The 115343-nt window shown below is 63.6% G+C and carries 104 protein-coding genes (1 of these 104 running past the window's edge); 58 read left to right on the top strand and 46 right to left on the bottom strand.

From position 1 onward, the window contains the following. The first annotated feature begins 202 nt into the window (after positions 1 to 202). The 18 genes from CO664_RS12810 to CO664_RS12725 all read left to right on the top strand — a co-directional run bounded on the left by CO664_RS12810 (position 203) and on the right by CO664_RS12725 (position 19698). On the top strand, positions 203 to 1162 hold the full coding sequence (locus CO664_RS12810; RefSeq protein WP_097539194.1) for a sugar-binding transcriptional regulator: 960 nt from the start codon (positions 203 to 205) through the stop codon (positions 1160 to 1162). Between the two features lie 217 nt (positions 1163 to 1379). Further along, complete coding sequence (locus tag CO664_RS12805) at positions 1380 to 2825, top strand: extracellular solute-binding protein (protein ID WP_037419627.1); 1446 nt, start codon at positions 1380 to 1382, stop codon at positions 2823 to 2825. A 134-nt stretch (positions 2826 to 2959) separates the two neighbouring features. Further along, positions 2960 to 3883, top strand: coding sequence for a sugar ABC transporter permease (locus tag CO664_RS12800; RefSeq protein WP_037419630.1), 924 nt, complete (start codon positions 2960 to 2962; stop codon positions 3881 to 3883). A gap of 10 nt (positions 3884 to 3893) precedes the next feature. Further along, positions 3894 to 4751: a carbohydrate ABC transporter permease gene (locus CO664_RS12795; protein ID WP_037419632.1), complete on the top strand. Its 858-nt coding sequence runs from the start codon at positions 3894 to 3896 to the stop codon at positions 4749 to 4751. Between the two features lie 6 nt (positions 4752 to 4757). Then, positions 4758 to 5876 carry an ABC transporter ATP-binding protein gene (locus tag CO664_RS12790; protein ID WP_097525932.1) on the top strand — a complete coding sequence of 373 codons (1119 nt, stop codon included), beginning with the start codon at positions 4758 to 4760 and terminating at the stop codon, positions 5874 to 5876. After that, positions 5873 to 6997, top strand: a complete 1125-nt coding sequence (locus tag CO664_RS12785; RefSeq protein WP_097538966.1) for an ABC transporter ATP-binding protein — start codon at positions 5873 to 5875, stop codon at positions 6995 to 6997. Before CO664_RS12790 ends, CO664_RS12785 begins: the two co-directional genes overlap by 4 nt. Beyond that, positions 6997 to 8574, top strand: a complete 1578-nt coding sequence (locus tag CO664_RS12780) for an FGGY-family carbohydrate kinase (RefSeq protein ID WP_097538965.1) — start codon at positions 6997 to 6999, stop codon at positions 8572 to 8574. The genes CO664_RS12785 and CO664_RS12780 overlap by 1 nt, the downstream gene beginning before the upstream one ends. Continuing rightward, positions 8571 to 9608, top strand: coding sequence for a 2-hydroxyacid dehydrogenase (locus CO664_RS12775; RefSeq protein WP_097538964.1), 1038 nt, complete (start codon positions 8571 to 8573; stop codon positions 9606 to 9608). The genes CO664_RS12780 and CO664_RS12775 overlap by 4 nt, the downstream gene beginning before the upstream one ends. Before the next feature lie 10 nt (positions 9609 to 9618). Further along, the gene (locus tag CO664_RS12770) at positions 9619 to 11130 is read left to right on the top strand and encodes a glycerol-3-phosphate dehydrogenase (RefSeq protein ID WP_097538963.1); all 1512 of its coding nucleotides are present in this window, start codon (positions 9619 to 9621) and stop codon (positions 11128 to 11130) included. A 14-nt stretch (positions 11131 to 11144) separates the two neighbouring features. Then, a complete protein-coding gene (locus CO664_RS12765; protein ID WP_097538962.1) occupies positions 11145 to 12200 on the top strand; it encodes a class II aldolase/adducin family protein in 1056 nt (351 codons plus the stop codon). Then, positions 12197 to 13480 carry an FGGY-family carbohydrate kinase gene (locus tag CO664_RS12760; protein ID WP_097538961.1) on the top strand — a complete coding sequence of 428 codons (1284 nt, stop codon included), beginning with the start codon at positions 12197 to 12199 and terminating at the stop codon, positions 13478 to 13480. Before CO664_RS12765 ends, CO664_RS12760 begins: the two co-directional genes overlap by 4 nt. After that, positions 13477 to 14322: a TIGR01459 family HAD-type hydrolase gene (locus tag CO664_RS12755; RefSeq protein WP_037419656.1), complete on the top strand. Its 846-nt coding sequence runs from the start codon at positions 13477 to 13479 to the stop codon at positions 14320 to 14322. Before CO664_RS12760 ends, CO664_RS12755 begins: the two co-directional genes overlap by 4 nt. Positions 14323 to 14336: 14 nt before the next feature. Next, positions 14337 to 15281: a TIM barrel protein gene (locus CO664_RS12750; protein WP_097538960.1), complete on the top strand. Its 945-nt coding sequence runs from the start codon at positions 14337 to 14339 to the stop codon at positions 15279 to 15281. 95 nt (positions 15282 to 15376) lie between these two features. Then, complete coding sequence (locus CO664_RS12745) at positions 15377 to 16162, top strand: DeoR/GlpR family DNA-binding transcription regulator (RefSeq protein ID WP_097539193.1); 786 nt, start codon at positions 15377 to 15379, stop codon at positions 16160 to 16162. Next, complete coding sequence (locus tag CO664_RS12740) at positions 16159 to 16926, top strand: triose-phosphate isomerase (protein ID WP_097538959.1); 768 nt, start codon at positions 16159 to 16161, stop codon at positions 16924 to 16926. Before CO664_RS12745 ends, CO664_RS12740 begins: the two co-directional genes overlap by 4 nt. 38 nt (positions 16927 to 16964) lie before the next feature. After that, a complete protein-coding gene (locus CO664_RS12735) occupies positions 16965 to 17402 on the top strand; it encodes an RpiB/LacA/LacB family sugar-phosphate isomerase (RefSeq protein WP_097525942.1) in 438 nt (145 codons plus the stop codon). A 255-nt stretch (positions 17403 to 17657) separates the two neighbouring features. Then, entirely contained in the window at positions 17658 to 18845 is a 1188-nt protein-coding gene (locus CO664_RS12730) for an MFS transporter (RefSeq protein WP_097538958.1), read from the top strand. A gap of 178 nt (positions 18846 to 19023) precedes the next feature. Then, on the top strand, positions 19024 to 19698 hold the full coding sequence (locus CO664_RS12725; RefSeq protein ID WP_234820248.1) for a carbon-nitrogen hydrolase family protein: 675 nt from the start codon (positions 19024 to 19026) through the stop codon (positions 19696 to 19698). A gap of 15 nt (positions 19699 to 19713) precedes the next feature. Here the strand turns inward: CO664_RS12725 and CO664_RS12720 are convergent, their stop codons facing one another. Then, positions 19714 to 22329 (bottom strand): malto-oligosyltrehalose synthase, encoded by a 2616-nt coding sequence (locus CO664_RS12720; RefSeq protein WP_176536573.1) that lies wholly within the window; start codon positions 22327 to 22329, stop codon positions 19714 to 19716. Positions 22330 to 22415: 86 nt separating this feature from the next. Between CO664_RS12720 and CO664_RS12715 the strand changes: the two genes are divergently transcribed. Beyond that, on the top strand, positions 22416 to 24032 hold the full coding sequence (locus CO664_RS12715) for a phospholipase D-like domain-containing protein (RefSeq protein ID WP_234820246.1): 1617 nt from the start codon (positions 22416 to 22418) through the stop codon (positions 24030 to 24032). Here the strand turns inward: CO664_RS12715 and CO664_RS12710 are convergent. Continuing rightward, on the bottom strand, positions 23933 to 24868 hold the full coding sequence (locus CO664_RS12710) for a lysylphosphatidylglycerol synthase domain-containing protein (protein ID WP_097539192.1): 936 nt from the start codon (positions 24866 to 24868) through the stop codon (positions 23933 to 23935). The genes CO664_RS12715 and CO664_RS12710 overlap by 100 nt on opposite strands. Before the next feature lie 87 nt (positions 24869 to 24955). Between CO664_RS12710 and CO664_RS12705 the strand changes: the two genes are divergently transcribed. Next, positions 24956 to 25741, top strand: coding sequence for an endonuclease/exonuclease/phosphatase family protein (locus CO664_RS12705; RefSeq protein ID WP_097538955.1), 786 nt, complete (start codon positions 24956 to 24958; stop codon positions 25739 to 25741). A gap of 5 nt (positions 25742 to 25746) precedes the next feature. On the opposite strand, the gene CO664_RS12700 is transcribed toward CO664_RS12705, so the two are convergent. Further along, a complete protein-coding gene (locus tag CO664_RS12700; RefSeq protein ID WP_097538954.1) occupies positions 25747 to 26847 on the bottom strand; it encodes an AI-2E family transporter in 1101 nt (366 codons plus the stop codon). Positions 26848 to 26992: 145 nt separating this feature from the next. Here CO664_RS12700 and CO664_RS12695 point away from each other — a divergent pair, with 145 nt between their 5' ends. Further along, positions 26993 to 27250 (top strand): hypothetical protein, encoded by a 258-nt coding sequence (locus CO664_RS12695; RefSeq protein ID WP_097538953.1) that lies wholly within the window; start codon positions 26993 to 26995, stop codon positions 27248 to 27250. Between the two features lie 233 nt (positions 27251 to 27483). Here the strand turns inward: CO664_RS12695 and CO664_RS12690 are convergent, their stop codons facing one another. The 4 genes from CO664_RS12690 to CO664_RS30690 all read right to left on the bottom strand — a co-directional run bounded on the left by CO664_RS12690 (position 27484) and on the right by CO664_RS30690 (position 29124). After that, complete coding sequence (locus tag CO664_RS12690) at positions 27484 to 27729, bottom strand: DUF982 domain-containing protein (RefSeq protein WP_097539191.1); 246 nt, start codon at positions 27727 to 27729, stop codon at positions 27484 to 27486. A gap of 107 nt (positions 27730 to 27836) precedes the next feature. Further along, complete coding sequence (locus tag CO664_RS31685; protein ID WP_141471705.1) at positions 27837 to 28037, bottom strand: hypothetical protein; 201 nt, start codon at positions 28035 to 28037, stop codon at positions 27837 to 27839. Positions 28038 to 28487: 450 nt separating this feature from the next. Beyond that, a complete protein-coding gene (locus CO664_RS12675; RefSeq protein ID WP_097538951.1) occupies positions 28488 to 28718 on the bottom strand; it encodes a hypothetical protein in 231 nt (76 codons plus the stop codon). Between the two features lie 76 nt (positions 28719 to 28794). After that, entirely contained in the window at positions 28795 to 29124 is a 330-nt protein-coding gene (locus tag CO664_RS30690) for a hypothetical protein (RefSeq protein ID WP_158254922.1), read from the bottom strand. Between the two features lie 449 nt (positions 29125 to 29573). Here CO664_RS30690 and CO664_RS12670 point away from each other — a divergent pair, with 449 nt between their 5' ends. Further along, positions 29574 to 30833, top strand: a complete 1260-nt coding sequence (locus CO664_RS12670; protein WP_097538950.1) for a nitrate/nitrite transporter — start codon at positions 29574 to 29576, stop codon at positions 30831 to 30833. Between the two features lie 149 nt (positions 30834 to 30982). Here the strand turns inward: CO664_RS12670 and CO664_RS12665 are convergent, their stop codons facing one another. From CO664_RS12665 to CO664_RS12635, 7 genes are all read right to left on the bottom strand, one after another. Continuing rightward, positions 30983 to 31741, bottom strand: coding sequence for a FadR/GntR family transcriptional regulator (locus tag CO664_RS12665; protein ID WP_097538949.1), 759 nt, complete (start codon positions 31739 to 31741; stop codon positions 30983 to 30985). 4 nt (positions 31742 to 31745) lie between these two features. Beyond that, positions 31746 to 32834 carry a four-carbon acid sugar kinase family protein gene (locus CO664_RS12660; RefSeq protein WP_097538948.1) on the bottom strand — a complete coding sequence of 363 codons (1089 nt, stop codon included), beginning with the start codon at positions 32832 to 32834 and terminating at the stop codon, positions 31746 to 31748. A gap of 1 nt (position 32835) precedes the next feature. Next, entirely contained in the window at positions 32836 to 33819 is a 984-nt protein-coding gene (locus CO664_RS12655; protein ID WP_037419698.1) for an oligopeptide/dipeptide ABC transporter ATP-binding protein, read from the bottom strand. Beyond that, the gene (locus CO664_RS12650) at positions 33819 to 34826 is read right to left on the bottom strand and encodes an ABC transporter ATP-binding protein (protein ID WP_176536572.1); all 1008 of its coding nucleotides are present in this window, start codon (positions 34824 to 34826) and stop codon (positions 33819 to 33821) included. Before CO664_RS12650 ends, CO664_RS12655 begins: the two co-directional genes overlap by 1 nt. Continuing rightward, a complete protein-coding gene (locus CO664_RS12645) occupies positions 34823 to 35782 on the bottom strand; it encodes an ABC transporter permease (RefSeq protein ID WP_097538947.1) in 960 nt (319 codons plus the stop codon). The genes CO664_RS12650 and CO664_RS12645 overlap by 4 nt, the downstream gene beginning before the upstream one ends. A gap of 1 nt (position 35783) precedes the next feature. Then, positions 35784 to 36740: an ABC transporter permease gene (locus tag CO664_RS12640; protein ID WP_097525989.1), complete on the bottom strand. Its 957-nt coding sequence runs from the start codon at positions 36738 to 36740 to the stop codon at positions 35784 to 35786. A 229-nt stretch (positions 36741 to 36969) separates the two neighbouring features. Then, on the bottom strand, positions 36970 to 38619 hold the full coding sequence (locus CO664_RS12635; protein ID WP_097538946.1) for an ABC transporter substrate-binding protein: 1650 nt from the start codon (positions 38617 to 38619) through the stop codon (positions 36970 to 36972). Positions 38620 to 38944: 325 nt separating this feature from the next. On the opposite strand from CO664_RS12635, the gene CO664_RS12630 reads away from it, so the two are divergent. The 4 genes from CO664_RS12630 (at position 38945) to pdxA (ending at position 43502) form a co-directional block, all read left to right on the top strand. Further along, complete coding sequence (locus CO664_RS12630; protein ID WP_097525952.1) at positions 38945 to 39853, top strand: dihydrodipicolinate synthase family protein; 909 nt, start codon at positions 38945 to 38947, stop codon at positions 39851 to 39853. Positions 39854 to 39863: 10 nt separating this feature from the next. Next, on the top strand, positions 39864 to 41057 hold the full coding sequence (locus CO664_RS12625; protein WP_176536571.1) for an exo-alpha-sialidase: 1194 nt from the start codon (positions 39864 to 39866) through the stop codon (positions 41055 to 41057). 303 nt (positions 41058 to 41360) lie between these two features. Next, complete coding sequence (locus tag CO664_RS12620) at positions 41361 to 42494, top strand: iron-containing alcohol dehydrogenase (protein WP_097538945.1); 1134 nt, start codon at positions 41361 to 41363, stop codon at positions 42492 to 42494. Between the two features lie 21 nt (positions 42495 to 42515). Then, positions 42516 to 43502: a 4-hydroxythreonine-4-phosphate dehydrogenase PdxA gene (pdxA, locus tag CO664_RS12615; protein ID WP_097538944.1), complete on the top strand. Its 987-nt coding sequence runs from the start codon at positions 42516 to 42518 to the stop codon at positions 43500 to 43502. 18 nt (positions 43503 to 43520) lie between these two features. Here the strand turns inward: pdxA and CO664_RS12610 are convergent, their stop codons facing one another. The 4 genes from CO664_RS12610 to CO664_RS12595 form a co-directional block, all read right to left on the bottom strand. Next, positions 43521 to 44813 (bottom strand): amidohydrolase family protein, encoded by a 1293-nt coding sequence (locus tag CO664_RS12610; RefSeq protein ID WP_097525955.1) that lies wholly within the window; start codon positions 44811 to 44813, stop codon positions 43521 to 43523. Positions 44814 to 45027: 214 nt separating this feature from the next. Then, positions 45028 to 45171 (bottom strand): hypothetical protein, encoded by a 144-nt coding sequence (locus CO664_RS12605; RefSeq protein WP_037419718.1) that lies wholly within the window; start codon positions 45169 to 45171, stop codon positions 45028 to 45030. Positions 45172 to 45267: 96 nt separating this feature from the next. Then, on the bottom strand, positions 45268 to 46350 hold the full coding sequence (locus tag CO664_RS12600) for an ROK family protein (RefSeq protein ID WP_097538943.1): 1083 nt from the start codon (positions 46348 to 46350) through the stop codon (positions 45268 to 45270). A gap of 146 nt (positions 46351 to 46496) precedes the next feature. Next, positions 46497 to 47528 (bottom strand): LacI family DNA-binding transcriptional regulator, encoded by a 1032-nt coding sequence (locus tag CO664_RS12595; RefSeq protein ID WP_097538942.1) that lies wholly within the window; start codon positions 47526 to 47528, stop codon positions 46497 to 46499. A 157-nt stretch (positions 47529 to 47685) separates the two neighbouring features. On the opposite strand from CO664_RS12595, the gene CO664_RS12590 reads away from it, so the two are divergent. The 15 genes from CO664_RS12590 to CO664_RS12520 all read left to right on the top strand — a co-directional run bounded on the left by CO664_RS12590 (position 47686) and on the right by CO664_RS12520 (position 61688). After that, positions 47686 to 48813 (top strand): fatty acid desaturase family protein, encoded by a 1128-nt coding sequence (locus CO664_RS12590; RefSeq protein ID WP_097539189.1) that lies wholly within the window; start codon positions 47686 to 47688, stop codon positions 48811 to 48813. 13 nt (positions 48814 to 48826) lie between these two features. Beyond that, positions 48827 to 49144, top strand: coding sequence for a MocE family 2Fe-2S type ferredoxin (locus CO664_RS12585; protein WP_037419724.1), 318 nt, complete (start codon positions 48827 to 48829; stop codon positions 49142 to 49144). 26 nt (positions 49145 to 49170) lie between these two features. Then, entirely contained in the window at positions 49171 to 50397 is a 1227-nt protein-coding gene (locus CO664_RS12580) for an FAD-dependent oxidoreductase (RefSeq protein ID WP_097538941.1), read from the top strand. A gap of 46 nt (positions 50398 to 50443) precedes the next feature. Further along, positions 50444 to 51265 (top strand): 3-methyl-2-oxobutanoate hydroxymethyltransferase, encoded by an 822-nt coding sequence (locus CO664_RS12575; protein ID WP_037419733.1) that lies wholly within the window; start codon positions 50444 to 50446, stop codon positions 51263 to 51265. Positions 51266 to 51508: 243 nt separating this feature from the next. Further along, positions 51509 to 52393, top strand: a complete 885-nt coding sequence (purU, locus tag CO664_RS12570) for a formyltetrahydrofolate deformylase (protein ID WP_095678069.1) — start codon at positions 51509 to 51511, stop codon at positions 52391 to 52393. A 166-nt stretch (positions 52394 to 52559) separates the two neighbouring features. Next, on the top strand, positions 52560 to 53162 hold the full coding sequence (locus CO664_RS12565) for an amino acid synthesis family protein (protein ID WP_097538940.1): 603 nt from the start codon (positions 52560 to 52562) through the stop codon (positions 53160 to 53162). A 23-nt stretch (positions 53163 to 53185) separates the two neighbouring features. Then, on the top strand, positions 53186 to 54013 hold the full coding sequence (locus CO664_RS12560; RefSeq protein ID WP_097539188.1) for an alpha/beta fold hydrolase: 828 nt from the start codon (positions 53186 to 53188) through the stop codon (positions 54011 to 54013). Next, positions 54010 to 54942 carry a flavin reductase family protein gene (locus CO664_RS12555; RefSeq protein ID WP_097538939.1) on the top strand — a complete coding sequence of 311 codons (933 nt, stop codon included), beginning with the start codon at positions 54010 to 54012 and terminating at the stop codon, positions 54940 to 54942. The genes CO664_RS12560 and CO664_RS12555 overlap by 4 nt, the downstream gene beginning before the upstream one ends. A 3-nt stretch (positions 54943 to 54945) precedes the next feature. Beyond that, positions 54946 to 55986 carry an LLM class flavin-dependent oxidoreductase gene (locus CO664_RS12550; protein ID WP_097524707.1) on the top strand — a complete coding sequence of 347 codons (1041 nt, stop codon included), beginning with the start codon at positions 54946 to 54948 and terminating at the stop codon, positions 55984 to 55986. Between the two features lie 5 nt (positions 55987 to 55991). After that, entirely contained in the window at positions 55992 to 57455 is a 1464-nt protein-coding gene (locus CO664_RS12545) for an aldehyde dehydrogenase (protein WP_097538938.1), read from the top strand. Positions 57456 to 57460: 5 nt separating this feature from the next. Next, positions 57461 to 57787: an NIPSNAP family protein gene (locus tag CO664_RS12540; protein WP_097538937.1), complete on the top strand. Its 327-nt coding sequence runs from the start codon at positions 57461 to 57463 to the stop codon at positions 57785 to 57787. A 37-nt stretch (positions 57788 to 57824) separates the two neighbouring features. Next, positions 57825 to 58835 carry an ABC transporter substrate-binding protein gene (locus CO664_RS12535; RefSeq protein WP_097538936.1) on the top strand — a complete coding sequence of 337 codons (1011 nt, stop codon included), beginning with the start codon at positions 57825 to 57827 and terminating at the stop codon, positions 58833 to 58835. 96 nt (positions 58836 to 58931) lie between these two features. Next, complete coding sequence (locus CO664_RS12530; RefSeq protein WP_097538935.1) at positions 58932 to 59807, top strand: ABC transporter permease; 876 nt, start codon at positions 58932 to 58934, stop codon at positions 59805 to 59807. Position 59808: 1 nt separating this feature from the next. Continuing rightward, positions 59809 to 60609, top strand: coding sequence for an ABC transporter permease (locus CO664_RS12525; protein ID WP_097538934.1), 801 nt, complete (start codon positions 59809 to 59811; stop codon positions 60607 to 60609). Beyond that, a complete protein-coding gene (locus tag CO664_RS12520) occupies positions 60606 to 61688 on the top strand; it encodes an ABC transporter ATP-binding protein (protein WP_097524702.1) in 1083 nt (360 codons plus the stop codon). Before CO664_RS12525 ends, CO664_RS12520 begins: the two co-directional genes overlap by 4 nt. A gap of 54 nt (positions 61689 to 61742) precedes the next feature. On the opposite strand, the gene CO664_RS31575 is transcribed toward CO664_RS12520, so the two are convergent. The 4 genes from CO664_RS31575 to CO664_RS12500 form a co-directional block, all read right to left on the bottom strand. Continuing rightward, entirely contained in the window at positions 61743 to 61865 is a 123-nt protein-coding gene (locus CO664_RS31575) for a hypothetical protein (RefSeq protein WP_272938880.1), read from the bottom strand. A 344-nt stretch (positions 61866 to 62209) separates the two neighbouring features. Further along, positions 62210 to 62905 (bottom strand): GntR family transcriptional regulator, encoded by a 696-nt coding sequence (locus CO664_RS12510; protein ID WP_037425666.1) that lies wholly within the window; start codon positions 62903 to 62905, stop codon positions 62210 to 62212. Positions 62906 to 63100: 195 nt separating this feature from the next. Then, a complete protein-coding gene (locus CO664_RS12505) occupies positions 63101 to 64087 on the bottom strand; it encodes a mannonate dehydratase (RefSeq protein WP_097538933.1) in 987 nt (328 codons plus the stop codon). A 70-nt stretch (positions 64088 to 64157) separates the two neighbouring features. Then, entirely contained in the window at positions 64158 to 64856 is a 699-nt protein-coding gene (locus CO664_RS12500; protein WP_097538932.1) for a FadR/GntR family transcriptional regulator, read from the bottom strand. 137 nt (positions 64857 to 64993) lie between these two features. Between CO664_RS12500 and CO664_RS12495 the strand changes: the two genes are divergently transcribed. The 5 genes from CO664_RS12495 to CO664_RS12475 are packed head-to-tail and all read left to right on the top strand — an operon-like array spanning position 64994 to position 70125. Next, positions 64994 to 66583: an ABC transporter substrate-binding protein gene (locus CO664_RS12495; RefSeq protein WP_097538931.1), complete on the top strand. Its 1590-nt coding sequence runs from the start codon at positions 64994 to 64996 to the stop codon at positions 66581 to 66583. A 21-nt stretch (positions 66584 to 66604) separates the two neighbouring features. Beyond that, a complete protein-coding gene (locus CO664_RS12490; protein ID WP_097538930.1) occupies positions 66605 to 67630 on the top strand; it encodes an ABC transporter permease in 1026 nt (341 codons plus the stop codon). Further along, positions 67630 to 68535, top strand: a complete 906-nt coding sequence (locus CO664_RS12485; RefSeq protein WP_097538929.1) for an ABC transporter permease — start codon at positions 67630 to 67632, stop codon at positions 68533 to 68535. Before CO664_RS12490 ends, CO664_RS12485 begins: the two co-directional genes overlap by 1 nt. Continuing rightward, a complete protein-coding gene (locus CO664_RS12480) occupies positions 68522 to 69373 on the top strand; it encodes an ABC transporter ATP-binding protein (RefSeq protein WP_097538928.1) in 852 nt (283 codons plus the stop codon). The genes CO664_RS12485 and CO664_RS12480 overlap by 14 nt, the downstream gene beginning before the upstream one ends. Further along, complete coding sequence (locus CO664_RS12475; RefSeq protein WP_097538927.1) at positions 69370 to 70125, top strand: ABC transporter ATP-binding protein; 756 nt, start codon at positions 69370 to 69372, stop codon at positions 70123 to 70125. The genes CO664_RS12480 and CO664_RS12475 overlap by 4 nt, the downstream gene beginning before the upstream one ends. On the opposite strand, the gene CO664_RS12470 is transcribed toward CO664_RS12475, so the two are convergent. Both CO664_RS12470 and CO664_RS12465 read right to left on the bottom strand, forming a co-directional pair. After that, on the bottom strand, positions 70100 to 70465 hold the full coding sequence (locus CO664_RS12470) for a response regulator (RefSeq protein ID WP_097538926.1): 366 nt from the start codon (positions 70463 to 70465) through the stop codon (positions 70100 to 70102). The genes CO664_RS12475 and CO664_RS12470 overlap by 26 nt on opposite strands. Then, the gene (locus CO664_RS12465) at positions 70462 to 73203 is read right to left on the bottom strand and encodes a PAS domain S-box protein (RefSeq protein ID WP_097538925.1); all 2742 of its coding nucleotides are present in this window, start codon (positions 73201 to 73203) and stop codon (positions 70462 to 70464) included. The genes CO664_RS12470 and CO664_RS12465 overlap by 4 nt, the downstream gene beginning before the upstream one ends. 177 nt (positions 73204 to 73380) lie before the next feature. On the opposite strand from CO664_RS12465, the gene CO664_RS12460 reads away from it, so the two are divergent. Then, positions 73381 to 74778, top strand: a complete 1398-nt coding sequence (locus tag CO664_RS12460) for a family 16 glycosylhydrolase (protein WP_097538924.1) — start codon at positions 73381 to 73383, stop codon at positions 74776 to 74778. A 51-nt stretch (positions 74779 to 74829) separates the two neighbouring features. Here CO664_RS12460 and CO664_RS12455 read toward each other — a convergent pair whose 3' ends face one another. Further along, positions 74830 to 75819 (bottom strand): sugar-binding protein, encoded by a 990-nt coding sequence (locus CO664_RS12455; protein ID WP_097524693.1) that lies wholly within the window; start codon positions 75817 to 75819, stop codon positions 74830 to 74832. Between the two features lie 47 nt (positions 75820 to 75866). After that, positions 75867 to 76847 (bottom strand): NAD(P)-dependent oxidoreductase, encoded by a 981-nt coding sequence (locus tag CO664_RS12450; RefSeq protein ID WP_097538923.1) that lies wholly within the window; start codon positions 76845 to 76847, stop codon positions 75867 to 75869. Positions 76848 to 77054: 207 nt separating this feature from the next. Here CO664_RS12450 and CO664_RS12445 point away from each other — a divergent pair, with 207 nt between their 5' ends. Beyond that, positions 77055 to 77831 (top strand): ATP-binding cassette domain-containing protein, encoded by a 777-nt coding sequence (locus CO664_RS12445; RefSeq protein WP_050988372.1) that lies wholly within the window; start codon positions 77055 to 77057, stop codon positions 77829 to 77831. Between the two features lie 28 nt (positions 77832 to 77859). After that, on the top strand, positions 77860 to 78858 hold the full coding sequence (locus CO664_RS12440; protein WP_037425626.1) for an ABC transporter permease: 999 nt from the start codon (positions 77860 to 77862) through the stop codon (positions 78856 to 78858). Positions 78859 to 78873: 15 nt separating this feature from the next. Here CO664_RS12440 and CO664_RS12435 read toward each other — a convergent pair whose 3' ends face one another. The 4 genes from CO664_RS12435 to CO664_RS12420 all read right to left on the bottom strand — a co-directional run bounded on the left by CO664_RS12435 (position 78874) and on the right by CO664_RS12420 (position 83235). Beyond that, a complete protein-coding gene (locus CO664_RS12435; RefSeq protein WP_097538922.1) occupies positions 78874 to 80121 on the bottom strand; it encodes a S41 family peptidase in 1248 nt (415 codons plus the stop codon). 113 nt (positions 80122 to 80234) lie between these two features. Then, the gene (locus CO664_RS12430; RefSeq protein ID WP_037425621.1) at positions 80235 to 81362 is read right to left on the bottom strand and encodes a site-2 protease family protein; all 1128 of its coding nucleotides are present in this window, start codon (positions 81360 to 81362) and stop codon (positions 80235 to 80237) included. 212 nt (positions 81363 to 81574) lie between these two features. Then, positions 81575 to 81877 (bottom strand): hypothetical protein, encoded by a 303-nt coding sequence (locus tag CO664_RS12425; RefSeq protein ID WP_097538921.1) that lies wholly within the window; start codon positions 81875 to 81877, stop codon positions 81575 to 81577. Between the two features lie 320 nt (positions 81878 to 82197). Next, positions 82198 to 83235 carry a LacI family DNA-binding transcriptional regulator gene (locus tag CO664_RS12420; RefSeq protein WP_097524691.1) on the bottom strand — a complete coding sequence of 346 codons (1038 nt, stop codon included), beginning with the start codon at positions 83233 to 83235 and terminating at the stop codon, positions 82198 to 82200. Positions 83236 to 83369: 134 nt separating this feature from the next. Between CO664_RS12420 and CO664_RS12415 the strand changes: the two genes are divergently transcribed. The 6 genes from CO664_RS12415 (at position 83370) to CO664_RS12390 (ending at position 89610) form a co-directional block, all read left to right on the top strand. Then, positions 83370 to 84398, top strand: a complete 1029-nt coding sequence (locus CO664_RS12415; protein WP_097538920.1) for a Gfo/Idh/MocA family oxidoreductase — start codon at positions 83370 to 83372, stop codon at positions 84396 to 84398. Positions 84399 to 84410: 12 nt separating this feature from the next. Beyond that, on the top strand, positions 84411 to 85313 hold the full coding sequence (locus tag CO664_RS12410; protein WP_097538919.1) for a sugar phosphate isomerase/epimerase: 903 nt from the start codon (positions 84411 to 84413) through the stop codon (positions 85311 to 85313). A 63-nt stretch (positions 85314 to 85376) separates the two neighbouring features. Beyond that, positions 85377 to 86609, top strand: coding sequence for a sugar ABC transporter substrate-binding protein (locus tag CO664_RS12405; RefSeq protein ID WP_097538918.1), 1233 nt, complete (start codon positions 85377 to 85379; stop codon positions 86607 to 86609). A gap of 126 nt (positions 86610 to 86735) precedes the next feature. Then, entirely contained in the window at positions 86736 to 87638 is a 903-nt protein-coding gene (locus CO664_RS12400; RefSeq protein ID WP_037425607.1) for a sugar ABC transporter permease, read from the top strand. After that, positions 87635 to 88462: a carbohydrate ABC transporter permease gene (locus tag CO664_RS12395; protein ID WP_097524687.1), complete on the top strand. Its 828-nt coding sequence runs from the start codon at positions 87635 to 87637 to the stop codon at positions 88460 to 88462. Before CO664_RS12400 ends, CO664_RS12395 begins: the two co-directional genes overlap by 4 nt. Further along, entirely contained in the window at positions 88459 to 89610 is a 1152-nt protein-coding gene (locus CO664_RS12390; protein WP_097538917.1) for an ABC transporter ATP-binding protein, read from the top strand. Before CO664_RS12395 ends, CO664_RS12390 begins: the two co-directional genes overlap by 4 nt. A gap of 161 nt (positions 89611 to 89771) precedes the next feature. On the opposite strand, the gene CO664_RS12385 is transcribed toward CO664_RS12390, so the two are convergent. The 9 genes from CO664_RS12385 to CO664_RS12345 form a co-directional block, all read right to left on the bottom strand. After that, positions 89772 to 90515, bottom strand: a complete 744-nt coding sequence (locus tag CO664_RS12385; protein WP_037425598.1) for a FadR/GntR family transcriptional regulator — start codon at positions 90513 to 90515, stop codon at positions 89772 to 89774. 21 nt (positions 90516 to 90536) lie between these two features. Then, positions 90537 to 91505, bottom strand: coding sequence for a galactofuranose ABC transporter, permease protein YjfF (gene yjfF, locus CO664_RS12380; RefSeq protein WP_097524685.1), 969 nt, complete (start codon positions 91503 to 91505; stop codon positions 90537 to 90539). Further along, positions 91502 to 92527, bottom strand: coding sequence for an ABC transporter permease (locus CO664_RS12375; RefSeq protein ID WP_097538916.1), 1026 nt, complete (start codon positions 92525 to 92527; stop codon positions 91502 to 91504). The genes yjfF and CO664_RS12375 overlap by 4 nt, the downstream gene beginning before the upstream one ends. Continuing rightward, positions 92524 to 94041, bottom strand: a complete 1518-nt coding sequence (gene ytfR, locus CO664_RS12370) for a galactofuranose ABC transporter, ATP-binding protein YtfR (RefSeq protein WP_097538915.1) — start codon at positions 94039 to 94041, stop codon at positions 92524 to 92526. The genes CO664_RS12375 and ytfR overlap by 4 nt, the downstream gene beginning before the upstream one ends. A gap of 160 nt (positions 94042 to 94201) precedes the next feature. Continuing rightward, on the bottom strand, positions 94202 to 95164 hold the full coding sequence (ytfQ, locus tag CO664_RS12365; RefSeq protein WP_097538914.1) for a galactofuranose ABC transporter, galactofuranose-binding protein YtfQ: 963 nt from the start codon (positions 95162 to 95164) through the stop codon (positions 94202 to 94204). A 138-nt stretch (positions 95165 to 95302) separates the two neighbouring features. Next, on the bottom strand, positions 95303 to 96349 hold the full coding sequence (locus CO664_RS12360; protein WP_037425584.1) for a glutathione synthase: 1047 nt from the start codon (positions 96347 to 96349) through the stop codon (positions 95303 to 95305). Between the two features lie 9 nt (positions 96350 to 96358). Beyond that, a complete protein-coding gene (locus CO664_RS12355; RefSeq protein WP_097538913.1) occupies positions 96359 to 98257 on the bottom strand; it encodes a flavohemoglobin expression-modulating QEGLA motif protein in 1899 nt (632 codons plus the stop codon). Beyond that, complete coding sequence (locus CO664_RS12350; protein ID WP_037425580.1) at positions 98254 to 99087, bottom strand: N-formylglutamate amidohydrolase; 834 nt, start codon at positions 99085 to 99087, stop codon at positions 98254 to 98256. The genes CO664_RS12355 and CO664_RS12350 overlap by 4 nt, the downstream gene beginning before the upstream one ends. A gap of 99 nt (positions 99088 to 99186) precedes the next feature. Continuing rightward, the gene (locus tag CO664_RS12345; RefSeq protein WP_037425578.1) at positions 99187 to 99399 is read right to left on the bottom strand and encodes a hypothetical protein; all 213 of its coding nucleotides are present in this window, start codon (positions 99397 to 99399) and stop codon (positions 99187 to 99189) included. Between the two features lie 214 nt (positions 99400 to 99613). Between CO664_RS12345 and CO664_RS12340 the strand changes: the two genes are divergently transcribed. Beyond that, the gene (locus tag CO664_RS12340) at positions 99614 to 101350 is read left to right on the top strand and encodes an adenylate/guanylate cyclase domain-containing protein (protein ID WP_097538912.1); all 1737 of its coding nucleotides are present in this window, start codon (positions 99614 to 99616) and stop codon (positions 101348 to 101350) included. 22 nt (positions 101351 to 101372) lie between these two features. Here CO664_RS12340 and CO664_RS12335 read toward each other — a convergent pair whose 3' ends face one another. The 7 genes from CO664_RS12335 to bcsN form a co-directional block, all read right to left on the bottom strand. Continuing rightward, a complete protein-coding gene (locus tag CO664_RS12335; protein ID WP_097538911.1) occupies positions 101373 to 103385 on the bottom strand; it encodes an AI-2E family transporter in 2013 nt (670 codons plus the stop codon). Between the two features lie 70 nt (positions 103386 to 103455). Further along, a complete protein-coding gene (locus CO664_RS12330; RefSeq protein ID WP_018237251.1) occupies positions 103456 to 103629 on the bottom strand; it encodes a DUF1328 domain-containing protein in 174 nt (57 codons plus the stop codon). Positions 103630 to 103737: 108 nt separating this feature from the next. Then, positions 103738 to 105906 (bottom strand): tetratricopeptide repeat protein, encoded by a 2169-nt coding sequence (locus tag CO664_RS12325; RefSeq protein ID WP_097538910.1) that lies wholly within the window; start codon positions 105904 to 105906, stop codon positions 103738 to 103740. Beyond that, a complete protein-coding gene (locus CO664_RS12320) occupies positions 105903 to 106946 on the bottom strand; it encodes a glycosyl hydrolase family 8 (RefSeq protein ID WP_097538909.1) in 1044 nt (347 codons plus the stop codon). The genes CO664_RS12325 and CO664_RS12320 overlap by 4 nt, the downstream gene beginning before the upstream one ends. Further along, positions 106943 to 109279, bottom strand: a complete 2337-nt coding sequence (locus CO664_RS12315; protein WP_097538908.1) for a cellulose biosynthesis cyclic di-GMP-binding regulatory protein BcsB — start codon at positions 109277 to 109279, stop codon at positions 106943 to 106945. Before CO664_RS12315 ends, CO664_RS12320 begins: the two co-directional genes overlap by 4 nt. After that, positions 109276 to 111447 carry a UDP-forming cellulose synthase catalytic subunit gene (gene bcsA / locus CO664_RS12310; protein ID WP_097538907.1) on the bottom strand — a complete coding sequence of 724 codons (2172 nt, stop codon included), beginning with the start codon at positions 111445 to 111447 and terminating at the stop codon, positions 109276 to 109278. Before bcsA ends, CO664_RS12315 begins: the two co-directional genes overlap by 4 nt. Positions 111448 to 111555: 108 nt before the next feature. Next, the gene (bcsN, locus tag CO664_RS12305) at positions 111556 to 112482 is read right to left on the bottom strand and encodes a cellulose biosynthesis protein BcsN (protein WP_097538906.1); all 927 of its coding nucleotides are present in this window, start codon (positions 112480 to 112482) and stop codon (positions 111556 to 111558) included. 393 nt (positions 112483 to 112875) lie between these two features. Here bcsN and CO664_RS12300 point away from each other — a divergent pair, with 393 nt between their 5' ends. Beyond that, complete coding sequence (locus CO664_RS12300; RefSeq protein ID WP_097538905.1) at positions 112876 to 114402, top strand: FAD-dependent oxidoreductase; 1527 nt, start codon at positions 112876 to 112878, stop codon at positions 114400 to 114402. A gap of 115 nt (positions 114403 to 114517) precedes the next feature. Further along, positions 114518 to 115343: the 5' portion of an NAD(P)/FAD-dependent oxidoreductase gene (locus CO664_RS12295; protein ID WP_097538904.1), read on the top strand. It continues 83 nt past the right edge of the window; only the first 826 of its 909 coding nucleotides appear in the window; it begins with the start codon at positions 114518 to 114520; the stop codon falls past the right edge of the window.

Here is a 115343-nt window from a genome sequence, read left to right as displayed (position 1 = left end):
GCCACACGGGGGCCGGCAGCGGGCCGCATTTGCCCTTCGGCTGCGCTTCGGACGCCGGTCCACTTCCAGTCATCGTCATAACAGAGCCGCTGCAACCACCCCGTTGTTGACATTTTTTGCAGAACGTGAAATTTCTTTCAGTAGGCGATAAAAATATCATGCAATGCAAAAAGTCACGCGGCGCAGCATCGGACGGGAAGCGATGGCGATCATCGGGGGATTGGCGGTTCGGGATGATGAAGCCAGCATGGCGACGCGGGCGGCCTGGCTGCACTACGCCGGCGGCTTGACCCAGGCGGAAGTCGCCAAGCGCCTCGGCCTCACCTCGTTGAAGGCGCACCGGCTGATCATGAGGGCCAACCAGGAAGGCCTGGTGAAGGTCTATATCGACGGCGACGTCTCCGAATGCGTCGAGCTCGAACAGAAGCTTTCCGGCCGCTACGGCCTCGACTATTGCGAGGTCGTTCCGGATTTCGACAGCGACGACCTGCCGCTGAGGGCGCTCGGCATTTCGGGCGCGCAGTTCCTGAGGCGCGAGATCGAGCGGGGCGAGACGGCGCTGATCGGCGTCGGCCACGGGCGAACGCTTGCGGCGTGCGTCGAATACCTGCCGCGCACGCCCAGCAACAACACGCGCTTCGTCTCGCTGCTCGGCGGCCTGACGCGCAAGTTCTCAGCCAATCCGCACGACGTGATCCATCGGCTGGCGGAGCGTACCGGTGCCGAAGCCTTTGTGATGCCGGTGCCGTTCTTCGCCAACACGGTCGAGGACCGTGACGTGCTGTTCAGCCAGCGCGGCGTTCGCGAGGTCTTCGAGCTGGCGAAATCGGCCGATCTCCTGATGGTCGGCATCGGCACGGCCGAGCGCGAGGCATCCCTGGTTGCCACCGGCATGATCGAGATGAGCGAAATCGAGGCCATTCAGAAAAGCGGTGCCACGGGCGAGCTGCTCGGCCACTTCTTCGACGCAAAGGGCCGGCCGATCGAGACGACGCTTTCCAACCGCACCTTCACGCTCGGCCGCAAGGACCTGCGGGACCGCCGCACCGTGGCGGTCGCCGGCGGCAGGATCAAGACACGCGCGATCCGTGCGGTGCTCGAAAGCGGGCTCTTGAATGGGTTGATCACCGACGAGCGCACGGCGCAGGCGCTCGCTGCCTAGCGCATCGGCCCGAAAATCGGACCCGATTTTCGGAAAGCACGATGCCTAGGTTCAAAGACTTATAGCGTCCTCTGAGCGTCCCGAAGGACGCACGGCGCTGGAGAAACATTCGAGGCCGCGGCAGGGGGAGGAAACCACCGCGGCCGGGGAGGCAGTACCGGTCGGGTAGCCGGTCAGCTCATTGGAGCATTCTTACCCGCAACGGAGGAGAAAACAGATGTATGAGAAGGAGAAAGACCTCATAAGCGCATTCCTGCGCGGCGAGGTGGACCGCCGCGGGATGCTGAAGGGCCTCGGTGCGGCAGGTCTGACGGCAGGCACCGCCGGCACGTTGTTCAACATGATGTCGACCCGGGCGCTTGCCGCCGATTTCGACTGGAAGGCGCATTCCGGCAAGTCGGTGAAGCTGCTCTTGAACAAGCATCCCTATGCCGATGCGATGATCGCCAACCTGCAGACCTTCAAGGATCTGACGGGCATGGAAGTCACCTACGACGTCTTCCCGGAGGACGTCTATTTCGACAAGGTGACGGCGGCGCTGTCCTCGAGTTCGTCGGAATACGACGCCTTCATGACTGGCGCCTACATGACCTGGACCTACGGCCCGGCCGGCTGGATCACCGATCTCAACGAATGGATCAAGGATACGACGAAGACCAACCCCCAATATGGCTGGGATGATTTCCTGCCGGGCGTCAAGGCGTCCTGCGCCTGGAACGGCCAGCCGGGTGGCGCGCTCGGTTCGGAAGACGCCAAGCAATGGTGCATTCCCTGGGGCTACGAGCAGAACAACCTCTCCTACAACAAGGAGATGTTCGACAAGGTCGGGGTCGGCGTTCCGAAGAACCTCGATGAACTACTGACGACGGCCGCAAAGCTCACCAAGGACGTCGGCGGCGGGGTCTACGGCATCGGCGTACGCGGCTCGCGCTCCTGGGCGACGATCCATCCGGGCTTCCTTTCGGGCTATGCGAACTTCGGCCAAAAGGATTTGAACGTCTCGGCCGACGGCAAGCTTTCGGCCGCTATGAACACGCCGGAATCGAAGGCCTTCCACGCCAAGTGGGTGCAGATGATCCAGGAGAGCGGCCCGAAGGACTGGTCGACCTATACCTGGTACCAGGTCGGCACCGACCTCGGCGCCGGCGCCTCGGCGATGATCTACGACGCCGACATCCTCGGCTACTTCATGAACGGCGGCGATAACAAGATGGCTGGCAAGCTTGCCTATGCGCCGTTTGCCGCCAATCCGGCCGCCTCCGCACCGACGCCGAACATCTGGATCTGGTCGCTGTCGATGTCCAACTTCTCCAAGGACAAGGACGCGACCTGGTACTTCCTGCAATGGGCGACGGGACTTGAGCACGCGATCTTCGGCGCGACGAAGATGGATTTCGTCAACCCGGTGCGGGCGACCGTCTGGAAGGACGAAATCTTCCGCGAGCGGCTGAAGAAGAGCTATCCGGGCTATGTGGAGATGCACGACATTTCCGCGCCGGGCGCCAAGATCCACTTCACCGCCCAGCCCCTGTTCTTCGACCTCACCACCGAATGGGCGGCAACGCTCCAGAAGATGGTGGCGAAGGAAGTGCCGGTCGACGAGGGGCTCGACAAGCTCGCCGAGAGCATCAATCGCCAGCTCGCGGAAGCAGGACTCGGCTGATCGCCGGCGGCGCCGGCCCGCACGCCGGGCCCGGCACACCGCAACGAATGCGCATACGAGGAGGGGGTCTGGCTGCGCCGGCCGCGGCCGGCCCCTTCATCGCCTTTCGAAATGGCATTTGAACGGAGCTGGCCATGGCTTCAGTGACGCAATCCGGGGCAACGCCCCGCGGTTTCAGGATTAGCAAGAAGGTTCTGCCCTATGTGCTTTCCCTGCCGGCGCTTCTCGTCTGCATCGGCATCCTGATCCCGTTTTTCTCGGCGGTGGTCTATTCCTTCCAGCGCTACCGGCTGAGCCAGCCCTGGGCGCGCCAGTTCAACTGGGGCGAGAACTACCTGAATTTCTTCACCGATTCCGGCTTCTGGAATACGCTCAGGGTCTCGCTCGTCTATGCCGGCACCACGGTGGTCCTCGAACTGCTGCTTGGCCTCGGCATTGCCCTGCTTTTGCAGCGACGCTCGACCGTCAACAATTTCATCTCGATCATGCTGCTCTTGCCGCTGATGACGGCGCCGGCGCTGGCGGCTCTGATGTGGAAGCTGATGACCAATCCGGGCTTCGGCATCCTCAGCTACTTCGCCAGCCTGATCGGCCTCGAGAATTTCCGCTGGGCCTCCTCGCCAGACACGGCGCTCCTGACGGTCGTGCTCGTCGACATCTGGGTCTACACGCCCTTCATCATGATCTTGCTGCTTGCAGGCTTGCGTTCCCTGCCGACCCAGCCCTTCGAGGCGGCGGCCCTCGACGGCGTGCCGCGCAGCTTCGTGTTCTTCCGCATCACCCTACCGATGCTGACGCCCTATATCCTGACGGCGACACTCTTCCGGCTGCTCGACTCGATCCAGCAATTCGACATCATCTATGCGATGACGCAGGGCGGCCCGGGCGATACGCTGACCGTCTTCCAGGTCGAGGCCTATCTCAATTTCTTCCAGTCGACCAATGTCGGCCGTTCCGCCGCGCTGCTGATCATCCTGTGGGCGATCACCTACATTCTGTCGAACGTCTTCATCAAGAACTGGCTCCGGCTGCGCGAGCGCGCCCGCGGCGAGGCGTAGAGAGGTCAAGATGGAAGCCATGTCTCCGCTCGAACGGCTCCTGCGCGGCGTTGCCCTGACGCTGGTCGTCGTCTTCTTCATGTTCCCGATCGTCTGGATTTTCCTGATGTCCTTCCAGACAAACGAGACGATCCTCAGGATACCGCCATCGGTGGTCTTCACGCCGACATTGGACAACTATGCGGCGCTGATCACCGGAAAGCTGCAGACCGCCGCCGGCACGCTCGACATCGCCTTCATGCGCAATCTTGGGAACTCGGTGTTCTTGTCGGTCGTATCCGTCGCCGTGGCGCTCGCCCTCGGCGTCCCCGCCGCCTACGCCTTCGCGCGGCACAAGTTCAGGGGTTCGGAGGATATCGCCTTCACGCTGCTTTCCTTCCGTTTCGCGCCGCCCCTGCTGGTGCTGCTGCCGCTGACGCAATATTTCCAGTGGCTTGGCCTCTCGAACACCTATTTCGGTCTGATCTGGGTCTATCAGCTCATCTGCCTGCCGCTCATCCTCTGGATCGTGCGCGGCTATTTCGAAGACATCTCGGCCGATGTCGAATATGCCTATCGCATTGCCGGCCATTCCTGGTTCTCGACCTTCCGCAAGATCGCCTTGCCGCTGGCGGGGCCCGGGATCGCCGCCGCCGGCCTGCTCGCCTTCATCTTCGCCTGGAACAATTTCGTCTTCGCGCTGGTGCTGGCCTCGGCCGACAAGCAGCCGGTGACGGTCGGCGCGCTTGCCTTCGTCACGGCCTCAGGCATCCAATACGGCCAGATCGCCGCGGCGATCGTGCTGTCAATCACGCCGACGCTCGCTCTCGCACTCTACGCCCAGCGCTACCTCGTCGAAGGCCTGTCGCTCGGTGCGGTGAAGGGATAATCGCTGATGACGACACTGCAGTTGAAGAACATCGTCAAAAGGTACAAGGGCCAGACAGTCCTTGATGATCTGTCGCTCGATGTGACCGATGGCGAACGGCTGGTGCTCTTCGGCCCGTCGGGCGCCGGCAAGACGGTGCTGCTGAGGCTCGTTGCCGGCGTGATCGATCCGGACGAGGGCCGCGTGCTGATCGGTGGCGACGACCTGACCGACGTCGATGCGGAGCATCGCGGCGTCGGCATGGCCTTCCAGAATTTCGCCCTGTTCCCGCATATGAGCGCCTTCGACAATATCGCCAGCGCGCTGACAGCCCGCAGGTTCTCGAAGGAGGCGATCGCCGCCGGGGTCGAGAAGGTGGCAAAGCTCCTGAAGATCGACCATGTGCTCAGCCACCATCCGAAGGCGCTTTCCAATGGGCAGAAGCAGCGCACGGCGCTTGCCCGGGCGCTGGTCGGCTCGCCGCCGCTGCTCCTGCTCGACGACCCCTTGCGCAACGTCGATGCCAAGCTGCGCTTCGAGATGCGTCTGGAACTGCCGCGTCTTCTCGCCGCCCAGGGTGCGACCGTCGTCTACGTCACCCAGGACTATAAGGAGGCGATGGCGCTCGGCGACCGGATCGCCGTAATGTTCGAGGGACAGCTTCGCCAGATCGGCACGCCGGCCGACATCTACGACACGCCAGCGGAACTCGAGATCGCCCGGCTGTTCGGCGACCCGACGATCAACCTGCTCGACGTCGTGCCGCAGCGCGGGCCGGACGGCGCCTTTGCCGAACTGTCCGGCGTTCGCCTTAGGCTGCCGGGGTTCGGGCCCGAAATCGTCGGGAAGGCCTGCGTTCTCGGCATCCGGCCGGAAAACATCACCTTCACCGAGGCGTCCGCGCCCGGGGCAATCCCCGTCACGGTCGAGGCCGAAACGCCGCTCAACGAGAAAACCGTTACCCTGACGCTAACGGCGCGCCGCCGGGAAATCCTCGTTTCGCGCCCGGCGGGCACACCAGGCCCGCAGGCCGGGCCGGCGCACCTTGCGGTCAACAGCCGGGCGACCCTGCTGTTCGACAAGGGCAGCGGCCGGCTGATGCGGCCGTCGGAGCCTGCCTCCAAGCGGAATGGAGAAGCGGCATGACCGACATTGCGCTCCTGCTGAAGGATGTCGACAAGTTCTACGGGCCGATCGACTACGGCGTCCATGCCGTGAAGAAACTCAGCATGGATGTCAGGAAGGGCGAGATCATCGCGCTCCTTGGCTCGTCTGGTTGCGGCAAGACCTCGACGCTCAGGATGATCGCCGGCTTCGAGGCGGTGTCTCGCGGCAAGATCTCGCTTGGCGGCCGCGAAATCCAGACATTCCCGCCGGTTCGCCGCAACGTGGCCATGGCCTTCGAAGGCTATTCGCTTTATCCGCCGCTGACGGTGCGGGAGAACATTGCCTTCGCGCTCAAGGCCTCGAAGCTGTCGCAGAGCACCGTCGACGAGAAGGTGGCCAGCATCGCCAGGCTGCTCGAGATCGAGGACATACTCGGCCGCTATCCAAGCTCGATCTCCGGCGGCCAGCAGCAGCGCGCCTCGCTCGGCCGGGCGCTGATCCGCGACGCCAGCCTGCATCTGCTCGACGAGCCGATGGGGCAGCTCGAGCCGCAATTGCGCGCCGTGCTGCGCGGCCGCATCAAGCACTACATCAAGGAACGCGGGCTGACCGCCATTCTCGTCACCCACGACCAGACCGAAGCAAATGCACTTGCCGACCGCATCGCCGTCATGGAGGGCGGCGTGCTGCAGCAGTTCGACACGCCGCAGCGGATCAAGGAGCGGCCGGCCAATCTCTTTACCGGCACCTTCGTCGGCGAGCCGCCGATGAACGTCTTCGAGGCGAGCGTCACCGCCTCCGAAAGCCGCCTGGCCTTCGGCCTCAAGGACGGCATCCGGCTGGAATATGCCGCCTCCGATTTCTCGCATGCGGTGCGCGATGCGCTGAGAAAGCGCCAGCGGGTGATTCTCGGCGTCAGGCCCTATGCGGTGAAACGCAGCGCCGACGGCGTCACCGGCCGCGTCGCCGTCAACCAGTGGCTCGGCGACCAGACGCATATCGCCGCGGATTTCGCCGGCGGGACGCTGGTGCTGGTGGAGCACGATCGGGCGAGGCTCGAGGTGGGCCAGCCGATCGGCATTCGCCTCGAGCCGGCGAGCCTGCATGTCTTCGACGGCGAGAGCGGCGCGGCGATCTCGCATGGGGAGGAGCTCGCCTGATGCGCGACATCCTGATCGGCATCGATGCGGGGACGTCGGTCATCAAGTCGGTCGCCTTTGACCTCGGCGGCCGGCAGCTCGCCATGGCGGCCGTTCCGAACAGCTACGAGGCGGTGGGGCGAACCGGCAGCGTGCAGGACCTGCGCCGCACTTGGGCGGACACCGTGAAAACCCTGGTCGAGCTCTCGGCCAGGATCGAGAACCTCCCTGGCCGCGTTGCCGCGATCGCGGTGACCGGTCAGGGAGACGGCACGTGGTTGATCGACAGCGACGGCGAGCCGGTCGGCAAGGGCTGGCTCTGGCTCGATGCGCGGGCCAGCGAAACGGTCGAGCGGCTGCGCGGCGACAGCGGCGATGTCGAGCGTTTCGCGCATACCGGTTCGGGACTTGCCGCCTGCCAGCAGGGGCCGCAACTGCGCTGGATGCTGGAAAACGCGCCGGAGATGCTGGAGGGAGCCGCCACGGCCTTCCATTGCAAGGATTGGCTTTATTTCAACCTCACGGAAAGGCGCGCCACCGATCCATCGGAGGCGAACTTCACATACGGGGACTTCCGTACCCGGCAATATTGCGACGCGGTGATTTCCTTCCTCGGTCTCGAGAGGCTTACGCATCTGCTGCCGGAAATCGTTGACGGGGCGGCGTCGCATCATCCGCTGTCTAAGGCTGCCGCCTCGGCCACCGGCCTTCCGGCCGGGACGCCCGTGGTGCTCGGCTATGTCGACGTGGTCTGCACGGCGCTCGGCGCAGGGCTTTATGATCCGGGAACCGATGCAGGCTGTTCGATCATCGGCTCGACCGGCATGCACATGCGGCTGGCGAAGAGCGCCGACGACGTTCGGCTCAACCGCGACCTGACCGGCTACACCATGTGCATGCCGATCCCGAACACCTATACGCAGATGCAATCGAATATGGCGGCGACGCTCAACATCGACTGGATCCTTTCGATCGCCGGCGGCGTCCTAAAGGGGATGGGGGTCGAGAAATCGAAGGGCGAGTTGCTCGCCCATGTGGATGGCTGGCTTGAGGAGGCGAGGGGCACGCCGCTGCTCTTCGAGCCCTATATTTCCGAAGCCGGCGAGCGCGGTCCCTTCGTCGACGCTTCGGCGCGTGCCTCCTTCGTCGGCCTGTCGAGCACCCATGGTTTCGGCGACATGGTCCGGGCCGTCTTCGACGGCCTCGCCCTTGCCGCCCGCGACTGTTATGCCGAAATGGGGCCGCTGCCGGAGCGCATTCGGCTGACCGGCGGGGCGGCGCGCAGCGCCTCTTTGCGCCGCATCCTCGGCGGTGCGCTCGGCGCCAGTATCCAGACCAGCGAACGCGAGGAGGCGGGCGCCGCGGGCGCCGCGATGATCGCTGCCGTTTCGCTCGGCATCTACCCCTCGATGGCCGATTGCGCTGGCGATTGGGTACGGCCGCAACTGCGCCCTGCCGAGCCGGCCGACGAGGAACTGGTCCGGCGCTATGACGCGCTTTTCCCCGCCTACCAGCAATCGCGCCTCGCACTCAGGCCCGTCTGGCACGCGCTCTCCCACGCGGCCGGCTCGGGAGATCAACAGGACAAACCGAAATGAAGAAGATTGCCATCATCGGCGACCGGTTCATGCTGCCGGAGGTGTTCCGCGACAAGATCGTCGCGGCCTGCGGCGACGGACATGAGATCCGCATTCTTGAACAGCCCTGGCCGGATGTGCCGATGGAGCATGGCTATGCGGTCGAGGGGATGGACGGGCTCAAGGAATATCTCGGCAAGCCCGCCGAGATCATCCGCTTCGTCGGCGACGCCGAAATCCTGGTGACGCAGCTTGCGCCCTTGTCGCGGGCGATGTTGTCCGAACTGCCGAACCTGAAGCTCGTCGCCGTCTCCCGCGGCGGGCCGGTCAATATCGACATGAGTGCCGCCCGCGATGCCGGTGTGCGGGTCGTCAATACGCCGGGACGAAATGCGAGCGCCGTCGCGGAGTTCACGATCGGCGCCATTCTCGCCGAGACGCGGCTGATCCGGGTGGGCCACGAGGCGCTGCGAAGGGGTGAATGGCGCGGCGATCTCTACCGTGCCGACCGCACCGGCCGCGAGCTTTCGGAATTGACCGTCGGCGTCGTCGGCTACGGCAATATCGGCACCAAGGTCGTCCGGCTGCTGCGCGCCTTCGGCACCAAGGTGCTCGTCCACGACCCCTATGTGCAGCTCAGCGCCGAGGACCGGAACGCCGGCGTCGAGCATGTTTCGTTCGACGAACTCCTCGAGCGCTCGGACGTGGTGACGCTGCATCCGCGCGTCACCGGGGAAACGCGGAACATGATGAATGCCGAGAGCTTCGCGAAGATGAAGCCTGGGGCGATCTTCGTGAACACCGCGCGGGGGCCGCTCTGCGATTATGAGGCGCTCTACGGCAACCTCGTCAGCGGCCATCTGGCGAGCGCCATGCTGGAGACATTCGCTGTCGAGCCGGTGCCGGAAGACTGGCCGCTCTTGAAGTTGCCGAACGTGACTCTGACGCCCCATATCGCCGGCGCCTCGGTCCGGACCGTTACCTATGCAGCCGAAATGGCGGCGGAGGAGGTGCGCCGCTACATCGTCGGCCTGCCGCCGGTCAATCCGTGCTGAGGGGAGGGCGATGAGCGAGCCCGGGACATACGACCTATTCGTCATCGGTGGCGGCATCAACGGCGCGGGCATTGCCCGCGATGCAGCCGGCCGCGGCCTTTCCGTGCTGCTCTGCGAGAAGGACGATCTTGCCCAGGGCACGAGTTCGCGGTCCGGAAAGCTCATTCATGGGGGCTTGCGCTATCTCGAATATTACGAGTTCCGGCTGGTCCGCGAGGCACTGATCGAGCGCGAGGTGCTGCTCCGATCGGCGCCGCACATCATCTGGCCGATGCGCTTCGTGCTGCCGCACAACCCCGCCGACCGACCGGCTTGGCTTGTCCGCCTCGGCCTGTTTCTCTACGACCATCTCGGCGGCCGCAAGCGCCTGCCGGGCACGCGGACGCTCGACCTCAGGACGGCGCCGGAAGGCGCGCCGATCAAAACGTCCTATCGCAAGGCGTTCGAATATTCCGACTGTTGGGTGGACGACGCCCGGCTGGTCGTCCTGAGCGCCCTTGACGCGGAGCAGCGAGGCGCCCGAGTCCTCACCCGCACCGCCTGCACGAGCATCCGCCGCCGCGGCGAGCTCTGGCAGGTCGAGATGACTGATGCCGGGACCGGTGCGAGGACGGAGGCGCGGGCGCGCTGCGTCGTCAACACCGCCGGCCCCTGGGTCAACGACATGATCGGCCGGGTCGCCGGGCTCAGCTCCCGCCGCAGCGTCCGGCTCGTCAAGGGCAGCCATATCGTTGTGCCGAAGTTCTGGGAGGGGAGGCAGGCCTATCTCGTCCAGAATCCCGACAAACGGGTCATCTTCATCAATCCCTATCAGAACGATCTGGCGCTGATCGGTACCACCGACATTCCCTACGAGGGACGGCCGGAGGACGTTGCCGCCGATGCCGACGAAATCGTCTATCTCATGAGATCGGTGAACCGCTATTTCAAGCAGCAGCTCAGCGAGGCAGACATCATCCAGAGCTTCTCCGGGGTCCGGCCGCTCTATGACGACAATGCCGAGAATCCTTCGGCGGTGACGCGCGACTATATTTTCGAGTTGGATGCGGCGAGCGGCGAGGCGCCGCTGCTTTCCGTCTTCGGCGGCAAGATCACCACCTTCCGCAAGCTTTCCGAACATGCGCTGGAGCGGTTGAAATCTTTCTTTCCGAAAATCGGTCCGGCCTGGACCGCGGGTGCCCACCTGCCGGGCGGCGATATGGCGAATGCGGATTTCGACCAATTCCTTGGAGAGCTGCGCGCCTGCTATCGCTGGCTGCCGGCCGATCTCTTGAAGCATTATGCCAGGCTTTACGGCACGCGGACCCACGCGCTGATCGACGGGGCAACGTCGCTCGACGAGCTCGGCACCGGCTTCAGCCGGCTCTTCCGCGAACGCGAAGCCCGCTTCCTGATCGAAACCGAATGGGCACGGACGGCGGAGGATCTGCTCGAGCGTCGCACCAAGCATGGCCTGCATATGAGCGAAGCCGAGAAGCGGGCCTTCGGCGGCTGGCTCAAGGGTCAGCAGGCGGCCGCATGAGAAAGGGGCAGGCGATGTTGCGAAGCTCCGAATTCGAAGCGCTTCTGGATCTGTCGGCGCGGATCGGCGCCGATCCGGAGCTCGTCCAGGGCGCCGGCGGCAATACCTCGATCAAGGAGGGCGATACCCTCTGGATCAAGGCTTCAGGACTTTGGCTCGCCGAGGCTCGGGCGCGCGATATCATGGTGCCGGTCGCGCTCGATCCGCTGATCGACGCACTGGAGCGCGACGATCCGGCGGCGGAGAGGGCCCAGGACTTCGTCATCGAGGAGCTCAACCCATCCGGCCTCCGGCCGTCGATCGAAACCACGGTGCACGCGCTGATGCCGCAGAAGGTGGTCATCCATGTGCATTGCGTGGCGACGATCGCAGCCGCCGTGCAGACCAATGCGGCGGCCATCGCGGCCGAAAGGCTTGCCGGCATTCCCCATGCCTTCGTTCCCTATGCCCGCCCCGGACTGCCGCTCGCCAGAGCGATCGGCGAACGGATCGATGCCGATACGGCCGTGCTGGTGTTCGGCAATCACGGGCTGGCGGTCGCCGGCGATACGATCGAGGATGCGGCGCTTCTCCTCGTCGACGTCTCCGAGCGGTTTGCCGGCCTCGTGCGCCAGGCTCCGCCCGCGGACCTGTCGGCGCTGTCGCGCCTCGCCGTCAACAGCGCCTATCGTCTTCCGGAGGAAGAAAGACTGCATGACGCCGCAACTGATCTCGAAAGCTGCAGGATCGCCGCCGGCGGCAGCCTCTATCCCGACCATGTGATCTTTCTCGGCAAGGGTTCGGTGATCGCCACGCCGGAGGATACGGCTCTTGCGATCGAGGCGCGCTTTCTTGAAGCGCGAGAGCCTTTGCCGCCGGTTCTCCTTTTTCCGGGCAAGGGGGTGCTGGTCCTCAAGGATATAACCGCCGGGGCGCTTGCGATGGCCCGCTGCCTTTCCGACGTGGCGGCGCGCATTCCGGCGAGCGCGCGGCTGCGCTACCTGACGGATGCCGAGAATGCCGAGCTTCTCGGCTGGGATGCGGAAAAATACCGTCAGCAGCTGAACCGCGCCGGGCAGGTGCTGCAATGAGCGGTGGAGACGGGCTCGTCCTCGGCATCGATATGGGCACGTCCGGTGCCCGCGCCGTGGCAATGGACGAAGCCGGGAACGTCGCCTCCTCGGGCGCCGCCAAGCTCGGCGCCTTTTCCGAGGACCATCGCGATCCGATCGGCTGGTGGAAGGCGGTACAGGCAGCACTTCTGGAGGCGCTTGCGGCAATCGATCCGGTGCGCGTGCGTGCAATCAGCATCGACGGCACGTCCGGGACGATGTTGCCGGTTGCGGCCGACGGAGAGCCGCTTGCGGCGGCGCTGTTGTACAATGATCCGGTCGGCGACCCGGCCATTGTCGACCGCATCGCCGCACATGCGCCGCTGGAAAGCGCCGCGCACGGCGCGACCTCCGGTCTCGCCAGGCTGCTGGCGTTTCAATTGTATCCCCGTGTCTTCCGCGTGGTCCACCAGGCCGACTGGCTCGCAGGGCATTTGACCGGCCTCTACGACGTCACCGACGAGAACAACGCGCTGAAGACCGGCTACGATCCCGTCCAACGGTGCTGGCCGGACTGGTTGGCGCGGACCGGTGCGCGGGTCGAGCTGCTGCCGGACGTCCAGCCGGCCGGAGCGCCCATCGCGACGATTTCACCGGCGGCGGCGGACGCCTTCGGCCTGCCGCGCGATACGGTCGTCGTCGCCGGCACGACGGACGGCTGCGCCTCGTTCCTCGCAACCGGCGCCGACGGGCCGGGCGATGGGGTCAGCGCGCTGGGCACGACCCTGACGGTGAAGATGCTGTCGGATCGGCCGCTGTTCGCTCCGGAATTCGGGCTCTACAGCCACCGGATCGGCGACATGTGGCTTGCCGGCGGTGCCTCCAACACCGGCGGTGCAGTGCTTGCCGCGCATTTCAGCCCCGAGCGGATCGGCGAACTTTCGGCGGAGATCGATCCGGCAACCGCGACGGGTCTCGATTTCTATCCGTTGACGAGGCCCGGCGAACGCTTTCCGATCGCCGATCCCGCGCTGATGCCGCGCATGACGCCGCGTCCGGCAGATGACGCGGAGTTCCTGAAGGCGATCTTAGAGGGGATCGCGGCCGTCGAGAGCCTCGCCTATCAGCGGCTCGCCTCACTCGGCAGCCCACCGCTTCGGGCGGTCCGCAGCGTCGGTGGCGGCGCCGGCAACAGGGCCTGGACGGCCATCCGCGCCCGCAAACTCCGCGTGCCGTTTCTGCCGCCGCGCTCCGAGGAAGCGGCGGCCGGCACGGCGCGGTTGGCACTGTCCGGTGCAAAACAAGCGGGGGTGCTATGAGTGCCGCCCGCACAATCCCCGGCCTCTCGGCGATCGCCGAGGCCTATGATGCCTTCCTCATCGACCAGTTCGGCGTCTTAAGAGACGGGCGCGGGCCATATCCGGGTGCCGCCGAGGCGCTTGTCCGCCTCAGGCAGGCCGGCAAACGCATCATCATCCTTTCGAATTCCGGCAAGCGCTCGGCGGAAAACGACCGCCGGTTGGCAGCGCTCGGCTTCGAGCCGGGTAGCTGGGACTGGTTCCTGACCTCCGGCGAAGTTGCCTGGCAGCTCCTGAAGCGGGAAGAGGCAGCCGCAGCGGGAGGGATGCGCAAATGCCTGCTGATCAGCCGCGACGGCGATCTGTCGCCGCTGAATGGCCTGGATCTCCTTCGGACGGAGAGCGGCGAGGAGGCCGACATCGTGCTGCTCGCGGCAAGCGAGGGCGACGCCCATCCGCTTGGCTTTTACGAGGATCTGCTTCGGCCCGCGGCGCAGCGCGGTGTCCCCTGCCTCTGCACGAATCCGGATAAGGTGATGCTGACGCGGACGGGGCATGCCTTCGGCGCCGGACGCATTGCCGAGCTCTATGAGGAACTCGGCGGCAGGGTGCGCTGGATCGGCAAGCCGTTCCGCGACATCTACGATTTCGCGCTCGATTTCCTCGGCAAGCCCGATCCGGCGCGGGTCTGCGCGGTCGGCGACAGCGTCGAGCACGACATTGCCGGCGCGGCAAACGCCGGGCTCGGCTCTGTGCTGGTCACGACCGGCATCCTCGAACGGCAGTCGGAGGAGGGGCGCCACGGGCTGTTCGCGGCACACGGCGCCATGCCCGATTTCCTCCTGCCGAAATTTCTCTGGTAGCCAGGAGCCCGGCCATGGCCTTCACCCTGTCGCTCAACACCAATCCCCTGGTCAACCGCTTTGCCGAGCCGGACGATCTGATCGACGCGATCGCCGAGAGGATCCGGATCGGCCACGTGCAACTCACCCACGAATTCGTCAATCCGAGCTGGCCGGCGGCGACCATCAGCAAGGTGACCCGGCAGTTCCGGGCGGCGCTTGCCCGCACCGGCGTGAAGATCACCTCCGGCATGACCGGACCCTATGGGCGGCTCAACCATTTCGGCCATCCCGACCCGGATGTGCGCCGCTATTATGTTGATTGGTTCAAGACCTTCGCCGATATCTCGGCGGAACTCGGCGCCTCCGCCATCGGCACGCAATTCGCGATCTTCACGCTGAAGGATTATGACGACCCGGTGCGGCGCGAGGAGCTGATGGCGATCGCCATCGACTGCTGGCGCGAAGTGGCGGAGCACGCCAAGGCGGCGGGGCTCTCCTATCTCTTCTGGGAGCCGATGTCGGTCGGCCGCGAATTTGGCCACACGATCGCGGCGTGCCGGGAACTGGACGGTCGCCTCGCCCGGGCCGAGTTGCCCATCCCGTTGAAGATGATGGTCGATATCGACCATGGCGACGTGGCGTCCGACAACCCGGCCGACATCGATCCCTACGCCTGGGCGGAAGCCTTTCCGCGGCGATCGCCGATCATTCACGTCAAGCAGTCGTCGATGAACAAGGGAGGCCATTGGCCCTTTACCGCCGCTTACAACAAGAATGGCCGCATTACGCCCGAGCGCCTGCTCGATGCGGTGAGGAGGGGTGGGGGAACGGACAACGAGATCTGCCTCGAACTGTCGTTCCGCGAGCGCGAGCCGGCCGATCACCAGGTGGTCCAAATGATCCGGGAGTCCGTGGAATACTGGGAGCCTCATATCGATACTGGGCTGAACGATGAGAAAAATCACACATCAATATAACAAAATACCGCAAACCACGTTGAAAAATCACATAATCATGTTATCTCTCTGTTGAGATGCGTAGCGAAAGACCGCGGGCCGAGAGGATGATGGCAGTGAAACCGGAAGACAGGCGACAGGCGGTTATGGACGTCCTAATGGAGGCGGGCACGGCCACCGTCGAGGACCTTTCCATTCGCTTCGGCGTCAGCAAGATGACCGTGCATCGCGATCTCGACGACCTGGAGCAGGCCGGCCTCTTGCGCAAGGTCCATGGCGGCGCGTCGATCCAGTCGAGCTCGCAATTCGAGAGCGACTTCCGCTACCGCGAGAAGATCGCCACGGCGGAGAAGCGGCGGATTGCCGAACATGCCGCGACTTTGATCGAACCCGGCCAGAGCATCATCATCGACGACAGTTCCACTGCCGGTGCGATTGCCGCCTGCCTCAAGGACATCCGCCCGCTCACCGTCATCACCAACAATCTCGGCGTCATTGCCGAGCTATCGGGCGCACCGGGCATCAACCTGATCGCGCTCGGTGGCCAGTATAGCAAGAAATTCAACGGCTTCTTCGGCATCGTCACGGAGGAAGCGCTGCGATCGCTCAGAGCCGACGTCGCCTTCCTGTCGAGTTCGGCAATCGAGGGCGCCACGGCGTTCCACCAGGACCAGGAGGTCGTGCAGACAAAGCGGCAGATGGTGAAATCGGCGACGCGCAAATACCTGCTCGTCGATCACGGCAAGTTCGGCCGCTCCGCCCTGCATTTCCTGACCGGGCTCGACGTTTTCGATGCGGTTCTGACCGGCAGCGAGGTTTCGAAGGACCATGCCGCCACCCTCGGCGAGGCCGGCATCAAGCTCATCGCTGTCAGTGATCAGAAAATAGCGGAGAAGGCATGAGCAAGTCGCAGGTCTGGGTCGGCACCAGCTGGAAGATGAACAAGACGCTGTCGCAGGCGACGGCCTTCGCCGAGGGCCTGGCGGCTGCCGATGCGGAGCGCGACCCGCGCATCCAGCGCTTCGTCATGCCGCCGTTTACGGCGGTCCGCGAGGTGAAGGAGAGGCTGAAGGAGACGAGCGTCAAGGTCGGCGCCCAGAACATGCATTGGGACGATGCCGGCGCCTGGACCGGCGAGATTTCTCCCTTGATGCTGAAGGATTGCGGGCTCGATCTCGTCGAGCTCGGCCATAGCGAACGCCGCGAACATTTCGGCGAGACCGACCGCACCGTCGGGCTGAAGACGGCAGCGGCCGTCAGCCATGGTCTCGTCCCGCTGATCTGCATCGGCGAAACGCTTGCCGAACGGGAGGCGGGCGAGGCCGATGCCGTTTTGAAGCGTCAGGTGGAAGGGGCGTTCGCGCTTCTCGAAGGCGACGCCAGAAGGGCGCCGGTCCTGCTCGCCTACGAGCCCGTCTGGGCGATCGGCGTGAACGGCATACCGGCGACCGCCGACTATGCCGACGCCCGCCACCGGCGGATAGCTGAGGCGGCCGCGGCGGCGCTCGGCGTCGCGGTGCCGGTGCTCTACGGCGGCAGCGTCAATCCCCAAAACTGCGAGGAGCTGGTCGCCCAACCGCATATCGACGGCCTCTTCATCGGCCGCTCCGCCTGGGAGGTCGGCGGCTATCTCGACATTCTGAAGCGTGTCGCCGGCGCGATCTGACCGGCAAAGGTTTGGAACAAGTGCGGAAAGGAAGCCCCATGAAAATCGCAATCGGTGCAGATAGTGCAGGCAAACCGTTGCTCGATGTCATTGCCGCTCATCTCGCCGGCCGGAGCGACGTCGAGGTCAAGGATCTGAGCCAGGCAGGCTTCTACGCCGAACTCTCGGAGCATCTGGCAAAGACGATCACGGCCGGCGAGAACGATCGCGGCATCCTGATCTGCGGCACCGGCATCGGCGTCTGCATCTCGGCCAACAAGGTGCCCGGTATCCGCGCGGCGCTCACCCACGACACCTATTCGGCCGAGCGAGCGGCGAAATCCAACAACGCCCAGATCATCACCATGGGCGCGCGGGTCATCGGTCCGGAATTGGCGAAATCGATCGTCGATACCTGGCTCGCATCCGAGTTCGATCCGCAAGGTCCGTCGGCCGGCAATGTCCAGGCGATCGATCGTCTGGATGCAGGCAAATAAAGCTCCGTTTCCGCATCGCCCCGTGATCCTCCCTCGGGAAGTGCGGCGTTGACGCCCGGCAGCAATGCCGGGTGTTTTCGTTGCGGAGTTACTTTTCACTGCGAATACCCATCCCGGGCTCCTCGGCGCCCGGTAGTGGCTCGGCGGAGCGCCGATGACGCGCTTGAAGGCGCGGCTGAAAGCCGCCTCCGAATCATACCCTCACGGCTTATCTAAGAGAACTCGGATCGTTGGAGATTGCTTTGATGACAAAGCATGCATGCTCCCCTTGTGGCCACTGAGATCGAAGAACGCAGCGAGCCGGCCTGGGCCGGCGTCATCTCGCTAGCGCTCGGCGTGTTCGGCCTCGTCACCGCGGAGTTCCTTCCCGCAAGCGTGCTGACTCCGATGGCGGCCGATCTCGCTATCAGCGACGGTACCGCAGGGCAGGCGGTCACGGCGACCGCCGTGGTCGGCGCCATCGCTGCGCCGACGATCGCGATCGTCACCCGCGGATTTGACCGCCGGCTTGTGCTCTGGGGTTTTACCCTTGCTCTGATCCTCTCCAGCTTGCTCGCCGCCATGGCCACCAACCTCACCATGCTGCTTCCAGCCCGCGTCATCCTCGGGATCGGGCTCGGCGGCTTCTGGTCGATGATGGCGGCGATTGCGCTGCGCCTCGTTCCGACGCGTCTCGTGCCGCGCGCCATGTTGATCATCTTCACCGGCGTCTCGCTCGCGACCGTCTGCGCAGCGCCCGTCGGCGCCTATATTGGCGATCTTTGGGGCTGGCGCGTCACTTTCCTGGTGGCTGCCATGCTCGGCGTCGTCACGCTCGCGGTGCAGATGACAAGCGTGCCGCGCCTGCCGCCGCAATCGGTGCCGAGCATCAGGCTGCTGTTCGATCTAGTACGCCGCCCGAGCATCAGCATCGGCATCATCACCGTCCTGCTCTTTGTCTCGGGTCATTTCGCCGGCTTCACCTATGTCCGGCCGTTCTTGGAAAAGATACCCGCCTTTGGCATCGAAGCGATCTCGCTGACCCTGCTCGCCTACGGCGTCGGCGGCTTCTTCGGCAATCTGGCCGGCGGCTTCGTCATCGAGCGCAGCATCACGGCCGCCGTCAGTCTCGGCACGCTTCTCATCGCCGCGACGGCGCTGGCGCTGGTGGCCTTCGGTGCGAACGATCTTGTTTCGGCGGGCGCCGTCACCCTCTGGGGCTTCGCCTTCGGAGCCCTGCCGGTTGCGGTCCAGACATGGATGGTCCGGGCGGCACCGGACCACGCGGAAAGCACCGGCGGACTGATCGTCGCCACGTTCCAGTTGGCGATTGCCGGCGGCGCGGTTCTAGGCGGCCTCTTCGTCCACGGCTTTGGACCGCTCGGCGCCATCAGTTATTGCGCCGCCGCAACGCTCGCCAGCGCGCTCTTCGTTCTGGCCTCCCGGCGCAGCATAGGGGTGTGAACATTGACTCCGCCGGAGCAATTCCTAGATGCCCCCTAAGTTTCAAAGGTCCTTGGGAGTATTGCGTGGCTGGTAGGTCCTTTCGCGCGGCAATGGCGCAGGTAATGAACGATGCGGATGTCGACGCGATCGCAGCGTCGGCAGCCGCGAAGGCGCCGACATCATCGTCTTCCCGGAGATGTTTTCGAACGGTTACAGCCGCTTCGATCCTGAAGATCCGGTCGCCCGGCAGGCCTGGATCGATGCGGCGGTGCCGATCGACGGCGCCTTTGTGAAAGGCTTTCGGGAGGCGGCGCGCAGGCACGGACTGGCGATGGTGGCGACCTTTCTCGAGGGCGGCAGCCCCAAGCCTTTCAATGCCGCAGTCCTGATCAACAGTCGAGGCGAGGTTGTCCTCCACCAGCGCAAGCGGCACGTCTGCTTCTTCGACGCTCCGGAAGAAGCCTGCGCCGCCGGCGAGACTTCCAGCGTGGCGCGGCTCAGGACTGAGGCGGGCGAGGTCACGATCGGCATCATGATCTGCATGGACCGAGAATTTCCCGACGTCACGTCAGACCTCGTGCGGGACGGCGCCGAAGTCATTCTCGTTCCGAACAGCTGTCCCTTGGTTGATGATCCCGCGGTCGGGGACGTCCGGATCGAAGGCGTGCGGGCACTGGCGTTTCAATCTGTCCTCGGCGTGGCGGTAGCGAACTATCCGGCGCCGAAGGACGACGGGCGGTCCTTTGCGGTCGATGCTCTGGGGAGGATCCTCTCCATGGGCGGACCGCAGCCGGAACTCGTGTTCGCGGATTTTGATCTGGACCGGATCAGAGTTTTGCAAACAGAGGACTGGTTCCGGCGGGTCCGTTGAGGAGCAGCACCCGGGTCATTCCGGAACAAGGAACGCGACCGGGAAGCCGTGGAAAACCTCCGAGATCACAATGCGTCGCTGCGAGTCGACGGTCGCGCCCGTTGCGAGGTTTCGCAATCGCCTCGGTTCGCACTCCTCCGGCCACAACAGGTAGGTGTCACGCCAAAGGTCGGAACGAACGGACAGCCCCTCTCCAAGATGCCTGAAGACGAGCCGTGGGACGAGGGTGACCGAAAGCTGATCCTCCCTGCGGCGCATGAATGCGGCGGCGTGTCGGGAGGCAGGGCCTTGGATATCCAAGGGGAGGTATTCGCCGCTCGCCAGCAGCGCCGCGCCTCGGCCTTGGCGATGGTTCAGGCAGAGCCTGATCAGCCACTGTTTGCAGTCTTCGAAGTCGCCGGCTGTCGGCTGACGCCGCAGGTCGCGCAGCGAGGGCCGCGGTGAGAAGCCGCGGCGGTTGTCCGGATCCACCAGCGAGAGGTCGAGGCGCTCGCTGCCCTGATAGATGTCCGGAATGCCCGGCGCGGTGAGTTTCACCAGCGTTTGCGAGAGGCTGTTGATCAGGCCGGCGCGGATGAAGGGCGCGGTCGTATTCTCGAAGTCGTCGAGAAAGGCTCGATTCTGCCAGTCGAGGATGCCGCGAAGAAATCCGGTGACCGCCGCTTCATAGGGCTCGTTCGGGGCATCCCAGCTTGTCCGGAGCTTCGCCTCGCGCAGCGCCTTCACGGCGAAGTCTTCCATACGCTCGCGCAGGGAAAGCAGATCCTTCTCGTCAGCGTGGGGTTTGATCGGCCAGGCGCCGAACAGGCTCTGATAGAGAAACTGCTCGACGGAGGTTTCCGGGGCAAAGGCGCCAGGCTGGAGGCCAGCCCGGTTCATGTCGCGCCAGCGGTGGACTGCCGCCGCCCAGAGCTCCAGTGCCTCGCTGATCACGTAGAGGCGGGCGCGAGCGTCCTCGCCCCGTTTCGTGTCGTGGGTCGCGGTTGTCGACAGGCCGGCCGGGCTTCTGCTTCCCCGTTCCCGCATCCCCTCGTGGAACCGGAGGACGCCACACGGCGCCCAGGAGGGCGCAGCACCCACCTCATTGGCGGCGAGATAGTCGCCGCGGCGGTAGAAAAACGTATCTTCGACCGCCTTGGCCATGACCGCGCCGCTCAATTGCTGAAAGCGCGCCCGCAATTCGGTCGCCGCCTGTCGATCCGTTTCGGCATCGTTCGACCTCAGGCAAGCCGTGATCGTCGCGATCTCGGCGCCGACCTCCGGTGCGGCAGCGCGTGACCGGGACTCGATCCCGTCGAGCATCCGCCGATCGTGCTCGCTTGCGCCACGGTCGCTGAGATAGGTGCGGTAAACCGGCATTGCTGCGATCAGATGGCGAATGGCCTCGGCGATTTGCTCGCTTCCGGCCGGTGCGTTGTCATAGCCCCGCGCGCGCCCCGCCAATGCGGCGAGCCGTCGGACTTCAGCGTTGAAATTGTGGCTCAGCACCTGCAGCTTGCTTTCGGTAACGGCCCTCTCCGTCGCGGATCGGTGATCTTCTCTCCAAAGCCCGGAAGATTCGTCGGAGAGCAGATCGGCAAGTGTCGAGATGAACTCGTAGCCCGTGGTGCCGTCGACCGGCCATTCCTCCGGCAGCACCTCGTTCGCCTCGAGTATTTTCTCGACGATGATATAGGTGTGCTCGCCGGCGCGTTCCCGCAGCCTGTGAAGATAAACCTCCGGATCGGCAAGGCCGTCAATGTGATCGACGCGCAGTCCGTCGACCAATCCTTCCTCGACAAGGCCGAGGACAAGCCTGTGGGTGGCCTCGAAGACCGCTGGATCTTCGACGCGAAGGCCGACGAGGCCGGCGATCTCGAAGAACCTCCGATAGCTGAGGTGGTCCCGAGCCGCTTTCCAGCTCATCAGCCGCCAGCTTTGCATGTCGTGAAGTCGCTGCAGCAACGGCTTGTCGGCGGAGACCCGCTGAAGATGCGCGTCGAGAGCGGCGGCAACAAGGGGCGTCTTTAGGAGAGAAGCCACTTCGGAGTGAAAGCCTGCGGCATTGTTCGCTTCCGCTTTCTTGGCGCCGCCGATCAGCCTGTCGAGAGCGAGGTTGCAACCTTCAAGGGCCGCCGGGTAGGAGGCGGGGTTGAGAGGGTAGAGGGCGTCGTAATAGGCAAAGGCCAGGCAGTTTCGGTCATGATCGAATGTCAGCCGTATGCTGCCGTCCGCCAGTTCCTCTTCGAACTGCCGGCCAAGAAACGGAAGTGTGAGCGGCGCACGCCAGTCGATGTCGAAATGGCCGGCGAACGCACTCGCCTGTCCCCATTCGACGACGCTGTGCCACCAACGGTTCTCGAGATGCGCGGCCATGTGGTTCGGCACGATATCGAGGATGATCCCGAGCCCATGCGCTCTCAGTTCGCCGACGAGCCGGCGTAACCCTTGGATACCGCCCAAGGCTGGGTCGATCTCGTTGAAGTCGATTATGTCATAGCCATGCGTCGAGCCGCCGACCGCGGAAAAAATCGGCGAGGCATAAAGGTGTGAAATGCCGAGATCGACGAGATGCGGGATCAACTCCGCGGCTTTTTCGAAGTCCATCCCGTTTCGAAATTGCAGTCGGTAGGTCGCTTTGGGCAGGGGCATGGCAGGTCGTTTTGACATCTATGCGGGCACAACACGCTGCGGCCGAGCTTTGTTCCGCGGGCGTGGCGGGAACAATCTCGGTTGAAATGGATTTTTTTGCAGTCGCCACCCACGGGAAAAGAAGCTTGGCCTGGAAGACCGTTTTCACTGGCACCCCGCCCAGCCGATTGCGCCGGGCCCGCCGACCGATCATCAAGGAAGCCGAGAATATCTGGCGCAGCGCGCCGGCCGAGCGGGTGTCCTTCCTCGTGGACGGGGAAGCCTATTATGCCTGCCTCGATCGGGTGCTCGAACAGGCCGAAGAGCAGGTCTGGATCACCGGATGGGATTTCGATCCGCGCATCAAGCTGCGGCCGGACGATCCGGACGCAAAGGCGCTCGGCACCAAGCTCGAGGCGCTGGTCGCGCAAAAGCCGAATCTCAGGATCCGCATTTTGATCTGGGCGATGGGGCCGATCTATTCGGGAAAGTCGTTGCGACTGTTTCGCGGCCAGCAATGGGCTTCCCATCCGCAGGTCGAGCTCCGTTTCGCCAGCCACCACGCGCTGCGCGGTTCGCATCACCAGAAACTCGTCTCCATCGACGACCGGATCGCTTTCGTCGGCGGCATCGATCTGACCGCCCGGCGCTGGGACACGCCGGACCACCTGGCCGAGAATGACCTGCGCCGCGATCCGGACGGAAATCCTTACGATCCGGTCCATGACATTCAGGTGGTGCTGGAGGGCGAGGCGAGCCGGGCGATCGGCGATCTCTGTCGCTCCCGCTGGAAGTCCTCGGTCCGCGAAGGTGTCGGCGCTCCAGGTTCGTCGGCGGTCGCTTGGCCGCCCGGCATCGAACCTCTCCTGACGAATTGCCGGATAGGGATCGCCCGCACCGAGCCGGGCTTCGGCAAGAGGCGTGGGCGGCAGGAAGCGCTGCGGCTCACCCTCGACGCTTTGCGCAGCGCCCGGCGCCACATCTATATCGAGAACCAGTATTTCGCCTCGCATCGGATCGGCAAGGTTCTGTGCGAGCGGCTGCAGGAGCCCGACGGACCCGAGATCGTGGTCATCACGACGCGCAGTTCGCACGGGTTTCTCGAAAGGGTGGTGATGGGGGGCAATCGCGACCGCCTTATTCGGCGGCTGAAGCGGACGGATCGCTACGGCAGGCTGCGGGTCGCCTATCCCGTCGTCCCTGCGGCGGACGGCTCCGAACAGGAGGTGATCATCCATTCCAAGGTGGTCGCTATCGACGAGCGGTTTCTTCGGGTCGGGTCGTCGAATTTCAACCACCGTTCGGAAGGGTTCGATACCGAGTGCGACGTTGCGGTGGAGGCGGCGAACGAGGAGCAAAGTGCCGCGATCGCAGGCTTTCGCAACGCGCTTCTGGCGGAGCATCTGGACGTCGAGGCGGCGAAGATCGAGAGCACGCTGCAGGAAACAGGCTCCCTCGTCGCCGTCGTCGATCGGTTGAACACGCGCCGGCGCGGTCTGCGGACCTTCGACAGGATCGAGGGCCACGGCGAGACCGCGCTTGTCTGGGCAACCGACATCGTCGATCCGCGCGGTCCGTTCAGGCCCTTCCGCCGCACAGGCGCTCTGCTGCGGCGATGGATCGGTCAGCTTTTCGCCCTGGTATCCAGGCTTCTCGCATCCCAGCGGCGGACTTCCGCGATCGACAGCGAAATCAAGCCGAGCGGCAGCGGCAGGAAGAAATAGATCGCCCTGAAGGCAATGAGGGCGCCGATGCTCGCCGACTGTCCGAGCAGGAAGGCGATCGTTGCCTCGAGCACACCGATGCCGCCCGGAACGTGACTGACGAGAGCCGTCAGGTTGGCGCCCACATAGGCCGTCGCGGTTTCGAAGAAGCCAGGAGTTCCGAACGCCAACACCAATTGATGCAGGCAGGCGCTGACGCAGAGGAAGTTGGCCGTGCCGACCAGGACCTGGCCGGCGGCGATCCGCAGCGGCGGCATTTCGAACGACCAGCGGAACAGGCGAAGCGAACCGCGCAAGAAGCCGGCGAGCACGACATAGCCGGCCGAGGCGGCAAGGCAGGTGATGCCGAGAAGACGGGCGCCGCCTTCCGACAGGCCGATGATCGGCGCGGCGCTCTCCGGCATGATCAGGCAACAAAGGCCGGCAAGGGTCAGGAGGCCGACGCCGACGGTGACGCCGCAGAAGAGGATGATTTTGGCGATCTGCTCGACACTCAATCCCCAGCGCGAATAGAACCGATACCGGACCGCGCCGCTGCTCAAGGCCGCCACGCCGACATTGTGGCCGATCGACAGGCTGGTGAAGGAGGCGAGCGCCACCTGACAATAGGGAAGCTTGTGGCCGACATAGCGCACCGCGAGCGTGTCGAACAGCGTCAGGCAGAGATAGGAGAGGACGACGAAGCCGATCCCCGCAAGCAGATGTGCAAATGGGATCTGCAGGATGGAGCCGACGATCTCCTCGAACGTGTATTGACGAAGCGTTCGATAGATCAGCCAGGCGGCGACGCCGATGGCGGCGAATATGAATAGTCTGGCAATAATTTTCTTCGGCATCGGCCTCGTTCCTTTGCGCGCGCCCACCGGAACGAAAAGCGGGTCCCGTGTGTTCCCGAACGCGACCCTCAAGCTCGAACAGGCGCCATGCATCGACCGCTTCGTTTCCTCACCTACAATGTCCATAGTTGCTTCGGGACCGACCGCAGGCTCGACCCGGCGCGCATCGCCGCGGTGATCGGCGAATGCCGGCCCGATATCATCGCCCTGCAGGAGGTGGACGTCGGACGCGCCCGCAGCGGCGGCACAGATCAGGCGCATATGGTCGCCACCCACCTCAACATGGCGGCGCATTTTCATCCGGCTCTGCACCTCAAGGACGAGCGATACGGCGACGCGGTGCTGACCGCCCTGCCGATGCGGCTCGTCAAGGCGGGTGTGCTGCCGTCGACCGGAGAGCCGCGCGGGGCGCTCTGGGTGGAGATCGACCTCGCTTACGCCAAGCTTCAGGTCATCGTCACCCATCTCGGGCTGCGCGGGTCGGAGCGGGTCCGCCAGGCCACCGCCTTGCTCGGTCCCGGCTGGCTCGGCGGCATAGGGCAAGGAGACGCGCGTGTGATCCTTGCAGGCGACCTCAACGCCATCGCCCGCTCGGCCGCCTACAGGCTGCTGGCGACACATCTCAAGGACGTGCAGGTCCGATCGAATGCCAAGCCGCGCCCGACCTTTCCCTCCCGCTTGCCGCTGCTGCGGATCGACCATGTCTTCGTCGGCGACGGGATCGGTGTGCGCGAATGCAAGGTACACAGCAGCGCCCTTGCGCGGGTCGCTTCCGATCATCTGCCGATCCTGGTCGAATTAGACATCGAGCCGACTGCCAAAGGATGCCTGACCGAGGCGGACGATCGCCTGGAAGGGACGCAACGCCGGTGACGGATCTAGAGTGGGGGAGGCGGCGATGAACTGTCGCTTTCCCTCGCGTAGGCGCGCCATATATCGAGCAGCAGCAAAGTCACCGTGAAAGTCACCGGTCCGATCACCAGCCCTGCCGGTCCGAACACGATGATGCCGCCGATCATGCTCATGAATGCCACCACCGTGTGCAGCTTCAGCCGTTCCCCGACGAACATCGGATAGAGCAGGTTGTCGACGGTTGCCACCACGCCGGCGCCCCAGACGGTCAGGATCAGCGCCTTGCCCCATTCGCCGGTCAGGGCAAGCGACAGCGCGGCCGGAATCCAGATGATAAAGGCGCCGAGGACCGGCACCATCGCCAGCAGACCCATCGCCAGACCCCAGAGGAGCGGCGACGGCAGACCAAGCAGCCAGAACATCAGGCCGCCCAAGGTGCCCTGAACGATGGCGACGGCGAAGGTCCCGAAGACGATCGCGTAAACCGTCTCGCTGACGCGCAGGAACAGCTTGTTCATCTCTGCGGAGGTCAGTGGAGAGAAGTTCTTGAGCATGGCCAGGGCTTCGCGGCCGTCACGCAGGAAATAGAACAGGAAGTAGAACGTCAGCACGAGGTCGATAATCTGCACCACCGATCGGCGGACCAGGATTGCGCTGAAATTGGTGAGCAAGGTCGCGGCGTTGCCTGCAAGCCCTGCGAGGTCAAGCTGGGTCTCGATCCAGAGCAGAACCATCCCGATACGCGGATAGTTGGCAATCGCGTCCCGCCAGCTTCCCGTCCTCAGCGCTTCCGCGATGATCTGGGCGCCCTTGGCTGCCTCGTTGACCAGCCGCTCGGCAATCAGCATGAGCGGCACGGCAACGATGAAGGCGGCAATCGCCACCGTCGCCGCAGCGGCGATTTCCGGGTGGCGGAGGTCCTTTGCGATGCGGCGGTGGAGCGGGTGGAACATGATCGCGAGGACCAGCGCCCAGGTCAGCGCCGGCAGAAAAGGCACGGCCAGCAGGTAGCAAACGACGATTCCAGCTGCGATTGCGATCAGGATCACCAATGACCGCGAACGTCGCGCGGTCAGCAATCGATCTGGAGCTTCCTGTTCTGCCTCGGCCGAAACGTTCCTCGCCACGTGAAATCGCTCCTTTGTGAACAATCTGGCGCCACCCGAACAGACTTGTCAAAAGATAGGTTCCACCTCCGCTACGCCCGTCCGCCTCAAGGAACCTTCGGACGAGCCGCGGGTTCGATCCTGGAGCAGGAAAAGGATCGTTACGATGAGCAATCCCAAGGACGAAGCCCTCAAGAATCAACCCATGCCGTCTCCTACCTGGAAGCCTGATCCGAAGGAAATGAATATGGATCCGAAGCCCTTGCCGGATCAGGTTCACCCAGCCGGCGAGGAGGCTGATCAACCGCCGGCCAGGAGCGGAACGTCGGAGCGGCGCGAGAAGCCGACCGAAGCAGCCGGAAAGGACAACCCCGTCCACCATACCGGTCGCGTTCCGCCGAAGGTGACGGACGACGAGCTCTGATGTGCCGAGGAGGGATTGATATGCGCGGCATTCTTAGCCGGACGGACACATGATGGTGGGCACCTTTGGGTTTCGGGGATGCTTCTCCTCATCCCTTGTGCTCGTCATAGGGATCCGGCAGCGCCGCTTCCGCGGCGCTGAAGAGTCTTTCAGCCCAAGGACTTGGGCGGGCGGGATTCCTGTGACGAGCACAGGAATGAGGGGAGAAGAGTACACGCTGTGATGACATACCGTCACCGCATCATCTTGATTTTCGCTTCCTTGACCGCACCGATAAAAGCCTGGCGCGCTTGATCCTCTGAGGCGGTTCCGAGCATAGCGTCGGTGCAGGCATTGAGGGCGGTGTTGTAGGCGCTGCCATGGGTGACCGGCCAATGTTCGCTAAGCAACCTTGCCGCTTCGGCCGGGGTCCAGACGATCTGGACACCGTCGAGATCGGGCAAGTCCACGATGACGCATTCGTTCCATGACTTGAACATGCCGGCGTCCCTTGGCTTCTGGCCCACCTAACTGCCTCTGAACCCTTTCGTTCCCGTGCTTTCCATCTTGGCTTGCATCATTGATGCGGGAACGCGGCAATGATGGATCACTTGTTGCTGTGGGCGGCTCGGCCCCCGGTCGCACGAGGAGGCTCTTCCGTTTCGCGTCCGGGAGTGCCGGGTTCTTCCTCGGGGAGCTTTTTGGGTTGCGGTTCTTTGGTGGGCGGGTCGGGGATGCCGAGCGGAGGGACGGGATTTGGCGGGATGATGCCCGGTCCGGGACCGGGGCCGGTGGGGTCGGGTTTCATGGCGGAACTCCCTTGATACGTCCGGACAGTCCACTGGTGTGACGATTGTTCCTGCTGACGAGGCTGAGGCAACATTAAGACTGCGGACCGCTCGCCTCCTCACAAGTCGCGAATGCGGGCGTCAGCCGGCGCGTTCGGCCGATCAGCGCTGCCCCGCCGAGTCGGCGACCTGCGGCGTATAGACGACCGTGTCTGCTCCGCCATCCAAAAAGCCGCCGCCGATCGTCAGGTAGACGAAAATGGCGCAACAGCAGGACCGCGACCGGGAAGGTGGCTGAGGCCTGCTTCTCGGGCGCCAGGCGCTCATTTCTTCGGGCGAACATATCCATTACTCCCTTGATCATAGGAGAACGAAATCGCGTCGCCGGGGTTCCCTGACACGCCTGGATGCGGCGCTAGCGGCCGGCTATCATTCGAGGTTTGAAAGTCACTCTCGGAAAAACTGACTCTTCACTCAAGGAAATATTGATGGTCCTGCGCCCCACGCTCGTCCATTTCCTTGCGCATGACCACCGAGACCGACCTCGGCGCGTCCGAACCGGAGAAGCACACGCCGGTGATAGGGCCATGCAACTCAGTTTGATTGAACAATATATCAATCTTGCTGCATTGCGGCAGGGGACAGAAAAAGGACGGCGAGACGGTCACGGCGAAGAGCAGTTCCGGTGCCAGTAAGATCAAAACGCCGCTGATCGTAACGACGATCGGCGACTACAAGGGCGGCCTTCGTCAGCCCTATATTACGGCACCTTTCGGCCTACGGCCGGTTGCTCGCCTTCGGCATCGTTTTCGGCCTGCTGCAGACGCTTTGCGATTTCGTGGCGATCGCCCAGGGCAACAGTCGCTTCTCGATGACGGTGAGGTCGACTATATAGACGGTACGGACACGGATCGTATGATCGCTGCAGGAACTGCCGGCGATCACCAAGGCCTCCCGCGACCACGGCGTCCTGACGATCGTCGCGCGCTTTGGCGTCAGCGACCGCACGATCCGGCTGAATGTCGGCCTCCACAGGCGGAAGAGGTGATTGCGGACCTTCGCCAGGCGTTCTTCGTGGCGGCGCGCTAACGGCCAGCTGGGCGCCACGGCTGGATCTTGCAATGTGATCCGGCTAAGGGGCAGCGGTGTTGCCGCTGCCCCTTAGCCGGATCGCCGGCCCGCTCAGCGCATCTCCCGCGCGGCCCTACGTCCAAGAGGCCGTCTACCCGTTGCGGATAAATCGCCATCGGACATGCCCATTGTTTCATCAGACCTACCCCGGCAGGCTAATTTTTGGTCACCTGCCCAGCGAGACGGTAGAGCTTCTTCGAGCAAGCCACTGCTTTTGCAGCGCTTATGGCAAATCGCTTTAGTTGGCATGTCCCTTGCTTCTCATCTGGCGAGCCCGAGCTGACCGCCGGCGGTGCCCAATGTCGCGCACCAGGAGCAAGGTTGCTTAAGCAGGATGGAAGCGGCGATCGCTGAGAAGCGACGCGCGTTGTTCGGGGCATTTCCAGGATCAACGATCGAATGGCGCCTTTGCGCCGGGAGAAGCTATGTCCGCTGTTCACCAGTCACAGAAGATCACTGCCGGGGAGCAGGGCCGCGCCCTGTGGATCTCGACGACCGCTTTCACCATCTGTTTTGCCGTGTGGACGATCTTTTCGATCATCGGCGTGCGCATCAAGCAGGAACTGGGACTAAGCGAAGCGCAGTTCGGCCTGCTGATCGGCATGCCGATCCTCACCGGCTCGCTGATCCGCATCGTGCTCGGCATCTGGACCAACCGCTACGGCGGCCGGCTCGTCTATACGGTCACCATGCTGGCGGCCGCGCTTTCGACCTTTCTCCTCGCCTACGCCACCACCTTCCCTGAAATGCTGCTCGCCGGCCTCGGCGTCGGCATTGCCGGCGGCTCCTTCGCCGTCGGTGTCGCCTATGTCTCCCCCTTCTTCCCGCCGGAAAAGCAGGGGACGGCGCTTGGCATCTTCGGTGCCGGCAATGTCGGCGCGGCGGTTACCAAGTTCCTGGCGCCGTTCGTTCTCGTCGCCTATGGCTGGCAGACGGTCGCGCAGGTCTGGGCGGCCGGGTTGTTGCTGACGGCCATCGTCTTCTGGTTCACGACTGAGGACGATCCGAAGTTCCGTGCCCGCCGCGAGGTGAGCCAGCCGCGCAAGAGCTTCCTCGCCGAATTCGCGCCCCTCAGGAACGTTCAGGTCTGGCGCTTCTCGCTCTACTATTTCTTCGCCTTCGGCGGCTTCGTCGCGCTAGCGCTGTGGCTGCCGCGTTACCTCGTCGGCGTCTACGGTTTCAATCTCGAGACGGCGGGCATGATCGCCGCGGCCTACTCCATTCCCGGCAGCATTTTCCGTGCGTATGGCGGCGCTCTTTCCGACAGGATCGGCGCGCGCAAGATCATGTATGCGATGTTCGCCGTGTCGGCCGTCGCAACGCTCATCCTCTCCGTGCCCGAGGGCGGCGCGTTCCAGATTACCCCGGTCGTGTTCGTCGCCGTTACCTTCGTGCTCGGCTTCGTGATGAGCCTCGGCAAGGCGGCCGTCTACAAGCACATTCCCGCCTATTATCCTGAGCATGTCGGCGCTGTCGGCGGCGTCGTCGGCATGATGGGCGGCCTTGGCGGCTTCATCCTGCCCGTCGCCTTCGGTTTCCTCAAGGACTGGACCGGCCTCTGGTCAAGCTGTTTCATGCTGCTCTTCGTGATCGTCGCCGTCTCGATGGTCTGGATGAACGCCTCGATCCGCCAGTTCAAGCGGCGTGCCGACGAGGGCGCGCCGGTCGGTGCCTACGGGCGATAGGCTTCGACGGTGGCGCGATCGCAGGAACTGACCGCGCCGAACGGCATCCGCCTCCATACACTCGCTTCCCCGCAGGGATTGCCAAAACCCTGCTTCCTGCCCGGCACTCCTGTGCCGGGCTTTTTCGTTCCCTTTTGGGAGCCCTGAATTTAGAAGGAAAGGTCGAGGACCTTGCCCTCGAAGAGCCGGTCGCGCGAACCTTCGAGGTGCTTGCGCATCAGGTCGCGGGCCTCTTCGGCGTGGCCCTCCTGAACGGCGCGGTAGATCTGCCGATGTTCTTCATAGACCTGTTCCAGGCCCGGTCGCGGGCCCATCAGCGAAAGGCCATGAAGGTGCATACCGACGGCGATATGGGCGCGCAGGGCCTCGAGCGAGGCGGTGTAGTAGTGGTTGTTGGCCGCTTCGGCGACCGCCTTGTGGAAGAGAAAATCGGCATCGGTGCGGTGCAACTGATGGCTTGTCGCTTCGCGCAGTTCGGCAAGCGCCGCGGCGATCCGAGCGATCGCCGCCTCGTCGCGTCGCTGGGCGGCGTAATAGGCGGCGGCGGGCTCGATCGTCAGGCGGAATTCATAGCAGCGCTGAATGTCGGCGATCGACTTGACCGGCGAATAGGCGAGCTGCGCGGCGGCCGAGACCTGGGCGCTGACGAAGGTGCCCGCACCCTGGCGCGAATAGATCAGGCCCTGCTCGCGCAGCCTCCCGAGCGCATCGCGCACGACGGGGCGGGAGACGCCCAGCATCGAGGCGAGCTCATGCTCGCCCGGAAGCCTCGAATCCGGTGCGTAGTTGCCGGTGCGGATCCGCTCGTGCAACTGGTTGAAGACCCGATCGACGAGCTTTACCGATTTGCCGCGTTCGCTTTTCGCTTCGGCTGCCGCCTCATGGCCAAGGCCGCCATTCTCCGCCATTCGCTTACCCATCCTGTTCATCGGCCGCATGCCGTAATTCTGGCGCGTCTCGCAGAACCTTTAGCAGAGATTGCGCATTGCCGAAGCCCCCCGACTTCATCGCTGACCGCATCCTCCCGCCGCCCCGGCGCTCCGTCTCGAACCAGGGGATTCCCGCCTCAATCTCGCCCCTCGGCAACAGCACGCGAGCCCCCAGCGTATGCAGGATAGCATAGGCCGTATCACCGCCGCCCATCATCAGCATGTCGGGCGCCATGGCGGCGACGAGACGGGCAACGCCTGCGGCGAAGCGTTCCGCCACAATCTCCGGTGCCTCGGCCAACGTCCCGGTGCATCTCAACAGTGCCGGCAGCCGCGCCGGTCCGCGCTCACCAGGCACTTCGCCGGCCGGTGCATCGACGTGACTGGCGATGTGACCGCTTTCGAGCAGCACCGCCATCTGCGTCTCGGTGATCGGATCACGCGAACCGAAAGCAAAGAGCGTGCACGGCGACGGCGCGAAAGGTGCCGGCGACGAAGGCCGGGCGAGCCGCCGGGCAAGCGCACGCCCGAGGCCGCGCGCTCCAACGCCGATGCTGGTCGACCAGTCGAGGCTTTCGACTAGCGCGTCGAGATCCTCGTCTGAGGCCGCGTCGGCGATCCGAACGTCGATGGCGCTGCCGGAAAAGAGCGGCTCGATCGGCAGCGGTTCGCCGACGCCGAAACCGGCGACACGGGCTTCGCGGGTGTAGCGTCCCTGGTCGGGCACGGCAGGAGCGACAGCCAAGCGCCGGCGGCCGACGGCAAAGGCCAGCGCTTCGCTCTCCGCCCCGACATTGCCCTTGAGGCGCGAGTCGATCTTCTTCAGCACGAATACGGGCGAGGTTCGGCACAGGGCGGCGGCGGCCCGCCTGACGCGATCCGCAGCCCGGAGGGAATCGAGCGCGCGCGACACCGTATTGACCACGACGACCTCCGCGCCCGTCGCAATCGCGGCCTCGACTGCCTCGACGTCGAGCGCCACGGCGACGCTCAGGCCTGCATCGACGAAGGGCGTTCCGGTATCGAGGGCGCCCGTCAGATCATCGGCGATGATGGCGACTTTGAGGGTCATGCTATTCGCCGTTTACGGCGTGGCAGGCGACGAGATGCCCCGGCCGCGCCTCCTTCCACTTCGGAACCACCCGGCGGCAGACCTCCATGGCGATCGGGCAGCGGGTGTGGAAGCGGCAGCCGGAGGGCGGGGCAAGCGGGCTCGGCACGTCGCCTTCGAGGATCTGCCGCTTGCGGCTGCGCTCATGTTCGGGATCGGTTTCAGGCACCGCCGAGAGCAGCGCCTTGGTATAGGGATGCAATGGCGTCTCGAAGAGCGCGTCGCGGCTGGCAAGCTCGGCGAGCCGACCGAGATACATGACGCCGACGCGGGTCGAGATGTGGCGTACGACCGCCAGGTCGTGGGCGATGAACAGGTAGGTGAGGCGGTACTTCTCCTGCAGATCGAGCAGCAGATTGATGATCTGCGCCTGGATCGAGACATCAAGAGCCGAGATCGCTTCGTCGCAGACGATGAACTTCGGCTGGCAGGCGAGCGCCCGGGCAATTGCCACACGCTGGCGTTGGCCGCCGGAAAGCTCGTGCGGATAGCGTGAGGCGAAGCGCGGCGGCAGGCCGACATCGGTGAGCAGTGCCGCAACCTTTGCTTCGAGTTCCGCCTTGCTGGCGAGCTTGTGGAACAGGATGGGTTCGCCGATCGCCTCGCCGACGGTCATACGCGGGTTGAGCGTCGAATAGGGATCCTGGAAGACGATCTGCAGGTCGCGCCGGAAGGGCCGCATCCGCTTCTCGTCAAGCGCCGTCAGGTTCTGGCCCTTGTAGAGAACCTTGCCGGAGGTCGCCCGATGGAGGTTCAGGATGGTGAAGCCGGTCGTCGACTTGCCGCAACCGGACTCGCCGACGAGGCTGAGCGTCTCGCCTTCGACGATATCGAGGCTGACATCGTCGAGCGCGTGCACTGTCGCCGCCCGTTCGCCGAAGGCGCCGAGCCGCACATGGAAGTGCTTGACGAGGTTTTCGATCTTCAGCAGCGGTTCTGCACCCATCAGGCGGCCTCCAGCGCTTTTTCGACGGCGAAGCAGGCGGCGCGGTGGCTTCCTGCAGCGGAAACGGGCTCGAGCTTCGGCACATGCGAGCGACAGATGTCCATCGCCAGCGGACAGCGCGGCGCGAAGGGACAGCCCTCAGGCCTGCGGCCCGGTTCCGGCGGCGTGCCGCCGATCGAGTTCAGCCGCGAGGCCGGAGCATCGGAGAGTTTCGGAATCGAGGCGAGCAGCCCGCGCGTATAGGGGTGGCGCGGATTGGCGTAGAGCGCGTCGACCGGGGCATCCTCGACGACGGTGCCGGCGTAAAGCACCACAACGCGGTCGACGAGGCCGGCGATCAGCGCCAGGTCATGGGTGATCCAGACCACCGACATGCCGAGCTTTTCGCGCAAGCCCTTCACCAGGTCGACGATCTGCGCCTGGATCGTCACGTCGAGCGCCGTTGTCGGCTCGTCGGCGATCAACAGCTTCGGCTCGCAGGCAAGCCCGATGGCGATCATGACGCGCTGGCGCATGCCGCCGGAGAGTTCGTGCGGATAAGCCTGAATGCGGTCCTCGGGCCCCGGAATGCCGACGAGGCGGAGTAGCTCGATGGCACGTTCGCGGGCTTGTTTCTTGTTCATGCCGCGATGGTAGATCAACGGCTCGGCGAGCTGGTCGCCGATCCGCATTACCGGGTTGAGCGAGGTCATCGGATCCTGGAAGACGAAGCCGATGTCGCCGCCGCGCACCTTTCTCAGCTCCCGATTCGACATCTTCTGCAGGTCGTGGCCGTCGAAATGCGCCTCGCCCTTGGCGACGCGGATCTTGTTGGGCAAAAGCCGCATCAGGCTCAGCATGGTGAGGCTCTTGCCGCAGCCGGATTCGCCGACGACGCCGAGCGTCTCGCCCTTGTCGACATGCAGGTCGATGCCGTCGACGATGACCGCGGGGCCGCTACGCGTTTCGATTTCGACCGTCAGTCCCTTGACGTCGAGCAGGCGATATTCCGTGTTCGCGCTCATCATTTGCTACCTCGCGGGTTCAGGGCATCGTTGAGGCCGTCGCCGAGGAAGGAGAAGGCGACGGATGCGAGGCCGAGGACGGCCGCCGGTGCGGCGAGCAGATGCGGGTAGTGTTGCCAGACGCGCAGTCCGTCCGAGATCATGTTGCCCCAGCTGGGCGTCGGCGGATTGACGCCGACGCCCAGGAACGAGAAGGCGCTCTCGAGCACCATTGCCGTGCCGAGGCCGGCGCTGACGGCGACAATCAGCGGCCCGAGCGCGTTCGGGATCACGTAGCGCGTCAGGATGATGCGGTTGGAAAGCCCAAGCGCCTGGGCGGCGGTGATGTAGGGGCGGCTGCGGATGGAGAGCACCTGGGCACGCACCAGACGCGCATAGGGCGGCCAGGAGATCAGCGCCATGGAGCCGAAGACGAGCAGGAAATCGATCCAGACCGTCTCTCGGTAGAATGGGTTGAGCGTTTCGAGGTAGCGCGCCTCCATCCATTGCGCGATCGGCGTCTTCAGCGATGCGTTGATGACGACGACGAGAAGCAGGTTCGGCACCGACATGGTGATGTCGGTCAGCCACATGATCACCCGGTCGAAGGGGTTGCCGAAGAAGCCGGCGACCGCGCCGAGAACCGTACCGATGACAAGCGCGATTGCCGTCACCACGACGGCGACGACAAAGGCGGTCCGCGTGCCGTAAACGACGCGGCTGAAGACGTCGCGGCCGAGATCGTCGGTACCGAAGAGGTGGGCGAGGGACGGCGCCTGGTTGCGGGCCTCGAGATCCTGGCTGAGGAAGTCGTAAGGCGTCAGATAGGGGCCGAACAGCGCGACGAAGGCGAGCAGGATGATGATGCCGAGGCCGAAGATCGCCAGGCGGTTTCGCTTCAGTCGGTACCAGGCATCGCGCCACAGGCTGACCGGCGCTTCATCCATAAGAGGGGCGGGCTGGGCTTGAACGCTAGACATGTCAGCGGCTCCTCTTGGCATCGACGGCGCGCGGATCGAGGAACGGATAGAGGATGTCGACCAGGAGGTTCGAGATCATCACCAGGAACGAGCCGATAAGGGTGATCGCCAGGATCACCGGATAGTCGGAATTGGTCAGCGCCTTGACGGTCAGCCGGCCGAGGCCCGGCAGGCCGAAGACGAGTTCCACGAAGATCGCGCCATTGACGATGGTGATCATGATGAGGCCGAGTTGGGTGACGACCGGGGTCAGCACCGGCCGCAGGATATGCTTGAGCGCCACGACGATCTCGGGCACGCCCTTCGCCCGGGCGGTCCGGACGAAATCCTCGGAAAGCACCTCGATCACCGCGGCGCGCGTCTGGCGAATGATGAGGGCGATCGGCTGGAAGGACAGCACGACCAGCGGCAGGAGGATGCGGATGTCGAAGACACCGCCCCAGCCGTAGGGCACGTTGACGCCCGGCAGAAGAACGATGAGGGCGACCATCAAGAGCGGCCCCGCGACATAGGCCGGGATCGCCCAGAGGAAGAGCGCCGAGCCGAGGATGATGTAGTCGAGGCGGCGGTTCTGGTTGAGCGCCGCGATCATCCCGAGCGGAATGGCAATGAGCGCGGTGAGAATGATCGAGCAGAGCGCCAGCTTGAAGGAGACGGGTGCGGCCGCCTTGACCATCGCCCAGACGGAGCGCCCGGAGTTCAGCGAGTTGCCGAAATCGCCCTGGAGCAGGTTCCAAACATAGTAGCCGAACTGCTCGATGAAGGGCTTGTTGAGCCCGGCGCCTTCGCGGATCGCCTCGATGCGTTCCGGATTATAGGCGACGTCTCCCGGCGCACGCAGGAAGATCAGCTTGATCGGGTCGCCGGCGCCGTAAAAGGCGAGGGCATAGACAGCCATCATCACCAAGAGAACCGATGGTATCCAGATGGCAAATCGTGTCGCGACGTAACGCAGCATGTCGCTCATTCCTCCCGCATGGTGCCGGCCAACCCGCCATGGCGATCTCCGGGCGTCATGCTTTGCCTGAGCCGCCCTGGGTCCGTAAAGGGCGCTGGCGTGCCGGCCGTTATGGGCGCCAGGACCGCCACGGAAGCCGAAGCTTGCGTTCCATGCGCCTATTTGAGCGCGAAGGCCCGGAAGCCTTCGCGCGACTCGTCCTGTTTAAGGTCGACAGCAGCCGGCCGTATCAGCCGACCGAAATCTCCCAGGGCTTGGCAACCTGCCAGTCGAGGTTCTTGTCGATGCCCTTGACCTCGGCGGTCGCCCAGCGCGACATCGCCTGAGCATACCAGGGGATGAAGGTCCAGTCGTCGCGGAAGGCCTTTTGCGCCTCCTGGGCGAGCGCCACGCGCTGCGGATCGTCGGCCGCCTTCGTTGAGGCCTCCTTCAGCAGGCTGTCGACCTTGTCGTTCTTATAGCCGCCGAGCTTGTTCTGGGCATTCGAGGAGGTCGAAGCGATGGAACCCTGCAGGTAGGAGACGGCATCCGGCACGCGGGTGCCGACGTCGTCGCGGAAGATCTGTACGGCATTCTGGTCGGGGCCGGCATAGGCGTCCTGCTGCGGCTTCATGTCGACGGCGGAAATACCGAGATTCTGGCGCCATTGTTCGGCGATGAACTGCGCAGCCGCCTCAATCGCCGGGCCGGATACACCGACGAAGAGAAGCTTCGGCAGCTTCTCCGGTCCGCCATAGCTCGACTCGGCAAGCAGCTTCTTGGCGCCTTCCGGATCGTAAGGGTAGGGCTCGAAGCCGGAATTGTCGGCGCCCGGCACGGAGTTCAGGATCTGGTCCGTCTTCTTGTGCGGACCGTCGGGGAAGGAGGCCTTCATCAGCCCTTCGCGATCGACGGCGCGGATCAACGCCTCGCGCACCTTCGGATCGTCCATCGGCTTGCGCGCCGTGTTGAACCAGAAATGCTGGCTGGTCGGGATGATTGGGCCGGAGGCGAAGTCCGCTCCGAGGTCCTGGATGATCGTCGAGGTGACAAGTTCCGTATGGGCGTTGAATTCGCCGGATTTCAACAGTGACGTCGCGGTGACGTTGTCCTCGATCGAGCCGATCTCGATTCGCGCCAGCTTCGGCTTCGGGCCGAAGAAATTCTCGTTGGGCTCGAAGGTGAGCGTGCCGGCATCGATGTCGATCGCCGTCAACTTGAACGGACCGGAATAGACGGCGCCGCTGTCCGGTGTGTACCAATCGGCGATCTCCTCGCCGTCTTCACCGCGCGACTGCTCGGCCTTGGTGATCGGCGCGATATGGTTGGCAAGGCGCATGAAGAAGATCGGGTCGGCCTCGCTCAGCGTCACGACGACGGTGCCTTCGTCCGGCGTGGCGATGCCGGAAATCTCTTTGGCGCTGCCGCCGCTTAACTCCGCATAGCCGGCGACCTTGCTCAACACTTGGTCGGCGCGCTGGTTCTTGGTGTTCGGCATCGCCGAGACGTTCCACGATCCCTTGACGTCCTCGGCGGTGATCTTGCTGCCATCGGAGAAAGTGGCCTTCGGATCAATCTTGAAGGTCCAGACCTTATCGCCCTCGGAGGACTCCCAGCTCGTGAAGACATAAGGATTGATCTTGCCTTCGCTGTCGAAGAACATCGGCGAGGCCCACCAGATGGAGTTCCAGCGATAGGGGACGCCGCCGCCGCGCAGCGGCGACCAGTCCTGGTTGAAGGCCGGATTGGCCACCTTCAGCACCTGGCCTTCCTGGGCCATCACGATGCGCGCGTTCATGCCGGCGATCGTCAGCGCCACCGTGGCGCCGAGACCGAGCTTCAGCGCCTCCCGCCGCGAGATGCCCGCCGTTGCGGAGTCGAGGTCATTCCGTCTGGTCATTTCTTCCTCCCGTGCGTGAAATCGAGCGCCTCCGCTCTCCCCGGATCATGGTGCTCTGATTGGCCCTACACTGGACCATATTGTAAATATGTCAACTAAAATTGCACGTCCGTTCAACAGCGAGGTCGGCGTTGTTGAAAAAATCACGTATAATCAATTGGTTGCAGATGCGCGAAAATTGGCGCTCCGTTTTTCATATTGACAACATGAGTCATGTTGAACCAAACAGGAGCGATGAAGCGCATCGGGAAGCGGCGAAAAGCGGTCCGGAAGGCCGCATCTGACAAGTTCGTCAACCGTTTGCGGGACCGCGGAGGAGGCGCAGATGAACGGACGACATGTGGTGACCGGCGTTTATTGCGCCGCTGCGACGCCGCTTAAGGCCAGCGGCGATCCCGACCTCGCGCTCTTTTCCGATCATTGCGGCAGGCTGCTGGCGGAGGGGTGCCATGGAATCGCCCTCCTCGGCACGACCGGCGAGGCCAATTCGTTTTCGCAGGACGAGCGCAGGGCAATCCTGGAGAGCGCCCTCGGAACCGGCATTGCCGCCGACCGGCTGATGCCCGGCACCGGGGTTGCCGCCATACCGGAAACGGTTGCGCTGACGAAGCATGCGCTCTCGCTCGGGGTGACGAAGGTCGTGATGCTTCCGCCCTTCTACTACAAAGGCGTCAGCGACGAGGGGCTCTACGCAGCCTATTCGCAAATCGTTGAAAAGATCGCCGACAACCGGCTGAAGGTGATCCTCTATCATATTCCGCAGGTCTCCGGGATTCCGCTCTCGATCCCGCTGGTCAAGCGGCTCGCGGCGGCCTTTCCCGAGACCATCGTCGGCATCAAGGATTCCGCCGGCGACTTTGCCAACATGCAGGCGCTGGTGGCGGAGCTGCCGGGCTTTTCCGTGCTGGCCGGCGCCGATCCCTTGCTTCTGCCGCTCCTGCAGGTCGGAGGCGCGGGCTGCATCACCGCGACGTCCAATCTCGTCGCCGATTCCCTGCGGCTGATTTTCGACCATGTTTCGGATCCGGCAAAGGCGGCCGAGGTCCAGGCGGCGCAGGCGCGCATCAACGCCTATCGGACTCTGTCGAATTCGTATGTGCAGATCCCGACGATCAAGGCGATGGTCGCCCTGAGGCGCGGGGAGGATGCCTGGCGCCAGACGCGCGCGCCGCTCGTGCCGCTGAACGACAGCGAGCGCGCCGATCTCGCCGAAAAATTCGCGGCTTTGGACTGAGGAGGATCGGATGACCTATTCCGCCCTGGAGCCGCACGAGGTTCCGTCCCGGATGACGGGCGAGCTCGTGCCGACCCCGGCCGAGCCCGGCCGCTGCGACGCCTATCTTCCATCCCCTTGCGTGCAGAACCACGCGGCCAATCTTGCCTTTCTGCCGGATGGCACCCTGACTTGCGTCTGGTTCGGCGGAACGATGGAGGGCATGGGCGATATCTCGGTTTACATGTCGCGGCTGGAGCCCGGCCAGCGCCGCTGGTCCAATCCGGAAAAGATGTCGGACGACCCGGCGAAGTCCGAGCAGAATCCATTGATCTTCACGGCGCCGGACGGCCGCGTCTGGCTGCTCTTTACCTCGCAGACCTCCGGCAACCAGGATGGAGCGGTGGTCAAACGGCGCATTTCCGATGACCGCGGCAAGTCTTTCGGTCCGACGGAAGTGCTTTGCGACATTCCCGGCACCTTCGTGCGCCAGCCGATCATCGTCAATGACGCCGGCGCCTGGCTTCTGCCGGTGTTTCGCTGCATCGGGAAAGCGGGCCGGCGCTGGACCGGCGACGTCGATCGCGCCGCCGTGCTGATTTCGCGCGACGAGGGCAGGAGCTGGACGATGTCCGACGTGCCCGACAGCATCGGCGCGGTTCACATGAACATCGTTCCGGCCGACGGTGCCACGATGATCGCCTTCTATCGCAACCGTTTTGCGACCCATGTGCTCAGAAGCCAGTCGGACGATGCGGGGCTCAACTGGACGGCGCCGGAAGCGGTCGACCTGCCGAACAACAATTCGTCGATCCAGGCCATTCGCACAAAAAACGGCGCCATTACAATGGTTTACAACCATAGCAATGCGTCCATGTCGGATGCGCGCCGGCACTCGCTTTATGACGAGATCGACGGCGGCGAGGAGGGCGCTTCCGCCAATGAGGTCGTCTCCGCCCGTCCGGCCGTCTGGGGCGTGCCGCGCGCGCCGTTAAGCCTGGCTTTTTCGACGGACGGCGGCCGAACCTTCCCGCGCCGCATCGATCTCGACACGGGCGATGGCTATTGCCTCAGCAACAACTCGAAGGATTCGCTCAATCGCGAATTCTCCTATCCGTCGATCGTTGAGGACGCCGAGGGCCGGCTGCACGTCGCCTACACCTACTTTCGTCGGGCGATCAAATACGTCCGGTTGGAGCCAGGCTTCCTCGAAAATGCCGGGTGAACTGGCGTCCGGCTGACCGGCTGCGGCCCAGAATTGACAAGTGTAGCTGCTGCCATCGCATCGCTGGCTTGCCAGGGTCAATCGCTGTGCGCTGGCGGACGCCGCAGCGCGCGAAAAGGAATTGCGTTTTATTTACAAAGCGGTAGCGGTAACCGTCCGGCGTCGTCATCGGCCACGGTGAAGCAGCAAAGAACATGTCACGGACAAAAGAGCGGTCACGGCTCTTGCCATAGGGCGACATAAAGGATAACAACTTTACATCTTGTCGTACTTGCGGCGCCGGGTTCAGGGAGGATCGAGCGGATGAGCAATCTGGAAACGCCCATTTCCATGGTGAGACCAGGCCCGATCGAATTCGGCACCGGTGTGGCGGCAAGGCTCGGCACATGGGCCGCCAGCAAGGGATACCGCCGTGTCCTCGTGATTTCCGATGCCTTCAACGCAACGCGGACTGAAGTTCTCGGGCTCGCTGGCGAGGTGACCGTCTATGGCGAGGTCAAGGCCGAGCCGGATACGAGCGATCTCGAGCGTGTGCTCTCGGCAGCGGAGGATGCCAGGGCCGATCTGATCGTCGGCTTCGGCGGCGGCAGCGCCATGGACCTCGCCAAGCTTGCGGCGGTTCTTGCCGGCTCGCCGCAGCGGCTTGCCGAAGTCGTCGGAGCCGGCAAGGTCGCGGGCCCGCGCAAAGCCGCGCTTGCCCAGGTGCCGACCACATCCGGAACCGGCAGCGAGGCGGGAATTCGCGCTCTCGTCACCGACCCGGAGACGACAGCCAAGCTCGCCGTCGAAAGCATCCATATGCTCGCCGATATCGCCGTCATCGACCCGGTGCTCACCTTCACAGTGCCGCCGAAGGTGACCGCGGCAACAGGCGTGGATGCGCTCGCCCATTGCGTCGAGGCCTTCACCAACCGCAAGGCCCATGCCGCCATCGACATCTATGCGATCGAAGGCGTGCGGCTTGTCGGCCGCTATCTCGCCCGCGCCGTCCGCGACGGCAATGATGCGGAGGCCCGCGCCGGGCTGTCGCTCGCCTCGCTTTACGGCGGCTATTGCCTCGGCCCGGTGAATACGGCCGGCGGGCATGCGCTTGCCTATCCGCTCGGCACGCGCTGGCACGTCGCCCATGGCGCCGCCAATGCGCTGATCTTCCCGCATGTGCTCGCCTTCAACACGCCGGCCGTGCCGGACAAGACGAGGGCGGTGCTCGAGGCGCTCGGCCTGCCTGCCTCGGAGCGCGTCGACTCGGTCTTCGATGCCGCGCATGGGTTCTGCGCCGCGCTCGGCATCGAAATGAAGCTCAGGCAGCTCGGCGTGCTTGCCAACGACCTCGGCACGATGGCCGACGATGCCTTCGCCATCCGGCGGCTGCTCGACAACAATCCGCGCGACCTGTCGCGCGCCGACATTCTCACAATCTATGAAGCGGCCTTCTAGGCGGGGCACAGGGAGAAAACCATGGGCAAGGACACCCGCGTCGCAATCACGCTCGGCGATCCGGCCGGCGTGGGGCCGGAGGTGATCGTCAAGGCGCTCGCCTCGCTGCCGCGCAAGGAGCTCGCGAGCTTTATCGTCGTCGGCAATATCGAGGCGCTGGAACGGGCGAATCGCGCCACATCCGCGGCTGTCGACTTCGCGTCGCACCCGACGGACGGCGCCGTTTTGGTCGAGGAGGTGCCGATCGACGCGCCCTTGCCGGAGATCGGCAAGGTGAGCGCCACGGCGGGCGAGGCCTCGGTGCGCTATATCCGCCGCGCCGTTGAAATGGCGACGGCGGGCGAGGCCGATTGCATCGTGACGGCGCCGATCAACAAGGAGGCGATGAATCTCGCGGGCCATCATTTCGACGGCCACACCGGTCTGCTCGCCCACCTGACCGGCTCGAAAAGCTCCTTCATGCTGCTTGCTTCCGAGCGGCTCAACACCATCCACGTGTCGACTCACGTGTCGCTGCGCGGCGCCATCGCGCGCGCGACGGTCGAGCGGGTGCTGGCGACGATCGAGGCCGGCCACAATCATTTCCTGCGACTTGGTATGAAGCCGCGCATCGCCGTCGCCGGCCTCAACCCGCACTGCGGCGAGAATGGTCTCTTCGGCGACGAGGACACCCGCTTCCTGGCGCCCGCCGTCGAACTGGCCAGGGCCAGGGGCATCGACGTTTCCGGCCCGATCTCGGCCGATACCGTCTTCGCGCGCGCCTATAACGGCGCCTTCGACCTCATCATCGCGCAATATCACGACCAGGGACACATCCCGATCAAGCTCGTCGCCTTCGATACGGCGGTGAACGTCTCGCTCGGGTTGCCGATCGACCGCGTCTCCGTCGATCACGGAACTGCTTTCGACATCGCCGGCACCGGCAAGGCGAACCACGTCAACATGCTTTCGGCGATCGCCTATGCGCGGCTGATGGCAAGTTCGCCGAGGCGAGCGGTCGCGCAGTAGCGGCACTCGCAGGAGACGTCAGTCCCCGGACCATGGCGCATAATTGGCGGCATCGACGGCCGAAGGTCGTCCCTCGATATGCAGCTCACTTAGCCGTGGCGGCGTGCGGGCGATGACCTTGCCGCGACGGATCACGGCGAGCCGGTTCGGCCTCAGCCGCAGGGCCTCCAGCGTATCGCGTGCCTGGAGAATGACGAGGTCGGCGTTGCAGCCCTTGTCGAGACCATAGCCTTCGAGGCCCATCGTCTTCGCCGAATTGACGGTCAGCGCGTCGAAGATCTTCCGCTTGTCGTCAATCCCGGCCATCTGGGCGACGTGGATCGCCATATGCCCGACCTCCAGCATGTCGCCGGAGCCCATCGAGTACCAGGGGTCCATGACGCAATCGTGGCCAAAGGAGACGTTGAGGCCGGCCTCCATCAGCTCGCGCACGCGCGTCAGGCCGCGACGCTTCGGATAGGTGTCGTGCCGGCCCTGCAGCATGATGTTGATCAGCGGATTGGGAATGACGTTGATCTCGGCCTCCGCCATCAGCGGGACGAGTTTCGAAACGTAGTAGTTGTCCATCGAATGCATCGAGGTGAGGTGCGATCCCGCCACCCGGCCCTTCAGGCCGAAGCGGATCGTCTGCGCTGCCAGCGTTTCGATATGACGCGACATCGGATCATCGGTCTCGTCGCAATGCATGTCGACGGGCATTCCGCGCTCGGCGGCGAGCCGGCACAGCGCTTCCACCGACGCCGTCCCGTCGCTCATGGTGCGCTCGAAATGCGGAATGCCGCCGACGATGTCGACGCCCATGTCGAGCGCCCGGTTCAACGCGTCGACGGCGCCGGGCGAGCGGTAGTAGCCGTCCTGCGGGAAGGCGACGAGCTGCAGGTCGATATAGGGCGCGATCCTTTCGCGGACTTCGAGCAGCGCCTCGACGGTAACCAGCCGCGGATCGCTGATGTCCACGTGGCTGCGAATGGCGAGGAGCCCTTGCGAGACCGCCAGGTCGCAATAGCGCAGGGCCCTTTCGATCAGTGCCTCGCGCGTCAGAGTGGGGCGCAGTTCGCCCCAGAGCGCGATGCCCTCGAGCAGCGTGCCGGAGCGGTTCATGCGCGGCAGCCCGAGCGACAGCGTCGCGTCCATGTGAAAGTGCGGATCGACGAAGGGCGGCGTGGCGAGCCGGCCGGTCGCGTCGATCTCCTCCTTGCCCGACGCTTCGATCTTCGCCGCCACCTCGGCGATCCTTTCGCCTTGGATGCCGATATCGATGCCGCTGCGCCCGTCCGGCAGATTGGCGTTACGAATGATCAGGTCGAACATGGCGGCTCCAGCGGATAAGATGAGAAACACCAGCGCCAGCTGCGGCGAGTCGGCGGCAGCATCATAGCTTGCACTACACTATCATTGTAGGCGAGGGGGCCACGCGCGATGAGGTGCTGCGAAGTCGCGCTTAGCGAGGCTGGCCTGCATCGGACGGTCGATGTCTTGCGTGCGGGGACGGGGTCGCCAGACCTCCGCTTGAGGCACAGGTAGGTCAATTCTCCTCGACCGAAATACCCTGCTCGCCAATCTTGATCTCGATACCTGGCTGGTTTTCTTCGCGGTAGACGTAGATGCCCAGTCCGACAGCGACCACGGCGAGAAGAGTGATGATGAGATAGAGGCCATTCCGGCTCATTCAGTGCGTTTCCTTCAAAGCGTTGACGTGTCCGTAGCTAGGAAACCTGGCGGGAAAGGCAACCGCTGCGTGCTGTGGCGTCAGAGCTGGCGCGGTTCAGGACGGGTCGCAGTTATCAGCCTTGTTGCTGAAGTGGGCGTTGCCGAGGCCGGTGCCGATCGTCAGAATTCCCCAGTCGGAAACGTCCTGCATGAAGGGTATCTGCGAGAGACCCTGAACAACGGCGTCGTTGTGCATGATGACGAAGGTTTCCTCCTCGCCGATTTGCGGAATGGCTCGCTTGAGCGCGACGGGCAGGTTGAAGTGCTCGCTCTCCCAGTTGCCGCCCGGCAAGTTCTGGCCGCCGCGCAGGATCGATCCATCGTCATTGATTACTCCGGGGCAAGCCACTCCGATCACCGGTGCCGGCGCGAGGCCCGCCTTGGCCGCCTTTGCGGCAAGCTTCTCGATCATGGCGATGAGCCGCTCGATCGTCGCGCTTCGATTGGGCTTGTCGTCCGCATGCCGCCAGATATCCGACTTCCAGACCGCGGCCTTCGAGAGGTCGGTCCCTTCCTTCAGGCGCAGCTCGACGATGCCCACGCGCACGTTGGTGCCGCCGATGTCGATGGCAAGAATGGCCCTGTGGCCCTTGAGCATCCAGCCGGGCATCAGATGAGCGGCGCCGATGAGCCCCGCATCGTCCGGATGGTGGACAATGGGCGCGAGCTCGATCCTCAGACCCTCGGCTTTCAACAGCACCATTGCCCGGGCAATGGCCAGTTCACCGACGGCGCTTCCACGGAAACCGCCGCCGATCACCACGCGCTCGGTATTCTTCCAGCTCTTCTGCTGCAGGAATTTACCGAGAACGCCGGCAAGTTCACCGGCAAATTCATTGACCGCTCCCATGACCAGGGCGGCCGCCTCCTTGTCGTCGCCGAGCAGGAATGCGTCGACCTGCTTTTTCGACAGGTCGCCGGTCGGCGTCTTGCCGAGCGGGTCTTCACCGCCTCTGCGGACACGCTTGCGCCAGGCATCGAGCTTCTCCTGGAAGGCGAATTTGTTGGCCCTGTCGCCCAGGAAGCCGTCGCCGGAACGAAGTCCCATATTGTAATCGTCGACAGTGACGGACGGCAGATCGCCGGCACCATGGATGAGCGGGAACCCATTTCGCTTTTCGTTCGCGGATCTACCCACGCAACCTCCTTGTGAAGCTCGCCCGCATCTGTCCGGTGGCGGCGTGACTTACAACGTGAGGGGCAGGGCGATGTTCCCGCGTTGCTTCACCTGTTTCCGATGCACCGCACGCAATTCGGCGCTCGGCGCAGAACTAGGCCTGGCGGTCAGATATTCTCCGGCGTGTAGATGTCGAAGGGCAGGATGGTCTGCCCTGGAACGCCGGCGGTACCCCGGTCGATCGCACCGATCATCAGGCGGACCGTCTCCCGCGCCAGCGTCTGGACCGGTGTGGCGACTGCCATGATCACCGCTTCGTCGGCAAGGGCGGCGCGCGATTCCGGTGTCAGCTCGTTGACGACGACGAGCAGCTTGCCGACGAGCTTCTCCTCTCGGATCGCCGAAATCGCCCCCTCCATGCCGCCGCCGCAGACGTAGAAGCCGAGAAGGTCGGGGTGACGTTTCAGGAGGTCGAGTGTCGCCTCGTGAGTAATCTCGGCGGTGTCGAGGTTGACCATCGTGTCCAGCACTTCGAACTCAGGTGCCTTTTCGCGAAAATAGGAGCGGAAGGCGATTTCGCGCAGTTCATGGCCGAGGAAGCGGTGGCTGCCGATGAAGGCGGCGACCTTTCCGGGGCGTTTCGCCGCCTTGGCTATCATCCAGGCGGCGGTTCTTCCAACCTTTTGATTGTTGAGACCGATATAGCCCTCGCGCACGCCAGACGCGAAATCGGACAGCAGCGAGAACGTCGGAATGCCGCGCTCTCTCAGTTCCTCGACCGCGGCAGTGACGGCCGGGTAGTCGGGGGCGACGAAGGCGACTGCCTGGTTGCGTGCCGCCATTGTCTTGAGTTTTTCGGTAATCCCTGCCGGCGTCGAATTGGCGACGAAGTCGATCTGCGGGATGACCCGCGCGTTGGTCAGCGACAGCGCCGCATTCTCCATCTCCCGGGCGACCGCCTGATAGAAGGCTTGCTGCGGCTTCTGCAGGAGAAAACCCAGGCGGTATTGCGGCAGATCCTCGAAAACCCGTTGCCGCAGCAGTCCGACGGCATGGTAGCCGATTTCCTTTGCCGCGTCATAGACGCGCCGCGCCGTCTCCTCGCGCACCGGGTGGCGTCCGTTCAGCACCCGGTCCACCGTCGCAACGCTAACCCCCGCGGCCCGCGCCAGATCCGCGATCGTCGGCCTGCTGCTCATCTCCGCCTCCCTGACAGCATTACCTCACGAATGAGGTTGCGATTATGATGTTTTTTGAGAGAATATATCATGACTGCATTGAGAGCTGGCAAAAGTCAACTTATTCTCCTCGCTTCAGATGAAGGCGCAATTGGAAGCGCTCTTCGGGAGGCAGGGAATGACGACAGGTCCGACGAAACGAGATTACAGCCTGCTGGGCCGCGATGCCCAAGCCGCGGTGGCCAACGGCCTCGCCGCGGCCGAGTGGTACCACACCGAAATTCCGCGCAAGCAGATGAAGGAACTGATGAAGCGCGAAGATGGTCCGGCCATTCGGGACACCGCGGTCTGGCTCGGCAGCATGCTTATTCTCGGTGCGCTCGGCATCTATTTTTGGGGCACCTGGTTCGCCGTTCCGTTTTTCCTCGCCTACGGCGTCCTCTACGGCTCGGCCTCCGACAGCCGCTGGCACGAATGCGGCCACGGCACCGCCTTCAAGACGATGTGGATGAACGACGCCGTCTACCAGATCGCCTGCTTCATGATCATGCGTAATCCGGTGACCTGGCGCTGGAGCCATACGCGCCACCATACCGACACGGTCATTGTCGGCCGCGACCCGGAAATCGCCGTCATGCGCCCCCCGGATCTGATCCGCCTCGTGCTCAATTTCTTCGGCCTCATCGATGTCTGGTATGCCATGATCGACATGCTGCGCAACGCTTTCGGGGTAATCAGCGCGGCGGAAAAGACCTTCATTCCGGAAATGGAACGGTCGAAGGCGATTCTCGTCGCCCGCATCTGGCTTGCCATCTATCTGGCGACCACCGGTCTCTCGGTCTATCTCGGCTCGATACTGCCCTTGATGCTGATCGGCCTGCCGCGGCTTTACGGCGCCTGGCATCACGTGCTGACCGGCCTGCTGCAGCATGGCGGCCTTGCCGACAATGTCATCGACCACCGGCTGAACAGCCGCACCGTCTACATGAATCCGGTGAGCCGCTTCATCTACTGGAACATGAACTACCATGTGGAGCATCACATGTTCCCCATGGTGCCCTATCACGCGCTGCCGAGGCTGCACGCGATGATCAAGCACGACCTGCCGGCGGCGAACCCATCGATCCTCGACGGCTATCGCGAAATGATCCCGGCCTTCCTCCGGCAGCTGCGTAACGAGGATTATTTCCTGAAGCGCGAACTGCCGCCGACGGCAAAGCCCTATCGCGAAGAATTCCACAACGACCGGGAAGCCAGGCCGCCGAGTGAGCGGCAGGCGATCCCGCAAATCAGAACAAACGACTGAATGGAGGAAACCCATGAGCTCGAACTGGGTCGAGGTCTGTGCCGCCGACGAAATCGACGAGGAAGACGTCATTCGTTTCGACCATGAAGGGCGCACCTTTGCCGTCTACCGCAGCCCCGATGACGAATATTTTGCCACCGATGGGCTCTGCACGCATGAGCAGATCCACCTCGCCGACGGGCTGGTGATGGAGGATATCATCGAATGTCCGAAGCACAACGGCCGCTTCAACTACAAGACCGGCCAGGCCAAGGGCGCGCCCGTCTGCGTCAATCTCACGACCTATCCGGTCAAGGTCGAGGCCGGCAGCGTCTTTATCGCGATTTCCTGACGCTTCAGGGGCGAGGGGAGGAGAACATGAGCCATATCGTTATCGTCGGCGCCGGCGAATGCGGGGCAAGGGCGGCCTTTGCTCTCAGGGAAAAGGGTTTCGAAGGCGAAATCACGCTGATCGGCGCCGAGTCGCATCTCCCCTATGAGCGTCCGCCGCTTTCCAAGGACGGGCTCGTCGGGGCCGAGCCGCCGAAATATGTGGCCGGCCTCGAGCGTTACGAAGAGGCGCGCATCACCGTGGTGACGGGCGTCGCGGTCGAGGCGATCGACCGACGGCGAAAAGCTGTGCGCGTCGAAGGCGGCCGTGCGATCGACTATGATCGGCTGCTGCTCGCGACCGGCGCCCGGCCACGCGCCCTTCCGGGCATGAGCGAAAACGCCGAGCGCATCCGGATGCTCCGGACGCACGCCGACGCTCTGGCGATCCGCAGGGCGCTGATACCCGGCCGAAAGCTCGCCATCATCGGCGGCGGCTTCATAGGCCTCGAGCTTGCCGCGACGGCCCGCAAGCTCGGCGCCGACGTCGTGCTCATCGAGGGCCTGCCGCGCGTCCTATCGCGCGGCGTGCCGCAGGAAATCGCGGATGTCGTTGCCGAGCGACATCGGCAGGAAGGTGTCGAGATCGTATGCGGCGGGCGCATCGCCGCGCTCGAGGCGGATGACGGCGGCGCAAGGGTGCTCTTCGCCGACGGCACCAGCAGGCTCGCCGACCTGATCGTCGTCGGCATTGGCGCGGTCCCGAATACCGAGCTTGCGGAAGCCGCCGGCATTCTGATCGAAAACGGCATCGCGGTCGATGAGACGCTGCGGACATCGGACCCCGACATCTATGCGGCCGGCGATTGCTGTTCCTTTCCCCTGTCGCACTATGACGGGCGGCGGGTGCGCCTCGAAGCCTGGCGAAACGCGCAGGATCAGGGGACGCTCGCTGCGGCCAATCTCATGGGTTTGGCCGAGCCTGTCGCAAGCGTGCCGTGGTTCTGGTCGGATCAATATGAGCTGACCCTGCAGATCGCCGGCCTTGCCGACGGCGCCGCGACGACAGTACGGCGCGATCTGACGGACGGCGGCTTCGTTCTCTTTCATCTCGATGGCGAAGGCCGGCTGATTGCCGCAAGCGGCATCGGGCCAGGCAACGCGGTCGCCCGCGACATTCGCCTCGCCGAAATGCTGATCGCCGCCGGCAGCAGGCCCGACCCGGCGGCGCTTTCCTCGCCCGAAACCAAGCTGAAGACGCTGCTGGCGGCCTGACGGCCGCTGCAGTTCGCCCCCTTCCAAGCATTCACCGGAGATTTCCATGAAACACCGTCGCCCGACCGTTGCCGATCTCTTGTCGATCAAGGGCAAGCGACAACTCACCATGCTGCGCGTCGTGACGCTGGAGGAGGCCGAAGCCGCCGAGAAGGCCGGCATCGACCTCGTATCCGTTCCGCCGGCGCTGCTGGGACCGGAATTCCGCGAGGCGGCGCCGACGGTCTTTGCCTTTCCCGGCCTCGAATATGGCGACTTTGTCACCGCCGAAGACTATCTGCGCGGCGCGTTCCAGGCGATGCGGGCGGGCGGCGATGCCGTTTATTGTGCGGCCGGCCTTTCGACGGTCAAGCGGCTGCGCGAGGAAGGCATCCCGGTCTGCGGCCATGTCGGGCTGATCCCGTCAAAGGCCACCTGGACCGGCGGCTTCCGCGCTGTCGGCAAGACGGCGGCGAGCGCGCTCGAGATCTGGCGCCAGGTGAAGGCGCTCGAAGAGGCGGGCGCCTTTTCGGCCGAGATGGAGGTTGTGCCGGGAGAAGTGGCGGCCGCGATTTCTGAGCGCACCTCGCTGCTGATGCTTTCGATGGGAGCGGGCACCGGATGCGATGCCCAGTATCTCTTTGCCGAAGACGTGCTCGGGCAGAACCGCGGCCATTATCCCCGCCATGCCAAGGTCTATCGCAACTTTGCCGCCGAATTCGAGCGGCTGCAGCGGGAGCGTATCGCCGCCTTCCGAGAATATGCCGAGGATGTCCGCTCCGGCGCCTACCCGGAGAAGGCACATCTGGTCGGTATCGAGCCGGCGGAGTTGAAGGAATTCCTCGGCAAGATCGATAAGCAGGAGCACGCGGCGTTCCGCGTAAGATGATCGTGACAGCGCCGTTGCGTCGTTTCAGACGCAAAAGGTCGCTGCAGCACTTTCAATTGCTGCAGGAATTATCCTTTAATTGGCTCCGGTTTACAGCACCGCGCGTGTTATCAGACGCGCAAAGGTCGCTAGCACCTTGAATTGCTGCATGTCTTTGTCCTTGAATCGAGATCGATTTAAGGAACATGCAGTAGGGAAGCAAATGGGCGCAACGCCCAATGATGCGACAGCTAAGGACAAATGATGAACAGCTATGTCTTGACGGTAACCTGCAAATCCACCCGCGGCATCGTCGCGGCGCTTTCCGCCTATCTCGCCGAGCAGGGATGCAACATCATCGACAGCTCGCAATTCGACGATCTTGAAACCGGCCTGTTCTTCATGCGCATTTCCTTCATTTCGGAAGAGGGCGTCGGCCGTGCCGCACTCGAGGAGGGGTTGAAGCCAATCGCCGAAAAGTTCGCCATGGAAACGGCGCTCTATGACCAGGCGGAACGCACCAAGGTGCTGCTGATGGTGTCGCGTTTCGGCCATTGCCTCAATGACCTGCTCTACCGCTGGAAGATCGGCGCGCTGCCGATCGACATCGTCGGCGTCGTCTCCAACCACTTCGATTACCAGAAGGTCATCGTCAACCACGACATTCCCTTCCACTGCATCAAGGTGACGAAGGAGAACAAGCCAAAGGCCGAAGCCCAGCTTCTGGAGATCGTCGAGCAGACCGGCGCCGAGCTGATCGTTTTGGCCCGCTACATGCAGGTTCTGTCCGACGCGCTCTGCAAGAAGATGTCGGGGAAGATTATCAACATCCACCACTCCTTCCTGCCGTCCTTCAAGGGCGCCAATCCCTACAAGCAGGCCTATGAGCGCGGCGTCAAGCTGATCGGTGCGACGGCGCACTACGTCACCGCCGATCTCGACGAGGGCCCGATCATCGAGCAGGACATCGCCCGCATCACCCATGCGCAGTCGGCCGAGGACTATGTGTCGATCGGCCGTGACGTCGAGAGCCAGGTGCTGGCGCGCGCCGTGCACGCCCATATCCATCACCGCACCTTCATCAACGGCAACCGCGTCGTGGTGTTTCCGCCGAGCCCTGGGAGCTATGCGTCCGAGCGAATGGGCTGACGGCAAGGAAACGTATCGCCAACCGACTCAACCCCGCTCGGCAACGAGCGGGGTTTTTCGTTCCAGGCTGCTGAATGGCTTCGGCTTTGCGCGTTTGAAAACGCCGCTTGACTCTGCGGTATTATGGCATACCATAGTATGTAATAGAGATATCAAGGAGGCGGCGATGCCCATCGAAATCCGCAAGACCCTGCTGCAGGTGGAGACGATGCTGATCGAAGGCGGCAAGGCTGCGCCGGCGCCGCTGAAGCTCTATTCGGCCATCGCCGTCGTGAAGAACCCCTGGGCGGGTGTGGGCTATGTCGAGAACCTGAAGCCGGAGATCCACGCCGCTGCCCCGGTTCTCGGCGAGCTGCTGACGAAGATGATCATCGACGCCGTCGGCTCGGGCGAGGCGGTCGAGGCCTATGGTAAGTCGGCCATCGTCGGTCTCGACGGCGAGGTCGAGCATGCCTCGGCACTGATCCACACGCTGCGCTTCGGCAATCACTACCGCCAGGCTGTCGGGGCCAAATCCTATCTGGCCTTCTGCAATACGCGCGGACCGGCAAACGCACCCTTGATGATCCCCCTCATGGACAAGAACGACGAAGGACGCCGCTCCCATTATCTCACCATCCAGACTTCTATTGCCGACGCCCCGGCGGCAAACGAGATCGTCGTTGCGCTCGGCGCCTCGGTCGGCGGACGTCCGCATCACCGGATCGGCGACCGCTATCAGGATCTGAAGGATCTCGGGCAGGACGTCGCCAACCCGGCCGGCGTTTGACGCCTCTCTATTGGACCGCGGCGATGCTTCAGTCAGAGCGAACGGAATTTGCTGGCCTGGGTGCCGGGCGAGTGCGAACCGCACATGGCGCCGCCTATGTGGAGACCGGCCATGGCGAACCGCTTGTCCTCGTCCACGGGGTAGGCATGCGGCTCGAGGCCTGGGCGCCGCAGGTTGCCGCCTTGTCTGGCCGGTGCCGGGTCATCGCCGTCGACATGCCGGGCCATGGCAAGAGCGACAGGCTGGCTCCGGGCGCCAAGCTCGAGGATTTCGTCGCCTGGCTGGGCGTCTTTCTTGATGACCTGAAACTCGCGCGTGTCAATCTCGCCGGCCATTCGATGGGCGCCCTGATCGCCGGTGGCGCGGCCGTAACCTTTGGCACGCGCATCCGCCGCGCGGCGCTTCTGAATGGCGTATACTTGCGTGATGCCGATGCGAAGGCGGCAGTCGTCGCCCGGGCCCAGATGATCGGCAAGGGCGCCGTCGACGTCGACGGGCCGCTGAAACGCTGGTTCGGCGAGGATAGTGGAACCGCGTCGGTCTACGAACTGACGCGAGGCTGGCTGCAGGCCGTTGATCCTGAAGGCTATGCGACGGCCTATAGCGCCTTCGCGCATGGCGATGCCGTCTATGCCCCACGCTGGCCCGAGGTTCGTTGCCCGGCCCTGTTCCTGACCGGCTCGGAGGATCCGAACTCGACGCCGGAAATGGCGCACGCCATGGCCGCCGCGGCGCCGTGCGGCTGGGCGCGAATTATTGAAGGGCACCGCCACATGGTCAATCTGACGGCGCCCGACACGGTCAATGCAATCCTCGAAGACTGGCTTTCAAGGGAAGGGGAGAGGTCATGAACACAGCTTCTTTGGACCCCCGCGCGCTGCGCGACGCCTTCGGTTCGTTCATGACCGGCGTGACGGTGGTCACGGCGAAGGACGCCTCTGGAAATCCCATCGGCTTTACCGCCAACTCCTTCGCTTCCGTGTCGATCGATCCGCCGCTGCTGCTCGTCTGCATCGCCAAGACCTCCCGCAATTTCGCGACGATGACGGGCGCCAAGGGCTTTGCCGTCAACGTCCTGTCGGAAAAGCAGATGACCGTTTCCAACACCTTCGCCAAACCGGTGGAGGATCGTTTCGCGACGGTCGAATGGCTGCATGGGCCATACGGCGCTCCGATTCTCGCCGGCGTCAGTGCCTGGTTCGACTGCTCGACGAACGAGATCGTCGACGCCGGCGACCACGCCATACTGATCGGCCGCGTCGAGGCCTTCGAGAACGGTGTCATGGCCGGGCTCGGCTTCGCACGCGGCAGTTACATCACGCCGGGTCTGTCCGGCAAGGCGGTGTCGGCCGCCGCGGAGGGCGTGCCGCTGATTGCCGCCGTCGTCGAGCGCGCCGGCGCCGTCCTCTTGATCCCGGAGGCGGGTGGCCACTGGCGCCTGCCACAGATGGAGCTCAAGGGCGGTGAGCCGCTGGCGGCGCTGCAAGATCATCTGACGAACACGACGGAATTGGCGATCGAGGTCGGATTTCTCTATTCGGTCTACGACAACAAGACGACCGGCCACCAGCACATCGTCTATCGGGCCGCCGCCGAGCCCGGCGACACCAAGGCGGGGCGGTTCGTCCCGATTGCGGACCTGCCGCTCGACGCGATGGACAACTCCGCCACGGCCGATCTCCTGAGGCGCTTTGCCGCCGAGAGCGCGCTCGGCAACTTCGGCGTTTACGTCGGGGATGAGAAACAGGGCAAGGTTCACCCCTATGCCAGAAAGGCCTGATCCATGAAATTCTCGCTTTTCGTGCATCTCGAGCGGCTCAATCCCGGACAGTCGGACGAGAGCCTCTATCGCGAGTTCATCCAGCTTTGTGAAATCGCCGACAAGGGCGGCATGCATGCGATCTGGACCGGTGAGCACCATGGCATGAGCTTCACGATCGCGCCCAATCCCTTCCTCAGCCTCGCCGATCTCGCCCGCCGCACGAAAAATGTCCGGCTCGGCACCGGCACTGTGATCGCGCCGTTCTGGCACCCGATCAAGCTCGCCGGCGAAGCGGCGATGACCGACATCATCAGCGACGGTCGGCTCGACATCGGCATTGCCCGCGGCGCCTATAGTTTCGAATACGAGCGGCTCGCCCCCGGATTGGACGCCTGGGGCGCCGGCCAGCGGATGCGCGAGCTCATCCCCGCCATCAAGGGCCTGTGGGAAGGCGACTACGCGCATGAGAGCGAGTTCTGGACCTTTCCGTCGACGACCTCGGCGCCGAAGCCGATGCAGGCGCCGCATCCGCCGATCTGGGTGGCGGCGCGCGATCCCAACAGCCATGAATTCGCGGTCGCCAATGGCTGCAACGTACAGGTCACACCGCTTTGGAACGGCGACGGCGAGATCGCCAGCCTGATGGAGCGTTTCGAGGCGGCCTGCGCCCAGAACCCGGAGATCAAGCGCCCGAAGATCATGCTGCTGCAGCACGCCTATGTCGGCACGGACGAGGCTGATCTCGAACAGGCCGCAAGGGAGATGAGCGTCTACTACAACTATTTCTTCGCCTGGTTCAAAAACGAAAAGCCTATCCGGCAGGGGCTGATCAAGACGATTTCCGAAGAGGAAATGGCTGAGAATGCGCTGATCTCGCCCGAGGTGATGCGCAAGAACCTCGCGGTCGGCACGGCCGATCAAGTCATCGCCCGCCTGAAGACCTATCAGGCGATGGGTTACGACGAATATTCCTTCTGGATCGATACCGGCATGAGCTTCGAGCGCAAGAAGGGCTCGCTTGAGCGCTTCATCGCCGATGTCATGCCGGCATTTGCGGAGTAGGGCACATGCAGCGCTTCCAGTGCTATATCGATGGCGAATTTGCAGACGGCGAAGCCCGCTTCGAAAGCATCGACCCGGCGACGGGTGCCGCCTGGGCGGAGATGCCGGAAGCGCGCGAAGCCGATGTCAATCGCGCTGTCGAGGCGGCCCATAGGGCCCTTTCCGCGGGACCGTGGTCCAAGCTGACCGCCACCCAGCGAGGCAAGCTTCTTTACAAGCTTGCCGACCTCGTCGCCGAGAATGCCCAGAAACTGGCCGAACTGGAGACGCGGGACACGGGCAAGATCATCCGCGAGACCTCGGCGCAGATTGCCTATGTCGCGGAATATTATCGCTATTACGCCGGGATCGCCGACAAGATCGAGGGTTCCTATCTGCCGATCGACAAGCCGGACATGGATGTCTGGCTGCGCCGCGAACCGATCGGCGTCGTCGCTATGGTCGTGCCGTGGAACAGCCAGCTGTTCCTGTCGGCGGTGAAGATCGGCCCGGCGCTGGCGGCCGGCTGCACCATGGTAGTGAAGGCCTCGGAAGACGGGCCGGCGCCGGTCCTTGAATTTGCCCGGCTCATCCACGAGGCGGGCTTCCCGGCCGGCGTCGTCAACATCATCACCGGCTTCGGCCCCGCCTGCGGTGCGGCGCTCAGCCGCCATCCGAAGGTCGATCATATCGCCTTTACCGGCGGGCCGGAGACGGCGCGTCATGTGGTACGCAATTCGGCGGAGAACCTCGCCTCGACCTCGCTTGAGCTCGGCGGCAAGTCGCCCTTCATCGTCTTTGCCGATGCTGATCTTGAGAGTGCGGCCAATGCCCAGGTCGCCGGCATCTTCGCGGCGACCGGCCAGAGCTGCGTCGCCGGCTCGCGATTGATCGTCGAGACAAGCGTCAAGGACCGCTTCCTCGACATCCTCAACGCAAAGGCCGAAGCGGTCCGGATCGGCAGCCCTCTCGACATGGCGACCGAGGTCGGGCCACTCGCGACCCGCCGTCAGCGCGATCATATCGAGGCGCTGGTCGAGCGCTCGCTTGCCGCCGGCGCCAAGCTGGTCACGGGCGGCACGGCCCCCGAAGGCGCCGGCTACTATTACCGGCCGACCATTCTCGATTGCGACGGCAGTGCTTCGCCGTCACTTGATGAGGAGTTTTTCGGTCCCGTCCTTTCCGTGCTTTCCTTCGAAACGGAAGCGGAGGCGCTCGAACTCGCCAACAATACCCGCTACGGCCTCGCGGCCGGCCTCTTCACCCGCGACCTCACCCGTGCACACCGCCTGATGAAGGGGATCCGCGCCGGGATCGTCTGGGTCAATACCTACAGGGCGGTTTCGCCGATCGCGCCCTTCGGCGGTTTCGGGCTTTCCGGCCACGGCCGCGAGGGCGGCATGGCGGCCGCGCTCGACTTTACGAGGACGAAGACGGTGTGGCTGAGGACCTCGGACGAGCCGATCCCCGATCCTTTCGTGATGCGGTGACGGCGATGTTCTACGAAATCCGCACCTATCGGCTGAAGAACGGCGCCATCCCCGCCTACCTGAAGGTGGTCGAGGAAGAGGGCATCGCGATCCAGAAGAAGCATCTCGGCGAGCTCGTCGCCTATTTCTTCTCCGAGATCGGGCCGATCAACGAGATCGTGCACATCTGGGCCTATCGGAGCCTCGACGATCGCGAGAGGCGCCGGGCCGCACTCATGGAAGACCCGGCCTGGCGGGCTTTCCTCCCCAAGATACGCGACCTCATAGAAGTCGCGGAGAACAAGATCATGAAGGCGGCGCGCTTTTCGCCGACGGGCGACAGCGTGTCATAGAACAACCAAGCAAAACCGGATCACGGAGCAAGGGAACATGAAGAAGATACTCGCTTTGGCGGCTGCAGCCGCAACCATCGCAACGGCCATGCCGGCAACGGCCGCCGATCTCGTCTTTTCCAGCTGGGGCGGCACGACGCAAGACGCGCAGAAAATCGCCTGGGCAGAGAAATTCACGGAAAAGACCGGCATCAACGTCCTGCAGGACGGGCCGACGGACTATGGCAAGCTGAAGGCGATGGTCGAGGCAGGCTCGGTGACCTGGGATGTCGTCGACGTCGAGGGCGACTATGCGGCGCAGGCCGGCAAGAACGGGCTGCTCGAGAAGCTCGACTTTTCGGTGATCGACAAGACGAAGCTCGACCCGCGCTTCGTCACCGACTATTCGGTCGGCAGCTTCTATTATTCCTTCGTCATCGGCTGCAACAAGGATGCGGTCGAGGCCTGCCCGAAGATCTGGGCCGATCTCTTCGACATCGAGAAGTTCCCCGGCAAGCGCGCCTTCTACAAGTGGTCGGCCCCGGGTGTCATCGAGGCTGCGCTGCTCGCCGACGGCGTCCCGGCCGACAAGCTCTATCCGCTCGATCTCGACCGCGCCTTCAAGAAGCTCGACACGATCAAGCCGGAAATCATCTGGTGGACCGGCGGTGCGCAGTCGCAGCAGCTCCTCGCCTCCGCCGAGGCCCCCTTCGGCAGTCTCTGGAACGGCCGGATGACGGCGCTCGCCCAGAGCGGCATCAATGTCGAGACCTCGTGGGAGCAGAACATTACCGCCGCCGACTCGCTCGTCGTGCCTAAGGGCGCAAAGAACAAGGAAGCCGCGATGCAGTTCATCGCGCTCGCTACCTCGCCTCAGGCGCAAGCCGATCTCGCCAAGGCCACCGGCTATGCGCCCATCAACTTGGATTCTCCCAAGGTGATGGACCCGGAATTGGCGAAGACATTGCCGGATGCGCAGACGGCAAGCCAGGTCAATGCCGACATGACCTACTGGGCAGAGAACCGCGACGCAATCGGCGAGCGCTGGTACGCCTGGCAGGCAGAGTAAATGTAGGAGGCGGGGAGTGCGCAGCCCGTACTCCCCGCCGATCCGGCGCAGGGGCAGGAGGAGGTCCCTCGCGCAGCTGAAATGGGAGACACAGCCATGTTGTCGCGTACCGACGCGAGGGCGGAAGGATCGAAGATCCCTGCACACCGCCTGCGCTTCACCGACTTCGACCTGACCTTGCCGGCGCTCGGCCTGCTGGTCCTGTTCTTCGTCGTGCCGGTCGCCATCCTGTTGGCGCGCAGCGTCTCGGAGCCCGTGCCGGGCCTCGGTAACTATGCCGAACTCTTGGGCTCCTCCACCTATCTCAGGATATTCGCAAATACCTTCATCGTTTCCGGCCTGGTCACGCTCGTATCGCTGCTGATCGGCTTTCCCGTCGCCTGGGCGCTGGCCATCATGCCGAGCCGCCTCGCTTCTGTCGTCTTCGCCATCCTGCTCTTGTCGATGTGGACCAATCTCCTCGCACGCACCTATGCCTGGATGGTGCTGCTGCAGCGCACCGGCGTCGTCAACAAGCTGCTGATCGGCCTGGGCCTGATCGACAAGCCTCTGCCGCTCGTCAACAACCTGACGGGGGTGACGATCGGCATGACCTATATCATGCTGCCCTTCATCATCCTGCCGCTCTATGGCGTCATCCGGAAAATCGATCCGGCCGTTTTGCAGGCGGCGGCGCTTTGCGGCGCCAATCGCTGGCAGGCCCTCGTCCGGGTTCTCCTGCCGCTCGCCATTCCCGGCATGGCGGCCGGCGCTCTGATGGTCTTCGTGATGTCGCTCGGCTACTTCGTCACGCCGGCGCTGCTCGGCGGGACGGCGAACATGATGCTCGCCGAACTCATCGCGCAGTTCGTTCAGTCTCTGGTCAATTGGGGCATGGGCGGTGCAGCGGCCCTGGTGCTGCTGGTCGTCACGCTCGCGCTCTATGCCGTTCAGCTACGCTTCTTCGGCACCGACCGGATGGGAGGGCGTTGACATGCTCCTGAATTTCGACCGACTCGGCCGGTGGAAGCTGGTTCTCCTCGGCATCACATTGCTGACGGCCGCCTTCCTGCTCCTGCCCATCCTGTTCATCGCGGCGCTCTCCTTCGGCTCGTCGCAATGGCTGATCTTTCCGCCGCCCGGCTGGACGCTGAAATGGTATCAGGAACTGTTTGCCGATCCCCGCTGGCTGGAGTCCGCCTGGACGAGCTTCCAGATCGCCATCATCGTCACGGTCCTTTCGGTCCTGGTCGGTCTCGTCACCTCTTTCGGTCTGACGCGCGGCCGCTTCATGTTTCGCGAAGCGCTGAAAGCCCTATTCCTGACGCCGATGATCCTGCCGGTCGTCGTTCTCGCCGTGGCGCTCTACGCGTTCTTCCTGCAGATCGGCCTCAATGGAACGCTGACCGGCTTCGTCATTTCCCATCTGGTGCTGGCGCTGCCCTTCTCGATTCTGTCGATCACCAGTGCACTCGAGGGTTTCGACAAGTCGATCGAAGACGCCGCCGTGCTGTGCGGCGCGTCCCCCTTCGAGGCGAAGATCCGCGTGACGCTACCGGCGATCAGCCACGGCATCTTCTCGGCGGCGATCTTCTCCTTCCTCACCTCCTGGGACGAAGTCGTGGTGGCGATCTTCATGGCGAGCCCCACGCTGCAGACGCTTCCCGTCAAGGTCTGGGCGACGTTGCGGCAGGATCTGACGCCGGTCGTCGCCGCCGCCTCCACCCTCCTCATCCTGCTCACCGTGCTTTTGATGGTGCTCGTCGCCATCGTTCGCAAAGGATTGAAGTCATGAGCAAACCCTTCCTGCAAATCCGCGGCATCCGCAAGGAATATGGACCCGTCACCGCCGTTCAGGACGTCAATCTCGACGTAGCGCAGGGGGAGTTCCTGACATTCCTCGGGCCCTCCGGCTCGGGAAAGAGCACGACGCTCTATATTCTTGCTGGCTTCGAGGATCCGACCCGCGGCGACATCGTGCTGAACGGGGAAACGCTGCTGTCGACGCCGTCGCACAAGCGCAATATCGGCATGGTGTTCCAGCGCTACACGCTGTTTCCGCATCTCACCGTCGGCGAGAACATCGCCTTCCCGCTGAAGGTCAGGCGGCTGCCGAAGGCCGAGATCGATGCCAAGGTGCGCGACATGCTGAAGCTCGTGCGGCTCGAAGGCTTCGAGGACCGCAAGCCGGCACAGATGTCCGGCGGCCAGCAGCAGCGCGTCGCGCTGGCGCGGGCGCTCGCCTATGACCCACCGCTGCTCTTGATGGACGAGCCGCTTTCGGCGCTCGATAAGAAACTGCGCGAGGAGATCCAACACGAGATCCGCCGCATCCACCAGCAGACGGAAGTGACGATCCTCTATGTCACCCATGACCAGGAAGAGGCGCTCAGGCTCTCCGATCGGATCGCCGTGTTTTCAAAGGGGGTGATCGACCAGATCGGCACGGGACCGGAACTCTACGCCAATCCGGCAACCCGCTTCGTCGCCGAGTTCATCGGCGACAGCGATTTCCTGCCCTGCGATCTGGTGACGGCGGCAAACGGCAAAGCGGAGATCGCGCTCGCCGGCACGACAGTTATCCCGAACGTACCGGTGCATGGCAAGCCGGTTGCCGGCGGCAAGGCGGCGCTTATGCTGCGGCCGGAACGCTTGCGCCTGATGCGATCGGCGCCGGGTGGCGCGACGGCTCTGCCCGTCACGGTCAGCGACATCACCTTTCTCGGCAACAACATCCATGTCGCGACCGAGACCGCCAGGGGCGACGCGCTGGCCGTTCGCCTTCCCTTCGGTCACGAGGCGATTTCCAGCCTCAGCCGCGGCGACAGCGTCTGGCTCGGCTTCGACCCGGCGACGGCGCACGTCTTCTGCTGAAGCGGCGTACGGTTCGGAAAAGCGGTGATAAATCCCAGGTTGGCGCCTGCTTTGCTAATCTTCAGAGAGTTCTTCCGCTGTTGCTGCGACAGGTGCATTGCCCAAGGAATTATCCGCATATTTGAAAGCAAGTATGCTGATGACCGAGGCGATGATTACGAACAGGACGAGACGCATGAAGGTTTCCCGGGGATCGTTGCATTGGCTAGCAACTCACCCGGAGACCTCGTTGTTCCAGCGCGAAGGATGCCTCACCGGTAGTTGGTGGGAACCAGTGCCGCCCTGGCCGGCGGCGTCTCCAACTCCGCTCGGTCGACAGCAAGGATGCTCATCACGAGAGAGACGAGGACGAGTATCAGCGCCATGAATGCGATGCCTGCCTTATCCATCCCCCATCATGATCGCGGGAATGCGAGCAAAACGGGGCGCCGGCGGCCAAGAATTCAACCAGTGCGCATCATGGTTAATTTCGTCTGAAGAGAGGGGCTTTTTTAGTTTCGCGCCAGCTCCGGGCGGCACTGTTACCCCGCCCTCGCGCCTTGCTGTTCCGCGAGCAGCGCCTCGGCGATTGCCGCCGCATTCTTGACATGCACATTTGCCGCCTCATAGGCCGCCGCGCCGTCGCCGGCCTTGATCGCGTCGATGATCTTCTGCATCTGGGCCGGACCCTGCTTGTCGCGGTCGGGCGTCTTGATCGTCATGGAGCGCAGGTGATTGATCCTCGCGGTGATCGAATTGACGATTCCCCAGGCGACATGGCGGCCGGAATTCTCGAACAGGGTGCGGTAGAAATCCGTCGTGGCGCTGAGAACCGCCGCGAGCTCGTTGGCGGCATAGGCGGCCCGGATGCGGGCAAGGATGCGCTCGAGCTCGGCCACGACCGCGGGGTCCTTTTGTGTGGCGCAGGCCTTAGCGGCGATGCCTTCGAGCACGCCGCGGATCTCGTAGATCTGCCGGGCCTCCTCCGGGGTTGTCTCGGCGACGATCGGGCCGCGGTTCGGTTGGATGGCGACGAGGCCTTCGGATTCCAGGTGCCGCAGCACCTCGCGGACGATCGTCCGGCTGACGCCGAGCTGGTCGCAGAGATCGCGTTCGACAAGCCGTTCGCCGGCCCTGAAGTGCATGTTGACGATAGCGTCGCGCATCTTTTCCAGGGCAAGCTCGCGAAGGGTCTTCTCCGGACGGAGCACTCGCATCGGCTGTTCAGACGCGCTCATGGGGCCGTTCCCTTTCCGCCAGCACCTGTGGCAAATGCGCGATCTCGATCCGGTCCTGGCGGTTACGTCCGAGCCGCATATTATGGGATACCATAATATCACTGGAGAAGGCGTCTGTCAGCAGGATACGCGTCGACATGCGCTGCGTCTAAAGTTGTCTGCCGGCCGGAAGGGATAGTCACGAAAATGCCGCAGTTAACCCTGGGTGGCCCCGGTGGAAAGCGACTCGATGAGCGCGGTGATGTAGCCATAGCAGAAGGCGAAGGCAACGCCGGTCGGGTCGCGGCCGCTGATCGTCGGCACGTGGTCGGGCATCACCATGTATTGGTATCCCACCTCGTGATAGATCTTCAGCGAGCGCACCATGTCCATGTCGCCCTCGTCGGGGAAGGTTTCCATGAAGGAAAGCTTGCCGCCGCGGATGTTGCGGAAGTGCAGATTGAAGATCTTGCCGCGCGTGCCGAACCAGCGGATGATCTCGTCGATCTCCCCGCGCGGATTGTCGAGCATCTCGCCGATCGAGCCCTGGCAGAAGTTCAGGCCGTGATAGGGGCTCTCATGCATCTGCACGAATTTCTTGAGCCCCTCGACCGTGCCCAACACGCGCGTGACGCCGCGATAGCCGGGCGGCGCATAGGGATCGTGCGGATGGCAGGCGATGCGTACCCGATTGCTGGTCGCAACCGGCACGACGCGTTCCAGGAAATAGTCGATGCGCTCCCAGTTCTCGTCCTCCGACAGAACGCCGGCCAAGCCCGGCGCGGCGTTCTGGTCGATCCGATCCCAGCGAAACGCCTCGTTCATCGAACCGCCGCGGCCGCGTTCCATTTCGCTGCGGGGAATGCCGATCAGGTTCAGATTGTACTTGGCCGCCGGAATGCCGGCGCGGGCGCAGTTCTCGATCATTCGGCAGACAGCATCGATCTGCCGATCGCGTTCCGGGCCGGCCAGCAGGATATCCGGAAAGGAAGCTTTCTCGATCGGCTTCGAGGGCAGGGGAAGCTGGATCATGTCGAGTACCAGGCCGAAACTCTCGACATGGTCGCGATGCCGTTCCAGATCCTCGAGCGTCCAGCCTGCCGGATCGCCCGGCGGATCGGCGGAGATGTTTTTGACACCAAGCTGGGCGTAGACCCGGTAATCCTCGTCGTCGCGCGCCGCGACCTGCGTTCCTACATACACGGAGAGGCTCCTTCCCGAACTTATCCAATGTCGTATGACATAATATGAATTCTTTGGAGATGTCGAGCGATTAGTGCTCGGCGAGCCGGCGATAGCGGCGCTGGCTGGCGATGATGTGCTTGCGCATCGCCTGCCTGGCGCGTTCCGGATCCTGGTCGGCAATGGCTGCGAGGATGTCGGCATGTTCCGCCTGGACGCCGAGCAGATAGGCCTTGTCGGCCGCCTCGGGCAACGTCGTGAACTGGCTGCGGGGAATGGCACGCGGCCCGAACTGGCGCATCACATCGAGGTAAAAGCGGTTGTTGGTCGCCGCGGCGATGGCCATGTGGAACTCGAAATCGGCCTCGACCGTCGGCTTCCCCTCTTCGATCAGCTGCGCCATCTTTCTGTTGGCGACGCTAATCGCCGCTTCCTGCTCGGCGGTCCTGCGATATGCGGCAATCGCCGCGGCTTCGCTCTCGCAGGCCAGCCGGAACTCAAGGAGCTCGAGCGTTTCCGGGATGCTCCTGATTTCGACCGGAGTGAGCGCGAAGCGCCGGCTTGCTTTCGGGTCGCTGACAAAGACGCCCTTGCCCTGAATGGGGCGGACGTAGCCTGCGGCGCGCAGGTCGGCGATCGCCTCGCGGACCACCGTGCGGCTCACCCCGAAGCTCGCCTCCAATTGCGGCTCGGTCGGCAATTGGTCACCCTCCTTCAGCCTGCCGGCCTCGATCTGCCGGCGCAGTTCGTCGATTACCCGTTGCGCCAGTCTCTGTCGTCCGCCCGTCATTTATCCCTCATCAGAGTCCGTTGCTTTCACGGTCTCGCCCGGAAAGCTCTTGCCAACGCCGCCGAATGTCGCTAATTCATACTATGATATACGGACGACGTAATATGTCTCCTATGATAGGTCAGGGAGGAGTTTCAATGAAGCATTTTTCGAAGGGCCTCATCGCAGGGGCCGCGGCAATCGTTCTGAGCTTTTCTGCGCCCGGCGCAAACGCCGCTACTCCCGACGACCAATTGGTCATTGGCACCTCTCTCGCCCAGGTTCTGTCGCTCGATCCGCAACAGGCGACCGAGGCGAAGGCGATCGAGATCATGTCCAATCTTTACGACCGGCTGGTGAAGACGGAAAACCGCAAGATCGCGCCGCAGCTCGCCGAAAGCTGGGAGATCGACGACAAGGGCATCACCTTCCATCTGCGCGAAGCGACCTTCGCCTCCGGCAATCCGGTCACCGCCGACGACGTCGTCTATTCGCTCGCTCGGCTGCTCAAGCTCGATCAGGCCTCGGCTGCCAATTTCAAGCGCATCGGTTATATGGCCGACAATGTCGACAAGCTTGTCAGGGCAGTGGATCCGAAAACGGTGCGCATCGACCTTTCCGGCGAAACCACGGCGGAGCTGCTGCTCTACCGGCTGGCAATGTGCGTCGCGAGCGTCGTCGACAGCGTCGAGGTCAAGAAGCACGTGCAGGACAATGACTACGGCAATGCCTGGCTGCGCACCAATTCGGCAGGCTCCGGCCCCTTCACGCTGAAGCGCTGGACGCCCAACGAGATGGTCATCATCGAGGCGAACGACGCGTATGCCGGCGGCGCTCCGCACATGCGTCGTGTCATCGTGCGGCACGTGCCGGAAAGCCAGGTGGCGCGCCTGATGCTCGAGCGCAACGACATCGATATCGCCAGCGCGCTGAGCGCGGCGGACCTGAAGACCTTCGGGGACCAGCAAGGTTTCGAGGTCCAGCGGGTGCCGACCGGCGGCTTCTATGTTCTGTCGATGAATGCCGGCAACCAATATCTCGCCAATCCCAAGGTGCGCGAGGCGATCGCCTACAGCATCGACTACAAGGGCATCGAGCAGACGATCATGGGCCCCTATGGCCGGGTCCGCAACGTGCCGGTGCCGGAGGATTACGAGTATGCCATTGCCAATCCGGACTGGCACTTCGACGCGGCGAAGGCCAAGGCGCTGCTGGCGGAAGCGGGGTATCCCAACGGCTTTTCGCTGACGCTGAAGACCATCGCGCAGACGCCGCGCATCGACCTGGCGACTGCCATCCAGGGTTCGCTCGGCCAGGTCGGGATCAAGGTCGACATCCAGCAGGGCAACGGCTCGGACATCATTGCCGATCACCGGGCGCGCAATTTCGACCTGCTCATCCCCCAGACCGGCGCCTACATGCCGAACGTCCTCGGCTCCATGGAACAGTTCTCCAGTAATCCTGACAATTCCAAGGAGGCGAACAATGCCGGCAACTTCGTCTGGCGCTCGGCCTGGGACATTCCGGAACTGACGGCGCTGACCGCCAAGGCTTCGCTCGAGCCGGACGCGAAGAAGCGGGGCGAGATCTATGTCGAGATGCAGGAAAAATTCGTCGAGCAGAAGCCCGCCGTGCTGCCGCTTTTCGAACGCTTCGAGCCGATCGTCGTCAATGCGCGCGTCAAGGACTATGTCAGTCATCCCAATCAGCTGACGCGGCTCGAAGGCGTCACCAAGGCGTCCGACTAGGGGCGGCGTCGGGACACGGCCATGAAGGAACTCACCGCAATCGAGCTGGCACGGCGCGTCCTCCATCTCGTCATCAGCCTGTTCATTCTGCTCTCGGTCACCTTCGTCATCGGCCGTGTCCTGCCGGCCGATCCGGTCGGCGCCATTGTCGGCGAGCTGGCGGATCCGGCCGCCTACGAGGCGATGCGGGCGCGGCTCGGCCTCGACCTGCCGATCTACCAGCAGTTCTTCATCTATCTGCAGGGCCTGTTCCGGGGCGATTTCGGCCAAGCCATCCTCACCGGCAACTCGGTCGCCAGCGACATGCTGCAGGCCTTCCCGGCAACCTTCGAGCTGGCGACGCTGGCGATCATCATTTCGGCCGTCGTCGGCGTTCCGCTGGGCCTCGCGGCCGCACTGTTCCGCGACAGCTTCATCGACAAGTTCGCCCGCGTCGTGGCTCTGGTCGGCCACTCCATCCCAGTCTTCTGGTTTGGCATCGTCGGGCTGGTGATCTTCTATGCGGCGCTCGACTGGGTCGGCGGACCGGGGCGGATCGACGTCTTCTATGAGGGCATGGTCGAGCCGGTGACCGGCATGCTGCTCGTCGACAGCCTCCTTGCCGGAGAAACCGAGATTTTCTGGAACGCGCTGTCGCACATCATCCTGCCGGCCGCCATCCTCGCCTATATGGCAATGGCCTATATCACCCGCATGACGCGCAGCTTCACCCTGGAACAGTTGAGCCAGGACTACGTGATTGCGGCCCGTGCCAAGGGTGCGGGGCCGGCCCGCACGGTCACCCATCACGTCCTGCCGAACATCGCCGTGCAGTTGATCACGGTGCTTGCGATTTCCTACGGCAATCTGCTCGAAGGAGCGGTGGTGACCGAGATCGTCTTCTCCTGGCCGGGCATCGGCCAATACATGACGAACGCCCTGATGATCGGCGACATGAATGCGGTGCTCGCGGCAACCATCATCGTCGGCTTCGTGTTCATGCTGCTCAACTTCATTGCGGACATTGCCTATGCGATCCTCGATCCACGGACCCGGGAGGCGGTATGATGAGTGACGCGATCCGGACCGATTCAGAAATGCTGCAGTCGCCAGGTCTCACGGAGCGCATGCTTTCGGCGCTCCGCCGCGCGGCCGGCAAGCTTGCCGAGGAGCCGCTCGGTCTGGCTGGCTTCGCGATCATCGGCCTACTCCTGCTGGTGGCCGCCTTCGCGCCGCTGATCGCCCCATATGACCCCACCGCCCAATCGCTGTCGAACGCGCTGCAGCCGCCAAGCCTTGCGCATCTCGCCGGGACCGACGAGTTCGGGCGCGATATCTTCAGCCGGCTCCTCTATGGTTCGCGCATCACCATCCAGACGATCTTCTTCGTTTCGATCATCGTCGGCCCGATCGGGCTCGTTATCGGCGTCGTCTCCGGCTTCTTCGGCGGGCGTACCGACGCGATCCTGATGCGCGCCACCGACATCGTGCTTTCCTTCCCGTCGCTGATCCTGGCGCTCGCCTTCGCGGCGGCGCTCGGTGCCAGCCTGTCGACCGCGATCATCGCGATTTCACTGACTGCTTGGCCGCCGATCGCCCGGCTCGCCCGGGCTGAGGCGCTGGTGGTTCGCAATGCCGACTATGTGGCGGCCGCACGGCTCTACGGGGCGAGCCGGCTTCGCGTCCTCTTCCTCTACATCGCCCCGATGTGCATCCCCTCGGTCATCGTCCGCCTGACGCTCGACATGGCCGGCATCATCCTGACGGCCGCGTCGCTCGGCTTCCTCGGCCTCGCCGCCCAGCCGCCGGCGCCCGAATGGGGCGCGATGATCTCGAGCGGCCGCAAGTTCATGCTCGATTTCTGGTGGGTGGCGGTGATGCCGGGGATTGCCATCCTCCTGACCAGCCTCGCCTTCAACATCGTTGGAGATACGCTCCGCGACATCATGGACCCACGCCATGCCCGATCGTGACGCTTCGCCAATCCTCTCCATACGCGACCTGAACGTCCGCTTCGGCCGAGACGCGATCGCCGCTGTCACCGAAATCAGCTTCGACATCGGCCGCGAGCGCGTCGGTATCGTCGGCGAATCCGGCTCCGGCAAGTCGACGACCGGCCGGGCGATCATGCGGCTGCTGCCGCCGAAGGCCGGTGTCACCGCGAAGACCATGACCTTCTGCGGCGAGGAGCTGCTTGGCAAGACGGAGCGGCAGATGGACCGCTTGCGGGGACAGGAGATGGCGCTGATCATGCAGGACCCGCGCTATTCGCTGAACCCCGTCCTGTCGATCGGCAAGCAGATCGCCGAATCCGCCCGGCTGCATCTCGGTCTCAAGGGCAAGGACGCTCTCAAGGCCGCGCGCGACATGCTGGTCCGGGTGCGGATCAGCGATCCGGACCGCGTGATGGGGCAATATCCACACCAGGTCTCAGGCGGCATGGGACAGCGCGTGATGATCGCCATGATGCTGATCGCCCGGCCGAAACTCGTGATCGCCGACGAACCGACCTCGGCCCTGGATGTTAGCGTCCGCAAGGACGTCCTGCTGCTGCTCGACGAGCTGGTGCGCGAGAACAATTCCGGTCTCATCCTCATCAGCCACGACATCCGGATGGTGGCGAGCTTCTGCGACAGGATCATCATCATGTATCGCGGTCGGATCGTCGAGGAACTGACCGGCCTCGGCGAGGCGCAGCATCCCTATACGCGGGCCCTCATCGCCGCGATGCCGGACGCGCGCCATCCGGTACGGCGGCTTGCCGTCATGGACCGTCAGGCGCTCGAAAACATCGGCGGGAGGGTGGCGTGATCAGGGTCGAGAAACTCGATGTGGCCTTCGGCCATGGCCAGAGCCGCCACCACGTCGTGCGCGACGTCAGTTTTTCTGTGGAGCGGGGCGAGACGCTCGGCATCGTCGGCGAGTCCGGCTGCGGCAAGTCCACGCTGTTACGCTCGCTGGCGGGCCTCGAGGGCGGCTGGACGGGGCGCATCTGGTTCGACGGGCGCGAAGTCGGAAATTTTCGAGGGCGCGAGGAGCTCAAGCTGGCGCAAATGGTGTTCCAGGACCCGTATGGTTCGCTCCACCCGCGCCACCGGATCGGCACGGCGCTGGCCGAACCCGTGAAAGCGATGGGCCATCGCGACGATCGGGAGCGGGTGCTGCGGGCCCTGCGGCAGGTGGGCCTCCCCGCCGATTTCGCCAACCGTTTCCCGCATGAGCTCTCGGGCGGCCAGCGGCAGCGCGTGGCGATCGCCCGCGCCCTGATCCTGTCTCCGCCGATCCTGCTGTTCGACGAGCCGACATCGGCGCTTGACGTGTCGATCCAGGCCGAGGTCCTCAACCTCTTGGCGGACCAGCGCGACGAGCGGAACCTGACATTCGTGCTGGTCAGCCATGATCTCGCCGTCGTTGCCCATATGTGCGATCGGGTTCTGGTGATGAAGAACGGAACTTTCGTCGACCAGTTGACGAAAAACGACCTGCAGCGCGGCGTCGCCCATGATGCCTATGCGCGCGAGCTGTTCGACGCGAGCTTCATGCAGCCGGAACAAGGCTCCTGATGCTGGTAACGAGCTCGGTCCCGTCGAATGGCTTGCTGAGGCGCGGCAGCGCACGGAACCGCTCCGGCAGATCCGATGGCGCATAGCCGGTCAGCAGCAGGACCGGCACCTGGCGTTCAAGCAGTTCGTCGACGAGCGGGTAGACGAGCTCGCCGCGCAAGTTCAGGTCCAGCGTCGCTACGTCGAAACTCTCGGCGCGCGAGGCCGCGATCGACGTGCTGAGGCTGGTGAAAGGCCCAACCACCAGATAGCCGGCCGTAATAAGATCGTCCTCGATTTGTAATGCTACCAGAAATTCATCTTCGACAACGAAGACCCGATATGGCTGCGTGGCTGTCATGGGGAGGGTTCGCGAGGGTAGGGAATGTCGATCATGCAGACGAGGCCTTGCGGCGCGAATTGGAGCTTGACTTCGCCGCCGAGGTCGGAGGCCAAGACGCGTTCCAGCAGCAAGCGGCCGAAACCGTTGCGCTTGGGGGCGAGGACGGCCGGGCCGCCCGATTCGCTCCAGCGAATATGGAGCCGATCGGTTTCCCGGTCTGCGGACCATTCGATGCCGACGCCGCCGGTTTTAACCGAAAGCGCACCATGTTTCGCGGCGTTGGTGGCAAGTTCGTGGGCCGCCATGCCGAGCGTTAGTGCGTACTTAGGCGGCAGCATCATCGGCGGTCCGGAGAGCGTCACGTTGTTCCTGCCGTCGTCGTGATAGGGGGCCAGTTCGTCCAACAGCACGGTTTCCAGCGAGACCCCCGACCAGCTTGCTTCGGCCAGACGTGTATGGGTTTGGGCGAGCGCCCTGATGCGGGCGTCGAACGAGCGATGCGCCTCGTGGATATCGGGGCTGACCGAAAAGGACTGGCGCGCGATCGAGCTTACGATTGCAAGCGTGTTCTTGACCCGGTGGCTGAGCTCGGCGACGAGAAGGTTGCGTTGGGCTTCGGCTTCCTTACGCTCGGTGATGTCCATGCAAACGCCGGCGAGCTTGCCTGGCTTCGCGGCACCTTGAGGCGAGAACTGCCCGAACGCCTCCATCCAGCGGATCCTCCCGTCGGGGAGCCTGATCCGGTAGACGACGTGATAATCCTCGCGCGTCTCCATCGCCCTGGCGATTTCCAGCTCGACAAGGAGGAGATCGTCGGGATGGATGTCGCGCTTGAAATCCTCAAACGTGCCGCCGAATGTTCCCGGTTCGAGCTGATGAAGCGCCTCGAGGCCCGGCGACCATATGACCTTGCCGGTGGCGATATTCCATTCCCAGGCGCCCATCCGTCCGGCGCCGAGAGCGATCTGCAGCCGTCGTTCGCTCTCCTGCAGCGCTTCTTCGGCCTGCTTGCGCGCGGTGATGTCCACCGATGCGGCCACGGCGCCGACCACCTCGCCGGCGGTGTCGCGCAGCGGCGTCGCGTTGCCAAAGAGGTAACGGGACGTCCCGTCCTCGAAGCGGATTTCTTCCTCGAAGTTCGGCACCACCTCGCCGCGCGCCGCACGCTGCACCGGGAGCTCCTCGGGCGACAGCAACTTTCCCAGCGAGAAGACGCGGAAGTTGTCAGGTCGCTCGCCCGTCGGGGCCGAGAGCGACAGGTTGCTGTCGGGTGCTTGACGGAGAAGCTCATAGGCGGCTCGGTTGCCGCTGATGACACGGCAATCGGGCGCACGCGCGATCCAGATCGACGCGGGCACCGCCTCCATGATGGCCATCAACTCGGCCGCGCGCGCCCTCTCGCTCGCCTCGTTGCGCCGCAGCTGCTCTTCGGCTAGACGCCGCGCCTCGTCGGCGCGCATGCGCTGGATGCTGAAGCCGAGCTGGCGGGCGATCGTCAATGCGACGTCGACCTCATTGTCGGTGAAAGCATGCGGCTGGTCATAATAGGTCATGAACTTGCCGATGAGCCTGCCGTCGGCGACGAGCGGTATGAAGCCGAGCGCATGGATACCTTCCGCCTCGATGACCGGCCGAAGGGTCGCAACCGCCTCGGCTTGCGCAACATCCTCGAGGAAGATTGGCTGCGGATCCCGCTCATCGCCGGTCCAGGGAGAATGGCCGTCCACCGCGGTCCGATATTCTGACGAGAGGCCGCGCCAGGCGACGAAGTGCATCTTTGCGGAACTGTCGGTTGCTGAACTGTCGAAAATCAGAATGGAGGCCCGATGGCAGCAGAGCGCGCCCTGGATGGCATCGAGCGCGGCCTCGTAGACCTCCGAGATGTCCTGGGCCCGGTGCAGCCGCTCGGTCAGGCGGTAAAGCGCGCCCTGTTCGCGCAGGCGAGCGGCCAGCGCCGCGGCGCTCCGCCTTTGTTCGGTGATGTCGCGGGCGATCTTGGACGCACCGATAATGCGGCCGTACGCGTCTCGGACCGGCGAGACGGTCAGCGAAATATCGATGAGCCTGCCGTCCTTGCGCCGGCGGGTCGTCTGGTAGTGATCGATCCGCTCGCCGCTACGGATGCGCCTGAGGATGTTGGGCTCCTCATTCTCATAGCCGGGCGGCATGAGTATGGTGATCGATCCGCCCACCACCTCGTCGGCCAGATATCCGAACAAACGCTCGGCGCCCTTGTTCCAGCTCGTTATGATGCCGTTCAGATCCTTGGCGACGATGGCGTCGTCGGAGGATTCGACGATGGCAGCCAGATAGCGCGAATCCTTCTCCGCGCTTTTGCGTTCGGTAATGTCGACGAGCAGATTGACGGCGCCGGCAAGTTCACCGGACTCGTCGAAGATCGGCGTGGGATGCGGGAGGAGCAATGCGGTCGAACCGTCCGGTCGAACCGCCACCAGTTCCTGCCCGCGGATCGGCTGGCGCCCTTTCAGCGCCATCGCCATTGGGCATTCGTCGTGCGGCAAGTGCGTGCCGTCTGGGTGACGAAGCTTCCAACTGACGCACCAGCGGTCCTGGCCGAGCTCCGGTTTTCGCCCCGCGAGGCTGGCTGCGGCCGGGTTGCAGTAGGTGATGAAGCCGTCTGCATCCGTGATGTAAACTGCAACGGCAAGCGCATCGAGTGCCGCTCGAAAATCTGGTGACCCCAACACACTCAGATCGCCCAAATCGAATTTGGGCAGAGTCTCCGCACTGCACATCTGTTCCCTCCGCACGCCGCATAACGCCGGACAACGCCGCTGATCGGAGCTTTGTTCCGAAGCGCCCCAAAAGTGGTAGGGGTGTTCAGCCACATCTCAGATGGTAGGTTCGTCGGAGAGGGTGTAGCCCCTCGGGCTTTCGCGGAGGAGGAGGTCACTCAAAACTGGAGACATTCGATGAGCAGAACTGTGCTAAATGCCGTGGGCAAGCCGCTCTATTATAGCGGAAGCTCGACGGCCTGGTTTTCCGCCACCGGATCAGGGCCAACACTCTATGGCACTGCCGGCAATGATTCCATGTGGGGCGACAGTTCCGTCAACGTCACCATGATCGGCGGGAAGGGCGACGACATCTATTATCTCTATTCGGGGATCAACCGGGCCTATGAGGCCGCAGGCGAGGGTGTCGATACCATCAATACCTGGATGAGCTATACATTGCCCGCGAATTTCGAGAACCTGACCGTCACCGGAAACGGCCGGTTCGCCTTCGGCAACGACACGGACAATATCATCAAGGGCGGCTCGGGAAGCCAGACGCTCGACGGCGACGGCGGCAACGATGTTCTGATCGGCGCGGGCGGTGCCGACATCTTCGTGTTCGCCCGCGGCAACGGAAGCGACCTTATCACCGATTTCAACTTCGACGACACTGTTCGCTTGGACGGCTACGGGTTTACTTCCTTCCAGCAGGTCCTCGCCAATGCGAGCCAGGAAGGAGCCAATCTGCGGATCGCTTTGGCAGATGGCGAGAGCCTGGTGTTCGCCAATACCACTGCCGACCAGTTGCAGGCGCATCAATTCAGGCTCAGCCTCGATCGCTCGGTGCTGACGCAGACGTTTTCGGACGAGTTCACCACGCTCCAGCTCCGAAGCGGCACGAGCGGCGTCTGGGATCCGAAATTCTGGTGGGCGCCTGAGAAAGGCAGCACGCTTACCGGAAACGGCGAACTGCAGTGGTATATCAACCCAAGCTATCAGCCGACCGCTTCGGCCAATCCGTTCTCCGTCAACAACGGCATTCTGACGATTACTGCCAAGCCCGCGTCAGAGGCTCTCCAGGCCGAGATAAACGGCTATGATTACACGTCCGGAATCCTCACGACACACTCGTCCTTCGCCCAGACCTACGGCTATTTCGAGATCCGCGCCGATATGCCGGACGACCAGGGCGTCTGGCCGGCCTTCTGGCTGCTGCCCGCCGATGGCTCCTGGCCACCGGAACTCGACGTCGTCGAAATGCGTGGGCAGGATCCGAATACCGTTATCGCCACCGTTCATTCGAACGAGACCGGCTCGCAGACCAGCATAGCGAGTGCAGTGAAGGTCGCTGACGCCAGCGGCTTTCACAAATACGGGGTGCTTTGGACCGAGGACGAGATCGTCTGGTACTTCGATGATGCGGCGATCGCGCGCGCCGACACGCCGTCGGACATGCACGACCCGATGTATATGCTCGTCAACCTGGCGGTCGGGGGCATCGCCGGCGCGCCGAGCGACGGGCTCGTCGATGGGTCGCAGATGAAGATCGACTATATCAGGGCCTATCAGTTGGACGCCGACTGGCAGATCTAACTACGGAGGCTTGGGAGGCCGACAGCAAGCGGCCGGCCTCCCTTGCAGATGTTACTTCTGGATGCAGGTATCCGCCGTGTCCTTGGTGCATTCGTCGAGACCGGTAAAGACCGGATCCTCGACCGGCTTGCCGGCGATGAGATCGAGCATCACCGACGGCGCCTTGTAGCCCATCTCGAAGGGCCGCTGCCCGACAAGGGCGGTCACCAGACCCTCTTTCGCGATAGCCACTTCCTCGCCGATCGTGTCGGCAGCGCCGATCACGAACTCGTTCTTGGCGATCTTGTCGGCCATAGGCTTGAACAGGTCGCGGTAAGGCTGCGGCGCGCCGAACAGCGGCCACCCGCCCATGATGCCGAAGGCGTCGAGGTCGGGATTGGCGGCCAGGATATCCGTCATCGCCTGCACACCCTTTGCGCCGTCGTCATTGGTGAAGACCGGGCAGCCGGCAACTTCGGTCCAGCCGCCTTCGCCCTTAAGCTCCGCCAGCCCTTTTTGGCCGGTCAGCGCGTCGCGCATGCCCTGGGCGCGGCGCAGGATATTGTCCGCGCCGGGGTTGCCTTCGATGGTGCAAATCTTGCCGCCATTCGGCTTGCCCTTCTTGATGTACTCGCCGATACGGTAGCCCATCAGGTAATTGTCCGTGCCGAGATAGGTCTTGCGCAGGGCCGAATCCTCGGCCGCGAGATCCGCGTCGAGTGTCATGACCGGAACTGTCGGATTTGCGGTCTTGAGCGTCTGGGCAATGAGCTTGGCGTTCGAGGGCGAGATGGCGATTGCCGCGGTATCTGCCTTGCCCAGCATGTCCTGGACGATTTGCGCCTCTCCGGCCTCGTCGGATGTCGAGGCGGGGCCGGTATAGAAGCACTCATATTCCGAATCCGGATTTTCCTTGTTCCACTTCTGGCAGCCCTGGTTGATTGCCTCGAAAAAAGGGTTGTCGAGGCCTTTCACGACAATGACAAGCTGCTTCTTCTGGGCCAGAGCGGTTCCGGCGCTGAGCGCCAGCACGGCTGCGGCAAGCAATAATGCCTTCCTCATGCTTTCCTCCCTTGAAACGCGCGGACACCTCGTGTCCGCGACACCAGTCAGCCGGGATACCAGACGACGCGCGGATCCTCCTCCGAGCGTTCGTACTGCCAGGCAGAGTCTATAAGCTTCTCGAGATCATAGGCGGGTTGCCAGCCCAGCAGGTATTTGGCCTTGCTGTTGTCCATCCAGTTGGAATAGAAGCGGCTGCGGATATTGACGAAGCCAAGAGCGCGCGTGCGGGCGAGATAAGTTGCAACTTCGCCGTAATCGACCGGTCGATCCATCGAGATGTTGAAGAGCTGCCGGACCGCGCAAGGATGATCGATCGCCGCCAGTATCGCCGAGACGAGATCATCGACATGAACGAAGTTGCGCTTTAGCGGTCGCCCGTCGGCGTCCAGCAGCAACGGCACGGTGCCGTCCTTTTTATAGCGCTTAGCATCGGCCTCGGGAACGAGGTCCTTCCACACCGGCCCGCCGAAAACATCGTCGCCGAAGGAGAGGGAGTATTTGAAGTCATCCTTCTCCATGATCCAGGGCGCGCGCAGGCAGCAGCCGTTCAAGCCATATTGGATGCCGTATTGCTCCAGCATCACCTCCTCGAGGACTTTCGACAGGGCGTAGCAGCCCGGATAGGCCCTATGCGGCGTCGCCTCGGTGACGGGGCCGTCGTGCCGGTAATGGAAATGGCCGACGCCTGCATCGCCACCGAGCAGGATGAACTGCCGGGCGGTCTCGCTCACCCGGAATTCCTCGAGCAGCCAGAACAGCCCCTTGACCGTCACGTCCATGACGCTGTCGGGGGTCTCCTTGCAGGTGGCGAGGTGGACGGCATGCGTTACCCCGACGAGCGCGCGGGCGGCGACGTCGCGCTCGGCGATCGTTCCGCGAACCACTTCGACACGGTCAGTCTCGGCACACAGGCGGTTGTGGCAAAGCGCACGGATGCGCGCCTTGGAAAAACGCGGATCGTCAAGCAGCCTAGCAATGAGGTGCTGTCCGACCTTGCCCGTTGCCCCGGTGACAAGGATCAGCATGCTCTCCTCCTGCTGATAGCTAATATCGGCGCGCCTCGCGCGTCAACGAATATTTGTAATACAATATGAGTTCGCGCGCATATACGTCTTTATTTGTAGGATGATTGATTGACGCTGTTCCGCGCATTTGCGTAAATGGAGATCGCATCACCCAGGGGAGGAGACCCGGCAGCGGCGTCATACAGGCTTCGTCCCGACGAGGTATGCGTGAGCACGGCTTCTGCCAGCTATCGGGAGGCTAACGTGGCGGTTCTCGAACTCGCCAATGTTTCCAAGCATTTCGGCGCCATCCAGGCGGTCAACGACGTTTCCTTCGCGCTTCAGGCGGGCGAGGTCGTCGGCCTCATGGGCGATAACGGCGCCGGCAAATCGACGCTCGTCAAAATGATCGCCGGAAATTTCCGGCCAAGCCATGGCACTATGCGCATGAATGGGGCTGATCTCGTCATGCATCGCCCCGTCGAAGCGCGCAAGCATGGTATCGAGATTGTCCACCAGGACCTGGCGCTCTGCGATAACCTCACGGCGGCGGCGAACGTGTTCCTCGGTCGGGAGTTGCGGCGCGGTATCGGACCGTTGCGCATTCTCGATTACAAATCCATGTACCGGCGTGCCGGCGAGATCTTCAGGGAGCTCAAATCGGAAACCCGCCCGCGCGATCTCGTCAAGCAGATGTCCGGTGGCCAGCGGCAGGCAGTCGCGATCGCCCGCACCATGCTATCGGAGGCCAAGATCGTGCTGATGGACGAACCGACGGCGGCGATCTCCGTTCGCCAGGTCGCGGAAGTGCTGAATCTCATCCGCCATTTGCGCGACCGCGGCATCGCCGTGGTGCTGATCAGCCACCGCATGCCGGACGTCTTCGACGTCGCCGATCGCGTCATCGTCATGCGGCGCGGCCGGAAGGTTGCCGACAAGGCGATTGCGGCGAGCTCGCCCGAAGAGGTCACGGGCCTAATCACCGGGGCGATCGAACAGGTATAGTTGGGCTCAGGAAAAGCGAAGGTCGGTCATGGCAATTACCTTGGATCGAGCGATTGGGCAGAGGCAGCAGGGCTGGATCACCTCGGTTCTGTCCAGCCAGACATTTTGGGTGCTGATCGCCGTCATTCTGGCCTGCCTTTTCCTGTCGGTCGCGACGGATACCTTCGCGACCCCGAAGAACCTCTACAACATCACCCGCAATTTCACCTTCGTGGCGATCATTGCGCTGGGCATGACGCTAGTGATCATCACTGGCGGTATCGACCTGTCGGTCGGATCTGTCCTTTGTCTCTGCAGCATGGTGCTCGCGGTGGTCATGAATGCTGGCTATAGCATCGAAGTGGGGATTGCCGCCTCGGTCGGCACGGCCCTGTTGATCGGAGGTTTCAACGGCGTGATGATCGCCTATCTCGGCTTTCCACCCTTCGTCATCACGCTCGGCATGTTGTCGATCGCGCGCAGCCTGGCGATGGTCGCCTCCAACAACACCGTCGTCTTCCAGTTCGGTCCGGATCACGACACTCTGCTGGCGCTTGGCGGCGGCGCCTGGTTCTTTGGCATCGCCAATCCGGTGATCTACATGATCGTACTGGCGCTGCTCACCGGCTTCGTGCTGCGCTGGACGAAGTTCGGCCGCTACGTCTTCGCAATCGGCGGCAACGAGCACGCCGCGACGCTGACGGGCGTCCCGGTCCGTCGCATCAAGGTTGCCGTCTACATGATTTCGGCACTCGCGGCGGGCGTCGCCGGCATCATCCAGACCGGCTGGCTCGGCGCCGTCACCACCAACATTGGCGCCGGCATGGAGCTCCAGGTGATCGCCGCGGCGGTCATCGGCGGTGCCAACCTGGCCGGCGGCGTCGGTACCGCTTCAGGCGCGCTGATCGGTGCGGCGCTGATCGAAGTGATCCGCAACAGCCTCGGCCTGCTTGGGATCAATGCCTTTTGGCAGGGAACCTTCATCGGCGGCGCGACGGTGCTCGCTGTTCTGTTCGATCGCATTCGCAGTTTCCGCCAGAGCGAGTAAGGGCGATTGAGCCGCTCAGCCCTTGGTGAGGATGCGCTGCATTTCCATCAGGGCTGCGTCGTGTTGCGGGTCGCGCCCGGCCGCGTAGGGCAGGCTGAAGGGCACGGCTATGTCCGGTTCGACGCCGCGGCCTTCCAAACGAAGAGTGTCGTCGATGACCGCATCGGAGACTGCCACTTCCAGAAGGCTGTCATCGGGAAGAAGAAAGGCGCGTCCGGCGAGCAGGGCGCCGGCCGTCCGTGAGCCGACGAGCGGTATGCCATTCACCTTCAGGGCATGCGCGAAGAGCTCGAGGCCGCTTCTCGATCCCTGATCGATAATCGCCACTACCGGCCGCCGCCAGCGAACGGTTCCGAACATGTCCTTGCCGTCCCGCGAGATCAGCCGGAACGTCGGCACCCCGCCGACGAAAAGGTCCGCCGCGTCCGGCGGGCCGCCGCCCCATCGACCGCGCAGGTCGACAATAACCCCGTCGGCGTTCTTGAGGCGACCGCCGGCGAGTTCACGGGCGACGATGTCGAGGCCGTCGCGGGTCGACAGCGTCCAGAGCCGCAGATAGCCGATGCGCCGCCCATCCCGTTCGGTCACCGCTATGCTGTTCTCGATCGCCTTTTCGAACGTGCGCAGCGGCTGCAGCCGCTCGACGGCGACCGTGACGGTAATCGGCAGTGCGTCGCGGTGCCGGCGCAGCCGGACGTCGACGGTTCGGCCGATTTTGTCGCGGAAGGAAGCGATCTCGCGGTAGGGCAGACCGTCCACGGAGAGGATCTCGTCGCCGAGCCTGATGCCTGCCCGGGCGGCGGGGCCCCCGTCATAGACATCGCTGACGAAGCGCTGACCGCCTTCCACCCGCGTAACCATGCCGATCCCGGCATAACGAACTTCGCCGTCCGGCGGAAACAAGCGTTTGATGTCGTTGCGGATGGCGAAGCGGAATATGTCGGCCAGTTCGTAATAGTCGATCGTGTCGTCAGTGAAGCGGCCGGTATGCGACACGCCGAGGCTGGCAAGCACGGTGTCGACTGCCGCATCGACGCGATCCTCCGAGCTCTTCGCGGTCAGCCTGCCGCGCTCATCCGAGACCTGGCGGCGGACCGCGGCACTGAAGCGATCAAGCGCGGATGTGTCATAAAAATTGTCGACGACTAACTCGACGGCGCGATCGAAGACCGCATGGCCGGAACGGGGCAGATCCAGCGCGAACCCGTGGCAGGGCACGAGCAAGAGCAGGAGCGCGAATGGCAGGGAGCGACTGGTCTTCATCGTTGCGGAACCATGTTTCCCATGATGTCCAACACTATCCGCAAAGCCGCGGCCGGATCGAGACTCCCCTCAACAACATTCCGTGAAGCCAATGGCCGTAGCCGCCGCGAAATTCAGCTTCGGCTCTCGGGATTGCGATGCCGCAAATGCCCGAAACGAAAGCGTCCGGCGGCGGCCGCGCGTACCATCATCATCTCGCCGATGGTTTCGTGGGTCATCAGGCCGACGAGGCGGTCCATGCTGTCCACGACCGCGACGGCAGGGGAGCTCGCCTCCTGCATGAGGCGGAGGCTTTCGTCGAGGCGCTTGCGATGGTGGATTCTCGGCACGTCACGGCGCATCGCCAGGACGACGGGCGTTGTCGCGCCCTTTTCCTTCAATGTACGGATCATATCGTCCCGAGTGAGCAGGCCCTCGAAATGCCCGGAGGCGTCGACCACGGGGAACTCGCGCTGCGTCGTCGCAAGCAGCGCTTCGATGGCCTCGTCGATGCTCGCCGTGCGGTCAAGCTTCGCGAATTCGGTAATCATTACGTCGCTCACCAGAACGCTGCCGGAAACTTCGCGGATCTGGGCGTTCTGCGCTTCCGCGGTCGCTGCCAGATAGACGAAGATTGCGATGAAGATCAGCAGCGGATTGTAGAACAGGCCGACGAAACCGAAGACGAAGGCGAGGCCCTGGCCGATCATTGCGGCGATCTGGGTGGCGCGCGGCCAGCTCAAGCGCGAGGCAAGCGCGGCGCGCAGGACGCGGCCGCCATCCATCGGAAAGGCCGGGATCATGTTGAAAAGTACCAGAAACACATTCACCCCGGCGAGCCGCGCCAGAAAGCTCATATGCGGGTCCTCGATCCCGGCGATCTGCTCCAGGCCGATCGAGGTCCTGAGCACAAGAATGAGGACGCCGGCGATCGCCACGTTGACGAGCGGGCCGGCGATCGCGATCACGAATTCCGCCCCCGGCTCCTCCGGCATGCGCTCGAGCCGGGCGACACCGCCGATCGGAAGCAGGGTAATATCCGGCGTCTTGATGCCGAAATGGCGAGCCGCGGCAATGTGCCCGAATTCGTGCAGCACGACGCAGCCGAATACAGCCAGGACAAAGGCGATCCCTTCCAGCGCGGCCGGTGTACCGCCGATCCGGTAGTGCATCAGCCAGATCCAGACGAGCAGCAGCGCAAAGGTCACATGCACGCGGAGCGCGGTGCCGGCAATCGTCCCAATCCTGAATGACCAAGCCATGCGCGATGCGCTCCTGCCGCACGGGATAGACCGTGACCGAGTGTACGCTGCCGGCGGCGGCTTGGACATCGCCTCGATCGTCTACCGGGCGGCGGCGCAAACTCGAATGTACAATCAATGGCCGGCAGGTTCGTTCCCTGCGGCTGCCGAAGCGTCATCGGGATCGATCGCGATCGATCTGCGTCTGACATCGCCCGGACGCGTGAACGCCCCTAATAGGCTCTTGCCGGGACAAAAAGACAGATCGTCCTTCCGCGGTCTTCGCCCGCCGCCGAGCACCAGTGATATTCGCCGTCCGGCGATATGCGGACCCTTCTGTCGGAATAGGGCAGGACCTCGCCGGTAGCGTTGATGATGTAGCCTTGGGGTCGTTCGCTTACGGCCGTCTGGTTGACGTGACGGCAGTCGAAGTTCGAACAGCAGGAGTTCGGATATTTCCAGCCGCTTGGCGCGTCATGGGCGTAAGCAAAGGTGGTCGTAGACAATCCGAAGAGCAAAAAGAATATTCCGCGCATTGCGATCTCCTTCTCCAGCAGGATGTCGAGAGAACGCGTTACATTCGAAATCCGCTTTAACCATTGGAATCGAATAGCTTTTATGGGCTCGGGATCGAGCCCCCGCAAAAACACTGCGATCGGCAAGGACAGTCGCCAATTCCCCAACGAGAGCCACTGGTTCGGACCCGACGGCGTTCGCTGGTGCTTACAAACGGTGGGATCATCCAAATTGATCCACATCAGCGCCGTACATTTCAAATCCGGCGAATTCACGTCTTGGCGCTGCAATTGGTGCCAGCAGCCACCTCTTGATTGTGACGAGGCAGGTTGCGGCCCACTCAGGACTGCTGGATATGGAGGGCGTCGCTGGCGCCTTCGACAAGCTCCATCGGCCAGAGCTTGCTCGCCGTCCCATGCGGATAATGCTCGCGGAAGGCCGGCATGGTCGAGAGCAGCGTTTCGGCCAGGGCTACGCCGAGATCGCGCAGCGATAGCCGAAAGCAGGTGAGCGAGGGTGAGAGGAACTGCGCATGCGGGCTGTAGCGTCCGATGACCGCGATATCGCGTCCGGGCTTCACGCCTGCCTCCGAAAGCGCCCGGTAAAAACCGATCGAGATCGTCTCGTTGATCAGCACGATGGCGGTCGGGCGCTCGTCGAGTGAGAGAAGTTCGCGGCCGATCTCATATCCGCCCGCTTCATTGGGCGTGGACCGGAAGATCAATTCCTCGTCAAGCGTTAGTCCGTGGGCGGCCAGCGCCTCGCGGCAGCGTTCGACGAAGACATAGCCGAGATTGACGTCGTCATGCGGGCGCGTGACGGCGATGCGGCGATGGCCGCGCGCCACCAGCCGGTCGATGGACGCCTGCGCCATGCCCTCGAAATCGAGATCGAGCCAGGGCTGGCCGGCATCCGTCAGGGTCCGGCCAAGGGTGACAAAGGGAATGTTGCGCTCGGACAGAAGCTCGACACGGGCATCGTGCCGTTGCGTCGCCGAGAGGATCATCCCGTCGGCAAAGCCGCGGGTCACCACGCGGCGCAGATAATCCGCCGGGTCCTCCTGCGACGAGCAGAGCAGCGCGACGAGATCGAGCTTGTGCCTGGCGAAGACCGCCTGCACCCCGTCGAAGACGCTCATGAAGAATGTGTCGCCTTGACCGGTGATCTCCGTCCCGGTCTGCATCATGAAACCTATGATGTTGGTCGTGCCCTGGCGCAGGCTTCGCCCCGACTGGTTCGGCACATAGCCGAGTTCCTTGGCCGCCGCCAGCACCCGCCGGCGCGTCTCCTCGTTGACATCCGGGCGACCGTTCAGTGCTCGGGAAACCGTTCCAATCGAGATGTCGAGATGCTGCGCAAGCCGCCGAATGCCCTTCATTGTCGGAGTGTTTCCTCCTCTGCCGCTTGCCGTTCCCGATTCCCTATTGACATGTTTCGGAAACTCCGCATAGTTCCGTAAACGTTTACGGAGGCCGATACAAGGCGAAATCGTCATCGTTCGGGAGGAGAAGCGTGATCTTGCGCGCAGTTCTATGCGGGTGCGGAGCCATGGCCAGAGGCTGGGTGAGGGCGATCGCCGCCAACCCCGATCTCCGGTCGGAGATCCGGTTCGTCGGGCTTGTCGACGTCAAGCTGGAGGTCGCCACCGCGCTTGCCGCCGAGTTCGATCTTCAGGACGTCGTCATCGGACCCGATCTCGACGCGGTGCTGGCTGAAACGAAGCCGGACATCCTCTTCGATATCGTCGTACCGGCTGCGCGTCGCGACGTGGTCGCGGCCGGATTCCGGCATGGCTGCCACGTTCTGAGCGAGAAGCCGATGGCCGCTTCGCTGGCAGACGGCCGGGAGTTAATCCGTCTCGCCGATGAGGCGGGGAAGCTGCATGCGGTCGTGCAGAACCGCCGCTTCATCTCGGGTGTGCGCCGGATCCGCCGTTTCGTCGACGAGGGTGCACTCGGAGAACTCACCGGCATCCACTGCGACTTCTTCATCGGTGCCCATTTCGGCGGATTCCGGGAAGAAATGGAGCACGTGCTGCTTCTGGACATGGCAATCCACACGTTCGACGCCGCCCGCTTCATCGCAGACAAGAAGCCGCTTGCCGTTTATTGCTATGAGGAGAACCCGCGCGGCTCCTGGTATCGTCACGGCGCGGCCGCGACGGCGATCTTCGAACTTTCGGATGACGTGACCTTTACCTACCGCGGCTCCTGGTGCGCCGAAGGCGCCAATACGAGCTGGGAGAGCGCCTGGCGGATCACCGGGACGCGGGGCACCCTGCTTTGGGATGGCGCCGAGAGCTTCCATGCCCATACGGTCGCGGGCGGCGAAGGCCTGCTACGCGAACCGCTGCCGCTCGAAATCCCGGAACCCTCCGACCCGCGGCAGACGCACGGGCATGTCAGCGTGATTGCCGATTTCGTCGCATCTATCCGCAGTGGGCAGAAGCCGGAAACGGCGAGCGACGACAATATCAACAGCCTTGCCATGGTGTTCGCGGCGATCGAGAGCGCCCGCACCCGGCAGCGCGTGACAATCTGAGCGAGGCATTTGATGAACAATCCAGCCAAGTCCATTCGCATCGGCACAATGGTCAGCGCCACCAAGGGCGAGGCGGCGAAGCGCATCGCCGAGATCGCTGACCTCGGCTTCGAGAGTTTCGAGCCGTTCTTCTGGCAGACGACCAACGGGCAGGATCTCGCCGAGTTGGGCAAACGTTGCCGCGAGGCGATCGGCGATCGCGACATCACCATCTCGACGCTTGGCATGTTCGGCAATCCTCTCGAGGAGACCGACATCGACCTGCAGACGCTTCAAGGCTGGAAGGCCTGCATCGACAATGCCCACCATTTCGGGGCGACCTGCGTCGCCGGATTCACCGGCCGCATTCGCAACCGGCCGCTCACCGACAGCCTGCCGCGTTACCGGAAGGTCTGGCGGGAGCTTGCAGCGCGTGCCGCCGACAGGGGCGTCAAGATTGCCTTCGAGAACTGCGCTATGGACGGCAACTGGGCGACGGGCGACTGGAACATCGCACACAATCCCGACGCCTGGGAACTGATCTTCAACGAGACGCCAGACGACCACATCGGGCTCGAATGGGAGCCCTGCCACCAGATGGTCTACTTGATCGAGCCATTGCCGCAGATCCGCAAATGGGCACACAAGATTTTTCACGTGCACGGCAAGGACGCGACGATCCGCTGGGACGTCATCCGCGAGCACGGGATATTCGGCAAGGAGAAGTTCGTCTTCATGCGCACGCCTGGCTTCGGTGACAGCAACTGGACCGACATCATTTCCGAGTTGAGGCTCGCCGGCTGGTCCGGCTCGATCGATATCGAAGGCTGGCACGATCCGGTCTATCGCGACGCGTTGGAAATGACCGGCCAGGTGCACGCGCTCAATTACCTGAAGACCTGCCGGGGAGGTGACTTCGTCGCCGATCCTGCCTGAGGCATGCCCGACGGCCGGCGTGGAGGATGCCGGCCGCGGGTCAACGATTGAGAGGAGGAGACCATGGGTATCAGCAGATATGCAATGCTGGGCGCATTCGCCCTTGCCAGCCTTTCCTTGCCGGCCTTGTCCGCAAGTGCGGAAGATGTGACCATTAGCGTCTGGTCGCTCGACAGGGACATCCAGCCGGCGCCGAACTTGATAAAAGATTTCAACAAACTCAACACGGGAATTAAAGTCGAATATCGGCAGATCCAGTTTGATGACGTGGTCAGCGAGGCAATGCGCGCCTATTCAACCGGACAGGCGCCGGATATTATCGCGGTCGATAATCCCGAACACGCGCTCTTCTCCTCGCGAGGCGCCTTTCTCGATCTCAGCGACATGATCGCGAAATCCTCGGTGGTCAAGCCGGAGAACTATTTTCCAGGACCGCTCGCCTCGGTGACTTGGGACGGCAAGTATTACGGCATTCCGAAGGCGACCAACACGATCGCGCTTTACTACAACAAGGACATGTTCAAGGCGAAAGGCCTTGATCCGAACAAGCCGCCGCAGACCTGGGACGAACTGGTGGAGGCGGCGCGCAAGCTGACCGACCCGGCCGCGAACGTATACGGCCTTGCCTTCTCCGCCAAGGCAAACGAGGAGGGAACCTTCCAGTTTCTGCCCTGGGCGCAGATGGCCGGCACCAGCTACGACAACATCAACTCCGAGGGTGCGGTGAAGGCGCTCGAGATCTGGAAGACCATTCTCGACGAGAAGCTCGCTTCTCCCGATACGCTTACGCGCGGCCAATGGGATTCGACCGGCACATTCAACTCGGGCAATGCGGCGATGGCGATTTCCGGCCCATGGGAACTTGACCGCATGATCAAGGAGGCGAAGTTCGACTGGGGCGTCGCACTGCTGCCGGTGCCGCAAGTGGGCGCCGAGCGCTCCTCTGCCATGGGTGACTTCAACTGGGCGATCTTCTCGAGCACCAAGCATCCGGAAGAAGCTTTCAAGGTGTTGGAATACTTCGTTTCGCAGGATGATAGGATGTTCAAGGATTTTGGGCAGTTGCCGGCCCGTTCCGATATCGCTATTCCGCCGACCGGCGAACCGCTCAAGGACGCGGCGCTCAAGGTATTCCTCGAACAGTTGAAATACGCCAAGCCGCGCGGTCCGCATCCGGAGTGGCCGAAGATCTCCAAGGCTATCCAGGACGCTATCCAGGCGGCCTTGACCGGCCAGATGAGTTCCAAGGACGCGCTCGATCAGGCTGCCGAAAAGATTAAGTCGGTTCTGGGCTGACTAGCGTCCGCCGCTCCCGCGGGCGGCGCATTCGTCGGCGGGTCATTGCATCCGCCTCGAGTTTCCTCCCGAGAGAGGCGATCTGCGGCTTCGGCCGAGATCGCCTCCGGGGATGGGGGATAGCCAATGAAGAAAATACTAGCCAGCGTCACGGACGGAAAAGGCTTCGACATCGGCCTCGTTCTGCTACCGCTCGCCTTCCTGTTCGTCATGTCCGGGCTGCCGCTCGTCTACAACGTCGTGATGAGCTTCCAGGAAGTGGACATGTTTAGCCTGGGCACCTTCGCCCGGCCTTTCGTCGGCTTCAAGAATTACGTCGACCTGTTCTCGCAACCCGAAACCCGGCCCATCCTCGTCAATACCGCGCTTTTCGTCAGCGCTTCGATCGCCGGCCAGTTCCTCATCGGCTTCGCCCTCGCCCTGTTCTTCTGGATGAACTTTCCAGGAGCGTCCTGGATGCGCGGCCTCTTTCTCGTCTCCTGGGTGATGCCCGGTCTGGTCGTCGGCGCCATCTGGAACTGGATCCTTTCCGGCGATTTCGGCGTGCTCAACTTCTTCCTGCGGGAGATAGGCATCATCGAAGGCAATATCTTCTGGCGCTCCGATCCGCACTATTCGCTGTGGGCGGTGATCATCGCCAATATCTGGCTCGGCACCTCCTTCAACATGATCCTTCTTTCGGTCGGTTTGTCGGGCATACCGAAGGACCTTTTTGAGGCGGCCGAGCTCGATGGAGCGAACGCATTGCAGCGCTTCTTCACGATCACCCTGCCGATGATGCGTTCGACCATCGGCGCAATCATCGCGCTCGGCCTGATCTTCACTCTGCAGCAGTTCGACCTCTTCGCCGGCATTACCTCGGGCGGGCCGAACAACTCGTCCAACGTGACGCAGTATTGGGCTTGGGACCTTTCATTCCGGCAATACGACTTTGCCAAGGGGGCGACGATCTCGGTGATCATGATCGTCTTCGTGATGCTCGCTTCCATTGTTTATGTGCGCTCCACCCGCCACGAGGTCCGAGGATGACCGACGATTTCCGCAATCGGCTGATGTTTGCCGTCGCGCTCGTTCTGGCGGCCATCTACCTTTTCCCGCTCTATTGGATGTATATCACTGCGCTGAAAACCGGTTCGGCGATGTTCGCAACACCGCCGAAATTCCTGCCGAGCGATCCCCAATGGAACATCTACGAGTTCGTCTGGCAAAGCCGCAATATGGGACGCTACCTGTGGAACTCGCTGGTCATCGCCTTCGGCGCCGTTTCGCTGATCGCGGTGCTCGGCGTCGGCTGCGCCTATGTGCTGGCGCGCTACCGCAATGTCTGGGTGGACATCGGACTGTTCCTGATCCTGATGCTTCAGGTGCTGCCGGCCTCGCTGATGGTGACGCCGATCTTCGTCGGCTTCTCGCAATTCGGCCTACTCGACACGCCGCGGCTTGCCGTCATTCTGGCGATCGCCGCAAAGAGCATGCCGTTCTTCGTCGTGCTCGTCCGGGCTACCTTCATGAGTGTGCCGATGGAACTCGAGGAGGCGGCGCTGGTCGACGGCAATTCACGCATCGGCGCGTTCTTCAACATCGTGCTGCCGCTTGCAAGAAACGGCATCCTTGTTAGCGCCATTCTGATCTTCATGCAGGCCTTCGGCGAGTTCGTCTATTCGAAATCGATGATCCAGGCGGTCGAACTGCAGCCGGCGAGCGTCGGTCTCAACTCGTTCATGGGGCCGAACACCAATGAATGGAACAACATCATGGCTTATGCCACGATCTATGTGACGCCTGTCCTCGCCGTCTTCGTCCTCTTGCAGCGCCGCATCGTTTCCGGCCTCACTTCGGGAGCCCTCAAATGACCCTCCAGATCGAGCTCAACGGCGTCAACAAATATTATGGTGCCTTTCATGCGCTGAAGGACATCAAACTTGCGATAGAGGAGGGTACCTTCGTCGCCCTCGTCGGCCCGTCGGGCTGCGGCAAGTCCACCCTGCTGCGATCGCTCGCCGGCCTCGAGAAGATCTCGACCGGCGAGATGAAGATCGCCGGCCAGCGGATGAACGACGTTCCGCCGCGCAAGCGCGACGTCGCGATGGTCTTCCAGTCCTATGCGCTCTACCCGCACATGACCGTAGAGGAGAACCTCACCTACAGCCTGCGCATTCGCGGCGTAAAAAAGGCGGAGGCCCGCAAGGCAGCTGAAGAGGTGGCGGCGACGACGGGCCTTTCGCACCTGATGAAGCGCTATCCGCGGGAGCTGTCGGGTGGTCAGCGGCAGCGCGTTGCGATGAGCCGCGCCATCATCCGCCATCCAAAGGCCTTCCTGTTCGACGAGCCGCTCTCGAACCTCGACGCAGCCCTTCGCGTCCACATGCGCAAGGAGATCCGGGCGCTGCACGATCGGCTGCATGCCACATCGGTCTATGTCACTCATGATCAGATCGAGGCAATGACCATGGCTGACCACGTCGTCGTCATGCGCGACGGCGTGATCGAGCAGCAGGGGCGGCCACTCGACCTCTATGACAAACCTGCCAACCGCTTCGTTGCCGGCTTCATCGGATCGCCGGCGATGAATTTCATCCCGGCGATCGTCGGGGAGGGCGGCGAGGATGCGGTCCTCGATTTCGGCTGTACGCGGGCGCGGCTGGCGCTCGACTCGCGCCTCGCACCCGGCCTCGCCGTCACCGTCGGCATCCGCCCGGAGCATGTCCGGATCGTCGCCCCCGGCGAAGGGGCATTCGATGTCCCGGTCGGCATTGTCGAATCGACCGGCTCGGTTACCTACGTCACTGCCGCGACGCAGCCCGAATTGACCGTCGTCGAAACCGGACGCGGAGAGGTGAAAAGCGGCGACGTCATCGGCCTTGCGATCAATCCGCAGCAACTGCATCTGTTCGATGCGGAAACGGGAACGCGGATCGAAGGGGAAGGCGGTCGCGCGAACCACCGATTTGTGCCGCGCGCTGCCCCTCATCCCGCTGCCGCGACCTTCTCCCCGTTTTGACGGGGAGAAGGGGCAAGCCGCGCCCGTCCAGTGTCCGCTCTCCGCTTTGAAGAGAGGGCGATGTGCACCGGAGCGTGCCGCGAGTCTCCTTCGCACCGTTTGCGGGGAGAAGGTGGCCGGCAGGCCGGATGAGGGGCGGCCCGCCCAGGGCGCCTGCGAACTTACGCCAAGTTCTCCCGTGCCCTGAGGTCGAGGATCAGCCGTTCCTGCCCCACCCGGATGACGTGCTCCATGGCATGGCGGGCGCCTTCCTCGTTGCGGCGGCCGATTTCCTCGACGATGCGGATATGCGCCAAGGCGACCCGGTCGATTTCGCTGTCGTCCGCCGAGGGGCTGGTCAGCCGGAAGACACCCACGAGTGCGGCTTCGATCAGGCTTCCGACCGACCGCATGAAAGGGTTGAGCGAGGCTTCCAGCAGCCGTAGGTGAAAATCGAGATCGGCTTTCGCCAGCGTCTGGCCACTATGGCCCGCATCCCCCATGGCCACGGCAAGCCGCATCATCCAGGCGATGTCCGCATCAGTCGCGCGGCGGGCCGCGAGGCTTGCGGCATAGGGCTCGAGGGCGAGGCGCACTTCGCTGACATGGCGCAGAAACTCCTCGTCGACGCCGGCGCTGAAATGCCAGGTGAGCACGTCGCCGTCGAACAGGTTCCAGTTGGCCCGCGGCATGACGCGCGTGCCGATCCGCGCCCGGGCCACGACGAGGCCCTTGGCGGCCAGTGTCTTCATCGCTTCACGTAGGACCGTGCGAGAGACGTTGAAGCGTGCCGCGAGTTCAGTGTCGCCGGGTAGCGTTTCGCCGACGGGGAAGTGACCGGAGACGATCGCCTGGCCAAGCTCGTCAACGACGAGCCGATGGCTGGTCCGCTTGCCCGGTTGGTGGCCGAAACCCGACGACGGCATTTTAGGCGGCCCTCCACCTCGTCATGCGTGCTGCCGATCAGGGCGGGAGAGGCGGATGATCCCCTTCTGCAGGAGGATGAAGGCGAAGAGCAGCAGGCCGATCAGGATCTTGGTCCACCAGCTCGAAAGGGTGCCGTCGAAGGTGATGTAGGTCTGGATGAGGCCTTGGATGAAGATACCGACGAGCGTGCCGGCAACAAAGCCGGAGCCGCCGGTCAACAGCGTTCCGCCGATGACGACCGCAGTGATCGCATCGAGCTCGACGCCGACGGCGGCAAGGGAATAGCCGGCCGAGGTATAGAGCGAGAAGACGATGCCGGAAAGTCCGGCCAGGAGCCCCGACAGCGCGTAGATCCTGACGGTCGTGCTGGCGACCGGCACGCCCATGAGCTTGGCCGTCGCCGTGCCGCCGCCAAGGGCGTAGACATTCGTCCCGAAGCGGGTGCGGTGGGCGATAAGGATGCCGACGGCAAAGACGAGCAGCATCAGGCCGCCGATCAGTGTGATGCGCCCGCCGCCAGGCAGCTTGAAATAGAGGCTCTTCAGCGTCGCGTAGAAGGGGTGCTTGATCGGAATGGAATCGATCGACAGCACGAAGGCCATGCCGCGGGCGAGGAACATCCCGGCAAGGGTGACGATGAAGGCCGGCATTTCGAGATGATGGATGATTGCGCCCATCAGCGCCCCGAAGAGCGTCGTGATGGCGAGCACCAGCACGAAGGCGGCGAGCGGATGGATGCTGGTCTGTTCGAGCACGACCGCAAGGAAGACGCCGGTAAAGGCGATCACCGCGCCGACCGAGAGATCGATGCCGCCGGAAAGGATGACGAAGGTCATGCCGACGGCGGCGATGCCGAGAAATGCGTTGTCGGTCAGCAGATTGCCGATCACCCGCGTCGAAAGCATGTTCGGGTATTGCGCGGCACAGAGCGCGTAGCTCAGAAGGAAGATGAGGATCGTCGCCGTAAGCGGAAGATATTTCTGCTTCATTTTGCTTCTCGCTCGGTCGGTTTGCCGGCTGCGCGTGGCATGCTGACGAAGGTGAAGGCGGTCCGGAAACGCGGCGACTGCAGCACCAGGATGAAGACGATGATCGCCGCCTTGATGATCAGGTTGAATTCCGGCGGGAAGCCCGACAGGAGAATGCCGGTGTTGATCGCCTGGATGATGACGGCGCCGAGGACCGATGCGGCGATGCTGAACCGGCCGCCGAGCAGCGACGTGCCGCCGACCACAACCGCAAGGATCGCGTCGAGCTCCAGCCAGAGCCCGGCATTGTTGGCGTCGGCCCCCTTGATATCGGCGGCGGCGATGACGCCGGCGATCGCCGCGCACAGGCCGGAAAGGACATAGGCCGCAATCAGCAGCACCGGCGTGAAGACGCCCGAGAGCGTGCTCGCCTCCCTGTTGACGCCCACTGCCTCGACCAGCATGCCGAGCGCCGTCTGCCGGACGACGAGCGCGACGAGAATGCCGAAGACCAGCCAGATGACGACCGGCATCGGCAGGCCCAGGAAGGAGCCGCTACCGATGAAAATGAGGCCGGCATCGTTGAAGGTGAGGATGGCGCCCTCGGTGATGAGCTGGGCGATGCCGCGCCCGGCGACCATCAGCACGAGGGTGGCGATGATCGGCTGGATATCGAGGACGGCGACGAGAATGCCGTTCCAAACCCCGCAGAGGATGCCGACGGCAAGGGTGACGAGTAGCGTTTCGGCCAGCGAATGGCCGGAGGTGATCAGCGAGGCGGAGACCGCGCCGCAGATCGCCATCACGGCGCCGACCGAGAGATCGATGCCCTTGGTGGCGATGACGACCGTCATACCGATCGCCAGTAGTACCACGGGCGCGCCGCGGTTGAGGATATCGATGAGGCTGCCGTAAAGCCGGCCGTTCTGAATCTGCAGGTTGAGGAAACCGGGAAAAATGATTGAAATCGCGGCGATGATGATTGCCAGAGCGATCAATTGCGGCAGCAGCCTGCCAAGATAGGTTCGCACGATCGATGTCACGATGCCTCCCGCTCGTTTGCCGCTGCGATCGCTTCGACGATCTGATGCGCTGTAATACGGTCTCCGCCGAGCTCGGCGACGTGGCTGCGGTCGCGCAGCACGACGACGCGGGAGCTATAGGCGACCAGTTCCTCGATTTCGGACGAGATGACAATCAGCGACAGGCCCTTCTCGCGCAGGCTCTCGATCAGCCTGACGATCTCGGCATGCGCGCCGACATCGATGCCGCGGGTCGGTTCGTCTAGGATCAGGAATTCTGGTTCGGTCGCAAGCCAGCGGGCGAGGATCGCTTTCTGCTGGTTGCCGCCGGATAAGAGCTTGATCGGCTTCTCGCGGTCGGCGGTTCGGATGTCGAGCGCTCGAATGTACTGGTCGGCCAGCCGGTTCTGTTCGGCGCGCGAGAGCGGCCGCGTCCAGCCGCGCCTTGCCTGCAGCGCCAGCACGATGTTTTCGCGCACCGACAAATCGCCGACGATACCGGCCGTCTTGCGGTCTTCCGGGCAGAAGCCGAATTTGTGGCGGATCGCCGCCCGCGGCGACGACAGATCGACCGTCTGGCCGTCGATTTCCGCGCTGCCGCTGTCGGCGCGATGGGCGCCGAAGAGCACCTCCGCCGTTTCCGTGCGTCCGGAGCCGAGCAGGCCGGCGATGCCGACCACCTCGCCGGCCCGGACGTCGAGATCGAAAGGATTGATGCGGCCGCGGCGGCCATAGTTCCTGAAGCGGTAGCGCATCCGGCCCTCGGCGGTCGCGGCGCGCACAGAATGAATCTCGGCTGCGAGCTCACGACCGATCATCATGGCGATCAGGTCGCGCCGGTTGAGATCGGACGTTTCGCGCGTGCCGACGAGTTGACCGTTGCGGAGCACGGTGATGCGGTCGGAGATTTCGTAGACCTGTTCGAGGAAGTGGGTGATGAAGATGATGCCGAGGCCGCGCGCCTTGAGGCGCCGGACGATGCGGAAGAGCATGGCGACCTCGTGCGCGTCGAGGCTCGCCGTCGGCTCGTCGAGGATCAGCACCTTGCCGGACAGATCGACGGCGCGGGCGATCGCCACGACCTGCTGGATCGCCACCGAATAGCTTGCGAGGTCGCGTGTGACATCAAGATCGAGCTCGTATTCGGCAAGCAGCTCACGGGCCTTGCGGTTCATGGTGCGCGTATCGACCATGCCGAAGCGGCGCGGCTGGCGGCCGAGGAACAAATTTTCCGCGACGGTCAGGTTCGGCAGGAGATTGACCTCCTGGTAGACCGTACCGATGCCGAGCCGCTGGGCGTCGAAGGTATCGCGCGGGTCGACTTCGGCACCGTCAAGGAGGATGCTGCCGCCGTCCCTGCGATAGGCGCCGGTCAGGCATTTGATGAGCGTCGATTTGCCGGCGCCGTTTTCACCGAGCAGCGCATGGACCTCGCCGCGCCTGAGGTGAAAGTCGACCTTGTCGAGCGCCTTCGTTCCGGGAAAGCCCTTCTCGATGCGGACGGCCGAGAGAATATTGTCGTTGCTGGTCTGCATGGAAACTGTCTCTGCACCGGAAGGCGGGCGGCGCGATGCCGTTTCGGGGAGTCGCGCGCCATTCCTCGCCAAGGATCAGGCGTTCTTTCCGCGGCGAACGGTGAGACGCCACGGAACATTGTCGGCCCACGCGAGCGGATCGCGTGGGCCGCAAGCGAGATCAGTAACCGAGGCCCTTCTTTTCCTCATAGACCTTCATCGGATCGTCGGCCTGGGTGTAGAGCTTCGATTCCGTCTGGATCCACTTTGCCGGCTCCTTGCCGTCCTTCAGATAGGCAGCAAGCGCATCGAAGGCCGGGCCGGCCATGTTCGGCGTCAGTTCGACCGTGGCGTTGGCTTCGCCGGCGGCCATGGCCTGGAAGATGTCCGGAACGGCGTCGATCGAGACGACGAGGATATCCTTGCCCGGCTTCAGGCCGGCTTCCTTGATCGCCTGGATCGCGCCGACGGCCATGTCGTCGTTATGGGCGTAGAGTGCGCAGATGTTCTTGCCGCCGTCCTCGGCCTTCAGGAAGCTTTCCATGACTTCTTTGCCCTTCGTACGGGTGAAGTCGCCGGTCTGGCTGCGGACGATCTTCAGGTTGTCCTTGCCGGCGAGCGCCGCTTCGAAGCCCTTCTTGCGGTCGATGGCGGGCGAGGAGCCGGTCGTGCCCTGAAGCTCGACGACGTTGCAGGGCTTGCCCGCCACGGTATCGACGAGCCACTTGCCGGCGACATTGCCTTCATGCACGAGGTCCGAAGTCACTGCCGTCAGATAAAGCTCCTTCGGTGCGTCGACGGTGCGGTCGAGCAGGATCACCGGGATTTCGGCATCCTTGGCTTCCTGCAGGACTTCGTCCCAGCCGGTGGCGACGACCGGCGCGAGAAGGATGGCGTTGACGCCCTGGGCGATGAAGGAGCGAATCGCCTTGATCTGGTTTTCCTGCTTCTGCTGCGCATCGGCAAATTTGAGGTCGATGCCGCGCTGTTCGGCCTGCTGCTTCGTCAGCGTCGTCTCCGCGGCGCGCCAGCCGGATTCCGATCCGATCTGGGAAAAGCCGACGACGAGCTCGGCGGCCGAAGCGCTGCCGAAAGTGCAGGCAGCAAGGATCGTTGCACTAGCAAGTGCCTTCACGAATTTCATGATTTCCTCCCAAAGAAAGCTGCTCTCGATGCAGCTGTGGAGAAAAAATCATATAATATTACTTTTGTAAACTCACATTTGAATGCAACTGTTTTTGTTCTTGTGGATTCATCCGCAAATTGTGGGCCTGGTACCTTCTCAAAGTGTCGCCAGCGTGCGGTTGGGGAGCGCGCCCTGATAGAGCTGCTGCAGCCGCACCTTCTCCTCCAGCGCCATGACGATGTCCTCGCCGAAATCGACCCCGTGCGCCGCTTCGATTTCGGGCAGGCCGCCCGGGGTGAAGACATTGGCTTCCAGGACACGGTCGCCGACGATATCGAGTCCGACCAGAAACATACCGTCCTCGATCAGTTTGGGCCGCAGCTTTTCGGCTATGGCGAGAATTTCCGGTGTGACGGTCGCCGGTTCGGCGGTGCCGCTGGCGTGCAGGTTCGAGCGGACATCGCCCTTTGCCGGTACGCGTCGGAAGGCGGCATAGACGCCTTCGCGCTCGAGCGGCCGTCCGTTCATCAGGAAAAGCCGAATGTCGCCGCCGACCGCCTCCGGAAGATAGTTCTGGGCGATCAGGTATCCGGTTCCGCTCGCCGCCTCGAAGATCTGGTTGAGGTTGGCTTCGTCCTTGGAGCGGATCTTGAATACGTTCTTGCCACCGGATCCCTGCAGCGGTTTCAGGATCACGCCGTCCGGATGGTCGTCGATGAAGGCGCGGATTTCCTCGATGCTCCTGGAGATCATCGTCGTCGGTCGCACGACCTCCGGGAAGCCCTGGAAATAGAGCTTGTTCTGCGCCAGCGCCAAGCCGTCGGGGTCGTTGACGACGATGACGCCCCGGGCCGCGGCCAAGCGTCCAAAATTGGTCCCGACATAGACGGCCCAGGGGCGCCGGTCAGCGTCCTCGGAGGGATCGTTTCTGAGGAAGAGCACCTGGATCTCGCTTATCTCCATGGTGGTCACCTTCTCCTGAGCGCTTCTGAGGCTCGCGAGCAGCGTTTCTGGCTTCTTCGGTTTGGAGCCGGTCAGGGTCGTTGCGCGGATGAGCAGGCTGTCGTCCGGGCGGAGCACGAAGTCTCCCGGCGTGACATAGCAGACCTCGTGGCCGCGGGAGAGCGCCGCCAACGCCAGCGACGTCGTCGTGTAATACGTTGCCTCGCCCTCGATGGAGTTGACGAAAAAGGCGATGCGCATGGGCGTCTCCTAACTGTCCAAGAGATCGAGCGGGGACATTCCCGATCGCGCCCTCTCAAGTCGCGCCGGGGTTTGCGGATGGTCGATGAACATGGGGCGCACCGCCGGCGCCCCGATCAGGCCGCGGGCACTGAGCTCCTGCATGACCCGGAAATGCGAGGCCGCGATCTTTCCCATCCAGAAGGGCTCGAGCGCTCCGCCCTCGGCCAGATGGTGAAGCAGTTGCAGGAGCCCCCGCAAATAGATTGCGTCCTTGACCAGCCCGCCGCCGCGATAGACGCGCAACACGACGTTGAAGGCATCCGCCTCCGGCAGGCCGCGCTCACGCGCGAGCAGCCGATAGGTGTCCGGCAGCGAGGCCCCGTCGAGCATGGCGGCGCAGGCAATCACGCGTGCGGCGATCAGGCGCAGCCGTTCGCTCGTCATCCCGCCGGACAGATATTCCGCAAAGACCGCCAGCCCCTCCTGCATGCCCTCGTATCCCGCAAGACCCGAGCGAAACAGGCGCAACCCCTGGGCCGAGCCGTTAAAATAGGTCAGCAGATGAACGCCGATCTCGTGGCTGAGGATCGCTTCGACGCGATCGATCGGCATCAGGGTGCTCCGCGAGATCAGCAATCGCCTGCCCGATACGAGCAAGCCGGAGGGCAGGTCATCCCGCACTTCGACGCGTGCTTCGAAGTCGCTGCAGCGGCGCTGATACTCGGCGATCATTTCGCGCGCGCGTCTTTCGACGAAGTGGCAATCCGCCGGCGGTCGGATCGCCGATGCCGAATGGCGGCTCTTCCTTGCGCCGCTGTCGCTGACGCCAAGGATGGTCTCGGCCACGCGCAGGAGCTCGGCCTCCACGGGACCGTAAAGCGCTCGGCCGAATTCGATGAACTTTGTCGTTTCCCGTGCGGAAAGGATCGAGAGTTGCAGATCGAGCTCCTGCTGCTTCTCCCGGTACAGTTGGTAGAGCACCGGATCCTCGAGATGTTCGAAGGAAATGGAAAAGAGCTTTCGCTTGGCCGCCTCCACCTGCAGCGTCAAGGGTCGATAGAGGAAGCGCGGCGTGCGATCGAAACCGCTGGCGGCAAACTCGCTCCAGGCGGCCTCGGCGTTGATCGGCGTGACGGCAAGCAGGAAATCGAAAGTCGAGGCCACTTCGTCGATGCAGCGGTCGGTGCGCACGACCGCGTCGACAAAGGCCTTCCGCCCCAGGGCGCGATGCGTGGGGGCGGTCAGGCTCCCCGTCGAAGTGGCAAAAGCCGCAAAGGCGTGCAGGCCGGCATCGAAGATCGCAGCGACCAGACGCTCGCGCAGCTCCGGGTAGATGTTGCCCGACTCCTGCTGGCGGTAGACCGGCGCAAAGCGCACGCGCATCGACGGGAAGGGGATGTCGAGCGCCCCGGCCGCGGTTCGCCCGTCTCCCGGCCAGTTGTGGACTTCGACTCGCGGCGTGCGGAACTTGACCTGGATCGCCTCGATGGCTGCGATGAAGGCACGTGCGGCTGCACGAATGGGTCCGGTTTTTTCCGCCGTCACTTCGATCGTGAAGGGCGGCAGAAACGGTTCCTTGTCGGTGAGCAACTCGTCAGAAGCGAGTTCCCCCATTTCGAGCACCATGAAGGCACCGAAGCGGCGTTCTAAGAGAGCCCCGACGGCAGAGACGATCAGTTCGGCGGTCGGGCTGTCCGGCGCGAGAAGATAGGAAGCGTTCGCCTGGGTGATTTCGCGTGCGACGGGAGCATGGCCGACGTCCGAGACATGGACGCAGAGAAAAGGCAGGGCTCGATCGATATGAAGCCGGCCTCCGTCCGGCAGTTCCTTCCGCACCGCCTTGCCCGCTTCGATTGCCGCGAGCGCTTCGGTCAGCCAATTCGGCTGCCCCGCTCTCACAGCGAGGGGTGCGCTTGCCGACTTCATCGCTCCGCCTCCAGGGCGTCGGCGAGGGCCGGCAGCGTCGAGGCGAGCAGTTGCCGGAGCGCGCGAAGCGTCTCGGCGAATGGTTCTCCGGTCCATTCCTCCATGAAGATCTTCTTGAACTCCACGGCGATGGCGCAGCCCGTCTGCGGGAACTGTTCGTGGATGAAGCGCGTCTGGTATCCGCGGCCCTGAAAGGCGATGTTTTCCCGGACATCGAGGCGGCCGCCGGGGAAGTCGAAGGACCGGATCGCTTCCACGAAGCGATCGACGAGCGGCGCCCATTTCTTGCGGTCCATGGAAAAGGTGCCGATATTGACGTCCGGCGCTTCAGCCGCGAACGTCGGCTCCGCCTCGCGGCCGGCGCGACGGTGGTTGTAGCTGTGCACGTCAAGGACGACGAAGCGCCCGTGGCAGCGCTCGATGCCGCTGAGATAGGATTTCAGCATCGCATAATATTCGTCGTGCATGGCGAGCGACGCCTCGGTGATCTCGCTCGGCAGTTCGCCAGTCCAGACGTTGAGACCCCAGGCCTGTTCCGGCCGCAGGTAGATTGCGCCATCGCGCGGCCGGTTGAGATCGACCTCGAAACGGGACCGGTGAACGACGATCCGGTTCGGCACGTCGCGGATGATGAACTCGGTAAAGGGGTCCTCCTCGCGGAGGCGCTCTTCCTCGGTAAGCCCGCAGAGGCGCTTGGCTGCGTCACGCATCGCGTGGCCGTTGTGGATGGCGGTTGCGACGACGGGCGACTGGCCGCGGTGCTGCGTCCACCATTCGCCGGCGGCTGCGAGCGTCAAGTCGGTGACTTCCTGAGCGATGTTCATGTCCATGGTTCCGCTGCCGCATCCGCCCGTCGATGGATGGCGTTCGCCAGCTACAATCCCGAACAAAGTTTTTCGGTTCCAAATGTTGGAGGAAGACCAGTCTTCTTACGCGCGATTGATCGTGGGCAGGAAGAGCTCTACTTCCCGCTGCCGCTCGGGGCTGAGCGTTTCGACATTGGTCTTCCAGAACGCCTCGGCCTCGTCCGGCTCCGGCTCCCAATTCCGGATCGACGTCACGTTGTCGTCGATGACCACACGGCGGTGGCCGCCGAGGCGCAGATATTCGTCCGCCAGCTTGCGCGCATTCATCTGTTCCATGGCTTTACTCCACGTTCTTCCCGGTTCAGAACGCCAGCGCCCTCGGAACGTTCCCGGCTTCTGGACGCTCCCGGGACACAGCTATGAAGTTTATACGCTTTTTGCTCTGCGGATGCGAGTTTCTGCGCGGATCGTCCGGCGGGCCGGATTAGGCGCTTTGCGGACCGCTATGCTATCATCCGCGCTTTCCTTGAGCCGTGCAGGGAACAGCGAGATGCAGCGGAAACTGGCTGCCATTCTGGTCGGCGATTTTGTCGCCTCCACGTCGGCGATGGAGCACGACGAGGAGCAGACGATCGCGCGCCTGGTCGATTGCATGACCATCATTGGAGAGATCGTAACCCGCTTCGAGGGCCGGGTCTTCAATACGGCGGGCGACGCCGTCCTCGCGGAATTCTCCAGCCCGGTCAACGCGCTGCGTGCCGCCATGGAGATGCGCGGAGCGATCGCGGCCGTGCCCCGGACTTCGTCGCAGGACATGCGCTTCGGCCTGCATCTCGCCGACGTGGTCGTCGTCGGCGAGGATCTGCGCGGCGATGGCGTCAATGTCGCTGCACGGATAGAGGCGTCAGCCGAGCCGGGCGAGATCGAAGTTTCCGGACAACTCTACGATCATGTTCGCCGTGTTTCGCCCTGCGCGTTCGAAGCCGTCGGAGAGCGACAGTTGAAGGGCGTGTCCGAACCTGTTCGCATCTACCGCGTCGGAGCGGCGATGGACCGCCATCGCTTTCAGATTGCCCCCACCCGTGCCGCACCGCCATCTGCGGTGCGGCCAAATTCGGTCGTGGTGACGCCGTTTGCCACGGCAGCGTCCGCCGATCAGGACCAGACTTTTCTTGCCGAAGGGATGACAGACGACCTAACGCTCGAGCTCAGCCGGCTGAAAAGCCTTTTCGTAACGTCGAGATCCGCATCAAGCGTGCTTCGGACAGCCGATCCCGTCGAAATCGGCAGGATGCTCGGCGTGCGCTACGTGGTCGCCGGCTCGGTGCGCAAGAGCGGCGCCCAGGTGCGCGTCAATATCTCTCTTATCGAAACGGGGCAGGGGCATTTACTCTGGTCCGATCGCATCCAGCGTCCCTTCGAAGAGGTCCTCGACATCATGGACGAGATCACTGCGCGGGTCGCCGCCACCGTTTCGGGTCGGATCGAGCAGTCAGAACTCGCGGCCGCACGCCTCAAACGGCCGGAGAGCATGTCCGCCTATGAGCATTATCTCAGAGGTCTCGACCATCACCGGCTGGCGGGCGTCGCCGACCTGCATCTCTATGAGGCGATGCGCTGGTTCGAGAAGGCGATGCAGGCGGATCCGGGCTTCGGGCGCCCCTTCGCCATGCATGTTTGCTCGTGGAGTTCGCTGCCGAGCTTTGATCTCGAGGCCGGCGAACTGCAGACGGCCCATGCCCTGGAGTTGGACCCCACCGATCCCGAGGCCCACCGCATCATGGGCGCGATCAAAATGAAGCGCGGCGATTTCGTCGCCTCGCGCTTCCACCATGAACGCGCGATCGAATTGGCGCCGAACGACGCCTACACAGTCGGCCGGTGCGCGGCTTTCTACCTGTTCGCCGGCGAGCCCTTGCGGGCGCTCGAACTCCTCGATCGTGCCGAAACACTGGATCCGTTTCTCCCCGTCTGGATCACCGAGGAGCGGGTAGCGGCTCTTTACGCGCTCGATCGTTTTGAGGACATGTTCGAAGTGGCCCACAAGCTGCCGTTCCAGACGCGCCGCACTTATCTCTATCGGATCGCGGCGCGCATGGCTCGCGGTGAGACAGCGCGCGGGGCTGAACTCGTGGCCCAGGCGCTCGCCCTAGACCCCTCACTGTCGGCCGAGTATCTGATTGGCCAGGAGCTTTTCAAGGACAAGGGCATATTGGGGGCGCTGGTCGAACGAACCCGCGCCGCTGGTCTGCCGGCGTCGCGTGACGCGGCTTCTTGCGCTGCCTGAGCCGTGATCCGGAGGATGCGGTCTATACCGCGTCCTGGCCGGCGGGAGCCGTTTTCTCCGCAGTCGAACCACGCCGCCTGCGCGCCTGATGGCGGCGGGCAATCTTCGCGCGCACGGCCTTCAATGGCCGCGCCACCTCCTCGGAAAGCGCCTCACGGACGGCGTCGGAGATAACAGAGACAACGAAATCGGCTTGCAGCTCTTCGACCAGTTCGGCGATCGGCGTGCCGTCTTCCCGCCACAGCACGATGCCGATGCGGGCGATCGGCGTGAGGCGTTTCAGCCGGCGCACGATGAATTTCGCATGGCGAAGTGAATCCTGATCGAGGAAAGTCACGAGAATCGCGTTGCGCCCCGGGAAGGGCAGCGCCCGAATGGTCCCGGGCTTCAGGTCGTCATGGCTGGCGGCAGCGACATCCGCCCCTTGGACGCGGATGACCTGGGCGAGCATCGCCGCCGTCACATCGTCGAGTTCGCCGCGTCCGCCGATGCAGAGCACGGATTTTCCGTCTCCGAGTGGCAAGTCATAGTCGTCGCTCTGATCGTCTCCTTCGCCGTTATTTTCGCCGGCCTCATCCTCCTCGTCCTCTTCTTCCTCTTCGGCGGCGATTTCCTCGAGATTGGCGACAAGCGTGCGGGCGCTTTGAGCTATTTGAGCCACCTGCGGCTCGGACAAAGCGCCACGGGTGCGGTCGTGCTCGGCGAGCAGCAGGGCGGGAATTGCGACCGTGTCGTAGAATTCGACGAGATATTTCTCCTCGAGCATTTCTTCGGCGTTGTCGGTCGCCTCGTCCGGATCGCCGGCCAGCAGTCGTTGATAGAGCCGTTCCTTGGGGTCCAGCACCGGCTCGTTGCCCAAGAGGATTTCGAGGAATTCGAACTGCGGGACATGGCGGCCGAGCACGACAAGACAAACGGTGAGCGGCGTCGACAGCACCAGGCCGACCGGCCCCCAGAGCCAGGCCCAGAAAATCGCCGCGACGATGATCGCGAGCGGCGAAAGGCCGGTCCGCGAACCGTAGAGCCAGGGCTCGACGACATTGTTGCTTAGCAGTTCCAGGACAATGAAGAGAGCCGCCGTCCAGAACAGCAGGCTCCAACCCGGAGCGGCGGCGAAGGCGAGAAACAGCGGAAGGACAGCGGCGATGACGGGGCCGATATAGGGGACGAAACGCAGCACGATAGCGAGCATTCCCCAGAGAATCGCATTGGGTATGCCGAGCAACCAGAGGCCGACCGCCAGCGGTATCCCGTAGGTGATGTTCACCACCAGCTGCATGAGCAGATACTGGCCGACACGCGCGGCGGCATCCTGCAGTGCCTCGGTCGTGCGGTGCAGATCGCCATAACCGACAAGCCGGATGAAGCGGTCGCGCAGGTCCTCTCTTTCGAAGAGCATAAAGATCACGACAACGATGACGAGACCGGTCGTGGCCAAAGGCCCGAGCAGGGGATTGATGATATTCCTGAGCGTTTCGATCGGGCGTTCAGGAGAGAATATCTCTACAAGAAGCGGTTTCTGCCCGGGTTCCGGTGCAGGGGATACGGGCGTTTCGGGCCTCGGCCGGCTAATCTCCGTGCTGATCCTTTCCACGACGCGGCTGATGCGGTCGAAGATCTGGCTTTCCGAGCCCGCCTCCTTCAGAACCCTGATCTTCTCGATGATGTTGTACTGGTAGGTGGGGAGATTCTGCGCCACTTCGCTGACCTGCACGGCCAGGATGACGCTGAATGCGGAGAGGAACAGGAAGGCTGTCGCGACGGTGACTATAACTGCGACCGAGCGCGGCAAGCCGGCTCTTCTGAGCCGCGAAACCACGGGTGCCAGCGCAAATGTCAGCAGGATCGCGATCGCAAGCGGCAGAAACACTTCGCTGGCGAAATAAAGAACGGCCACCGTCGCCGCCGTCGCGGCAAGCGTTGGAAGCCGGGAAGGCTGCGCGATTGCTGACGACGCTGGCGCGAAAGCGATCTGCAACGATCGGCTGCCGGCCTTGACCTGATCCTGATCGGCTCTCCGAGAAAACCTCAGCATCTTATCCCTATGCCCCCAAAACCATCAGACTGCTTTGTGCATCTCCGAAGGGCCTTGGGCAAGATGAGGCCTACACCACGGCGCTGCCGGCGAGCAGGGCAAGGATCAGGAAGAGCAGGAATATGGCGAGCGCCAGATAGAACAGGATCTTGGCGATCCCGGCCGTCGCCGCGGAGATGCCGGAAAAACCGAGGAAGCCCGTTATCAGCGATATGACCAGGAAAATGAGAGCCCACTTGAGCATGGCGCAACCTTTGTTCGTAGCGTCCTCCTAAGCAAGTAGAGCGGCGATGGACGAAGCCTAGCGTAGCGGCCCGAAAAATCGGAGTCGCTGTAGAGGAGCAATCGCCTGCTACTTGTTCGGCCAGATCTCCTGTTCCCTGCTGACATCGGCGAGGCCCCGCCGCGCGTCCCGGTTACCGGTTGCCGCGGCGGCTTCGAAGATGCGCTTCGCTTCCGCGAAGCGGTTGAGGTTGAGATAGGCATAGCCGCGCAGGACCATCAGGTCGGTACGCTCCGTGGAAATCCGCCGCAACTGATCGAGGAATATCAGGGTTTCTCGGTAGCGGCCGGCGTCGAAGGCGGCGATTGCCCGGTCTGCCAGGATGGCGGTCTGCAGTTCGGCCACGCGGGCACGGCTTTGCGGCGACTTCGTCGCGGCGACGGCCGCCTTGCTTGTCAGTCCGGCGCGAAGATAGGCCAGGCTCTGACCGTAGGCGGCATCCTCCCTCACGGCGGAAGCGGGGGCGCGAAGCGCAACCTCGAAGGCTTGGACGGCTTCAAGCGGACGGTTCATGTCCATCAGGCACCATCCCCGTGCCAACGCCGCCTGCGGCGACAGGCGGCTCGGGTCGAGGGTCTCGCGGCAGGCTATCGTCCTTCGCACGACCTGACGCGGCGCGGTGCCGACCCGCGCGGGCAAGCCGCCTTGTCGGCGGACAACGGCGTCGGCTGGCTGACCGCCTGCCGCTACGTTCGGCTTTGCGCCTTGCAGCACCGGCGGAGCCGGCAGCTGAGCGGGTTCCGCCGGCTTCTCCGGCTCTCCCAGACGAGCGATCCGCTCCGAACGGCCCGCCCAAAGCCGCTGGATCTCGGCCGTGCCGGCGGTGTCGCCAAGTTGATGGCGGGTGATCGCCAGACCATAGGCCGACGGCTCGTCATCCGGTTTCCAACTGAGCGCCGTCGAAAACCATTGAAGGGCCGTCTGCGGCTGCCCCAGCGTGCGGGCATACCAGCCGAACTGCTGCGCAGTGGCCGGATCGCGCGCCTTGATGGTCTCCTGCGCTATGCGTTGAAGGACTTCGCCGGTGAGAATCACCGGCGGTTCCATTGCCAGCAGATTGGCGGTTGCGGCCATATAGGTGGCGCGAGCGTCGGCCGAAGCATCCCGCCAGGGATAGAGCACCTTCTCGGCTTCTTCCGGCGCCTTGCGGTCGATCAAGGTGAGCGCCAGGCCTTGCGAGGCGGAGGCGGAATCCTGCTTCTCGCGCGCACGCCTGAACCATTGCTCCGCCGCGCTCATGTTCTTGCGGCGCAGGTGATACCAGCCGAGCAGCAGCGCGTCCGATGCCGTTCCTTGCGTCTCGACCAGCCGTTCGACCCGCTGCAGGTATTTCGGGTCGACGGCGAGCGTCGCGTCGTCTTCACCCTCGGCAACGAAGCGGCGGGCGAGGTCGTCGCGGATGCTTTCGAACTCCAGCGTGCCTGATGCGTTGGGTTTCTCGTAGGAAAGCAGTTCCTGGACCATGGAATAGGGCAGGAGAGCTGCTGCCTTCTGCAGCGTCGCGAGCCGCTCCGGTCCGCTGTCGCAATTCTTCAGGATGTAGAGATAGGCGTCGCGCGCCCGTCCTTGGCGCTTCGTTTCCGCAAAAGCTTCGGCGACGCGCCAAAGCACGTCAACCTCGCTGCAGGTGAGCAGGATGGGCGTGCTCGCCCCGACTTGAATGACAGTCTCGTATTGCTTGAGATCGGATGCATTGACGAGCCTTGCCCGGGCCTCGGCGACATCGAGGCGCTCAAGGAGGTCGGCGGGCGGCTGCCAACCGGCTTCTCTCGATCTCCGGTCGGCGATCGCCTTGCGCACCTCGGCGTAGCGGCCTTCCGCATAGAGCTGCCACATGGCTTCGAGCTGCACGTCCTCGTTGCGCGGAACTGCCAGGGGATCCTCGGGAGGGGTCCAATTGGGATAGAGCGCTCTCAGACGCGAAATCTCCGCCTGCAGGCGGGCCGTGTCGCCCTGGCTGGCGAAATAGCGCAGCGCCGATTCGTCCACGGCTGCCGGTTCGTCAGGCGGAGGGGTTTCCGCTTCGGACGGCGTCTCAGCCTGGGCGACATCGCGCGAACCCGGCTCTCTCGCGCCCTTCCGGCTGTCGTCGACGTTACCGAAGGGCACGACCAGTTCCGGTGCGGCACTGGCGATGAGGTCTCCCAAGCCCTTGCGCAGATGGTTACCGTCGGCGAAGCCGGCGATTCCGATCACCGTTGCGGTGACCCCTGCGAAGGCTATGACTGGAAACTTCATAAGCACTCCGGATGCTTTTCCTCCACGAAAGACAACCCCAGCAGGTGCAGGGTCGAAGGGTAGTATTGCGTCGGTTGGAACGCCTTGGCGTCCTCTGGCATCTTCGTGCCTTCGAGCACACAGGCCAGAATATGGTTAATAATTCGATAACCCGGATCCGTCAGCGTCGCGCGCACCGCTCCGCTTTCGAGATCGCGGGTCAGAAGCTCGTCTTGCGGCCCAGAGATCCCACGTTGCAGCCGCAAGAGAAACTCCCGATCTGATTGATCGGCGCGCACGAGGTAAAGGGGAATTCGCAGAGCGTTAAAACCGAACTCTCGCGGAAATCCGGCGGCCGGCTTGAGTGTGGTCTTGGCGCTTACCCAATCGGCCGGCATGTCCTGCGGTCCAAATTTCATGCCCTGGATCATCGTCTTGCCGTCTGCCCCGAGCTCTTGCCATTTCGGCGAAGGGACGAGTCGGTCGAGCACGGGCAGTGCTTCGAACACCCAATAGGAGGGATTGATGACCGGGCCATCGTCCCGGTCGGCGGCTGAAAATCCCGCGACGCCGGGCAATAGCAGCGTGCGCCCGCCATGTTTGACGACGGTCTTGTCGAGAATGGCCTTGGCGATCGTGGCTGCCGCCTGCGAATAATCGCTGCGGCCCCAGCGCTCGGCAGCGAGCGCCAGGCCATAGGCGATCAAAATGTCGCCGTCGGTCGCGTTGTTGATGTCGGTAACATGCGGATCGTTGTCCGGACTCCATTTCCAGGCCGCAAGCCCGTCGTCGCGTAACAGAAGCTCGCGACGGGTGAAGGACCAGATCTGCTCGAAATCGGCCGGTTTGTCTGCCAGGAACGAAAGCAGCAGGCCATATCCCTGTCCCTCGCTGTGGCTGACATTGCCATTGGCGTCGTCGAGGATGCGCCCGCTCGGATCGAGGAACTTCGACTTGTACTGCGCCCAGGCGTCGGCTTTCACGCTTGCCTGCCTTTCATCCGCTCCGACCGGCCCGACCAGCGCCGCCAGAAGGAGCGCGAATATCAACAGGTATCTCATGTTCGGCGCCCCAGTTTACCGAGCAGCACGGCAGTGGCCAGTCCGAGCACGACTGCAAGGCTGACGAGCAGTACCGCATAGAAGAGAATGTTCGTCGAAAGCCAGTTCGCGGCGATCAGCCGGTAGTTCCAGAAAGACGGCGGCTGCGTCTCGATGAGTCTGAAGCGGCGGGCCGGCGTGGCGCTCACCTTGTCGTCGACGGGGTCGTAGACCGCGATGTGCCCCGACACTTCGCTCCATCGCGACGTGTCCGCGATCGCCGCCACCCCCTCGCGCAGCAATGCCGGCGAAGGAGCTGCAATCACTGTCCAGGTGGCGTTCTCGGCCGGATTGGCCGATTGTGCCACCAGCAGGGTCGCCGCTTTCGGCGGCACGAAAGGCGCCTCGGCCTCCGGTATCAGTCGCAGCGAATTCAAGGAAATGTCGAAATTCTCCTTGAGCCAGCTTTCGAAATCGATAATGGCGCTCCGCCAGCCGCCCCCCTTCAGCCGCGTCTGCCACTCGTCCAGCGCCGTCTGTGTGTTGCGCCCCTGGGCAACGTCCTTCGCGCTCCCCCAGGAGGCCTGGCTGACCGGGTCGATCCCGGCCTGCGTCAGCACCATCTTCGGCAGCTGCGGCATGGCGCCGATGAACAGCGCTTGCCTGCCGTCGGCCACCAGCGGATCGGCGATCGTTTCGATCTGCATCGGCCGTCCGCCGGCGACGGCCAGCTTCGCGATAAAGGTGCCAGCCGCGGAAAGCGTGTCGGGGTCGGCTCTGTCGATGTAGAGTGCCACCGGATCGGCGCTGCCGCGATAGGGATAGGCGGAGCCGGACGTTGCCGCGAGGTCCGGGCGCCGTGCGATGCGGGCGAAATCGGGCATCGCGAATTCAGACGTGTCGAACAGGGCAAAGCGCGGTTCGGAAGAAGCCGGCGTCCCGGGCGCGCATGTCTTGTCGGCTTCGGTCAGCAGGACCGCTTCGAGCTCGATGAGATTGGCACCGGGCCGGAAATGCCGCAGCGTCACATTGATCGGAAGGTGACCAAGGATCCCGCCCGCCGACGCTTCCAGGGCGACCGTCGTGGCGATGTTGCCGTTGACATAGACGTCGATCCGGCTTCCGGGACGGACCGCCTCCGTATAGCCGGCATCGAGAAGGATGGTGGCCTCGCCATAGGCGTCGGCATAGAAATCGGATGGGATCGCCACCTGGAGGGCCGTCCGGAACCGCCGGCCGGAGAACTCGCTCGTCGCGACGCCCAGTTCGGAAAAGCGCAGCCGCTTGCCGGAAAACACCAGCGGCGTTTGCGGCAGCCGCCAGCGCTCCGTCTTGATGACGTCGCGGATGTTCGAGGGTTGCTCCGTGGCGGCGGTGATCGTTTCGATCGCCGCCGCCACGGCCGTCCAATCGGGGCCGCTGAGGACGAGAACCGGCGCGTTTGCGTGACCGGTTTCGGCGAAGGCGGCAATCGTGCCGGTCGCCGCCTCGGCCGGCAGCGAGGGAAGCAGGGGCTGGAGTTCCGTTGCGGTTCCGGCAACGATCGTCAGCTCGCCGGGCTTGCCGAGCTCCGGCATGATGCGGCTGAAGACGATGGACTGGGACCGCATGCGCCCGAGTAGGCCGACGCCCTGCGCCAGCCGCATCAGCACCGGTACGCGGCTCGGCTGCTCCAGCGCGGGCGCCACGATATTGAACTGGGTTCGCCCGGTCTCGTTCGTGCCGACGGCCTGAATGTCTTCGATTGCGGTCAGTGCTCGGGGCTCCTCACCCTCGAATGTGATGAAGGCGCTCTCCGAGGCGATCTCTGTCCAGAGTTCGTAGGTCGACTGGATCGTGCAGTCCGTTCGATGGCGGTGCTGCGCGCGGAAGCGGATCTCGTTCTCGCCGGTACGCAACAGGCCGGCGGGAATGTCGTAGCTGCGCTCGTGCGGCCCGTCGGCTGCCTGCACCGCTCCTTCGCCGACAAGCTTGCCGTTCACCAGGACGGACAGGACGGATGCCTCGGGCGCAACGACGATCGCGTTCTGATAGGCAAAGGTCAGCCTGCGGCCGGCTTGCGCCTGCGCCGGCGTGAGATAGAGGGACCAGGCGCGCTCGTCCGCTTCGCCGGCGAGCGACAAGGTCGGAAACGGCAGGACGAAGCGCCGGAACGGCGCTGCCGCCGGGCGGGGCGAGACCGCCTTGGGGCTGCCGGAGCTTGGCGCCGCATCTCGTCTTTGCGGCGCCTCTTCCACCGGCGGTGCGGCACGCTGTTCGGCAGGGCGCTCCCCGGACATGTCGAAGGGGGAGGGCTGTGCAGCCGCCGGCGAGCCGGCCAAGAAAGCCATCAGGAGAGCGAGCACGCGTTTCATTTGCCCGCTCCCGCTTCGGTCTTGATGCTGCGGAAGAAGTAAATCAGGCCGCGGCTCATCTGATAAAGGGCGAGCCACAGGAACCAGAGAGAGCCGCGCACCAGGCCCGGATTACCGCGCCGCAGGCGCTGAAACTCGCTCCACTGCTGCGAGTTCGCAAAGATAAGATCGGCGACGAGACTGTGGTGGCGGGCGATTTCCGGCAGATAGCGGCAGCCGACGATCGTCAGATCGCCCTCGGTTTCGATGTTCCTGATCGAGACCGGCAGCGTTTCGAAGGTACCGTCGCCGCTATAGGGCTGGAAGCGGATCTGCCCCCTGACATCGATCAGCAGTTCGTCGGTGGGCAAGCCGTAGACCTGGACTCGCGCCCCATGCGCCGAAACATTCTCGATCGTTGCCGGATAGGTTTGCTCGCCGAAGGAAAATTCGCAGCGGCGGCTGACTTTCACACGCCGCGAGGCTGCCTTTTCACCCCGCTCGGAAACGACCCCGAGCGCGCAGCCCGCCATGATGAGATTGAGGAGATTCCAGCCGCCGACGACGAGGGTAATGTCCGCCTTGTAAGGCTCCGTATAGACCCGGTAGATGGCGAGCGCCGTGGCGATGAGGAGCACGGCGAAGATGATGAAGAAGGGCCGGCTGATCTCGGAAAGCCGGCTTTTGAGGACGGACTCGTCCTTTGCCGTCACCTTGAACGTCGGCTTGCGCGGGTTGAGCAGAACCGAAACCACCGCCGGCAGCAGATGAACCGTCTGCGCATATTCGTAGAGCTCGGATATCCAGGGCCAGCGGAACGATCCGTATAGGTAGTTCTGCATCGTCAGGTTCACGAGCATGTAGACGAGCGTATAGGCGAGGAATTCGCCGCCGGAGGCGGTGAAGATCTGGAGATCGAAGAACAGGTAGAACAGCGGTGCGAAGAGGAAAATCGTCCGCGAGAACGGAAACAGCCAGAAGAGCGTCGACGACATGTAGCAGAGGCGCTGCGGTATGGACAAACCGCCCTTGAGCAGAGGGAAGCGGAACATCAGGATCTGCATCATTCCCTGCGCCCAGCGGCTGCGCTGGCCGATGAAACTCGCGAAGGTCGCCGGCTGCAATCCGGCAATCAAGGGACGGTCGACATAGACGCTGTTCCAGCCGCGCCCATGCAGTGCCAGCGCCGTCTCGCAGTCCTCGGTGATGCTCAGCCCGCTGAAGCCGCTCGTATCCTCCAGCGCCTTGCGGCGGAGCACGGCCGCCGAGCCGCAGAAAAAGGCGGCGTTCCACTTATCGAGACCGCGCTGGATGATGCCGTAGAACATCTCGTTCTCGCTTGGCATCTTCTCGAAGGTCCTGAGGTTGCGCTCGAGCGGATCGGGGTTGAGGAAGAAATGCGGCGTCTGCACCAGGAACAGGCGCGGATCGTCCTCGAAATAGCCGACCGTTTCGAGCAGGAAGTCGCGCGCCGGGGCGTGGTCGGCATCGAACACGGCGATCAGCTCACCGTTTGAATTGAGCATCCCGTTGTTGAGATTGCCGGCCTTGGCATGTTCGTTGCGGTCGCGGGTGAGGTAGCGCACGCCGAGATCCTCGCAGAGTCTCTGCAGTTCCCGGTGTCGTGCGGCAGCGCGATGCGCATCGACGAGATTGGTGGAATTGCGCTTCTGCAAAGTGCCGCCGTCGTCAAGCAGCCAGACCGTCAGTTTCTCGGCCGGGTAGTCCATGCCCTTGGCCGCGGCGAGCGTGTTGGCAAGCAGGTCCGCATCCTCGTTATAGGAGGGCACGAAAACGTCGACCCTCGGGTATTTCCCGGGCGTCGCCGAACGGGAGGGCCGCGGCGGAAGCGGCATGGCGACCACGAACAGGCTGAGGCCGAGCATCATGACGCTGTACATTTCCGCCAGGTAAAGCAGGAAGCCCGGAATGAAATTCTCCGGCTGGTTGACCGGCGGCAAGGTGCTTGTCGTACGCCAGTAGACGTAGCGCAGCACCATGGCGCTACCGAAGGCGAGCGCGACGAGCCGCCATTTGCCGCCAGCATCCAGAAGCTTGATGAGCGCCATGAAGGTTACGACAAGGACGCTTGCGACCAGCTGCGTCTGCATGTTGACGGGCAGCGTGATGAGCGTGACCAGGCAAAGGGATATGACAACCCATGCGGTCAGAGTCGCGACCTTACTCATACAATTTGCCTTCCAACAGCGGCGTTCATGCCGCTGGCAATGGTTTACAACACGAGCCGGACCATGCGGTCCCGTTGAGCCCCATAGCAGGCCCGAGTTAGCACCCTGTTAAGGGCAGGCCGTCCCTGCCTCTGGTGCGCAAGTCGGCGGGGGGACCACGACGGTGCCTGCCGCGCCGGAACCCGGCGGGCTCTGCAGGCTTCCGCCTGGCTGTGGCAAAGGTAGTGGCGCGACGACCGGCTGGCGCGTCACTTCAGGTTTCTCGACGGCAGTCGTCGCCCGAACGGGAGCCGTCACAATGGCGCGTCTCGGCCGTTCGAGCGCAGGCGCCTGGTCCGACTGCACCTCGGTTCGGTAGATGGGGCTGCCCGTGCGTCCCAGCCCTGCGTCGACCGCCGGCGGCGCCCCATAGGGGTTCCAGGACGGATCGCCGATGATGGTGCCGCTGATCGTATAGGCGTAGACGATACTCAGCAGTTCGTTTTCCGTCGCATCGGTTGCGCAATGGCGCAGCCGCACCTGTATGGTGCCATAGCTGCGCAGGGGCGAGCGCTGGCTTTCAGGCGGACGTATCTGCTGCCAGGCATAGAGGCAAGCGTCGCTGCCGCGCCGCCCGAAGGCATAGCCGAACGGACCGTAGTTATTCTGCAGGAAATAGGGCGACTGGGTAAGGGGGACGCCCGGAATGGCGCGCCCTGCCTCCCGCATCATTTCCGATGCGCGGACGGCCGAATAGGCTGCTGTCTTCTGATCGAGCCCGGCACCCGTAGGTCCGAAGAATGTGGCGCGGAGGTAGTTCTGTCCGGGTGTCGAAGCGGAGGTATGCAAGTTGACGTCCTGCTCGACGGCATTTCCGAAGCGCCGCTCGACCACGTTCAGGACCTCAGGTCCGCCGGGCGGCGGCAGGACGAGCGCGTTTTCCGTCGGTACGATGGTTGCGCCGGTCGGCACGCGGGCACCTTCACGGGCCGTGCAGCCTGCAAGGGACAGAGACGCGAGAACGATCAAACCGACGGCCTTGCCGCTGCACCGCAAACTGGCAACCTCCAACCTTGCCTTACAGGGACGCGCGTCTTCTTGAAACGCGCAAAGGCCGCTGCGGCACATCGAATAGCTACATGTTTCAATGAATCGGCTCGACGAAATGAAACACGCAGCAGGCAGGTAAGGAATGCAGGGGCCGCGCCACCCGCATTCCATATCTCAATCTCATGCCACGACCACGAATCGCGATCGGCCGGCACGCTAGAGACTGCATAGTGCAAGTGGAGGCTTTTTCAAACCCGCGGAGAAGGGGGCACGCAAGGCGGGGCCGTCCAAACGGCGCCCGGGGCCGCGGCGACTGGTCTGCCAGAGGCAGGCCGGTGCCCTTTTTGTCCAAGGAACATTTCTGATTGAGCGCGGTTCGTCGGGAGGGAGATTGAAGCCATGAACGTGCAGTCCGAACGCAGCCAGTCCCTTTGGATGGCAACCGCCGCGGAGCACCGGCCGCAGCTGCTTGCCGCCAATGAGCGAGCCGATGTCGTCGTGGTGGGCGCCGGTATCGCCGGTCTCTCGGTCGCCTACGAATTGTGCCGTGAAGGACAGTCGGTGATCGTCGTGGATCGGGGCGCTCTTGCCCGAGGCATGACGGCTCGCACAAGCGCGCATCTTGCCTCCGTCCTTGACGACTTCTACCACGAACTCATCCGGCTGCGTGGCCTCGAGGAGGCGCGGCAATACTTTCGCAGCCAGGTGGCGGCCCTTGATCGGGTGGAACAGATTCAGGCGTCCGAAAATATCGAGTGCGACTTCCGTCGCCTGGACGGCTATTTGTTCGCGGCGTCGGACGAAGACGTTTCCATCCTGGAGCGGGAGATCGATGCCTGTCACAGCCTCGGCTTCTCCGGCGTCGCCTGGATTGCATTGCCGGGTACTGGGGACGGCGGCGACCGCCGTTGTCTTCGCTTCCCGGACCAGGGACGGTTCCATCCGCTCAAATATCTCGACGGCCTCATCCGCTGCATCGAACGCGATGGCGGACGCCTATACGCAGAGACGCCAGTCGTAAGTGTCGAAGAGAAGGACGGCGAAACCATTGTCCGCACACGGGAAGGCCGCGAAATCCGCGCGCGAGCGGCGGTGATCGCGACGAATTCGCCGATCAACGACTGGATCGCGGTTCACACGAAGCAGGCACCATATCGCACCTATGTAATTGCCGGCCGAGTACCAAGCGGCTCGGTGGTCGACGCGCTGTACTGGGATACGCTGGACCCGTACCACTATGTGCGCCTGCAGCCGTCAGGCGCAGACCATGACTGGCTGATTGTCGGTGGCGAGGACCACAAGACCGGACAAGTCGACGACCAGCCGGAGCGGCTAGCGAGGCTCACCGAATGGGCAAAGTCGCGCTTCCCGCAGATCGGCGATCCGGAATTTGCGTGGTCCGGCCAGGTCATGGAGCCAGTCGACCACCTCGCCTATATCGGCCGAAATCCCGGAAACAACAACGTCTTCGTTGTGACCGGAGATTCCGGCGAGGGCCTGTCGAACGGTGTCGCCGGTTCCTTGATCCTGCGCGATCTTGTCATGGGCCGTGAGAATATCTGGGCCGGCATCTATCAGCCCAGCCGGATCTCGATCGGCGCAGCTGGCGAGTACATTTCTGAAAACCTCACCATGCCGGCCAATCTCGCCGAACATCTCACTGGCGGGGAATTGTCGTCGCTCGACGAATTGAAGCCCGGCGACGGCGCCCTCATTCGTCGCGGCACTTCAAAGCTTGCCGCCTACCGCGATGACGGCGGCGAACTCCATGTTCGATCCGCGACTTGTACCCATGCCGGCTGTGTCGTGCACTGGAACAGTTTTGAGAGGTGCTGGGACTGTCCATGCCACGGCTCCCACTTTTCGGTGGATGGCGAGCCCCTGAACGCGCCTGCCTTCACGCCGCTTGCGGCCGCTGACGAATAGGCGCAGCGGCGGGACCGCCATATCTTCCGGCCATGAGTGGCCCCCCGGAACAACCGGCCGATTGAGCCGTTCGAAGCAGGCTGTTTGACAGGAAACCGGAACGGCGAGACGCCAAGTGCGCGATAAACTCGACTATGATTGCATTGTTGTCGGTGGTGGCCCTGCCGGCCTGGCGGCAAGCGTCTATCTGGCGCGCCTCAATCGGCATGTGGTCGTCGTCGACGAGGGGAATAGCCGCGCTTCTCTCATTCCGCGCTCTTACAATCATCCAGCCTTCCCGGATGGCGTCCCGGGTCAGGTGTTGCTCGACCGTATGCATGATCAAGCCGGCAAGTTCGGAGTCGAGCGTCTCGCCGCCCGTGCCGATCTGCTGGAGCGGGTAGCGGACGGCTTTCAGTGCAGAGTGGCCGGCCGCCTTCTCGGGAGCCGCGCGGTCATCTGCGCGACGGGCCTCCTCGACGTTCTTCCGCCCTGGCCGAATGCGAAGGAACTCGTGCGGAATGGCAATCTCAGGCTATGCCCGATCTGCGACGGGTATGAGATCAACGGCGCACCGGTGGTCGTCATCGGCAACAACCGGCGGGCGCTGAAGGAAGCCGCATTTCTGCTGTCGTTCACCGACGACGTGACGGTGGCGACCTTGGGCGCCGAACCCGAGGGCCTGACGCCTGCGGACATCAGGCCGCCCATCCGGCTGCTCACCGCCCGATTGGCCCGGCACGCGCCCGTTCCCGAAGATCGCATGGCATTGGAATTCATGGGAGCGGCAACGATGGAGGCGGTGGCGGTCTATTCGGCGCTTGGCTGCAGGCCTCAGTCCCTCCTGGCGCAGGCAATCGGAGTGAAGCTTGACGAGGAAGGGCGGATACTGACCGATCGGCATCAGCGAACCGATGTCCGGTTCTTCTACGCGATCGGCGATGTGGTGACGGGCCTAAATC

Source organism: Sinorhizobium sp. NG07B (genome assembly GCF_002532005.1).
In the GTDB taxonomy this organism is placed as follows: domain Bacteria; phylum Pseudomonadota; class Alphaproteobacteria; order Rhizobiales; family Rhizobiaceae; genus Sinorhizobium; species Sinorhizobium fredii_C.
The sequence above is the reverse complement of the archived record's forward strand: the minus strand, read 5'-3'. Positions and strand labels throughout refer to the sequence as shown.

Bases quoted from the DNA above. Each gene is read 5' to 3' on its own strand.
- CO664_RS12810 (WP_097539194.1), top strand. From the start codon at position 203: ATGGCGATCATCGGGGGATTGGCGGTTCGGGATGATGAAGCCAGCATG.
- CO664_RS12805 (WP_037419627.1), top strand. From the start codon at position 1,380: ATGTATGAGAAGGAGAAAGACCTCATAAGCGCATTCCTGCGCGGCGAG.
- CO664_RS12800 (WP_037419630.1), top strand. From the start codon at position 2,960: ATGGCTTCAGTGACGCAATCCGGGGCAACGCCCCGCGGTTTCAGGATT.
- CO664_RS12795 (WP_037419632.1), top strand. From the start codon at position 3,894: ATGGAAGCCATGTCTCCGCTCGAACGGCTCCTGCGCGGCGTTGCCCTG.
- CO664_RS12790 (WP_097525932.1), top strand. From the start codon at position 4,758: ATGACGACACTGCAGTTGAAGAACATCGTCAAAAGGTACAAGGGCCAG.
- CO664_RS12785 (WP_097538966.1), top strand. From the start codon at position 5,873: ATGACCGACATTGCGCTCCTGCTGAAGGATGTCGACAAGTTCTACGGG.
- CO664_RS12780 (WP_097538965.1), top strand. From the start codon at position 6,997: ATGCGCGACATCCTGATCGGCATCGATGCGGGGACGTCGGTCATCAAG.
- CO664_RS12775 (WP_097538964.1), top strand. From the start codon at position 8,571: ATGAAGAAGATTGCCATCATCGGCGACCGGTTCATGCTGCCGGAGGTG.
- CO664_RS12770 (WP_097538963.1), top strand. From the start codon at position 9,619: ATGAGCGAGCCCGGGACATACGACCTATTCGTCATCGGTGGCGGCATC.
- CO664_RS12765 (WP_097538962.1), top strand. From the start codon at position 11,145: ATGTTGCGAAGCTCCGAATTCGAAGCGCTTCTGGATCTGTCGGCGCGG.
- CO664_RS12760 (WP_097538961.1), top strand. From the start codon at position 12,197: ATGAGCGGTGGAGACGGGCTCGTCCTCGGCATCGATATGGGCACGTCC.
- CO664_RS12755 (WP_037419656.1), top strand. From the start codon at position 13,477: ATGAGTGCCGCCCGCACAATCCCCGGCCTCTCGGCGATCGCCGAGGCC.
- CO664_RS12750 (WP_097538960.1), top strand. From the start codon at position 14,337: ATGGCCTTCACCCTGTCGCTCAACACCAATCCCCTGGTCAACCGCTTT.
- CO664_RS12740 (WP_097538959.1), top strand. From the start codon at position 16,159: ATGAGCAAGTCGCAGGTCTGGGTCGGCACCAGCTGGAAGATGAACAAG.
- CO664_RS12735 (WP_097525942.1), top strand. From the start codon at position 16,965: ATGAAAATCGCAATCGGTGCAGATAGTGCAGGCAAACCGTTGCTCGAT.
- CO664_RS12730 (WP_097538958.1), top strand. From the start codon at position 17,658: ATGCATGCTCCCCTTGTGGCCACTGAGATCGAAGAACGCAGCGAGCCG.
- CO664_RS12725 (WP_234820248.1), top strand. From the start codon at position 19,024: ATGTTTTCGAACGGTTACAGCCGCTTCGATCCTGAAGATCCGGTCGCC.
- CO664_RS12720 (WP_176536573.1), bottom strand. From the start codon at position 22,329: ATGCCCCTGCCCAAAGCGACCTACCGACTGCAATTTCGAAACGGGATG.
- CO664_RS12715 (WP_234820246.1), top strand. From the start codon at position 22,416: ATGGATTTTTTTGCAGTCGCCACCCACGGGAAAAGAAGCTTGGCCTGG.
- CO664_RS12710 (WP_097539192.1), bottom strand. From the start codon at position 24,868: ATGCCGAAGAAAATTATTGCCAGACTATTCATATTCGCCGCCATCGGC.
- CO664_RS12705 (WP_097538955.1), top strand. From the start codon at position 24,956: ATGCATCGACCGCTTCGTTTCCTCACCTACAATGTCCATAGTTGCTTC.
- CO664_RS12695 (WP_097538953.1), top strand. From the start codon at position 26,993: ATGAGCAATCCCAAGGACGAAGCCCTCAAGAATCAACCCATGCCGTCT.
- CO664_RS12690 (WP_097539191.1), bottom strand. From the start codon at position 27,729: ATGTTCAAGTCATGGAACGAATGCGTCATCGTGGACTTGCCCGATCTC.
- CO664_RS31685 (WP_141471705.1), bottom strand. From the start codon at position 28,037: ATGAAACCCGACCCCACCGGCCCCGGTCCCGGACCGGGCATCATCCCG.
- CO664_RS12670 (WP_097538950.1), top strand. From the start codon at position 29,574: ATGTCCGCTGTTCACCAGTCACAGAAGATCACTGCCGGGGAGCAGGGC.
- CO664_RS12665 (WP_097538949.1), bottom strand. From the start codon at position 31,741: ATGGCGGAGAATGGCGGCCTTGGCCATGAGGCGGCAGCCGAAGCGAAA.
- CO664_RS12660 (WP_097538948.1), bottom strand. From the start codon at position 32,834: ATGACCCTCAAAGTCGCCATCATCGCCGATGATCTGACGGGCGCCCTC.
- CO664_RS12655 (WP_037419698.1), bottom strand. From the start codon at position 33,819: ATGGGTGCAGAACCGCTGCTGAAGATCGAAAACCTCGTCAAGCACTTC.
- CO664_RS12650 (WP_176536572.1), bottom strand. From the start codon at position 34,826: ATGATGAGCGCGAACACGGAATATCGCCTGCTCGACGTCAAGGGACTG.
- CO664_RS12645 (WP_097538947.1), bottom strand. From the start codon at position 35,782: ATGTCTAGCGTTCAAGCCCAGCCCGCCCCTCTTATGGATGAAGCGCCG.
- CO664_RS12640 (WP_097525989.1), bottom strand. From the start codon at position 36,740: ATGCTGCGTTACGTCGCGACACGATTTGCCATCTGGATACCATCGGTT.
- CO664_RS12635 (WP_097538946.1), bottom strand. From the start codon at position 38,619: ATGACCAGACGGAATGACCTCGACTCCGCAACGGCGGGCATCTCGCGG.
- CO664_RS12630 (WP_097525952.1), top strand. From the start codon at position 38,945: ATGAACGGACGACATGTGGTGACCGGCGTTTATTGCGCCGCTGCGACG.
- CO664_RS12625 (WP_176536571.1), top strand. From the start codon at position 39,864: ATGACCTATTCCGCCCTGGAGCCGCACGAGGTTCCGTCCCGGATGACG.
- CO664_RS12620 (WP_097538945.1), top strand. From the start codon at position 41,361: ATGAGCAATCTGGAAACGCCCATTTCCATGGTGAGACCAGGCCCGATC.
- pdxA (WP_097538944.1), top strand. From the start codon at position 42,516: ATGGGCAAGGACACCCGCGTCGCAATCACGCTCGGCGATCCGGCCGGC.
- CO664_RS12610 (WP_097525955.1), bottom strand. From the start codon at position 44,813: ATGTTCGACCTGATCATTCGTAACGCCAATCTGCCGGACGGGCGCAGC.
- CO664_RS12605 (WP_037419718.1), bottom strand. From the start codon at position 45,171: ATGAGCCGGAATGGCCTCTATCTCATCATCACTCTTCTCGCCGTGGTC.
- CO664_RS12595 (WP_097538942.1), bottom strand. From the start codon at position 47,528: ATGAGCAGCAGGCCGACGATCGCGGATCTGGCGCGGGCCGCGGGGGTT.
- CO664_RS12590 (WP_097539189.1), top strand. From the start codon at position 47,686: ATGACGACAGGTCCGACGAAACGAGATTACAGCCTGCTGGGCCGCGAT.
- CO664_RS12585 (WP_037419724.1), top strand. From the start codon at position 48,827: ATGAGCTCGAACTGGGTCGAGGTCTGTGCCGCCGACGAAATCGACGAG.
- CO664_RS12580 (WP_097538941.1), top strand. From the start codon at position 49,171: ATGAGCCATATCGTTATCGTCGGCGCCGGCGAATGCGGGGCAAGGGCG.
- CO664_RS12575 (WP_037419733.1), top strand. From the start codon at position 50,444: ATGAAACACCGTCGCCCGACCGTTGCCGATCTCTTGTCGATCAAGGGC.
- purU (WP_095678069.1), top strand. From the start codon at position 51,509: ATGAACAGCTATGTCTTGACGGTAACCTGCAAATCCACCCGCGGCATC.
- CO664_RS12565 (WP_097538940.1), top strand. From the start codon at position 52,560: ATGCCCATCGAAATCCGCAAGACCCTGCTGCAGGTGGAGACGATGCTG.
- CO664_RS12560 (WP_097539188.1), top strand. From the start codon at position 53,186: ATGCTTCAGTCAGAGCGAACGGAATTTGCTGGCCTGGGTGCCGGGCGA.
- CO664_RS12555 (WP_097538939.1), top strand. From the start codon at position 54,010: ATGAACACAGCTTCTTTGGACCCCCGCGCGCTGCGCGACGCCTTCGGT.
- CO664_RS12550 (WP_097524707.1), top strand. From the start codon at position 54,946: ATGAAATTCTCGCTTTTCGTGCATCTCGAGCGGCTCAATCCCGGACAG.
- CO664_RS12545 (WP_097538938.1), top strand. From the start codon at position 55,992: ATGCAGCGCTTCCAGTGCTATATCGATGGCGAATTTGCAGACGGCGAA.
- CO664_RS12540 (WP_097538937.1), top strand. From the start codon at position 57,461: ATGTTCTACGAAATCCGCACCTATCGGCTGAAGAACGGCGCCATCCCC.
- CO664_RS12535 (WP_097538936.1), top strand. From the start codon at position 57,825: ATGAAGAAGATACTCGCTTTGGCGGCTGCAGCCGCAACCATCGCAACG.
- CO664_RS12530 (WP_097538935.1), top strand. From the start codon at position 58,932: ATGTTGTCGCGTACCGACGCGAGGGCGGAAGGATCGAAGATCCCTGCA.
- CO664_RS12525 (WP_097538934.1), top strand. From the start codon at position 59,809: ATGCTCCTGAATTTCGACCGACTCGGCCGGTGGAAGCTGGTTCTCCTC.
- CO664_RS12520 (WP_097524702.1), top strand. From the start codon at position 60,606: ATGAGCAAACCCTTCCTGCAAATCCGCGGCATCCGCAAGGAATATGGA.
- CO664_RS31575 (WP_272938880.1), bottom strand. From the start codon at position 61,865: ATGCGTCTCGTCCTGTTCGTAATCATCGCCTCGGTCATCAGCATACTT.
- CO664_RS12510 (WP_037425666.1), bottom strand. From the start codon at position 62,905: ATGAGCGCGTCTGAACAGCCGATGCGAGTGCTCCGTCCGGAGAAGACC.
- CO664_RS12500 (WP_097538932.1), bottom strand. From the start codon at position 64,856: ATGACGGGCGGACGACAGAGACTGGCGCAACGGGTAATCGACGAACTG.
- CO664_RS12495 (WP_097538931.1), top strand. From the start codon at position 64,994: ATGAAGCATTTTTCGAAGGGCCTCATCGCAGGGGCCGCGGCAATCGTT.
- CO664_RS12490 (WP_097538930.1), top strand. From the start codon at position 66,605: ATGAAGGAACTCACCGCAATCGAGCTGGCACGGCGCGTCCTCCATCTC.
- CO664_RS12485 (WP_097538929.1), top strand. From the start codon at position 67,630: ATGAGTGACGCGATCCGGACCGATTCAGAAATGCTGCAGTCGCCAGGT.
- CO664_RS12480 (WP_097538928.1), top strand. From the start codon at position 68,522: ATGCCCGATCGTGACGCTTCGCCAATCCTCTCCATACGCGACCTGAAC.
- CO664_RS12470 (WP_097538926.1), bottom strand. From the start codon at position 70,465: ATGACAGCCACGCAGCCATATCGGGTCTTCGTTGTCGAAGATGAATTT.
- CO664_RS12465 (WP_097538925.1), bottom strand. From the start codon at position 73,203: ATGTGCAGTGCGGAGACTCTGCCCAAATTCGATTTGGGCGATCTGAGT.
- CO664_RS12460 (WP_097538924.1), top strand. From the start codon at position 73,381: ATGAGCAGAACTGTGCTAAATGCCGTGGGCAAGCCGCTCTATTATAGC.
- CO664_RS12455 (WP_097524693.1), bottom strand. From the start codon at position 75,819: ATGAGGAAGGCATTATTGCTTGCCGCAGCCGTGCTGGCGCTCAGCGCC.
- CO664_RS12450 (WP_097538923.1), bottom strand. From the start codon at position 76,847: ATGCTGATCCTTGTCACCGGGGCAACGGGCAAGGTCGGACAGCACCTC.
- CO664_RS12440 (WP_037425626.1), top strand. From the start codon at position 77,860: ATGGCAATTACCTTGGATCGAGCGATTGGGCAGAGGCAGCAGGGCTGG.
- CO664_RS12435 (WP_097538922.1), bottom strand. From the start codon at position 80,121: ATGAAGACCAGTCGCTCCCTGCCATTCGCGCTCCTGCTCTTGCTCGTG.
- CO664_RS12430 (WP_037425621.1), bottom strand. From the start codon at position 81,362: ATGGCTTGGTCATTCAGGATTGGGACGATTGCCGGCACCGCGCTCCGC.
- CO664_RS12425 (WP_097538921.1), bottom strand. From the start codon at position 81,877: ATGCGCGGAATATTCTTTTTGCTCTTCGGATTGTCTACGACCACCTTT.
- CO664_RS12420 (WP_097524691.1), bottom strand. From the start codon at position 83,235: ATGAAGGGCATTCGGCGGCTTGCGCAGCATCTCGACATCTCGATTGGA.
- CO664_RS12410 (WP_097538919.1), top strand. From the start codon at position 84,411: ATGAACAATCCAGCCAAGTCCATTCGCATCGGCACAATGGTCAGCGCC.
- CO664_RS12405 (WP_097538918.1), top strand. From the start codon at position 85,377: ATGGGTATCAGCAGATATGCAATGCTGGGCGCATTCGCCCTTGCCAGC.
- CO664_RS12400 (WP_037425607.1), top strand. From the start codon at position 86,736: ATGAAGAAAATACTAGCCAGCGTCACGGACGGAAAAGGCTTCGACATC.
- CO664_RS12395 (WP_097524687.1), top strand. From the start codon at position 87,635: ATGACCGACGATTTCCGCAATCGGCTGATGTTTGCCGTCGCGCTCGTT.
- CO664_RS12390 (WP_097538917.1), top strand. From the start codon at position 88,459: ATGACCCTCCAGATCGAGCTCAACGGCGTCAACAAATATTATGGTGCC.
- CO664_RS12385 (WP_037425598.1), bottom strand. From the start codon at position 90,515: ATGCCGTCGTCGGGTTTCGGCCACCAACCGGGCAAGCGGACCAGCCAT.
- yjfF (WP_097524685.1), bottom strand. From the start codon at position 91,505: ATGAAGCAGAAATATCTTCCGCTTACGGCGACGATCCTCATCTTCCTT.
- ytfR (WP_097538915.1), bottom strand. From the start codon at position 94,041: ATGCAGACCAGCAACGACAATATTCTCTCGGCCGTCCGCATCGAGAAG.
- ytfQ (WP_097538914.1), bottom strand. From the start codon at position 95,164: ATGAAATTCGTGAAGGCACTTGCTAGTGCAACGATCCTTGCTGCCTGC.
- CO664_RS12360 (WP_037425584.1), bottom strand. From the start codon at position 96,349: ATGCGCATCGCCTTTTTCGTCAACTCCATCGAGGGCGAGGCAACGTAT.
- CO664_RS12355 (WP_097538913.1), bottom strand. From the start codon at position 98,257: ATGAAGTCGGCAAGCGCACCCCTCGCTGTGAGAGCGGGGCAGCCGAAT.
- CO664_RS12350 (WP_037425580.1), bottom strand. From the start codon at position 99,087: ATGGACATGAACATCGCTCAGGAAGTCACCGACTTGACGCTCGCAGCC.
- CO664_RS12345 (WP_037425578.1), bottom strand. From the start codon at position 99,399: ATGGAACAGATGAATGCGCGCAAGCTGGCGGACGAATATCTGCGCCTC.
- CO664_RS12340 (WP_097538912.1), top strand. From the start codon at position 99,614: ATGCAGCGGAAACTGGCTGCCATTCTGGTCGGCGATTTTGTCGCCTCC.
- CO664_RS12335 (WP_097538911.1), bottom strand. From the start codon at position 103,385: ATGCTGAGGTTTTCTCGGAGAGCCGATCAGGATCAGGTCAAGGCCGGC.
- CO664_RS12330 (WP_018237251.1), bottom strand. From the start codon at position 103,629: ATGCTCAAGTGGGCTCTCATTTTCCTGGTCATATCGCTGATAACGGGC.
- CO664_RS12325 (WP_097538910.1), bottom strand. From the start codon at position 105,906: ATGAAGTTTCCAGTCATAGCCTTCGCAGGGGTCACCGCAACGGTGATC.
- CO664_RS12320 (WP_097538909.1), bottom strand. From the start codon at position 106,946: ATGAGATACCTGTTGATATTCGCGCTCCTTCTGGCGGCGCTGGTCGGG.
- CO664_RS12315 (WP_097538908.1), bottom strand. From the start codon at position 109,279: ATGAAACGCGTGCTCGCTCTCCTGATGGCTTTCTTGGCCGGCTCGCCG.
- bcsA (WP_097538907.1), bottom strand. From the start codon at position 111,447: ATGAGTAAGGTCGCGACTCTGACCGCATGGGTTGTCATATCCCTTTGC.
- CO664_RS12300 (WP_097538905.1), top strand. From the start codon at position 112,876: ATGAACGTGCAGTCCGAACGCAGCCAGTCCCTTTGGATGGCAACCGCC.